The organism is Candidatus Defluviilinea gracilis (assembly GCF_057138825.1).
Genome location: NZ_DBNHEF010000067.1, coordinates 1 through 115,343 on the forward strand (window position 1 = coordinate 1; position 115,343 = coordinate 115,343).

The 115,343-nt window shown below is 53.8% G+C and carries 99 protein-coding genes, 3 tRNA genes and 1 other annotated feature (1 of these 103 running past the window's edge); of the genes, 54 read left to right on the plus strand and 48 right to left on the minus strand.

Annotated elements, in window-relative coordinates:
- Positions 1 to 142: 142 nt before the first annotated feature.
- Positions 143 to 2,032, plus strand: coding sequence for a tetratricopeptide repeat protein (locus AC16KF_RS10260; RefSeq protein ID WP_484037220.1), 1,890 nt, complete (start codon positions 143 to 145; stop codon positions 2,030 to 2,032).
- A 57-nt stretch (positions 2,033 to 2,089) separates the two neighbouring features.
- Here AC16KF_RS10260 and AC16KF_RS10265 read toward each other — a convergent pair whose 3' ends face one another.
- From AC16KF_RS10265 to ligA, 3 genes are all read right to left on the minus strand, one after another.
- Positions 2,090 to 2,251 (minus strand): hypothetical protein, encoded by a 162-nt coding sequence (locus AC16KF_RS10265; protein WP_484037221.1) that lies wholly within the window; start codon positions 2,249 to 2,251, stop codon positions 2,090 to 2,092.
- Between the two features lie 58 nt (positions 2,252 to 2,309).
- Positions 2,310 to 2,771 (minus strand): IS200/IS605 family transposase, encoded by a 462-nt coding sequence (tnpA, locus tag AC16KF_RS10270; protein ID WP_484037222.1) that lies wholly within the window; start codon positions 2,769 to 2,771, stop codon positions 2,310 to 2,312.
- A 198-nt stretch (positions 2,772 to 2,969) separates the two neighbouring features.
- A complete protein-coding gene (gene ligA, locus AC16KF_RS10275; protein WP_484037223.1) occupies positions 2,970 to 5,018 on the minus strand; it encodes an NAD-dependent DNA ligase LigA in 2,049 nt (682 codons plus the stop codon).
- Positions 5,019 to 5,020: 2 nt separating this feature from the next.
- Here ligA and nadD point away from each other — a divergent pair, with 2 nt between their 5' ends.
- The 12 genes from nadD (at position 5,021) to AC16KF_RS10335 (ending at position 16,925) form a co-directional block, all read left to right on the plus strand.
- The gene (gene nadD, locus AC16KF_RS10280; RefSeq protein ID WP_484037224.1) at positions 5,021 to 5,644 is read left to right on the plus strand and encodes a nicotinate-nucleotide adenylyltransferase; all 624 of its coding nucleotides are present in this window, start codon (positions 5,021 to 5,023) and stop codon (positions 5,642 to 5,644) included.
- 93 nt (positions 5,645 to 5,737) lie between these two features.
- Positions 5,738 to 6,871: an MFS transporter gene (locus AC16KF_RS10285; protein WP_484037225.1), complete on the plus strand. Its 1,134-nt coding sequence runs from the start codon at positions 5,738 to 5,740 to the stop codon at positions 6,869 to 6,871.
- A 32-nt stretch (positions 6,872 to 6,903) separates the two neighbouring features.
- Positions 6,904 to 7,104 carry a DUF433 domain-containing protein gene (locus AC16KF_RS10290; protein WP_484037226.1) on the plus strand — a complete coding sequence of 67 codons (201 nt, stop codon included), beginning with the start codon at positions 6,904 to 6,906 and terminating at the stop codon, positions 7,102 to 7,104.
- Between the two features lie 13 nt (positions 7,105 to 7,117).
- Positions 7,118 to 7,330 (plus strand): hypothetical protein, encoded by a 213-nt coding sequence (locus tag AC16KF_RS10295; protein WP_484037227.1) that lies wholly within the window; start codon positions 7,118 to 7,120, stop codon positions 7,328 to 7,330.
- Complete coding sequence (locus AC16KF_RS10300) at positions 7,323 to 7,670, plus strand: type II toxin-antitoxin system PemK/MazF family toxin (RefSeq protein ID WP_484037228.1); 348 nt, start codon at positions 7,323 to 7,325, stop codon at positions 7,668 to 7,670. Before AC16KF_RS10295 ends, AC16KF_RS10300 begins: the two co-directional genes overlap by 8 nt.
- Before the next feature lie 118 nt (positions 7,671 to 7,788).
- Positions 7,789 to 8,547, plus strand: a complete 759-nt coding sequence (locus AC16KF_RS10305; protein ID WP_484037229.1) for a GntR family transcriptional regulator — start codon at positions 7,789 to 7,791, stop codon at positions 8,545 to 8,547.
- Positions 8,548 to 8,724: 177 nt separating this feature from the next.
- On the plus strand, positions 8,725 to 9,375 hold the full coding sequence (locus AC16KF_RS10310) for a cobalamin B12-binding domain-containing protein (RefSeq protein ID WP_484037230.1): 651 nt from the start codon (positions 8,725 to 8,727) through the stop codon (positions 9,373 to 9,375).
- A gap of 292 nt (positions 9,376 to 9,667) precedes the next feature.
- Positions 9,668 to 11,146: a trimethylamine methyltransferase family protein gene (locus AC16KF_RS10315; protein WP_484037231.1), complete on the plus strand. Its 1,479-nt coding sequence runs from the start codon at positions 9,668 to 9,670 to the stop codon at positions 11,144 to 11,146.
- A 129-nt stretch (positions 11,147 to 11,275) separates the two neighbouring features.
- On the plus strand, positions 11,276 to 11,764 hold the full coding sequence (locus AC16KF_RS10320) for a hypothetical protein (protein WP_484037232.1): 489 nt from the start codon (positions 11,276 to 11,278) through the stop codon (positions 11,762 to 11,764).
- 214 nt (positions 11,765 to 11,978) lie between these two features.
- On the plus strand, positions 11,979 to 13,994 hold the full coding sequence (locus AC16KF_RS10325; RefSeq protein ID WP_484037233.1) for a S9 family peptidase: 2,016 nt from the start codon (positions 11,979 to 11,981) through the stop codon (positions 13,992 to 13,994).
- A gap of 219 nt (positions 13,995 to 14,213) precedes the next feature.
- A complete protein-coding gene (locus tag AC16KF_RS10330) occupies positions 14,214 to 15,635 on the plus strand; it encodes a trimethylamine methyltransferase family protein (protein ID WP_484037234.1) in 1,422 nt (473 codons plus the stop codon).
- A 132-nt stretch (positions 15,636 to 15,767) separates the two neighbouring features.
- Positions 15,768 to 16,925 (plus strand): M20 metallopeptidase family protein, encoded by a 1,158-nt coding sequence (locus tag AC16KF_RS10335; RefSeq protein WP_484037235.1) that lies wholly within the window; start codon positions 15,768 to 15,770, stop codon positions 16,923 to 16,925.
- A gap of 55 nt (positions 16,926 to 16,980) precedes the next feature.
- On the opposite strand, the gene AC16KF_RS10340 is transcribed toward AC16KF_RS10335, so the two are convergent.
- Positions 16,981 to 17,053, minus strand: a tRNA-Lys gene (locus AC16KF_RS10340).
- A 290-nt stretch (positions 17,054 to 17,343) separates the two neighbouring features.
- On the opposite strand from AC16KF_RS10340, the gene AC16KF_RS10345 reads away from it, so the two are divergent.
- Positions 17,344 to 18,642, plus strand: a complete 1,299-nt coding sequence (locus tag AC16KF_RS10345) for a DUF389 domain-containing protein (protein ID WP_484037236.1) — start codon at positions 17,344 to 17,346, stop codon at positions 18,640 to 18,642.
- A gap of 78 nt (positions 18,643 to 18,720) precedes the next feature.
- On the plus strand, positions 18,721 to 20,181 hold the full coding sequence (locus AC16KF_RS10350; protein ID WP_484037237.1) for a phosphoglucomutase/phosphomannomutase family protein: 1,461 nt from the start codon (positions 18,721 to 18,723) through the stop codon (positions 20,179 to 20,181).
- 180 nt (positions 20,182 to 20,361) lie between these two features.
- Here the strand turns inward: AC16KF_RS10350 and AC16KF_RS10355 are convergent, their stop codons facing one another.
- The 13 genes from AC16KF_RS10355 to AC16KF_RS10415 form a co-directional block, all read right to left on the minus strand.
- Positions 20,362 to 23,598: a VWA domain-containing protein gene (locus tag AC16KF_RS10355; RefSeq protein WP_484037238.1), complete on the minus strand. Its 3,237-nt coding sequence runs from the start codon at positions 23,596 to 23,598 to the stop codon at positions 20,362 to 20,364.
- 18 nt (positions 23,599 to 23,616) lie between these two features.
- Positions 23,617 to 24,999, minus strand: coding sequence for a TolB family protein (locus AC16KF_RS10360; RefSeq protein ID WP_484037239.1), 1,383 nt, complete (start codon positions 24,997 to 24,999; stop codon positions 23,617 to 23,619).
- Between the two features lie 9 nt (positions 25,000 to 25,008).
- On the minus strand, positions 25,009 to 26,316 hold the full coding sequence (locus AC16KF_RS10365; protein WP_484037240.1) for a TolB family protein: 1,308 nt from the start codon (positions 26,314 to 26,316) through the stop codon (positions 25,009 to 25,011).
- 36 nt (positions 26,317 to 26,352) lie between these two features.
- A complete protein-coding gene (locus AC16KF_RS10370; RefSeq protein ID WP_484037241.1) occupies positions 26,353 to 27,543 on the minus strand; it encodes a TolB family protein in 1,191 nt (396 codons plus the stop codon).
- Positions 27,544 to 27,690: 147 nt separating this feature from the next.
- Positions 27,691 to 27,933 carry a response regulator transcription factor gene (locus AC16KF_RS10375; RefSeq protein WP_484037242.1) on the minus strand — a complete coding sequence of 81 codons (243 nt, stop codon included), beginning with the start codon at positions 27,931 to 27,933 and terminating at the stop codon, positions 27,691 to 27,693.
- A gap of 291 nt (positions 27,934 to 28,224) precedes the next feature.
- The gene (locus tag AC16KF_RS10380; protein ID WP_484037243.1) at positions 28,225 to 28,827 is read right to left on the minus strand and encodes a hypothetical protein; all 603 of its coding nucleotides are present in this window, start codon (positions 28,825 to 28,827) and stop codon (positions 28,225 to 28,227) included.
- A 69-nt stretch (positions 28,828 to 28,896) separates the two neighbouring features.
- The gene (locus tag AC16KF_RS10385; RefSeq protein WP_484037244.1) at positions 28,897 to 29,958 is read right to left on the minus strand and encodes a hypothetical protein; all 1,062 of its coding nucleotides are present in this window, start codon (positions 29,956 to 29,958) and stop codon (positions 28,897 to 28,899) included.
- Positions 29,958 to 31,715, minus strand: a complete 1,758-nt coding sequence (locus AC16KF_RS10390) for a glutamate mutase L (RefSeq protein ID WP_484037245.1) — start codon at positions 31,713 to 31,715, stop codon at positions 29,958 to 29,960. Before AC16KF_RS10390 ends, AC16KF_RS10385 begins: the two co-directional genes overlap by 1 nt.
- Positions 31,716 to 31,718: 3 nt before the next feature.
- Positions 31,719 to 32,396 (minus strand): hypothetical protein, encoded by a 678-nt coding sequence (locus tag AC16KF_RS10395; RefSeq protein WP_484037246.1) that lies wholly within the window; start codon positions 32,394 to 32,396, stop codon positions 31,719 to 31,721.
- A 2-nt stretch (positions 32,397 to 32,398) separates the two neighbouring features.
- Entirely contained in the window at positions 32,399 to 34,951 is a 2,553-nt protein-coding gene (locus AC16KF_RS10400; RefSeq protein WP_484037247.1) for a hypothetical protein, read from the minus strand.
- Positions 34,952 to 34,953: 2 nt separating this feature from the next.
- Entirely contained in the window at positions 34,954 to 35,565 is a 612-nt protein-coding gene (locus tag AC16KF_RS10405; RefSeq protein ID WP_484037248.1) for a hypothetical protein, read from the minus strand.
- A complete protein-coding gene (locus tag AC16KF_RS10410) occupies positions 35,565 to 36,299 on the minus strand; it encodes a DUF6754 domain-containing protein (protein WP_484037249.1) in 735 nt (244 codons plus the stop codon). Before AC16KF_RS10410 ends, AC16KF_RS10405 begins: the two co-directional genes overlap by 1 nt.
- Entirely contained in the window at positions 36,296 to 36,535 is a 240-nt protein-coding gene (locus AC16KF_RS10415; protein WP_484037250.1) for a hypothetical protein, read from the minus strand. The genes AC16KF_RS10410 and AC16KF_RS10415 overlap by 4 nt, the downstream gene beginning before the upstream one ends.
- A 149-nt stretch (positions 36,536 to 36,684) precedes the next feature.
- Here AC16KF_RS10415 and AC16KF_RS10420 point away from each other — a divergent pair, with 149 nt between their 5' ends.
- The 7 genes from AC16KF_RS10420 (at position 36,685) to AC16KF_RS10450 (ending at position 42,839) form a co-directional block, all read left to right on the plus strand.
- The gene (locus tag AC16KF_RS10420; RefSeq protein ID WP_484037251.1) at positions 36,685 to 37,080 is read left to right on the plus strand and encodes a cobalamin B12-binding domain-containing protein; all 396 of its coding nucleotides are present in this window, start codon (positions 36,685 to 36,687) and stop codon (positions 37,078 to 37,080) included.
- A 45-nt stretch (positions 37,081 to 37,125) separates the two neighbouring features.
- Positions 37,126 to 37,785 (plus strand): type II restriction-modification system restriction endonuclease, encoded by a 660-nt coding sequence (locus AC16KF_RS10425; RefSeq protein ID WP_484037252.1) that lies wholly within the window; start codon positions 37,126 to 37,128, stop codon positions 37,783 to 37,785.
- Complete coding sequence (locus AC16KF_RS10430) at positions 37,785 to 39,242, plus strand: SAM-dependent methyltransferase (RefSeq protein WP_484037253.1); 1,458 nt, start codon at positions 37,785 to 37,787, stop codon at positions 39,240 to 39,242. Before AC16KF_RS10425 ends, AC16KF_RS10430 begins: the two co-directional genes overlap by 1 nt.
- Positions 39,243 to 39,246: 4 nt before the next feature.
- Entirely contained in the window at positions 39,247 to 40,314 is a 1,068-nt protein-coding gene (gene meaB, locus AC16KF_RS10435) for a methylmalonyl Co-A mutase-associated GTPase MeaB (protein ID WP_484037254.1), read from the plus strand.
- A complete protein-coding gene (locus AC16KF_RS10440; protein WP_484037255.1) occupies positions 40,311 to 41,306 on the plus strand; it encodes a ribose-phosphate diphosphokinase in 996 nt (331 codons plus the stop codon). The genes meaB and AC16KF_RS10440 overlap by 4 nt, the downstream gene beginning before the upstream one ends.
- Before the next feature lie 87 nt (positions 41,307 to 41,393).
- Positions 41,394 to 42,197, plus strand: coding sequence for a bifunctional DNA-formamidopyrimidine glycosylase/DNA-(apurinic or apyrimidinic site) lyase (mutM, locus tag AC16KF_RS10445; protein WP_484037256.1), 804 nt, complete (start codon positions 41,394 to 41,396; stop codon positions 42,195 to 42,197).
- Between the two features lie 3 nt (positions 42,198 to 42,200).
- Entirely contained in the window at positions 42,201 to 42,839 is a 639-nt protein-coding gene (locus AC16KF_RS10450; RefSeq protein WP_484037257.1) for a hypothetical protein, read from the plus strand.
- A gap of 21 nt (positions 42,840 to 42,860) precedes the next feature.
- Here AC16KF_RS10450 and AC16KF_RS10455 read toward each other — a convergent pair whose 3' ends face one another.
- The 3 genes from AC16KF_RS10455 to AC16KF_RS10465 are packed head-to-tail and all read right to left on the minus strand — an operon-like array spanning position 42,861 to position 44,769.
- On the minus strand, positions 42,861 to 43,709 hold the full coding sequence (locus tag AC16KF_RS10455) for a universal stress protein (RefSeq protein ID WP_484037258.1): 849 nt from the start codon (positions 43,707 to 43,709) through the stop codon (positions 42,861 to 42,863).
- Positions 43,706 to 44,257, minus strand: coding sequence for a chromate transporter (locus AC16KF_RS10460; RefSeq protein ID WP_484037259.1), 552 nt, complete (start codon positions 44,255 to 44,257; stop codon positions 43,706 to 43,708). Before AC16KF_RS10460 ends, AC16KF_RS10455 begins: the two co-directional genes overlap by 4 nt.
- Positions 44,254 to 44,769 carry a chromate transporter gene (locus AC16KF_RS10465; RefSeq protein ID WP_484037260.1) on the minus strand — a complete coding sequence of 172 codons (516 nt, stop codon included), beginning with the start codon at positions 44,767 to 44,769 and terminating at the stop codon, positions 44,254 to 44,256. Before AC16KF_RS10465 ends, AC16KF_RS10460 begins: the two co-directional genes overlap by 4 nt.
- Before the next feature lie 175 nt (positions 44,770 to 44,944).
- Here AC16KF_RS10465 and AC16KF_RS10470 point away from each other — a divergent pair, with 175 nt between their 5' ends.
- The 3 genes from AC16KF_RS10470 to AC16KF_RS10480 all read left to right on the plus strand — a co-directional run bounded on the left by AC16KF_RS10470 (position 44,945) and on the right by AC16KF_RS10480 (position 48,470).
- Positions 44,945 to 46,435, plus strand: a complete 1,491-nt coding sequence (locus AC16KF_RS10470) for an aspartate ammonia-lyase (RefSeq protein ID WP_484037261.1) — start codon at positions 44,945 to 44,947, stop codon at positions 46,433 to 46,435.
- 87 nt (positions 46,436 to 46,522) lie between these two features.
- Positions 46,523 to 47,032, plus strand: a complete 510-nt coding sequence (locus AC16KF_RS10475; RefSeq protein WP_484037262.1) for a DUF3592 domain-containing protein — start codon at positions 46,523 to 46,525, stop codon at positions 47,030 to 47,032.
- Positions 47,033 to 47,153: 121 nt separating this feature from the next.
- Entirely contained in the window at positions 47,154 to 48,470 is a 1,317-nt protein-coding gene (locus tag AC16KF_RS10480) for a hypothetical protein (protein WP_484037263.1), read from the plus strand.
- On the opposite strand, the gene AC16KF_RS10485 is transcribed toward AC16KF_RS10480, so the two are convergent.
- Entirely contained in the window at positions 48,463 to 49,470 is a 1,008-nt protein-coding gene (locus AC16KF_RS10485) for a GNAT family N-acetyltransferase (RefSeq protein WP_484037264.1), read from the minus strand. The genes AC16KF_RS10480 and AC16KF_RS10485 overlap by 8 nt on opposite strands.
- 77 nt (positions 49,471 to 49,547) lie before the next feature.
- Here AC16KF_RS10485 and AC16KF_RS10490 point away from each other — a divergent pair, with 77 nt between their 5' ends.
- Both AC16KF_RS10490 and AC16KF_RS10495 read left to right on the plus strand, forming a co-directional pair.
- Positions 49,548 to 52,220 (plus strand): hypothetical protein, encoded by a 2,673-nt coding sequence (locus AC16KF_RS10490; RefSeq protein WP_484037265.1) that lies wholly within the window; start codon positions 49,548 to 49,550, stop codon positions 52,218 to 52,220.
- Positions 52,221 to 52,314: 94 nt separating this feature from the next.
- On the plus strand, positions 52,315 to 53,301 hold the full coding sequence (locus AC16KF_RS10495) for a hypothetical protein (protein ID WP_484037266.1): 987 nt from the start codon (positions 52,315 to 52,317) through the stop codon (positions 53,299 to 53,301).
- A 38-nt stretch (positions 53,302 to 53,339) separates the two neighbouring features.
- Here AC16KF_RS10495 and AC16KF_RS10500 read toward each other — a convergent pair whose 3' ends face one another.
- Both AC16KF_RS10500 and AC16KF_RS10505 read right to left on the minus strand, forming a co-directional pair.
- Complete coding sequence (locus AC16KF_RS10500; RefSeq protein WP_484037267.1) at positions 53,340 to 54,362, minus strand: PP2C family protein-serine/threonine phosphatase; 1,023 nt, start codon at positions 54,360 to 54,362, stop codon at positions 53,340 to 53,342.
- 188 nt (positions 54,363 to 54,550) lie between these two features.
- Positions 54,551 to 55,321 (minus strand): class I SAM-dependent methyltransferase, encoded by a 771-nt coding sequence (locus AC16KF_RS10505; RefSeq protein WP_484037268.1) that lies wholly within the window; start codon positions 55,319 to 55,321, stop codon positions 54,551 to 54,553.
- Here AC16KF_RS10505 and AC16KF_RS10510 point away from each other — a divergent pair.
- From AC16KF_RS10510 to AC16KF_RS10525, 4 genes are all read left to right on the plus strand, one after another.
- Entirely contained in the window at positions 55,320 to 56,090 is a 771-nt protein-coding gene (locus tag AC16KF_RS10510; protein WP_484037269.1) for a phosphoadenylyl-sulfate reductase, read from the plus strand. The genes AC16KF_RS10505 and AC16KF_RS10510 overlap by 2 nt on opposite strands.
- A 59-nt stretch (positions 56,091 to 56,149) precedes the next feature.
- Complete coding sequence (locus AC16KF_RS10515) at positions 56,150 to 57,790, plus strand: elongator complex protein 3 (RefSeq protein ID WP_484037270.1); 1,641 nt, start codon at positions 56,150 to 56,152, stop codon at positions 57,788 to 57,790.
- Positions 57,791 to 57,969: 179 nt separating this feature from the next.
- Positions 57,970 to 58,851, plus strand: a complete 882-nt coding sequence (locus tag AC16KF_RS10520; protein ID WP_484037271.1) for a DnaJ C-terminal domain-containing protein — start codon at positions 57,970 to 57,972, stop codon at positions 58,849 to 58,851.
- 104 nt (positions 58,852 to 58,955) lie between these two features.
- Positions 58,956 to 60,086, plus strand: coding sequence for a S1C family serine protease (locus AC16KF_RS10525; protein ID WP_484037272.1), 1,131 nt, complete (start codon positions 58,956 to 58,958; stop codon positions 60,084 to 60,086).
- 83 nt (positions 60,087 to 60,169) lie between these two features.
- On the opposite strand, the gene AC16KF_RS10530 is transcribed toward AC16KF_RS10525, so the two are convergent.
- Entirely contained in the window at positions 60,170 to 60,811 is a 642-nt protein-coding gene (locus AC16KF_RS10530) for a molybdopterin-dependent oxidoreductase (protein WP_484037273.1), read from the minus strand.
- A 258-nt stretch (positions 60,812 to 61,069) separates the two neighbouring features.
- Here AC16KF_RS10530 and AC16KF_RS10535 point away from each other — a divergent pair, with 258 nt between their 5' ends.
- The 4 genes from AC16KF_RS10535 (at position 61,070) to acnA (ending at position 69,862) form a co-directional block, all read left to right on the plus strand.
- Entirely contained in the window at positions 61,070 to 61,624 is a 555-nt protein-coding gene (locus AC16KF_RS10535) for an RNA polymerase sigma factor (protein WP_484037274.1), read from the plus strand.
- 361 nt (positions 61,625 to 61,985) lie between these two features.
- Positions 61,986 to 65,981, plus strand: coding sequence for a preprotein translocase subunit SecA (locus AC16KF_RS10540; protein ID WP_484037275.1), 3,996 nt, complete (start codon positions 61,986 to 61,988; stop codon positions 65,979 to 65,981).
- 3 nt (positions 65,982 to 65,984) lie between these two features.
- Positions 65,985 to 67,031 (plus strand): adenosine deaminase, encoded by a 1,047-nt coding sequence (add, locus tag AC16KF_RS10545; protein WP_484037276.1) that lies wholly within the window; start codon positions 65,985 to 65,987, stop codon positions 67,029 to 67,031.
- Positions 67,032 to 67,150: 119 nt separating this feature from the next.
- Positions 67,151 to 69,862 (plus strand): aconitate hydratase AcnA, encoded by a 2,712-nt coding sequence (gene acnA / locus AC16KF_RS10550; RefSeq protein ID WP_484037277.1) that lies wholly within the window; start codon positions 67,151 to 67,153, stop codon positions 69,860 to 69,862.
- 195 nt (positions 69,863 to 70,057) lie between these two features.
- On the opposite strand, the gene AC16KF_RS10555 is transcribed toward acnA, so the two are convergent.
- From AC16KF_RS10555 to AC16KF_RS10590, 8 genes are all read right to left on the minus strand, one after another.
- Positions 70,058 to 71,659 carry a hypothetical protein gene (locus tag AC16KF_RS10555; protein WP_484037278.1) on the minus strand — a complete coding sequence of 534 codons (1,602 nt, stop codon included), beginning with the start codon at positions 71,657 to 71,659 and terminating at the stop codon, positions 70,058 to 70,060.
- A 69-nt stretch (positions 71,660 to 71,728) separates the two neighbouring features.
- Positions 71,729 to 72,364, minus strand: coding sequence for a response regulator (locus AC16KF_RS10560; RefSeq protein ID WP_484037279.1), 636 nt, complete (start codon positions 72,362 to 72,364; stop codon positions 71,729 to 71,731).
- A 140-nt stretch (positions 72,365 to 72,504) separates the two neighbouring features.
- Positions 72,505 to 73,728 carry a sensor histidine kinase gene (locus AC16KF_RS10565; RefSeq protein ID WP_484037280.1) on the minus strand — a complete coding sequence of 408 codons (1,224 nt, stop codon included), beginning with the start codon at positions 73,726 to 73,728 and terminating at the stop codon, positions 72,505 to 72,507.
- A 125-nt stretch (positions 73,729 to 73,853) separates the two neighbouring features.
- On the minus strand, positions 73,854 to 74,582 hold the full coding sequence (locus AC16KF_RS10570) for an ABC transporter permease (RefSeq protein WP_484037281.1): 729 nt from the start codon (positions 74,580 to 74,582) through the stop codon (positions 73,854 to 73,856).
- Positions 74,583 to 74,725: 143 nt separating this feature from the next.
- Positions 74,726 to 75,658, minus strand: a complete 933-nt coding sequence (locus AC16KF_RS10575; protein ID WP_484037282.1) for an ABC transporter ATP-binding protein — start codon at positions 75,656 to 75,658, stop codon at positions 74,726 to 74,728.
- A 102-nt stretch (positions 75,659 to 75,760) separates the two neighbouring features.
- Positions 75,761 to 76,186 carry an NUDIX hydrolase gene (locus AC16KF_RS10580; protein WP_484037283.1) on the minus strand — a complete coding sequence of 142 codons (426 nt, stop codon included), beginning with the start codon at positions 76,184 to 76,186 and terminating at the stop codon, positions 75,761 to 75,763.
- A 32-nt stretch (positions 76,187 to 76,218) separates the two neighbouring features.
- The gene (miaB, locus tag AC16KF_RS10585; protein ID WP_484037284.1) at positions 76,219 to 77,568 is read right to left on the minus strand and encodes a tRNA (N6-isopentenyl adenosine(37)-C2)-methylthiotransferase MiaB; all 1,350 of its coding nucleotides are present in this window, start codon (positions 77,566 to 77,568) and stop codon (positions 76,219 to 76,221) included.
- A gap of 121 nt (positions 77,569 to 77,689) precedes the next feature.
- Positions 77,690 to 78,019 (minus strand): Flp family type IVb pilin, encoded by a 330-nt coding sequence (locus AC16KF_RS10590; RefSeq protein WP_484037285.1) that lies wholly within the window; start codon positions 78,017 to 78,019, stop codon positions 77,690 to 77,692.
- Between the two features lie 289 nt (positions 78,020 to 78,308).
- On the opposite strand from AC16KF_RS10590, the gene AC16KF_RS10595 reads away from it, so the two are divergent.
- A tRNA-Ser gene (locus AC16KF_RS10595) sits at positions 78,309 to 78,393 on the plus strand.
- Positions 78,394 to 78,472: 79 nt separating this feature from the next.
- A tRNA-Ser gene (locus AC16KF_RS10600) sits at positions 78,473 to 78,562 on the plus strand.
- Positions 78,563 to 78,607: 45 nt separating this feature from the next.
- On the opposite strand, the gene AC16KF_RS10605 is transcribed toward AC16KF_RS10600, so the two are convergent.
- The 8 genes from AC16KF_RS10605 to AC16KF_RS10640 form a co-directional block, all read right to left on the minus strand.
- Positions 78,608 to 78,913 carry a GNAT family N-acetyltransferase gene (locus AC16KF_RS10605; RefSeq protein WP_484037286.1) on the minus strand — a complete coding sequence of 102 codons (306 nt, stop codon included), beginning with the start codon at positions 78,911 to 78,913 and terminating at the stop codon, positions 78,608 to 78,610.
- Positions 78,914 to 78,993: 80 nt separating this feature from the next.
- Positions 78,994 to 80,130, minus strand: a complete 1,137-nt coding sequence (locus tag AC16KF_RS10610; RefSeq protein ID WP_484037287.1) for an ATP-grasp domain-containing protein — start codon at positions 80,128 to 80,130, stop codon at positions 78,994 to 78,996.
- A gap of 69 nt (positions 80,131 to 80,199) precedes the next feature.
- Positions 80,200 to 81,195, minus strand: a complete 996-nt coding sequence (locus tag AC16KF_RS10615; RefSeq protein WP_484037288.1) for a 3-oxoacyl-[acyl-carrier-protein] synthase III C-terminal domain-containing protein — start codon at positions 81,193 to 81,195, stop codon at positions 80,200 to 80,202.
- 26 nt (positions 81,196 to 81,221) lie between these two features.
- On the minus strand, positions 81,222 to 81,449 hold the full coding sequence (locus AC16KF_RS10620; protein ID WP_484037289.1) for a hypothetical protein: 228 nt from the start codon (positions 81,447 to 81,449) through the stop codon (positions 81,222 to 81,224).
- Complete coding sequence (locus AC16KF_RS10625; RefSeq protein ID WP_484037290.1) at positions 81,450 to 82,586, minus strand: GNAT family N-acetyltransferase; 1,137 nt, start codon at positions 82,584 to 82,586, stop codon at positions 81,450 to 81,452.
- 8 nt (positions 82,587 to 82,594) lie between these two features.
- Complete coding sequence (locus tag AC16KF_RS10630) at positions 82,595 to 83,434, minus strand: MBL fold metallo-hydrolase (RefSeq protein WP_484037291.1); 840 nt, start codon at positions 83,432 to 83,434, stop codon at positions 82,595 to 82,597.
- A complete protein-coding gene (locus AC16KF_RS10635; RefSeq protein ID WP_484037292.1) occupies positions 83,431 to 84,423 on the minus strand; it encodes an NAD-dependent epimerase/dehydratase family protein in 993 nt (330 codons plus the stop codon). The genes AC16KF_RS10630 and AC16KF_RS10635 overlap by 4 nt, the downstream gene beginning before the upstream one ends.
- On the minus strand, positions 84,420 to 86,000 hold the full coding sequence (locus tag AC16KF_RS10640; protein ID WP_484037293.1) for a fatty acid CoA ligase family protein: 1,581 nt from the start codon (positions 85,998 to 86,000) through the stop codon (positions 84,420 to 84,422). Before AC16KF_RS10640 ends, AC16KF_RS10635 begins: the two co-directional genes overlap by 4 nt.
- 305 nt (positions 86,001 to 86,305) lie before the next feature.
- On the opposite strand from AC16KF_RS10640, the gene kamA reads away from it, so the two are divergent.
- From kamA to AC16KF_RS10655, 3 genes are read left to right on the plus strand one after another with little or no spacing between them, the layout of a single operon-like run.
- Complete coding sequence (gene kamA / locus AC16KF_RS10645) at positions 86,306 to 87,643, plus strand: lysine 2,3-aminomutase (protein WP_484037294.1); 1,338 nt, start codon at positions 86,306 to 86,308, stop codon at positions 87,641 to 87,643.
- Between the two features lie 18 nt (positions 87,644 to 87,661).
- Positions 87,662 to 88,315: an NBR1-Ig-like domain-containing protein gene (locus AC16KF_RS10650; protein WP_484037295.1), complete on the plus strand. Its 654-nt coding sequence runs from the start codon at positions 87,662 to 87,664 to the stop codon at positions 88,313 to 88,315.
- Positions 88,316 to 88,331: 16 nt separating this feature from the next.
- Complete coding sequence (locus tag AC16KF_RS10655; protein ID WP_484037296.1) at positions 88,332 to 88,985, plus strand: NBR1-Ig-like domain-containing protein; 654 nt, start codon at positions 88,332 to 88,334, stop codon at positions 88,983 to 88,985.
- Positions 88,986 to 89,119: 134 nt separating this feature from the next.
- Here AC16KF_RS10655 and AC16KF_RS10660 read toward each other — a convergent pair whose 3' ends face one another.
- From AC16KF_RS10660 to AC16KF_RS10675, 4 genes are all read right to left on the minus strand, one after another.
- A complete protein-coding gene (locus tag AC16KF_RS10660; RefSeq protein ID WP_484037297.1) occupies positions 89,120 to 89,392 on the minus strand; it encodes a hypothetical protein in 273 nt (90 codons plus the stop codon).
- Between the two features lie 141 nt (positions 89,393 to 89,533).
- Entirely contained in the window at positions 89,534 to 92,107 is a 2,574-nt protein-coding gene (gene pheT, locus AC16KF_RS10665) for a phenylalanine--tRNA ligase subunit beta (RefSeq protein ID WP_484037298.1), read from the minus strand.
- A gap of 69 nt (positions 92,108 to 92,176) precedes the next feature.
- Positions 92,177 to 93,235: a phenylalanine--tRNA ligase subunit alpha gene (pheS, locus tag AC16KF_RS10670; protein WP_484037299.1), complete on the minus strand. Its 1,059-nt coding sequence runs from the start codon at positions 93,233 to 93,235 to the stop codon at positions 92,177 to 92,179.
- Between the two features lie 147 nt (positions 93,236 to 93,382).
- Positions 93,383 to 93,653 (minus strand) — a binding site (T-box leader).
- A 195-nt stretch (positions 93,654 to 93,848) separates the two neighbouring features.
- Positions 93,849 to 94,622: a class I SAM-dependent methyltransferase gene (locus tag AC16KF_RS10675; protein ID WP_484037300.1), complete on the minus strand. Its 774-nt coding sequence runs from the start codon at positions 94,620 to 94,622 to the stop codon at positions 93,849 to 93,851.
- A 276-nt stretch (positions 94,623 to 94,898) separates the two neighbouring features.
- On the opposite strand from AC16KF_RS10675, the gene AC16KF_RS10680 reads away from it, so the two are divergent.
- The 4 genes from AC16KF_RS10680 (at position 94,899) to AC16KF_RS10695 (ending at position 100,498) form a co-directional block, all read left to right on the plus strand.
- A complete protein-coding gene (locus tag AC16KF_RS10680) occupies positions 94,899 to 95,195 on the plus strand; it encodes a nucleotidyltransferase family protein (RefSeq protein WP_484037301.1) in 297 nt (98 codons plus the stop codon).
- A complete protein-coding gene (locus AC16KF_RS10685) occupies positions 95,192 to 95,536 on the plus strand; it encodes a HepT-like ribonuclease domain-containing protein (RefSeq protein ID WP_484037302.1) in 345 nt (114 codons plus the stop codon). The genes AC16KF_RS10680 and AC16KF_RS10685 overlap by 4 nt, the downstream gene beginning before the upstream one ends.
- Before the next feature lie 261 nt (positions 95,537 to 95,797).
- A complete protein-coding gene (gene nifJ, locus AC16KF_RS10690) occupies positions 95,798 to 99,391 on the plus strand; it encodes a pyruvate:ferredoxin (flavodoxin) oxidoreductase (protein ID WP_484037303.1) in 3,594 nt (1,197 codons plus the stop codon).
- A gap of 105 nt (positions 99,392 to 99,496) precedes the next feature.
- Complete coding sequence (locus AC16KF_RS10695) at positions 99,497 to 100,498, plus strand: dihydroorotate dehydrogenase-like protein (protein ID WP_484037304.1); 1,002 nt, start codon at positions 99,497 to 99,499, stop codon at positions 100,496 to 100,498.
- A gap of 108 nt (positions 100,499 to 100,606) precedes the next feature.
- Here AC16KF_RS10695 and AC16KF_RS10700 read toward each other — a convergent pair whose 3' ends face one another.
- From AC16KF_RS10700 to AC16KF_RS10710, 3 genes are all read right to left on the minus strand, one after another.
- Entirely contained in the window at positions 100,607 to 100,825 is a 219-nt protein-coding gene (locus AC16KF_RS10700; RefSeq protein ID WP_484037305.1) for a hypothetical protein, read from the minus strand.
- 206 nt (positions 100,826 to 101,031) lie between these two features.
- Positions 101,032 to 102,237: a PQQ-dependent sugar dehydrogenase gene (locus AC16KF_RS10705; protein ID WP_484037306.1), complete on the minus strand. Its 1,206-nt coding sequence runs from the start codon at positions 102,235 to 102,237 to the stop codon at positions 101,032 to 101,034.
- The gene (locus AC16KF_RS10710; RefSeq protein ID WP_484037307.1) at positions 102,234 to 102,602 is read right to left on the minus strand and encodes a YkvA family protein; all 369 of its coding nucleotides are present in this window, start codon (positions 102,600 to 102,602) and stop codon (positions 102,234 to 102,236) included. Before AC16KF_RS10710 ends, AC16KF_RS10705 begins: the two co-directional genes overlap by 4 nt.
- Positions 102,603 to 102,719: 117 nt before the next feature.
- Here AC16KF_RS10710 and AC16KF_RS10715 point away from each other — a divergent pair, with 117 nt between their 5' ends.
- From AC16KF_RS10715 to AC16KF_RS10745, 7 genes are all read left to right on the plus strand, one after another.
- Positions 102,720 to 103,103 (plus strand): OsmC family protein, encoded by a 384-nt coding sequence (locus tag AC16KF_RS10715; RefSeq protein ID WP_484037308.1) that lies wholly within the window; start codon positions 102,720 to 102,722, stop codon positions 103,101 to 103,103.
- A 283-nt stretch (positions 103,104 to 103,386) separates the two neighbouring features.
- The gene (locus tag AC16KF_RS10720; RefSeq protein ID WP_484037309.1) at positions 103,387 to 105,414 is read left to right on the plus strand and encodes an alpha/beta hydrolase; all 2,028 of its coding nucleotides are present in this window, start codon (positions 103,387 to 103,389) and stop codon (positions 105,412 to 105,414) included.
- A gap of 56 nt (positions 105,415 to 105,470) precedes the next feature.
- A complete protein-coding gene (locus AC16KF_RS10725) occupies positions 105,471 to 105,935 on the plus strand; it encodes an NYN domain-containing protein (RefSeq protein WP_484037310.1) in 465 nt (154 codons plus the stop codon).
- Positions 105,936 to 106,341: 406 nt separating this feature from the next.
- Positions 106,342 to 107,358, plus strand: coding sequence for a histone deacetylase family protein (locus tag AC16KF_RS10730; RefSeq protein WP_484037311.1), 1,017 nt, complete (start codon positions 106,342 to 106,344; stop codon positions 107,356 to 107,358).
- 80 nt (positions 107,359 to 107,438) lie between these two features.
- Positions 107,439 to 108,518, plus strand: a complete 1,080-nt coding sequence (locus AC16KF_RS10735; RefSeq protein WP_484037312.1) for a zinc ribbon domain-containing protein — start codon at positions 107,439 to 107,441, stop codon at positions 108,516 to 108,518.
- 171 nt (positions 108,519 to 108,689) lie between these two features.
- A complete protein-coding gene (locus AC16KF_RS10740) occupies positions 108,690 to 109,262 on the plus strand; it encodes an SHOCT domain-containing protein (protein ID WP_484037313.1) in 573 nt (190 codons plus the stop codon).
- Between the two features lie 293 nt (positions 109,263 to 109,555).
- Complete coding sequence (locus AC16KF_RS10745) at positions 109,556 to 110,767, plus strand: TIGR03862 family flavoprotein (RefSeq protein ID WP_484037314.1); 1,212 nt, start codon at positions 109,556 to 109,558, stop codon at positions 110,765 to 110,767.
- A 34-nt stretch (positions 110,768 to 110,801) separates the two neighbouring features.
- Here AC16KF_RS10745 and AC16KF_RS10750 read toward each other — a convergent pair whose 3' ends face one another.
- Positions 110,802 to 112,346, minus strand: coding sequence for an HAL/PAL/TAL family ammonia-lyase (locus tag AC16KF_RS10750; RefSeq protein ID WP_484037315.1), 1,545 nt, complete (start codon positions 112,344 to 112,346; stop codon positions 110,802 to 110,804).
- 250 nt (positions 112,347 to 112,596) lie between these two features.
- Between AC16KF_RS10750 and nirK the strand changes: the two genes are divergently transcribed.
- The 3 genes from nirK to AC16KF_RS10765 all read left to right on the plus strand — a co-directional run.
- Positions 112,597 to 113,817: a copper-containing nitrite reductase gene (nirK, locus tag AC16KF_RS10755; RefSeq protein WP_484037316.1), complete on the plus strand. Its 1,221-nt coding sequence runs from the start codon at positions 112,597 to 112,599 to the stop codon at positions 113,815 to 113,817.
- A gap of 254 nt (positions 113,818 to 114,071) precedes the next feature.
- A complete protein-coding gene (locus tag AC16KF_RS10760; protein WP_484037317.1) occupies positions 114,072 to 115,175 on the plus strand; it encodes a hypothetical protein in 1,104 nt (367 codons plus the stop codon).
- On the plus strand, positions 115,175 to 115,343 hold the beginning of the coding sequence (locus tag AC16KF_RS10765; RefSeq protein WP_484037318.1) for a hypothetical protein. Its footprint extends 239 nt past the window's final position; the window shows 169 of its 408 coding nt (coding positions 1–169); it begins with the start codon at positions 115,175 to 115,177; its stop codon lies off the right edge, out of view. The genes AC16KF_RS10760 and AC16KF_RS10765 overlap by 1 nt, the downstream gene beginning before the upstream one ends.

Below are 115,343 nucleotides of genomic sequence, written 5' to 3' on the forward strand. Positions count from 1 at the left end.
GTTCGATCCACCCGCGGATCGCTCACTTTGCTAAAATGCTCGGCGATCGCCTCCAATGGCTTCTTTGTCATGGCTACCTCCTTCAAGATAGCCCTTTTTTACCTCAATTTAGATGCAATCGCCCTAGGTCTAAAATTCCAGCATGGATTGGTGGACTCAAAACAAGGATGCGATAACAGCCATTGGCGCCGCCCTTGCAGCGACCATTACGGTTGGGGGAATCCTTTGGGCAATATTCAAGTGGGGAATTTTGCGCTGGTGGAACAATCGAATTCGGGTTGATTTGAAAGTCTTTGAAGTGATTTCCGACCCAGGTGTTTTGCTCCCCAAATTATACGCAACCGAAAATGACGATAGCCCATTAGCAGACCACAATATCAAGTACCAGCCGCGCAACCCCAAACAAGATTTGCAGGCGGAATTAAAGGCGGCGCTCACTCGATCCCGCCATGTATTGATCACAGCGCCGACAGGGTATGGAAAGACGCGCGAAGCGGGCATGTTAGCTCAAACGATGATGTTGGAGGGCTGGCGCGTTTTACGGATTCAAACAGGCTGGCTGGATGTTCCCAAAACCCTGCCCGAAGAACTTGGGGGAAACCGCTCACGCGTATTGATCCTATTGGATGATCTGAACGGACTATTCAGCGTGGGTAATCGAACCCAATCTCCGCGCGTTGAAAATGAAAAGACCCTGATGCTCAGCCAATTGTCCTATCACGACAGGCTTACGCAAATGCTGGATATGTTCGAAGGCATGTGCACGGAGAACGAAATTCGCGTGATTGCCACCGCGAGGAGCGAAGCCGAACAATGGAAACATTTGGAGTACGATGAGAATGACAGGTTGTGGAAACGCTTTGAAAGAATCGAGATTTCAGAACCCGCCGATTCGGTCATCGTTAATCTGCTCGAAGACACGACCAAACAGGCAGATCTAAAAGCGGATGAAAGCGAATTTGAAGCGATCGCTCGCAAGAGCGACGGCACGTACCGCAATATTCTTCTGAACTTGCGCCGTTATCGCGCTCAAAACAAGCCTGTCAGCAAGGATGATTTTACAGATACGCTGGACGGCTCGTGGCGGGACATTTACGAGCGGGCGGTGAAGAGACTGCCTGCGGCTGCATACGTTTATGATGCAATAGACGTTTTACAACAAGCAGGGATCGAACTGCTTCCGTTTTTGGTTGAAAAAACCGCTTTGATCATTTGGGGCGGTACTTTTATTCAAACATACCTGCGGAGAAGCCGCGTTCAGAAAGCGATTCAATACCTGACTCGCGAAACCAATATCGTACGTCTTGAAGAAGGGAGGGTTTCGCCCAGCGACGGGCAGATAGAAGCCAAACAACATACCCTTTCATGGATCTTTTTCAATGAACGCTTATTGCAATTACTGTTGAATCTCTCGGATAAAGAAATACTGCCTTCGATGTATGGGCTTGCAATAGCGCTTTATTATGAAAAGCAATTCAAGAAATCGGCTCAGTTAATGGAGCGATATATTCAGTTAAGTCCATCCGACCCCAATGGACACAATGTTACAGGGGTGCTTTTTTCTACGCTGAAACGCTACGAGGAAGCGGAAGCCAGTTATCGCAAAGCCATCGAACTCAATCCGTCGCACGCCACCGCGTACTCCAACTTGGCGATCTTATTGAGGGTCATAAACAAGGAAAGAGACGCCATCCCTATTTTGGAGAAAATAATCGAAATTGACCCCGAAGATTTCAATTCATATCTTGGGATTGCTTCCATAAAAAAAACGATGGGTGAATCGGTTGAACCTGTATTTGTGGAAAAAGCCCGCCAATATATTCCCGCTGATGATTTTTATAACAGGGCGTGTTTGGAAAGCGTGTGTGATAATTTCGATCTGGCGTTTGAATATTTGCGAAAAGCCGCGCAGGGCGGGAAGTTCAATTCAGGTTGGGCGTGGGAAGACCCAGATTTGCAATGGACACGAAACGACCCGCGCTTTGCAGAAATTGTCGGTCCAAAGCCTGAAACCAAGAACTCGGAGATTTGAGAAATCTCCGAGTTCTATATTATTCATGTAACGATAAAGACTCATTTGCCTACGCGCTCAAACGATATACTCCAACTCTCTTTCAAAATTTTCAAAAGCCTCGTCACTGGCGATATCCCATGCGGCAAATTCAGCAGCGAGTTGCATATCAACTAATTCCAATTCAATATTTTCGTTGGATTGATAAACAAGGTTAGGAACGGAAATATTAGTTTTCATATTTCACCTTTTATACAAATAATAACCACCCCAAATTATACACCTCCTCAAATTGCAGTTACTCCACCCATTCAAACAAATACTTCACATCATGTTCGACTTCGAACTTCTTGAGGAATTCCGTGTATTCATCCTTGAACGTCTGTTTGGCATGGTGCCGTTCCTGATTCAAAATGTAATTGTACACATCTTCGACCTGCGAATGTCCGTATGAAAACGCCCCGTAGCCTTCCTGCCAGTTAAACCTGCCTTTGATCCATGCGTGGTCGTTGATGAAGTTGGACGAATTATTTTTGATGTCCCGCACCAGATCAGAGATCGCCATCGCGGGTTTGAGACCAACGAACACATGGACATGATCCTCCACACCGTTGACGATGATCGGCTTGTGTCCCTTGTTCTTGATGATCCCCGCCATATATTTGAACACTTCCTGCCGCCATTCTTTTTGGAGGAGATTCTGGCGTCCCTGCACGGCGAAGACGATCTGAATGTAGATTTGGGAATATGTGCCTGCCATGGTTGCCTCCGTTGGTTATGAATATGCCATCCTTTGGGTTCATGTTTAAACAATCCCGAAGGGATGTTATTTTTATAGAATCGGTTTTACATCAATTCCTAACCCCGAAGGGGTGACATTGCCTTTAAGCTATATCATCCCTTCGGGATTTATATATACGCTAATCACCTTCTATAATCTTTCCACCCCTTCGGGGTTTTACTTCGCCAACTTCTTCAATTCCGCTTCGCCGATGATCTTCACGCCCAACGACTTTGCCTTATCGAACTTCGAGCCTGGGTTTTCGCCTAGCACCAGATAACTCGTCTTCTTGCTGACGCTGTCGGTCACTTTGCCGCCATGCGACTCGATGAACGCCTTCGCATCGTCGCGCGAGAACGTGGGCAACGTCCCCGTCACCACGAACGTCATCCCATCGAACGCATTCGACTTGCGACCTTCGACTTTCGACTTTCCACCTTTCGGCCACATTCCCGCCGCTTTCAACTTCTTCAACAACTTTTGATTCGACGAGCGCGCGAACCAATCCACAATGGACTCGGCGATGTTCGGACCCAATCCTTCGATCTGTTGCAACTCCTCCGCGCTGGATTTGGACAACGCCTCCAACTCAGGGAAAGTTGCCGCCAGATCCCCAGCCATCACCTCGCCGACGCCGCGGATTCCCAGCGCGGCGATCAACCTCGCCAGCGACTGAGTCTTCGAGTTCTCAATTGCAGTCAAGAGATTATCCGTCTTCTTATCTTTGAATCCCTCGAGTGCGAGCAATTGATCCCGCTTCAACGTGTACAGATCCGCCACATCCTTGACCAAACCCGACTCGATGAGTTGCTCCACGATCTTGATTCCCAATCCTTCAATGTCCATCGCGCCGCGCGAGACGAAATGCTCGATGTTGCGCACCAACTGCGCGGGGCATGCGGCATTGACGCAGTACCACGCGACTTCGCCCTCGAAATGCTCCACATCCTGTCCGCACGCGGGACACTTTGTCGGCGGCTTGTATTTTTTCTCCTTGCCCTTGCGCGCATCCACGACGGGACCGATCACATACGGAATCACCTCGCCCGCGCGTTTCACCAACACGCGATCTCCCACGCGGATATCTTTCTCCGCGATGTAATCGAAGTTATGCAACGTGGCGCGTTCGACGATCACGCCGCCGATCTCCACCGCTTCAAGCACCGCGTACGGAGTCAGCACACCTGTCCGCCCCACCGCCACGCCGATGTCGTTGAGAGTCGTCGTCACCTCGCGGGCGGGGAACTTGAACGCGATCGCCCCGCGCGGATCTTTGCCCACGAAGCCAAGTTCACCAGCAAGAGTCAGATCGTCAATTTTGATGACCATGCCATCGGTTTCATAGGACAAGTCATCGCGTTTCTTTTCCCATGATTCAGTGTAGGCAATCGCTTTTTCAAAATCATCGAACCGCTTTGCAATGTCAGTGACGGGGAAACCCAACGCCTTGAGATATTCCAAAATCTCCCATTGACTAGTTGGAACCTTCCCGCCTTCCGCGTGAACAATTTGATACACCAAAATCGTGAGCGGACGCGAAGCGGTTAACTCTGGGTCAAGTTGCCGCAACGATCCCGCCGCCGTGTTGCGCGGATTTTGATATGTCTTCTCGCCCGCTTCCTCCAATTTTCGATTCAACGCCTCAAATTCTTTCACAGGCATAAACGCCTCGCCGCGAACAACTAAATAGGTCGGAGGTCGAAGGTCGAAGGTCGCCGACTTTCGACTTTCGACTTTCGACTCCCGCACAGGAATCTTCAATGGAATAGAACGTATCGTCCTCAAATTCTGCGTAATATCCTCCCCCACTTCGCCATCGCCGCGCGTCGCGCCTTGCACGAAGACTCCATCGCGGTAATGCAGGACAACCGACAAGCCGTCAATCTTCGGCTCGACCACGAACTTCGCTTTTTCAACGCGATCATCAATTCGTTTGACTCGTTCCAGCCATGCGCGCGCATCGTCCGCGCCGAACGCGTTGGCGAGCGAGAGGATCGGCGCGGGGTGGCGCACCTTGTCGAAGCGGTCGGCGGGCTTGGCTCCCGCGCGACGCGTCGGCGAATCCGCCGTGATCCAGTCGGGGCGCTCGGCTTCGATCCGCTTGAGTTCGTTCAGCAGTTTGTCGAATTCCGCGTCGCTGATGATCGGCGAATCCATCACGTGATAGCGATGGTTATGAAAATGGATTTTTTCTTTGAGTTCTTCATAGCGGGATTTGGTTGCCATATTTGAATTATACTTCCGACATGCCGCAACGCATCGGTCTCTTCGGCGGGACGTTTGACCCGCCTCATCTTGGACATTTGATCCTCGCTTCGGAAGCGCAATCGCAATTGGAGTTGGATCGCCTCTTGTGGATTCTCACGCCCGAGCCGCCGCACAAGTTGGATCAACGCATCACGCCGACAGAACATCGCCTTGCAATGGTAAAACTTGCAATTGCCGATAATCCATCGTTCGAACTTTCAGATGTGGAAATCAATCGTCCAGCTCCGCAATACACATCCGACACGATCAAATTGATCGCCGAGCAAAATCCACACGCCGAAATTGTTCCCATCATCGGCGGAGATTCACTGCGCGATTTGCCAACGTGGCATCAACCGAAAGAGATCGTCTATGCCTGTCACTGGATCGGCGTAATGCGCCGTCCGCACGAAAAAGCAAGTTTGGATGAACTCGAACGCGAATTGCCTGGCATCCGCTCGAAGGTCCATTATGTAGACGCGCCGCTGTTGGAGATCGCCTCGCGCGAGATCCGCAGTCGCATCGCGGAGGGGAGATCAGTTCGTTATTATCTCCCAACATCTGTGTACGAATACATCGAACGGCATCATCTATACCAGCAATGAACCATAACTACAACACAAGATCAAAGACCACGCGGGACTACTCAATCATCAATCCCCAATCGAAAATCGCAAATCGTCAATCGTAAATCCAAAATGTCTCTCCTCCTCGACTCCCTCTTCTCCTCCGTCGCGCTCAGCCACCTCATCGTAGACGTGTTCAACAGCGCACGCCCCGTCCTGCTCACATATCTCGGGCTAAGCGAATCGCAGATCGCGCTCATCACCACCATCTACATCTGGACGGCGTCCATCACTCAACCATTCTTCGGCTGGATGTCCGACCGCGTCGGTCCGCGCTGGCTGGCGGCGGGCGGCGTGTTGTGGATGACGATATTCTTCACTGGCGCGATCTACGTGACGGGGACGGGCGGATTCATCTGCCTGATCATCGCCGCGCTCGGTTCTTCCGCCTTTCATCCTGTCGGCACAGCCCAAGCGACTCTACAGGGACGCGCTCTGCTCAAGGGGCGCGACACCACCTCCACATCGTTGTTCTTCATGGCAGGTCAGCTCGGACATTTCCTCGGTCCGATTCTCACAGGCTTGATCCTTGCCCAACTTGGTCTGCATTGGCTAGTGATCATTCCCATCATTTCGATTCCCATCGGCGTTTCGCTCGCATATCAACTACGGCACAATCATCCGCATCCCAAACCAAAACATGACGATGGAAAAATCCGTTTGCAAGCGGGCATCGGATTCATCGTCATCCTCGCCGCAGTAGCGACTTTACAATCATGGGCGCAATCGAACATGATGGCGTTCGTCCCGAAATACATCAAGGACTTGGGTCAAAGCGCGGTCACGTATGGCAACATCGCGGGCTTGTACATGGGCGGTTCTGCGATTGGCAACGTCATCGGCGGGCATCTAGGCGACAAATACACCAAACGCAAAGTCGCCGCGACGGCGTTGTTCCTCGCGGCATTCCCCACCTACATCATCAGCCAGATCGGATGGTCGCTGTGGCTGTACGCGTTGATTCCGCTCGCGGGGGCTTGCACGGGCGCGGTGCACAGCATCATGGTTGTGCTTGCCCAGCGAGTCATCTCAGGCGGCATGGCTCTCGCCTCGGGACTCATCCTCGGCTTCATCTTCTCGGCAGGCGCGTTGGGGCTGTTGCTCACGGGTCCGCTGGCGGAAAGTCACGGCTTCCCCACAGTGTTGATGATGACAACAGGCTTGGTGTTGCTCGCCAGTCCGCTGGCGTGGATGTTGAGGGAATAATTTGGCTGTATAATCGAGTTGCGAGGTGAAACATGACCGACCAAAAATTGCTTGAACGGATTAGCATGAACCCCAATATTATGGCGGGCAAACCTGTCATCAACGGAACGCGCCTGACGGTGGAGTTCATCTTGAATATGCTCGCACACGGACAAACTGCGCCGGAAATTATGGACGAATACAAGGACTTGAAACCCGAAGATATTCAAGCCTGTATCTTGTTTGCAAGCTAGAAAGAGACAGATTATGAACGCCTCAGCACAAACCGCACTCAAATACGATGTTGAAGTCGCCGAAAACGGACAGGTCGAATTGACCGTCCCATTCCCTGCTGGCGCGCATGTGACCGTTTTCATTGTGGAAGCGGGAGAATCGTTCAGCGATTTACTCGGCGCGGCGGAAAGCAGTCTCGCATTTTGGGATAATTCATACGACGATGAGGATTGGAACAATGCCTGAGCAAGGGGACATTTTGCCGGTTCCAATCCCATTCACCGACCTTTCCTCCCAAAAGCGGCGACCTGTTATCGTCATTTCCAACAATGCTTACAATAAAAAGACAACGGATCTCGTCGTTGTCGCTATGACCTCCAACCCTGCGGAGACTGAATATAGTTTCACCATCACTTCAGGCGATTTAGAAAAGGGGACACTCAACCACCCTGGCAAAGTCCGCGCCGATAAGATTTACACGATAGCAACATCTATTATCGTTAAAACCTTTGGGCGAGTGAATGAAAATGTGTTGGAAAAAATTCGTGGGGAACTTCAATCTTTAACCGCAAAGAAGGCAAGATAAGAACGCGCCTGCCGCCATAACCCACAAACATCTTTGTAACCTCCCTCCTCCTAAAACTTCCTGTACACAAAATTATATATAATTTATAATCTGCCCACCCACTTCCCGAAGGAGGCAGATGGCTAGCCGCTCCCCTATTATTGAAGAAAACGAGTTCATCCAGAAACGCCCGCTCAAAGAGGACATCTTCGACGTTCTGCACGACAAGATCGTCTCGGGCAAGTACAAGCCTGGCGAATGGTTGCGGCAGGACGAGATCGCGACTCAACTCGGCGTGAGCATGACCCCCGTCCGCGAGGGACTCGACTTGCTCGTCTCATCGGGCCTGGCGGAACGCGTCCCGTATCGCGGCGTCCGCGTGCGCGAGATCGTGATGAAGGACGTGGTCGAAGCGTACGGCTTGCGTCTCATGCTCGAAGTGGTCATTGCCCAAGAGGCGGCGAAAAATATAACGCCTGAGCAGGTCGCCCGTCTGGAACGAACGATTGCCGAGTCGAAAAAACACAACTCGCTGAAAGAAATGTCCGTGGCGCGGAAGTTGAGTCGCGAATTTCATTCCGCCATCGCAGACATCACGAAGAATGAATTGCTCATCAAGTTGTATGGCGTCGTTGCCAACGCCTTCCCAGATTGGATTCTGTACGAAGCCATCTTCCGCAAGCCTGAAATTTTGGCGGGCAGTATGAGCGACATGCACGACGAGCACACACTGATCGTCAACGCCCTCAAAAAACGCGACGGGTTGAAAGCCGCGTTACATTCTGTTGAGCACGTGATGGAGTCAGGCAAGTGGCTGGAGAAATATCTCGAGCACCCCGTCCCTGCCGAGTTGTTGCGCGAAAAAGAGGAACAGGTTTTGTCGTTGTTAAAAAAGTAATCGGTGGTTGAGTAGGGCTGAGCGTTCGTTGCGAAGCGCGTATCGAAACCACCAGTAAGAATAAATCTTTTGTTACAAGAGAACTCTTGAAAACTGTTGGTTTCGATACGCCCCGCGAATTGCATGCGGGGCTACTCAACCAACGATTTTGATTGAAATCAAATTAGGAGTCTATTCATGTCGGAAGAACTTTATAAGCAAATGGCGCAGAGCATCATCGAAGGTGAAAAGGAAATCGCCATCGAACTTGCAAAAAAATCCATCGAGTTGAACATGCACCCGCTCGACACGATCACCAAGGGATTCGTCGTCGGCGTCAACTACATCGGCGACCAGTTCGGCGCGGGCGAAGCCTTCCTGCCCGAGTTGGTAATGGCAGGCGAAGCGATGAAAGCCGCCGTCGCCGTGCTTGAACCCGAACTGCTCAAACTCGGCGAAGCGCGCGAAGTGATGGGGCGTGTTGTCCTTGCGACAGTCGAAGGCGACATTCACGAGATCGGCAAAACGCTCGTCGGCACGATGCTTTCCGCTTCGGGATTTGAAGTCACCGACTTGGGCGTGGACCAGCCCGCCGAAAAGATCATCGGCAAAGCGCTCGAAATCGACGCGCAGATCATCGGCATGAGCGCGTTGTTGACGACAACGATGATTCGTCAGCGCGAAGTAATTGAAGAACTCGACAAAGAAGGCTTGCGTCCGCGCATCAAAGTGATGGTTGGCGGAGCGCCGATCACCAAAGACTGGGCGGAAAAGATCAAAGCCGACGGCACAGCCGAAGACGCGGTCGGCGCGGTGCAATTGGCGAAGAAGTTGGTTGGTAAGGAATGATTTTTTACCACGAAGGACACTAAGAGCACTAAGTTTTAATTTCGTGATGGGTTTGTTGGTTTTCCAAGAGCAAACTCATGAGAGTCGGTGAGTCCGCTTCAGCGGGCTTTGTAAGAATAGCACGGGTGTTTCGCCCGTGCGGGCATAATCAAACCGCTACCAAAGTCTATCCTCACACCACAACCTCATCCCCATTCGCGCAGATTAGCGTGGATTGGTGGATAATTTTTCTTTATCCTTGTCTTTTCCTTTGTGTACTTCGTGTCCTTTGTGTTTAAAAAAGAGGTAGATAATGCAACCCAAACTCACCCTCCTCACCGACGACATCATCCAGCGCATCCTCGACGAAGCGCATCAACTCCTGCTCAAGCCTGGAGTCAAAGTCAACAACGACGAAGCGCGGGAACTTCTCGCCTCCGCTGGCGCGCAAGTGGACACTGAAACCAACGTCGTCCACATCCCCGAACAAATCGTGCGTAAGGCGTTAGAGTCCGTTCCGCGCGAGTTTTATCTCTACGATTACGACGGTAATCCCACGGTCAAATACGGCGGCGACGCGGTCCACTTCGACCCTGGCTCGTCGGGCATCGCCATGCTCAACCCCGAAACGCTCGAGCATGATACAACCGAAACCTATCACCTTCTCAAGTTAATCAAAGTCGCGGAGCAACTTCCGCAATACGACGCGCAGTCCACGGCGGTGGTTTGCCACGATGTGCCGCAAGCAATACAGGATTCGTATCGCCTGTATCTCGCGCTACTGTACTCCAGGAAGCCGATCGTCACTGGCGCGTTCACCAACAAAACCGTCAACGAGATGATCGACATGCTCGTCATCCTCGCGGGCGGACGCGACGCCTCGCGCGAAAAGCCTCGCGCCATCTTCGACGTGTGTCCTGCTCCCCCGCTCATTTGGAGCAACTTCGCGGCGGGCAATCTCATCGCGCTTGCGCGCGCGGGCATCCCTGCCGAGATCGTTTCGGTTCCGCTTGCAGGCGCGGCGGCGCCCGTCACGTTGCTCGGCGCGGTCACGCAACACACCGCAGAATGTCTCGCGGGCATCACCATCCATCAACTTGCGAAAGCGGGTTCGCCCATCGTTTGGGGCGGCGCGGCGTGCATCTTCGACATGAAAAAAGGCGCGACCCCCATGGGCGCGGTCGAAACTGCCATGCTCGATTGTTCGTACGCGCAAGTTGCAAAATCGTTGAACATGCCCACGCACACCTACCTCGGCGCGACCGATTCAAAACTTGTCGACGCACAAGCGGGACTCGAAAGCGGCATCACCGCAATGATCGGCGCGCTCAGCGGCATCAACATGATCTCTGGCTCGGGCATGTTGGATTTTCTTTCGTGCCACTCCGCCGAAAAACTCGTCATCGACGCGGAGGGTATCGCGATGGCAAAGCGCATGATCGCTGGCGTGCAACTCCACACCGAAACGCTCGCCACAGGTTTCTACGACGACAACATCAACTTCAAAGGCGGCGACTTCCTCAAGCAACGCATCACGATGCAACTCTTCCGCAAAGAACAGCATCTGCCCAGCAACGTCATTGACCGCGACTCGATGCGCAACTGGAAGGAAGCAGGCTCATTGGATTCCTTCGCCCGCGCAAAAGTGATCGTGGATGGACTGCTCGCTTCTTACTCCCGACCTCGGCTTGATGAGGCTAAAGCGACAGCGCTCCACGCCTTCATGCTGACCCTCGCCCAAAAAGCTGGCATGGATGCGTTGCCCCAGCTGGAAGAATATGAACGAACATAAAGCATAAGCTTTCGAGTCATGCATAGGATAAAATCGTCTTAACGCCTTATAATGAAGCGCAGACCGTATATTTTTTGAGGAGAATGTCATATGCGCAGGATAATTTCAATATTAATTGGAATCGTCGTTATGGTAGTCGTGTTCCTATCACTCGGATTACTCGTCTCATCGCTGGCTGTCCGCTGTGATTTGCAGAACGATCAGGTCTATACCTGTCAAGCCCGCGATACGCTGTTCGGTGTCACCATCAGGGAAGTAAGTGCCGAACAGGTTTACGATATATCACGCGAACTCACCTGCAAAGGAGCCGGTCCCAATAAAGGATGCAGCGCTCACGCGGAATTCAATACCGCCACAGGAGAGACGATCATTTTGAGCACGTTATATACCAACCCCGACCAAGTTCAAAAAGCAGTAAACGCGCTCAAGCCGCTCATGGCAGACAAATCCACGCCTATTGACATAGTCTTCCCGCCTTCGACTTTTACATCGGTCGTCATATTCTCCGTCGTTTCGTGCTTGTTTATCCTGTTCGTATTGATCGCGCTCATCTTCCTGTTTGGTAAGGATCCGAAGGATCTTAAAGCACGCACGATTGACTTGAGAAGGAAAAACTAACGTTTCGGCGCAAAGTTGTTTCCTGCGCTCCACGCCTTCATCTTCATGCTGGCTTCGCCCAAAGAGTGGGCATAGAGGCGTTGCCATCATTGGACGAATCGCCATCTATCGTAACTAGCTGACGAGTATACAAGTATACAAATACACACGTAAACAGGTAAACGCGTGTCCACTTGTGTACTTGTTTATATGTTTCCGTGTCTGCCTCCACCCCATGCTCACCCTCACCGACCTCCTCCGCGTCCCACACGTTGACTCCCTCTTCGACATTTCCCCCGACAACACCAAAATCGCCTTCGCATGGAACAAAACAGGCGCATGGCAAATTTACGAATTGGATTTATCTCGCGCTGAGCGGAGCGTCCTTCGTCTGCATTCGTCGCAAGAACCGCTCCTCACTCCGCTCAGGACGATGACATCAGGAGTAAAGAGCGAAGACGAAGCGCATATGATCATCACCTCTGGCACAGGCGGAAAATTCAACCCGCGCTACTCCCCCAACGGACGACAACTCGCCTACGTCCTCGACACAGACGGCAGTGAAAGTTACCACCTCATTGTCTACGATTTTGAATCAAAGCAACACACCGACCTAACCCCCAACATCTCGCACGCACTGCAACCTAACTTCTGCTGGTCTCCCGATGGGACACAACTCGCCTTCCTCAGCAACGAACAGGGACATTTCAGCGCGTACACAATTTCAGCCAACGGAAGTAATCCAAAATTTATTTTGGATACAGGTCACCCCGCCTGGCGAGTGGAATGGTCGCCTGTCGGAAAACATCTCGCAGTGTGTTGCGAAATGCACGGACAGGACTATGGGATTTTTGTTGTTGATATCGAATCATGTCATTCTGAGGACGCTTCAACGTCCGAAGAATCTCTACCACCGTCACGGAGACCCTTCGCTATCACTCAGGGTGACATGCCCATCAATGCCCACGCGCCAAAGTGGTCGCCCGACGGGAAACAACTCGTATTTCATTCCGATGTCAACGATTGGTTTGACATTGGGCTGTACGATCTAGAATCAAAACAAATCACATGGCTGACAAACAACGAAGGCGATTCGCAATCGCCAGTTTTTTTGGAGTCCAACAGCTTGCTGTTGGAAAACAATAAGCAAGATTCTAGAATCCAAATTGCCTACGCGCTGAGCAAAGGCGCGGTCAATTGGATTGAGATATGTCATGCTGAGGAGCGCTCTTTGCGACGAAGCATCTCTACCACGACGAGCGAGACTCTTCGGTCGCAACAATCGCTCCCTCAGAGTGACATCGCAAACTATCAGGTGGGAAAAGGCATCCACAGCGGAATCAGGTTGACGTCCGATTCGAAGCGGATGGTGACGACTTTCAGCAGTCCATCCCAGCCATCCGATCTATGGATGATTGATGTCGAGTCAGGCGAAGCAATCCAGTTGACAAATTCGATGCCCGAGAATTTATCGCGCGAAGAATTTATCATACCTGAAGAAATTTTTTATGAGGGCATGGATGGAGTCAAAATTCCCGCGTTGTTATTTCGTCCTGAAAAATTGCCCGCGCCCGCAGTGGTGATGATTCACGGCGGACCGAATTGGCAATATGCGATGGAATGGAATGTGGCGATGGCGCATTTTGCGAGCCGAGGCTATGTGGTGCTCGCGCCGAATTATCGCGGCTCGACGGGTTATGGGCGCGCGTGGCAATATGCGGCGCGGTTTGACATGGGCGGCGTGGACACGCGCGATGTGGCGGCGGGCGCGCAGTATTTGATCCGTGAGGGGCTTGCGCTGAAAAATAAAATCGCGGTGACGGGACGGAGTCACGGCGGATATTTGACGATGACGTGTTTGACTCAATTCCCCGAATTGTGGTGCGCGGGTTCGGCGTTGGTGCCGTTCATGAATTGGTTCAAGTCGCATGATGATTCGCGCGAAGACCTGCAACATTGGAACATCGAGAACATGGGCGACCCACAGGAAAATTATTCGCGCTGGTATAACGCCTCGCCATACTTCTTTTTGGATCGGATCAACGCGCCCGTGCAATTGATCTGCGGAGGCAACGACCCGCGCTGTCCCGCATCCGATTCGCTGGAGGCTCGTGATAAACTTGTTTCACTTGGTAAGGATGTTGAGTTATTGTTGTATGAAGATGAAGGGCATGAGTTTTTGAAGATAGAGAATGTGTTGGATGCGGAGTCGAGGAGAGTGGAGTTCTTGGTAAGATACCTCGGTGGTTGAGCGCAAGCAGTCGAAACCACAGGTACGCAAAGAAATTATTGTTACAAGATTTACTTTACGGCGTGGTGGTTTCGATACGGCAGCGACGCTTCGTCTGCGCTCTTTGCTAATATCCTTCTCGTCCTGAGCGGAGTGAGGAACGACAGCGACGAACGCAGACGAAGGACGCTCCGCTCAGCGCGAGCCAACCACCGAAACACGAATCGAACGAGGAGATAAATGAAACCCCTCAAGTTCTTATCCGACGAAGACATCAAAGCCATGCACGAAGCGACGATGAGGATCATGCAAGAGATCGGCATCATCTGGACGCACAAGCCCAGCCTCGACATCCTCACCGACGCGGGATGCACGCTCAAAGAGAATCGCGTGTGCTTCCCGCCGAATCTCGTGATGGATAGCATCGCAAAGGCAAACAAACGCCCCGTGATTCGCGGACGCAACGGCACGGTCAACGAACTGGGCGGGGGAAATTTATATTTCCATAATCTCGGCGGCGCGCGCGATGTGTTCGACGCGCGCACAGGCACGCATCACACCGCGACGCAGGAAGACTGCATCAACGCCACGCGCGTGCTGGATGCGCTCCCCAACTGCAACACGGTTACGCCGTTTTTCACTCCGCCCGATGTGCCGAACGAGATGATGGCTCTGCACATGTTTCGTCACACGCTCTCGAACACGACGAAACCCGTGCAAGGTCCTGGCATCCAATTTGGGCATGAGGCAAAATATGCGGTCGAGATGGCGGCAGTCGTCGGCACGCCTCCGCGCGAACTCACGCTCTCCCTCTCCCCCGTCAGCCCGCTCACGATGCACGACGTCGCCGCGCAAGCCGTGATGGATATGGCGCACGCGGGCGTCATCCATTCCAATTTGCCCGCGCCCACTGGCGGCGCGACTTCGCCGATGACGATCACTGGCAGTCTCGTCCAACAAAGCGCGGAGACTCTCGCCCCCCTCGTTCTCGCGCAATGTATTAATCCAGGATGCGGCGTCGTCTATTGCGGACGACTCGGGATGCTGGAGCCGCGCACGGGATTGATCTGGGGCGGAGTCGAGCTCGGCATGTCATCCGCCGCCACGGTTCAACTCGGACATTTTTACGGGTTCGCCGTTAACGTATATGGATTCTCCACGAACGCGCACACCCTCGACGCGCAGAACGCCTTCGAACGCGGACTCAACACCTCTCTCCCCGCCCTGGCTGGCGCGGACGAACTCTCGGGCATCGGCGAAATGGAAGCGGGAGTCATGGGCTCGTTCGCGCAAATGGTCTTGGACAACGAGCTGGCGAAGAGTGTCCTCCGTCAACGCGCGGGGTTGTCCGCGGATGCAGAACATCTCGCGGTTGAGATCATCAACACGGTGATGGATACCAACCGCAACTATCTCGCGAGCAAACACACGCTCAAACATCTCCGCGCGGGTGAAATGGCGCTGACCAAACTCGCTGAAAGAAATTCGTGGGATACTTGGGAGGAAAAAATGGGACGCAAGCAAATGGCAGATTACGCGACAGATGAAGCGGAGCGAATCTTGCGCGAACATGTTGTGCCGCCGCTTGAACCGCAACAGGAGATTGAGTTGGATCGAATCCTTGCGGCGGCTGAGAAGGAGACGGTGAAGAAAAAGAAGTAATCGCTGGTTGAGCGCAAGCAGTCGAAACCAGCAGGCAACATGCAAATATTATGATTCATGAACACTGGTGGTTTCGATACGCGACGCCAACGAACGGCGTCGCTACTCAACCACCGAAGTTAGGAGATTATTATGCTCAAACAATCACACGCAATATCAGAAGAACTCATCGAATGGCGGCGCGACTTCCACATGCACCCCGAGATCGGATTCGAGTTACATCGCACGTCGAAGATCGTTGCCGACGAGTTGGAGAAGATGGGGTACCGAGTCAAACGCAATGTGGGGAAGACCGGCGTTGTTGCGGAGATCGGCGAGGGCGGCAAGATGATCGCCATCCGCGCGGATATGGACGCGCTCCCCATCCTTGAGATGAACGACGCGGAATATGTCTCGCAGAACAAAGGCGCGATGCACGCCTGCGGACACGATTCACATACCGCGATGGCTCTCGGCGCGGCGCTATTGTTATCGAAAGAAAAATTACCTGGGCGTGTGCGATTCCTTTTTCAGCCTTGCGAAGAGACCGTTGATAATGAAGGCAAAAGCGGCGCGCAGAGAATGTCCGATGAAGGCGCGATGCAAGGCGTGGATTATGTCATCGCGCAACACGTTGACCCAACTCGACCCGTCGGCACGATCAGCATCAGCGCGGGACCGTCGTCAGGCGGAGTCGATTCGTGGCACGCGGTCGTCAAAGGCAAGGGCGGGCACGGCGCGCATCCCGACAAGACCGTTGACCCGTTTTATCTGACGGCGCATGTCATCATCGCATTAAACGCGATCATTTCGCGCAGGATCAATCCGTTCGAGCCTGCGGTGGTGAGCATCGGCTCGATCAACGGCGGGTTTGCGGAAAATGTCATCCCCGAAGAAGTGAAGATCACTGGCACACTGCGCTTCACGGATGAGGCTGTGCATCAACAAATTTACGCCGAGATCAAACGCGCCTTCGACATTGTCAAAGCGCTGGGCGGCGACTACGAACTGGGCTACGACGTGGGCGGTCCGCCGATGATCAACGATGAGTTTGTCTCGGAGATGATCGAAAAAACTGGCAAAGACCTGCTCGGCGCGGATAATGTCAGTGAACTTCAAAAGACCCTTGGCGCGGAGGACTTCGGCGAATTCATGAAACACGCCCCCGGCGCAATGTACACGCTCGGAACGCAAAAGGCTGGGCATGAGGGCTACCTGCTCCATCATCCCAAGTTCGATATTGATGAACGCGCCATGCCCATCGGCACAGCGATGCTGGCAGAAACAGCGAAGAGATTTTTACAAGGATAAAACCTCAAAACAAGCGGCGAACAAAAAGCCTCCCAATTGGGAGGCTTTATTTCTGTGACTCCGGGGGGACTCGAACCCTCAACCAATTGATTAAGAGTCAACTGCTCTGCCAATTGAGCTACGGAGCCAAACGTGCGGCGGGAATTATACCCGAGGCGATAAACCTGTCAATAATAGAAGTAGGCAATCCCCCCGCGATGAAGCGGCACACTTCATCTTACAGAGACGGATTCTTTGGTAATTGCCGTAATTCTGCACACAGATTGGACGGATTTCGCGGAATATCACGGATAAAATCCAATAAAAATCCGTGTGATACCGTGTTATCCGTGTCCAAAGAGTTCGTGATCACGACGATTCCTAGAGACCCCAGAGACGCAGTTCCCATTCGCGCTTTTATCCCTGTATAATTGCCACGATGGAAATCAACGAACCGACACCACAACCTGAACCCGAATTTGTCTCCGCGCGCGCCCGCCGCCGCCGCGCCTTACGCCGAGCTTACTTCCCATCGGATGAAGCGGAACGCGCCGCGTTGTTTGAACATCTTGCCCGCCGCGCTTATCCATCGTATGAACTCTTCGTCTTCTCGCTTGTGGCGGGCGTGATCATCGGCGTGGGATACTTCGTCAACTCGCTGGCATTGATCTTCTTCGGCATCCTCGTCGCCCCTGTGCTTACCCCATGGATCGGGCTTTCACTCGCCGCCATCGCAGGCTCGTTCCGACTGTTCGCGCAAACGTTTGCCGCCTTGCTCTTGAGCGCGTTTCTCGTTTTCGCAAGCGGCTTGCTCGCGGGATACGCCTCGCGCATTTTCGGCCCGCTCAACTTTAATGAAGCGTTCACGCTCAGCCGCTTATGGTGGCCCAGTTTCGTCATCCTCACCATCGGCTCGATCATTTTCACCATCTCCTTCGTGCGCTCCGAAACATTGCCCTACCTTCCCAGTGCGTTGATCTCATCCGTGTTGTACACGCCGCTCTGCGCGGCGGGCTTCGGTTTGGGGAGCGGAATCGCCGCCGCGGAACTCTGGCCGCAAGGCTTGCTGGTCTTCGTCGTTCACTTTGCCTGGGCGACATTCTTCGCCCTCGTCACCCTCTTCTTTTTACGGTTTTATCCCACCACCGTTAGCGGCATAGCCCTGACGGGATTCGCGCTTGCGACGATTCTTGCGACGACGATATTTTTAACCGGCTTCGATCAATGGATAAAACTACAGACGGGTCTGTCCACGCCCCTGCCTGCCCCACTCACCCAGCGGACTTCCACGCCCACGCCGCCGCCGTCCACTCTAGCCACGAACTCCGCCACCAAACCTGCCGCACCCACAGTGTTCGTGGGCGTCCCCACAATCACTTCTTCACGCACGCCGCGCCCAACCGCGCAATCCACATTGCCGCCCACTGAAACATCGACATCAACTATCACAGCCGAACCCACCCCCATCATTGCCCAAATTCGCGCGGCGGAAGGAGGCGGGGCGTTCATCCGCGAAAAGCCGGGCGGGAAAGTTATCGCAACTCTGGGCAACGGCGCGACCGTCACCATCGTGCCGAATGATTTTCAAGATGTCAAAGGAGTTATCTGGGTGCGCGTGTTCGCCACCGTCAACGATGCGCGCGTGGAGGGTTGGATGATCCAGGCGGTGCTCGTCACCGCCACGCCCATCGCCGATTGGCAACCTTCGCCCACGCCGGACGTAACCTCAACACCTTGAAATTTGTATCGCGAAGAGGGCGAAGAAATTGCTTTCTTGGCGGCTCGCCAACTTTGTACTTCACATAAAGGAATGTTCATGCCTATTCATTTTGGAACCGACGGCTGGAGAGCCGTGATCTCCGACTCGTTCACATTCGACAATTTGCGCATCGTGGCGCAAGCCATCGCCGATGCCGTTGACTCAGAACATTGGGACAAGGGAGGGGACGACGAGCATATGCCCGACCCAAAAAAGATCGTGGTGGGATTCGACACCCGCTTCCTCTCGGATCGTTTCGCCGGGGAAGTTGCCCGCGTGCTCGCCGCCAACGGGTTCACCGTCCTGCTCGCCCAATCCGATTCGCCGACGCCCGCGATCTCGTACGCGGTAAAACATAATCGCGCGATCGCGGGCGTGATGATCACCGCCTCGCACAACGCGCCTCGATATAACGGGGTCAAACTCAAGGGAGCGTTCGGCGGCTCTGCCCTGCCCGAACAATGCCGCCGCGTGGAAGTCTACATCAACGACAACGAAGAACAGGCGCGCGGACCCAACTTGATGGATTTCAAAAAAGCGCGCGAGGCGAAGTTGATCCAAAAGTTCAACCCGTTGCCCGCGTACTTCGATCACTTGCGAACATTGATCAACACAGACGCCATCGCAGACAACCCACAACGGTTTGTTGTGGATGCCATGTTCGGCTCGGGTCGCGGGGTCATCAAGTCATTTTTGCAGGGAACAGGTTGTGAAATCTCTGAGATTCGCGGCGAGATGAACCCCGGCTTTGGCGGAGTTCACCCGGAACCGATCGCGAAAAATCTTGGCGCGCTCGCCTCCGCCATCAGCGCGGGGATGGGAACCTTCGGCGTAGTGACCGACGGCGACGCGGACCGAATCGGCGCAATGGACGAACGCGGCGCGTTTGTTGATCCCCACAAGCTTATGGCTTTATCGTTGAAATATCTCGTAGAAAAACGCGGCTGGAGCGGCGCGGTGGTGCGCACGGTCTCCACAACGCGCATGATCGATCGTCTTGCAAAACGCTACGGCTTGAAACTTTTCGAAACGCCCGTTGGGTTTAACCACATCGCTGACCACATGCTGCGGGAAGATGTGCTCATCGGCGGCGAGGAATCGGGCGGCATCTCGTTCAAGGGACATATCCCCGAGGGCGACGGTCCCATCATGGGGCTGTTGTTGGTGGAGGTGATCGCGCAATCGGGGAAAACATTACACGGCATGGTGGAAGATTTACTTGCGGATGTCGGTCCCGCCTTCTACGAACGGACCGACTTGCGCCTCAGCCGCCCCGTCGCCAAAAAAGAGATGACCGAATTCCTCACGAATCAGGCTCCTACTAAGATCGGAGGCGAGAAGGTCACCGAGGTGAGTCAACGCGACGGCGTCAAATACATCATGGCGGATGATTCGTGGTTGTTGATTCGCCCGTCAGGGACGGAACCCGTTCTGCGAGTCTATGCCGAAGGGCGGACTCAAACGATGGTGAAATCCTTGCTTGGTTATGGCGAACAGGTGGCGAAGAGCGTGGTGTGACAGTCAAGACCTCCGTGTCGATGAAACACGGAGGTCTTTTTGCGAGTTGTTGTATGCAATAGATCACGAAAACAAGTTCTTGACGCACGATTTGCGCGGCAAATCGTGCGTCAAGACAGGCGACAGTGCAACTGTCGCCTGAACTCTGTGAAACACGGAGGTCTTTTTGCGAGGGGAAGTTTATGGGCTGGCTTTGCGTTTCGCAAGCAGTTTTCCATTGCGTGAGATTTCCAGCGTGCCGCCAGAGAGAACGCGGACGGTGAAGACATCTCCCGCCGTGAACTTTGTGGGGATATCCTTCCCGATCTGCGTCCAGCCTTTGGCGGGATCATATCGCCACACTTGTATGCGCTGGTTGGGAACATCGTACAACACTTGAACGGTGTTCTCTCCCCATATCCCGTTGCTCTGCGGTTTGACGCTGGCTTGCAGGTTGGCAAACGTGACGCTCGCGATTTGATTTGTTTTCAGCGGAATGCCCTGCCAGAATGGAGACGCGGAGTTTGTCTTCACATTCCGTTGCGCCGCGGTCATGCCTGTTTGACTTGTTGACGCGGGCGCGTCTGCCATCAGCGCCTGCATTCCGCTTGGAAGCGTGCCGCCGCCGAAGTCATCCAGCCGAGCGCCGTTCGCGCCGACGAACCACAAGCCGATGTAGCCGCCTTGATCATAATACGACCAACTTGTCACATCGCGCACGCCCAACAATTCACCGTTCTTGTACACTTCCACGTTGCCATTAGCGAGGGCGCGCGCGCCGAAGGTGTCACCATTGACGAAGGTGACGGGGATATCCGCGCCGTGCTGTGCCCAGCCTGCGGGCCATTCCCACGTCCAGACTTGGACGCGCTGGTTCGGGGCGTCGTACAGCACTTCGATCATGCCGCTTCCCCACGTGGTACTGCTTTGCGCTTTGAGGATCAAGTCCTGTTCTGCCGCCGTTGCGTGGATGTTGGCAAAGGTGATGTACGCTTCCTGGTCCGCGCCGAAGGCTTGACCGCTGAAGTAGATATCCGAGTTGGAGTCGTTGGAGGTCACCAGCAGTTGGTTGGAGGCGATCGCATATTTCGAGGGGTTCCCTGTCCAGTTCCCCCCGATCGCGCCGTTGGCACGGTTGTAGTCGTCCAGAACCGGGGTGGAGGGGAAACCACCTTCTAGAGCGGGCACACTGGCAAATCCGAAAATAACTTCCTCGCCTGCGGCTGGAACATTCGCTCCATACAAATTCACCTGCCAAATACCTGCTTCCGGATTTGCAATCGTGTAGACCTCATAAGTAGACCCATTTTCATGAATTACATCAGGCGCAACCGTATTTCTATCAATCACACGACCGGAAGGAGATGTTAATGTCATCACCACATCACTGCCGGGCCAACCGGTTGAGAAGGTTGCTTGTGCTTGTCCAGGAGCGACTGTCTGTGAGAAGAATATCGAAGCCAATTGAGGTACATTGTACGGAAGACAAGGTGGAGGCTCGACATTCGCTATCAAGGAGCGAACTCGAATAAATTCACAGGTCAGGCTGTTCAAGTTACTTACACGCTTATATCTTCCTCCCGTATTGAAAGCGATCTGTTGCAGTTGTGTATCATTCGCCTGTCCAAAACCAAATGTGAAGATGGGCCAGCCCTTACTCTTAAAGCACTGATCTTGATTGGAGAAACTGCCCACGCCATCGGTCAAGAGGATCGCGCCTTTTTTATAGTCTGAGCGATCAGATAAATTGAGAATGTCACATCCACTTTGGACACCATTGCCAATATTCGTTCCACCCGACGAGTTAATAGTGTTAATAGCCGCGATAACACTGGTATTATTCTCGTGCAACTTCTGGAGCGGTGGATTGGTAGCGACTCGAACAGAACTGTCAAAATCCACGATACCAACATAATCACCTTGAATTGCCGCGCTTGTGACGAAAAAGCGCGAGGCTTGCAGGCGTTTGTTTCCCGGATCGTTCGACCCCATACTACCTGAACTGTCAATGATCAGCGCGATGTCAATATTTCCGGAATCTACTGAGAGAAACTTAACAGCGTCAGCAATAACTATTCCACCAGCCTGTATTGTTTCTTCCGGAATGTTGCTCACGCTAATGTAATTATCTTCCCCTTGAACAAAGAAGTAAGAGCCAACATAGAGCCAGGCAGCATTCGTTGTAAAATCCGGGCTACTAGCCTGAGACTCAAGATAAGATTCAATTTCCCCTTGATTTACAAGAACCTTTGCTACTTCATCTCCATCTGCATATATGCGGTATGGCACACTATTCGCTACTGGATTGTTGGTAGTACCCGGGAGATGTACGTATATTGCATAGTTTCCACTGGGTTGGTCCGCTGGTAGCGACCACGTAGCTGAACATTCTGCTGCGTTCGTCAGGGCACGCAATTTATATTGATTGATAGCATAATACGCAGGATCGATACTTGTTAACGGATCTTCGTTTGGTATAGTCCAACACGCATCGGCTGTAAAGCTTGGCGAGCTACCAGGAGGCAACTGGCCATTATTCGCAGCAAGAATATGCCCATAATCATCGATGAGAGTGCTATTGCTGGAGCCAGGGAAAAGTGGGTATGTCAGCGGGTTGCCTTCATTAAGGGCGTATAAGACCGAATTCGTGTTACTGATTTCAGGATAGTCCAGCCACAATGATTGATTAGGATTAGAACGCCAAGTATCGGTCCAAAGATCATTTTGAGTATCACTTGGTGGGAGATCTGAACGATTTGGATTCCAACCGTAAGGGTCAATTACCCTTCGACTTTCTATTTTACTGGGATCCGGATTATGAACTTCGAAATGCAAATGAGGTCCACTCGACGAGCCTGTATTTCCGCTAATGCCTATCACCTCGCCATGAGCGATGTTAACGCAACCAGCGAAAGTACAACTGCTCACAGAAATGGTACTAAGGTGCCCGTAATATGTCTCGTAGTTGTTTGGGTGGTGAAGACGAACATATAAACCTAAGCCTGCCCTATGGTCTGTGGGGGAATCCCATCCAGCGGAAAGAACTTGATCAGCATCAGCAGAAGCAAATACGGGTAGGTAGTCAGCGCCGTAGTCAATCCCTGGATGGCCGTCATAGGAAAGGTAGCGGTTGAGGCTCTCGCTATAACAGACTTTATCAGTACATGAACCCGTAGCTTCATGCCCTGTATAAGACAATATTGTAAAATCAGTTGTCTCGTAGGTTGGTAAGTGATGATCAAAAATTGAGTTCTCTGTTACAGCACCAGGATAAGGCGGGTAGAGGAAAGGTACTACGAATTGACCTTGCTGTAACTCTGCCTGGGATGCTGATACCTTCTTTGGTGTAGGTGTGACTACGATTAAAGATGTTAGCAAAACAAGTGAAAGGATATGCGTTAAGAACCTTCGAATTTTTTGAGAAGTATTGAACATCATTAGCCTCCATTACGAAAATCATTCATTTCCAAAACCGAAATATTTCTTCAAATCCACACCGATCAAAGGGAACCAAGTTGGTCGTGTGTAAACCAAGCCTTCATAAGCTTTTGTTTGGTTACTTCCATCGGCATTCATCACGTATAGGGAAAACAATCCATCCCGAGTGGAAAGAAAGGCAATATATCGCCCGCTAGGCGACCACACTGGATTAAAATCGCTTCCAGCATTGTTGGTCAAATTGACCAGGTTGCTTCCATCAGGAGAAATCAGATAGATTTCTTCATTCCCTTCTCGGTCGCTGACAAATGCCAATCTACTGCCGTCGGGCGACCAGACAGGGTAAATATCCAGCGCCGGGTCTGATACCAACACTCGTGTTTCTCCGGTCTCGATGTTTATCAAGGTAATATCCGGCTGCTCACTACCGGTCAACACTGCCAACCACTTGCTGTCTGGTGACCAAGAGGGATTGTTGTAAACACTATCTCTTTGATCCCGATCCATGCGAATATAAACGGATTTCAGCAAGAGCACAGAATTGCTCCCATCTCTGCGAGTGATATAAAGATCTGCATAGATACAACCTGTATAAAAGTCTGAAGGGTCTGGAATCCTTCCACACTCTGTGCCAGTACCCGGTTTTGGTGTCATAGACTCTGGTGTATATCGCAAGAATGCAATCCACTTGCCATCAGGTGACCAGCTTGGAAATAGATCGCTGGATGTGCTGGTTGTAATTCGGTCTTTTTGGAATGTACTTGAATTCACTCGAAAGAGGTTGTAAGTATCCTGCTCCTTTCCTTCCTGATTCGTTACAGTTGTCAGGAGAGAAGTAGCAAACCATTCGCTGTCAGGTGACCAGGATGGAAAGACCCAGGCATTGTTCGCAGCTACCAGAGTCACTTTTTTTTGTAGTGGATCTGCCACATGAATGGCTGGTCTCCTGGTCATCGTTGGACCAAAATCGCTCCAATCAAACAACAGGTATTTCCCATCCGGCGACCAGACTAATGAATATTCGACCATATCATAGAACTTTTCGAACATCTTAGGATGGAACAAACCGCTTCCATCATGGCGGATAAAAGAAATGAAGGTATTCGGGAAAATCCCCGTGGGTTTTCGATCAACAAATGCCAACCATTCTTCAGGGTAGGGAGTTGCAGGGGTAGACAATGAAGTAGCAGAGGGTATTAAGGTGGGGGGTGCAGTTACAGCTATAGTTGGTGTCGGTGTTGACGCAGTCAGCGTAGATATAATCGTAGTTGCAGTAGGAGCCTGTTGGGTTAGTGTTATCGGCGCGGATGTTTTAACTGGCTTGCAGGCAACCAAGATCGTCATTAAAGCCAGCAATGTATATAAATTCGACTTGTTGCTTATTACTTTGTTGATCAACATCTTGTTTGCCTACGGAACAGATAACCATGTTGGTCGTCCAACTGCAAATATATATTTACCCATTATTTCTGCCAACTCACTTCCATCGGCATTCATCACAAAAAGCTTATAATCTGATAAAAAGGCAATGTAACGTCCACTCGGTGACCAAACGGGCGCAAAATCGTTGACCGTATTTTGTGTAAGATTTACCAGATTTGTCCCATCAGCAGAGATTAGGTATATTTCATGATTCCCCTCGCGATTACTGACAAATGCTAGGGTACTGCCATCGGGAGACCAAGCAGGATAATAATCTTTCGCCTCATTGACTACTAATAATTTAACCTCATTATTATCAACATTGACCAGTGCGATATCTGATTGTTCATTGCCAACAAGCACAGCAAGCCAATTGCCATCCGGAGACCAAACAGGGGCATTGTAAGGAAGATGGTCACCACCATCACCTGCCTCAATACGAACATCATCAATTAGCAATTTCAAACCTGTCCCATCCGGATGAATGAGGTATAGACTGGCATGGTTACAATCTAAAATGAGTGAAGGGACGGGTCCGCAGCGCGGTAAATCTGAGGTATAGCGAAGAAAAGCGATCCAGTTGCCATCAGGAGACCAGGCAGGGTATATGTCACTTAAAGTTCCGCTAGTTAATTGCTGGCTTTGTCTGGTTTTTATATCATATCTGAATAAATAACCAGTCCCGCTTTCCAGATTTTTTGGGTCGGCTTGAAGGTCTTTCCTAGAAATGACAATGTATTGACTATAAGGCGACCACGAAGGATTGGTCAACGTGCCTTCCAAGTGATTGGTAATTAAAGAGTTTTCCATGTCTGCAATAGAAATTCCATAATTTGTCTTAAAACAATCCGTGCCTACCGGGATATTGCATGAATATGTTTCGTTTGCGCCATCAAATGCTAGATACCGACCATCCGGAGACCAAGCCAAGTTTCTACCAGCATTTCCAATTGAACGATAAGGCTCAAAAAGAGTGGGCATTTCCAAGCCCGTTCCATCGGAATTAGCAAATGCAATTACCCAATCAGGGCGTGAAACTGCTCCACCTGCCGCTACACTGAACCATAATCGTTCTACAGGAGTCGTCTCATCTTGTTGTGGAGTATTTGTGGTGGTGAGCGTAGGCAATACTTTAGCAGTCAAAGTGACAATAGGTGTTTCTGCAATTGGAGAGGGTGATATCAAGGTTGCCGCTTGGAGATGTTGCGTTGCTGTTTCTGAGGGCGTAGACACCTCACCCGGTTGACAAGCCAATAGAACGGGGAATAAGGCGAGTAACGACACTATTGCTTTCAAAACAGATCTTTTCCACCACATTTTCTTTTACCCTGACTACGGAACAGACAACCAGGCTGGGTGGCGAGCATTCGCGCCATGAGTCACTTGATTCAGCTTGTTATTAAGCATATCAAGAACCCATATATCCATTCCACTACCGCCTGCTGTCGTGTTGAAGGCAAGATATTCTCCATCGGGTGACCAGACCGGGGTTTCAGTCAATGCTCCTTCAAACCGAGTCATCTTCAAGATTTTTCGATCTCGTAGATCAGCGATATAGATATTGCTAATCAACTTATCGGCAATATAATCGGCGTCATAACCTGTTGAATCGATTTCCTCGCCATTTTGTTCTCGCACAACAAAAGCAATTTGTTGGCTATCCGGTGACCATGCGGGTCGGTAACCGTGTCCGGCGTCTGCATAGCCTAACAATGCAGGATTCTCTCCATCACCTCCCATCACCCAGAGTTCGCCAATGGTAAACGGAATATTCGAATCGGGCATGCGAATATAGGCGATCTCTTTTTCAGACGGTGACCAATGAGCAAAAGCGATGATATGATTTGGCTCTACCAGTATGCGCTGCGCATTCCCGCCGTCAATGTCTGCGATCCAGGTTTCACTGCCATAGCCCAAACCCTGCGTGAGGGAATAGATCATACGCCTGCCATTCGTTGAAAGGGCTATATCATATGTATTGCCTGGAACCGATAATTGCTGATGCTTGCCACTATTGATTTGGATCTGGTAGACACGGGAGTTTGGCAGGTTTCCGTCTCTCAAGATAATTTCATTTCCAGTTGGAGCCCAATTAAGAAAAGAACTGTCCTGGGTTAGATTTAAATCTAAATCAACACCCTTGCCTGACGCAACATTAATTACTTGCACAAACCCGCTTGCCTCGCAGGTTATGTCAATTGCCAGCCACGGTCCATGCGGGGACGCGTACATGCCGAGAGTCGCGCAACCAGCTGGGATAAAGGTGTCTTCGATTTCAGAATCTTCATCGCCTAATGGTTCTGATTTATGAGTTATTTGGGAACGGCCGGGAGCATCAGACTGGAGATAAAGCAATCCATCACTCATCGGTTCTGGCTGTTGTCCGTATGCTTTCTGAGGGACAAATAAAAACCCTAACCCAATTATCAAGAGAACAACTACACCTACATTTGTCAGAAATCTTTTTCTGAGGCGAAAATGATCGCTTTGCATCTTCTTTTTTGTACTTAAGTGAGTTCGCATAGAATCCTCCTGAATATGGAAGTTGCCAGTATCAAAATTTTCCTGTCTTTGTCAATGAACAGCGTACCAAAAACCAAGCGCAAATACAACTATCTAAATTGATAGTCTTTTCAAGTACCTATTGCTTTGAAGCAATAGGAGCTAGGGCTACGCGATCCATCCATTTTTTAAGGCAAGGTACACAGCCGCGGCACAGTTCCTTACCTTGAGTTTACTGAGGATATTTTTGATGTGAAAGCGGACTGTACATTCCTCAATTCCAAGAACGAATGCGATCTCGCGAGCGTTGCGCCCATGTGCAGTCAATTCCAATACCTCAAATTCGCGGGCGCTTAATGTCCCTTTCATGGTTGGGTTGGGTTGGGTTGGGTTGGGTTGGGTTGGGTTCATTGGTCACGTTCCCCCTTGCCACAGGGTAGTAGTTTTTGTTTTGCGAATCATTGTCCCACACCCCAGGCTACAAAACAGGCTACAGAATCTGTCTGACAACTTCGATGAAAAACACAGACCCTAAAGGATGAATACCTTTAGGGTCTGTGCATCTCAATAATAGGACTTACGCAAAACCCAAGATTTATCCACTACTCTTCGCGAGCTTTCGCTATTCCTTTGAAAATTCGCGGGGATTGGCGTAGATTAGCGGACAAAATACTCATTCTGCGTAAGCCCTGAATAAGAACTTTATCTCCCCGGCGCGGCTCTTAACCTTCTCGCCAAAAAGATCACAACCACCAGCGCGAGCGCGGCGAAGAACAAACTGGGGATACCCACTTCATCGGCGAAGCCGGTGTTGGGTAAGGCGGTCGAGGTGGGAATGACGGTCTGGGTGGTATTGGCGATCTGCGTGAACGCCGCGCCCACTGTTGCCGTGGCGGGGACGTTCGGGGTGAAGGTGGGCCCGCTGGGGGTGAAGGTAGGCCCGCCGGGGGTGGCAGTGGCGGCGCCCGGCGTTCCGGCGGTATTGGTCGCCTGAGCGATAACCGGCGTATTGGTGGGAGGCAGGGTGGCGGTCGCGCCGGCGGTGGCGGTCAGCGCGTTGGCTACCCCGGTCTGAGTCAACCCAGCCTGGATCGTCGCGGCTTGGCGCGTTTGTTCCGCCAACGCCGTCTGCGAAGCGGATTGGTTATTATTCAACGAGTACCATACATACGCGCCGAGACACAGCAAGGCAAGCAACACCAGCAGACCCAACCCGCCCGCGGCAAACAGGAACGTGCGGTTATTGGATTCCTCCGGCGGATTCTCGTCGTCGTAATCGATTGAGGTTTCGTTGAATGTGGACATCGTTCATTCTCCTATGCAAGTCATCGTCATTCGGCTAACGTTCGTTTTGCCTCAGACGAATTTTAAATATTATCCCACAACTTCAAGATTTACCAAAGGCGCGATCACGGTCTCGCCATTCTCCAGGCGCACATCCGCCGCCGCCGCGCGCAAACCGCTGGCAAGTTCGCTCAACCCCGGGCGCAAGTTCGCAATCGACCCGATCATTCCCGCGTGAGGCTGGCGCTTCATACGCACAGTTTGCCCCACCGCGAATGTATCGTATGAATTCGGCTCCTCGGGTTCGTTGGTCACCGGCAATGGGATGATCACCTCGGGGCGGTTGCCGTTATACCGATCAAAATGCTCCGCGTTCACTGTGGCGTCGCGTTTATCGTTCGTGGTGAGCAACTTAAATGCCGCCGAGTTCATCGGCATGGCGCCGAACCCATCCAGAACAAGGATGGGGTATTTCATTTGATACGCCAATTGCAACAGCGAAGAATACATGCTCGAGAGGACAAGCCCGCGCACGGGCACATCTGCCGCCGCGCGCAGAGTGTCGGCGTCGCGCACATGCCCGCCGAGGATCACCGAACCGCGCACGCTCACATCGAGTCGGTCGGCGGTCAAAACATCATCGGGCTTTTCGATCAGGCTGATCATCGAGCCGTTGTCGATCCGTCCGTTCCCCCACACTCCCTGAATGAGCGCGCCCGCCGTGCGAATCACAACGCCCTTTTCAGGGATGATCTGCGTCACCACGCCGGGCAAACCCGCGCGGAGTTCGATCTTCGCATCGCCCACTTCCATCAGAATCTGCCCCCCGCCCGCCACCATCACGCGCCCAGCGCGAGGCGCGCGAATACTGCGCGAGAACATCCCGCCGCTTTCGGCAACCAATGCGCCTTGCGCCACGCGGTCGCGTTCGTTCACCTTGATCATGCGGTCGGCAAGTTTCGCCGGCACATTGAACGTTCGCGCCACATCGATCAGCGCATGTTCGCGCGCGAAGTTCGCCTCGGCGATCACATCCGTAGGGCTCACGCGCTGGTTCAAATGCGCGTTCACCTTGCCAGCCACCGGCAAGAGGCGTTCGCGCACGATCGTGGCAAGCGGCAGAATATGTAAAACAGGCGCAAGCATCGTCATTAACCTCCCACCGCATGAGACCAGCGCTTCATCAACTCGCGCCGGCGCACCGCATCGGCTGGAAGATTCAACGGGCGCCCCCGCGCATCGATGACGACGCCCAACGCGCCGCCCGTCACAGTGACGGTTCCGCTTCTTCCCGCGCCCAAGCCTGCGTCTGCCCGTCGAAGCGGACTCAACGCCAGGCGGGCAGTCTGGCCGCTTGGCAGGGGAATGATCTCCAGCCCGCCGAATTTCACATCCGCTCGCGCCTCGGTCTTATCCGCGTAGGTAAGTTTGGCGCGGAGGATGGTCTCGCCGTAGTTCGCCGAGGCGATCACCGACACAACCGTTCCCATGCCGATGAACGCGCCAGATTCGATCACCTGCACCGGCAGGTAATGACTTCGTGTTGCCGCCGCGCCCAGCATCGGCAGAAGGTTATTCTGATCGAGCAAAAACGGCATAATGCCGACGGGTTGAATCGCATCCAGCAATAACAATAGACTTTGCCCCACCGAACCGCTATCGGCAATCGCGCCGCCGCCTGCGATCAGCAAGTCGAGCTTCGGCATCAGGTCGGCGCGCGAAGCGCGCGCGCTGGCGGGGAAGTTTTTCTGCGCGGAGCGCACAGCAAGATACAACGCCTGTCTCGCAATGGCTTGCATAATGGCGTGTTCATCCTGCGTGGCAGGGATGGTGGACGGATACAACGATTTCTGAAAGAGGAACTCGCGCAACGTGTTCGACGATATATCAAGCCGCATCCAACGCATGATCTGTTCGATCTCGGTATATTGCAGGAGCGCGCCGAGGTTCTCGCCCAACCCAAACTGAGGGTACACCCCCAGCGCCAATTCGCCATTGAAGCCCGCCGCAACCGTCGCCGCCGAGGCGCCCATGTTCACACTCAACAACCCCCGCGTCGATTCGTACAGCCGGCTCAAAAAGCGGATCATGCGCCCTTGCGCATACGCGGTCGGCAGTAAATTTCCCGATGTCGAGTTATACAACTCGTCCACGCCTTTGATCTGCCGCTGACGGAGGTTCGTCACCAATGACGCGAGCACATTGCTGGCTGGTTCCAGGTCTTCCACTTCAAGCGACGGGCGCACGTTCGGGCTGACCTGCAATTTCCCGGCATGACCGCCGAGCAATTCCCGCACATCGTTGGCAAGTTTGTGATTCCCCGCGTAAAGCACCATGGGACGTTTTTCGCCGGGCATCAGATAACAGGCAAGCCCAACGGCTTCGAGCATCTTCAGCATCGAGCGCGAGGCGCCGCCATCCGTGCCGCCGGTGAGGATGACGAGGTCCGGTCGCGATCTCACGATGGAATCCAATTGCTGGTCGGGGCGGCGTTTGTCCGAGAGGTCGAGGGTGTCGACCACGCGGCTGTATGTGGATTCAGCCAAACGTCGCGCGCTCTGAAGCGAAACATCCGAAAGCAAGCCGGCGATCACAGTTTTCACCGCCGGTCCCGCCGACATGGTGGCGACCACCCCATCCACGCCGGAACCGTCGGGTTGCGCGGGCGTGATGATGTTATTATCTTGTGAACCGAGCAAGGTTGCGCCGGTCACAGCCTGCAAATTTTGTATCGCTTCGCGCACGCCGATGCCGATATGCTTGAATGGCGCCTCCGCGGTGGAGGGAGCCTGCCCGGAGGCGACAAAACGATACTCGCCCTCGACCACATCAAACAACACGGCGCGCGTTACAGACGCGCCCACATCAATGGCGAGGATGGATTCGGTTTGGACAAGGGATGCAGGCATACGTTATATTCCAGCCAACTGGCGGATGAAATTGATCATCGAACTCAACCGTTCGATCATGGCGGTCAACGCCGCCATGTACACACCGGCGAATAATGTCCCAAAGGTGATGGCAATGAAAACTTTCCCGAGCCACGCCACGCCCTCGAAGAAGGGATTGCGTTTGGGCGTTCCATCTGGCGCGCGCCCGGCGCTGAACTGAAAATATCCCAACACCGCCACCGTGCCAGCCAGCATGATCGCGCCTTGCGCCAAACGAGTGAACGCCTGCGCGGCATCCAAGCCGCGCACATCGAACATATCCATTGCCGCCAGCGACTGGGGGATCAACGTGCCGAGCATTGCCCCGCCTATGGCGGTGGCGGCTCCCACCCCGGCCAAAATTGCCATGGCAAAGTTGCCGATCCACGAAATGCGCGGCAAAAGTTTGGTAAACAAGGTGAAGCAAAGGATGAAGGGAATGACCGCCAAAATCAACTGGGCTGGGTCGTTGTTCCTCAATGGATTGAACAGTTTTGGGATTAACACATAATGCCAGATGGCGGCGGCGGCATAACCGGACGAAACGCCGATGAATAGGTATACAGCCAAACGAAATAACGGATTATCGCCGATCAAATAACTGAAGATCAGCAAAGTGAGGATCAACCCAACAAGCCCGGCGAGAAAATCGATGGACATGGCTATCCCGCCTCCGCCGCGTTACGCCTTGCGCGCAAGCCCGCAATCAGGCTCCACAGGCTTCCAAAGACCATCATCACAACGCCCAACACCATGCCAATTCCGAACGCGTCCCAATAAATGCGCGCGATGCCAGGACGGCTGTTGTTGACAAATTCATAACGAGCCGCGTCTGCCAGCCCGCCCACCATCCCATTGATCTGTTCCGAGTCGACGTAGGGTTGCAGTAACGGCGTTGCCTGGGCGCTTGCCGCGAACAAAAGCGGTTGAAACGCAAAGTAGCCTGTATCTGCCTGATTCCTCGCCACCAGTTGCTCCACCCACAACCGACCGGATTCTCCGTTATCGGTGAGCACAACCACAGCGGCATATTCTGAGAATGCGGCTTCCACCGCGCCGGGCATGGCAGTAGACGGCGCATTGATAAATTCACGCACCCCGGAAGCGCCGCCAGGCAGATAGCCTAAATTCACGTAGTTGGCGCCGGGTTGGTAATTGATCCCCGCCGGCGAACTGATCCCGGTATTGAGCAGAAGTCGATTCACCAGCCCCGTCCCGCTCGGCGACGTGGAAATGAAAACCAGCCGGGCGCGCGTGGTCAGCACGAGGTGATCGAGCAAGGGTCCGCTGACCGCTTCCAGTTCAGGCGCGAGCGCCGGCTCATAATCGATGACGACCAAAATGCTGGAGTTTTGCGGCAGGCGGGTAATAATGCTCACGATCGCCCGCACCGGCGCCGGCAGGTCGGTGGAGATCGGCAGGTTCTGCGTTCGCATAAAAATCATCGCGCTCAACACAATAAGGAAGAGACCAGACAACACCCAACGGAGAATCCGTTGCGATGTGACGATGGATTGCGCGCCGATTGCCCGCGCGGTAGTTTCGCCTGCCAGCACAGATTCAAGGATCGACGCCGCCGATTGTTGCTCGTCGGAGGCTTGCAACTTCAGCGAGATCGCTTTGGGGCGGCGCGACGAGCCGATCGGGGCAACGGGGATGACTCCCTGCAACCCCGCCAGCGGACCTTCCCGCTCCGCTTCGTCCGACATTGAAACTGGCTCGGCAACTACAGCCGATTCGGCGGGACGCATGGCTTGCACCCATGCAGGCAGGCTCTCCGGGGCAAGCGATTCATCAGACGATTCAGATGGCGCGGGCATTTGTTGCGGCGCATCTGCTTCAAACTTCGATTCAGACTCAGACAACCACGCCGGCATCTCCACAGAGAATAACGAGTCGATATCCTGGTTCGATAACGATCCCGCATCCATAGGGGCTGGGATAAAGCCCGGGTCGATGGGAACAGGTTGAAGCGGGGAATGAGCCGCCGCATCATCATCCTTGAACCAATCTGAAAGCGCGCCGGGCGCCGGCATAGATGGTTCCTCGGTCGCGCTCTTCAGCCAATCGGGAACCGCATCACCGCCATCGAGCGACCCGGTGGGAATCTTTGTGAACGGCGAAGTGGATTCGGCGGGCGTTGGGTTGATGAGAGTTTCCTGCCCGCCGCCTTTCAACCATTCGAGATTGTTATCGGACGGCTTCTCCTCAAACGGCGACACTTTTTGACCCTCTTGCGGCGTCAGCCAATTGAGGGCTTCGGCGGGCGAAACCGGCATGGATGATTCGTCTTGCGTGAGCGGTATCTCTACACCGCCGAGATTGTTCAGCCATGAAAGATCATCGGGAGTAGAGGCGGGTTTTTGTTCTTCGGGTTGAGCGGGCGTTGGCGCGTCGAACGCGATGGCAGATGAGCCGCCGAGTTGATTCAACCAGCTTAGATCGTCCGGCGTCGAGGCGTCCGCACCGGGCAAAGAATCTGACGCGAACGCCGGAGCAGACGATGATTGTTCGGCTTGTTTTGTTGAGTCTTCGAGCTCGTGAAGCCAACTCAGATCTTCCGGTTCTTTGGCAGGCTCAGGCTGGTTAAAAGCAGGCAACGAGGCGGCATCGGTCATCCAACCCAGTTCATTGGGTTCGATTTCAACGGGAGGGCTTGCCTCTGTCGAGGCTTGCGCGAACCATTCCGATAGTTCGTCTTTTGATTGGGTTTGCGCCGAATCGGTCGAACCGCTCATCCACACCGGCATGTTTTCCGATTGCGAGGCAGGCTCTTCTTCGGCGCGCGGGAGTTGCGGTTCAGGATCGTTTTTTTCAAATTGGGCGAAGAAGTCTGAAATCGATTCCGGCGCGGATGGTTTTTCAGCCTCGCTTGTTTTTCCAGGCGGATTGATCCCCGCCAGCCAATCGGGCGTTTCATCTCCATCATCAGTTGCCTGCGCGGCAAGCCCAGCTAACAGATCGGGCGGCTCATTGCTGACTTTGGGTTTGGCGGCTTCTTCCGCGGCATTTTCCTCCGCCGATTCCCGCGCCTGTTGCCGGACATCCTTCAACCATTGCGGCAGGATCGGCTCGAGTTCGCCGGTATGTTTCTTGACGGGGCTTTCTCCAAACTGGACAGAAGACTCGGCTCTCAGCGGCGCCTGGCAGAACTGGCAGTTATCCAGAAAATCCGGGTTTTCCTTTCCGCAGTTGGGACATTGCAAGCCGTCCATGGTTAATTCCCCCCATACGGGCGGTCGATGCCGAACAGCACGCGCAACCCGGTCAACAATGTTCCAAGCGCGATGCCAAGCAACAAACCGCGCGCGCCGCCGCGCGAGAAGGCGTTCACGAAATCGAGCAATTGCTGTGCGCCTGGCAACTGTCCTATCGGCGTGGGCATGATCAGGATCAACACTAAAATTGCGACCACTAAAAAGATGACAGACATTAAATCTGCGCGCCGGCGCAACAGCCGGATGCTGGCGTAGATCAGGGTGACGACAAGGATCGCCATCAGCGCGCTTTCCACCGGCACGATGATCGCGTCTATTGCCAGGCGCATGAATGGGTTTTCCGGGCCGAGGAGCAAGCCAAACCCTGTGGTAAAGATTAGAGCGATGACAAGAAGCACGCTATAGATTCCACCAGCCTGACGGGCGCGAAATTTTTCCATGTGAACGAAAATGAGGTTGATGATGCCGATCAATGCGGCGAACGCCCCTATGATGATCGCCCAATCGGTAATGAGCGACCCGATATAGCTCAACGCATCCGCGTCGATGAAATAGCCGAGCAGAACCAGAATACCAGCCGCAATGGCGAATGCCGCCGTAAAGACTCGCATCAGAAAGCCAGCCCGATCAGTTTCAACAATGAGCCACCAAGAATAACGACGATCAGGATCCAGCGCAACACATCCTGTGTGTTCAAACTTGCTTCATGAGACAAGCCCGCTCCCACGTACGCGCCGGAGGCAAATAATTCTTCGCCGATCAATGGGTCTTGTGAAGCCGCGTAAAAGATGGACTGCGCTGTGAGGTTGTCGCTTGCGCCGATGAGACTGGCGTCTTGCCGGTCCGCGCCTTCGGCAACGAGGGCGGCTTCGGGACCCAGGTCGCCGATGATGATGTTGGCGGAAACGTTGTCGTCGCGGGAGATGGGAATCGTCCCGGCGGCGTAGGCAAAAGGCGAGAGACCAGTCACCCGTCCGGCGGTGACGCGGAATTGTTCCTCTGCCCCAGCCGCGCGATACCCGGATTGCGACGTGTCTTGTGAGAGGATCGTGATGGCGGCATCCCCAGAGGTGACGATTGGCGGGCGATCGCTGACCGAAGTCCGTTCGGCGATTCGTCGCACGAGCGCCAGCCCTGCCAGAGCCGAGCCGCCGCGCGCGGTAAAGAAGTTGCCGCGTCCCAGTGAGATGTGAAGCCGGGTTCCGTTTTCAACCGCCAAGCCGATCTCGCGGTTGAGACGATCAAAAGCAGGGATGCGCCGAAGCGTGGCTGGCGATCTCCGCCGCAACGCGAGAAAGATAACGAAAAGCAGGACAACGATAACGACGATTCCCAGCGCGATCATGCCGCCCTCCCGCCGCGCAAGATGCGAGCAAAGGCTTGAGTCTCTTGATCTGATTCGAGCATGCGAGCAATCGCCGTTGTGTGTTTCCCGCCAATGAAAGGTTGGGTGATGTACATCACCTGCGCGCCAAACACGGTTAGAGGAGCGCCTGCATCGAGGACCCATGCAACGAGTCCGTCGAGTTTGAGTCTCTGCAGGGATTCAGCCCACTGAGTCCAATCCGTTTCCGATTGCATGGTCAAAGTATAGCATATTTTGATTCATGAGCCGGCGCATGGAACGCGCTGTGAATTTCAAAGTCGTTGCGAAGAAGCGGAGGTCTCTGAGTGAAAAACCCAACAACCCTCATAGTATAATCACGCCAGATTTCATTCGCGGAGGACGCATGAACGAGCAAAAAATTCGTGTTTTGGTTGCCAAACCCGGTCTCGATGGGCATGACCGCGGCGCAAAAGTCGTCGCGCGGGCATTGCGAGACGCCGGCATGGAGGTCATTTATACCGGCTTACGCCAGACTCCGGAAATGATCGCCGAAGCGGCATTGCAAGAAGACGTGGATGTGGTCGGGCTATCCATCCTCTCTGGGGCGCACATGGCGCTCGCGCCGCGCATCGTGGAGTTGCTCAAGTCTAACGGGCAGGACAAGGTGAAAGTTTTTATCGGAGGCATCGTCCCTGACGAAGACATGCCTCGTTTGAAGGAGATGGGCATCACCGGTATTTACGGTCCCGGCGCTTCGACGGAGGATATCGTCAAGGATATCCGCGAGGCGATGAAGTAGTTCGTACTGCGTGTTGCGTATTGCGTACCTTCGAGTGGAGAACAGATGCCTAAACTGACGATCCAAATACTAAAACGAGAAGCTCAAAAGTTTTCGCAAATGGAATCCAGCCACAAGGAGAAAAGTTTGTTTGGGGTGACAGACGGGAAGGCTGTCGGAACGTATCTTGAACATAAATTCAAACAATATTTGAGAGGCAAGTATGAATTTGAAGAGGGCAGTTCCGCGAGCGGGATAGATTTTCCCGGCCTGAATGTGGACATGAAGGTTACAAGCATTACTCAACCTCAATCGTCGTGTCCTTTCAAATCCGCGCGGCAAAAGATATATGGTCTAGGGTATTCGCTTCTTGTCTTTGTCTACCAAAAGGCAGATCAGCCGAAATTCAAGACTGCAACCTTGGACATCCTCCACACCATTTTTGTAGAATTGGATAGAACCGCCGACTTTGTAACCACAAAGGGTCTATTAAATATCCTACAGAACGACGGCAACCAAGAGGATTTGGTTGCTTTTATGTTTGACAGAAACCTGCCCATAGATGAAATTGAAGCGGGCAAAATCGCCAACGAGATTTTACTCAACCCTCCAAAGCTCGGATTTCTAACAATTTCCAATGCCTTACAATGGAGATTGCAATATTCCAGAGCCATTGAAAAGGCCGGTCAAGAAGACGGCGTCGTTTTGGTTTATCGAGCAAAATAATGGTCGCCTCACTCGAAAAAAACAAAAAAATCGAATATGGGGATTTTCAGACTCCCAAAGAGCTGGCTGATTTGGTTTGCAAGAAACTGCTGGAGATCGGCATAATTCCAAACTTCGTCATTGAGCCGACGTGCGGCTTAGGAACATTCATCGAATCTGCCGCTCAGATATTCCCACATGTCAAGAAATTTATTGGCGTTGAAGTCAACACAGAATATATCGAGAAATTCACTTCGAAGATACAAACCTTTCCCTGCCCGGAAGCCGTTGAGATCAGGGAAGGCGACTTCTTTAATTTCAACTGGAACGATTTACTCAAAGAAACAAAAGGGGATGTTCTTGTCTTAGGGAACTTCCCCTGGGTTACAAATGCCACTCAAGGCTCAATCGGCGGGACGAACCTCCCTAATAAAGAAAATTTTCAAAACCTGAGCGGCTTGGACGCTATGACTGGTAAAAGCAACTTCGATATTTCCGAATTCATGCTGATCAAAGTTTCCGAATGGTTTTTGCATCGCAAAGGATACCTTGCAATGCTTGTCAAAACGTCGGTTGCCAGAAAATTCCTGAGCCATCTCTACAAATCGAATAAAGGGCTGGCTTCCTCCGCAATCTACCATATTGACGCCATGAAATATTTCAGGGCGGCAGTGGACGCCTGTTTGCTATATTGCCATTTCGATCCATCAATGCACAATTACGACTATGATGTTTTCGATTCTCTATCAAGTCAAGCTAAGCATCAAGTTGGTCATCGCCAAGGATTGACTGTAAGAGATTTGAATGCCTTTGATGAGCTTGAATTTCTGCTTGGCGCTTCCAGCGAAAAATGGCGTTCGGGGATCAAGCATGATTGTTCCGAAATCATGGAACTCACGGAAAATGACGGAACATTACTAAATGGTTTGGGCGAAGTTGTAAATGTTGAGACGGATTTCATTTACCCGCTATTAAAAGGCTCAGATATAGCCAACAATAGGATTTCAGAGACGAAACGATCCATGATTGTGACGCAAAGGTCTGTAGGTGAAGAAACCAAGCCACTTAAAATCATCGCTCCGAAACTATGGTCATACCTTGAATCTCATGCAAACTATTTAGATTCTCGGAAAAGCAAAATTTATCAGAACAATCCTCGTTTTTCAATTTTTGGAATTGGATCATATACTTTTGCTCCATGGAAAATTGCAATTTGTAGCCTGTATAAAAACCTGAATTTTCGGCTTATAGGTCAGGCGCAAAGCAAACCGATTGTTTTCGACGATACAATTTATTTTTTGAGTTTCGAAAATCATGAAGAAGCCAAAGATGTTTTTGATTTTTTACTTTCCGAAAACGCACAAACATTTTTATCCGCTCTAATCTTCTGGGATGAAAAACGCCCAATTAAGACTAGCATCCTGAACAACCTGAAAATTCCGAATTCACGAGGGATTGTTCAGCAAGAGATGTTTTAACGCCATGACAAATGCGATAACATTAATCCTCGAAGGCAACCGCCTCGCGTTGGCGCGACTGCTCACGCAGGTGGAAAATGATTCGCCCGAGGGACGCGCCGCGCTTGCGGAACTGTTTCCGCACACCGGCAAGGCGCATCTCATTGGAGTGACCGGCGCGCCGGGGACGGGGAAATCCTCGCTCGTCAATCAACTCGCATTGCACTATCGCAAAACGGACGCTTCGCGTAAAAAAGTCGCGGTCATCGCAGTGGACCCGTCGAGCCCGTTCACGGGCGGAGCGGTGCTGGGAGACCGCGTGCGTATGCGCGATCTCTCCGGCGATGACGGCGTGTTCATCCGCTCGATGGCTTCGCGCGGTTCGGTCGGCGGAATCGCGCAGACGACCGCCGCATTCGCGCAGGTCTTCGATGCGGCTGGCTATGAGATCGTCATCGTCGAAACCGTCGGCGCGGGGCAAAGCGAAGTGGATATTGCAAGACTCGCGCACACCACTGTTGTTGTCGAAGCGCCGGGCTTGGGCGACGATATCCAAGCCATCAAAGCGGGAATTTTAGAAATCGCCGATGTGCTTGTCATCAACAAAGCGGATCGCCCCGGCGTGGAGCATACGGAACGCGCGCTTCGTTCCATGCTTGCGCTTGCTCACCCAACCCCGCGCGTCTATCGCCATCACGGACAGGCAATGACGGTTATGGTTCCAGCCGGGTCGAAAAATCTCCCAGCCCTCGAGCCAGACTCTTCTGCGGCTCAAAGTGACTCGGCGATTTGGATTCCCCCCATCAACAAAACGGTTGCGACCGAGGGCAAGGGAATCGCGGAGGTTGCCGAAGCGATTGCGAAGCACGCCGAGCATCTCCGCATCACCGGCGATTGGGCTTCCCGCGACCGCGCCAGGTTGAGGTCCGAGTTGGAAACGGCTTTGCAGGAGGCGTTGATGAGTCGCTTTTTCAAGAATATCCAAAACAAAACATATAATGAAGTCGTCGAACAAGTCGTCGAACGAACTCTATCACCGCATGAGGCGGTGAAGAAATTATTGAACGGAAACTCAAAGCAGGAGAAGGTATGAACCAGCAAGGACATCATCACGATATGAAAATGTACGGCGAGATTAAACTGTACTCGGGCACCGGCTCGCCCGACCTCGCGCAAAAGATCGCTAATTATTTGAACCAGCAACTCAGCCCGCGCGAGGTGATCCAGTTTCCCAACGAAAACATCTTCGTCAAGTTGACGCGCAGCGCGCGCGGGCAGGATGTGTATGTGATCCAAACCACCTCCTCGCCGGTGCATTACAACCTGATGGAACTGCTGATCATGATCCAGACCATCCGCCTCGATTCGGCGGCGCGCATCACGGCGGTCGTCCCGTATTTATGTTATGGGCGTTCGGATAAAAAAGACCAGCCGCGCGTGCCGATCACCGCGCGCCTCGTCTGCGACATGATCGAAAGCGCGGGCGCGGACCGCTACATGACCTTCGACCCGCATGCCGGTCAAATTCAGGGTTTCTTCTCGATCCCCGGCGATGTGCTGACCGCCTCGCACATGATCACCGCGCACATCAACAAAAACATGCGCGCGCAGATGAAAAAACTCGTGGTGGTTGCCACCGATCTGGGTTTCGCCAAAAAGGGACGCAACTATGCCCGCGACCTGAACGCGTCGATCGCTTTCATTGAAAAAAGGCGCACAGCCAACGACTCAAAAGCCAAAGCCTTAACGCTGATCGGCAACGTAAAAGATAAGGACGTTTTGATCGTGGACGATGAAGTGCTCACCGGCGGCTCCATCGAGCAGGCGGTCGGCGTGGTCACAAAGAACGGCGCGCGGAATATCTATCTGGCGTTCATCCACCCGGTCTTTTCGGAAGACGGCGCGAAACGACTGGCAAAACTACCGATCAAACACATAATCACAACCGACACCATCCCAATCGCTCCGAAAATATCGAAACTACTCAAGGGACGGCTCACCGTTCTTTCGATCGCCCCCATGCTGGGAGAGGTCATCCGCCGCGCGCACGAAGGGCGGAGCGTGGGCGAGATGTTCAACGAGTAAGACAAATAAACAGCCATCAGTGGACAGTAGACTGGTTACTGTTCACTGTTCACTGTTCACTGCTCACTAATAACTGGCTACTGAAACATGCCCGAACTTCCCGAAGTTGAAACCATCGCTCGAAAACTAAGACCTGAACTCGTCGGGAGGACGATCCTCTCCGCCGACCTGCGCTGGGCGCGAACGCTTGCAACCCCCTCTCCGAAACAATTCGCCCAACAGATCAAAGGGCAGAAAATTCTAGCGGTTGGCAGGCGCGCAAAATACTTCATCCTTCATCTTTCCACTTTTCAACTCCTCATCCACCTCCGCATGAGCGGCGACCTTCATATTAAAGACAGTGCAAAACAAGCCGAGAAACACGACCGACTTATAATTAAACTATCTGACAACAAGTCGCTGTCATTCAACGACACAAGAAAGTTCGGGCGCGTCTGGCTCCTGGCAGACCCGGCGGAACTCCTCAACACACTCGGTCCCGAACCCCTCAGCAAAGACTTCACGCCGCAGTGGCTCCACGCGGCGCTACATAAAAGACATCGCCACCTCAAACCGCTCCTGCTCGACCAAACCTTCCTCGCCGGGCTGGGCAACATCTACACCGACGAAGCCTTGAACATCGCAAAGATTCATCCGAGGCGCGAGTCAAGTTCAGTCACGGCGAAACAGGCTGAACGTCTGCATGACGCGATCCGCGAGGTGTTGAGCGAGGGCATCCGCCGCAACGGCGCATCCATTGATTGGGTCTATCGCGGCGGAGAATTTCAAAATTATTTTCGAGTGTACGACCGCGAAGGAAAGCCGTGCAAAAACTGCGGCGCGAAGATTAAACGCGTCACAGTTGGTCAACGCGGCACACATTATTGCCCGAATTGTCAAAGGTTAAAGTAGATCATGGAAATCAACTGGTCAATTGCTGGATGGATCATCGCCGTTTTGGTCTTCTACACCATCGGATTTTACGAGGGTCGTAGTACGGGATATAAAAAACGACAGCGTGAAGAAGAGCAAGAATCCGCAAAAACCCAACCGACCCCTGTTGCGGTAGAAGATAACCCCGCCGTTTTGAAACCCAAAAAGGAAAATGAAAATTTCACGCGGGAGTTCGACAGCCCGCCCGCGCTCACTCCTGAATACGACCAGCGATTGAACTATGCGGCGACTCCGCCTGCGCCTCAACCGCCTCTCTCCCAGCCTCTGCCTGCTTCGACCAACCCGGCATCCACTCCTCTTTCGCCGGTTTCCTTCAAACCCGCGGCGAAATCTGCCGAGCCTGCCGCGGAAAAGAAACCCGCCCCGCCGCCGACCAGCATCGTTGGGCAGATCAACCTTGTATTGCAAGAAAAACTTGCCGGGTCGGCGCTGGCAGACCGAGACATTTCAATGAGTCAATCCGCAGAAGGCGGGGTGATCGTCACTGTCGGCGCTTCGCAATATACCGGGGTGGACGAAGTGCCAGACGCCGAAGTGAAAGCGGTGATTCGCGCCGCGATCGCCGAGTGGGAAAAGAAATACACGCCGGGATTGCGCTAGTCGCATCGACGAGCCGAGAAATCAGGTTCGCCGCGTGAACCGCGCGGTTAATACCGGACAAGGCGACGAGTCTGCCACCTCGGCGGTAACATTGGGGGCATAATATTGCCGCAAGGTATTCGCGCTGTACGCCGACCCCATGCAAACAAGATCGTACGCGCCCTCTTTAATCTCAGCCAGAATTTCCTCCACAATAATTCCCTGCCGCGCTTTGGCTGTTGCGTTTAAGCCCGCTCCTTGCGCGATCTCCAATGCTTTTTTGAGACTGCGCCCCGGCAAGGTGTCGGTTTCTGCCAGGTCGTTGACATGCGTTTGCACATTGCGCGTGCTGGGATAATCCAAATCGGTGGGCGGAACCACATACAGGATTGTGACCTCCGCATGGTTGGCTTGCGCAACTTGAACAGCGATGTTCTCCGCGGCTTCGCCATATCCCAGCCCGCCCACGGTGATCAATAATTTTTTCACCGGCAAGCGCGCTTGCGGCACGTACATGATCGGGTTATGAATCTGCTCCATCAACAATCGAATAGAGCGACCCGTGAGCCAGCGCTTGAGTTGCGGTCTTCCCAATGGGCTGACCACCGTGATGAAATCTCCGCGGTTAGCAACCTGGGGGATGATGCGCTCGGATACGCCGTTACGAATCTCAAGGGTATACTCCACTCCCAACCTTTGAAACAACTCCACGGCTTGCGCGAAGATATCCTCCAGCGGATGATGATCGTCTATCGCCGCAGGGTTCAGTTCCTCGGTCACGCCGAGAAGCGTGGCCTTCATTCGCATGGATGAGGCGAGCGCCGCGCCATATTCAATGGCAGACCATGTCCCTTTGAAGCCGTTCGTTACGATGAGAAATTCGGATTTCATTTGAAGCCTCGCCTGCCAAACAGGATAACGCCGAGGATGCCCGCCCCAAGCAAAACGAACGGCGATGGAATTTCAAACCAGAATGCGATCGCGCTGAGAAGCGCGATCAGGATCACGCGGCGGTCTATTTTTTTCTTCGAACCCGCGCGGAACAATTCCCACGCCACCACCACGATCAACGCGGCGACAGCGGGACTCATCCCTGCCACAAAACTAACAAGCCAACTCTCTTGTTGAAAACGCTGTAACAACGATGCAACGATCAACATCAACACCGTGGGCGGCAGGATCGCGCCGAGCAGAGCCGCAAACATGCCGGGGATTCCCCCCGCGGCAAAACCGACGAACATGGCAAGTTTCAATGCCTCGCTACCGGGCAACACATTCGAGAAACCCACCGCCTCGACAAATCGCTCCTCGGTCATGATCTTGCCCACCGCTTCCTCGTATAAAAACCCCACCGATGCGGGACCGGACGGCGAGAGCACGTTCACCTTGAGGAACATCCATAACAAACGAAGCCAGACGGATACTTTTGTTTCGTTCATCGCAAGAGAAAGACCCCGATCAAACCCGCCAGCACGACAACAATACGCGCGGGGGCGTTAAGAAACATGGCGATCAGACTGACGATGCCGATTGCCCAGCCTTCCCATCCGGTGGAACCGCCCTTTTCAAAAATTTTCCATGCCACGAAGAGCATCAATACCGAAATGGCGGGGGTGAGTCCCTCGATGAAACTGCTCAACCACGCCTCGCGCCGCAGACGGTGCAGGATCATCGTCACACCGAGGATGATGAGCGTCGGCGGCAAAATGGATGCGAGCAGAGCGACAAATCCACCGGGAATGCCTGCCACGGCATAGCCGACATACATCGCCAATTGAAGCGCGTCGCTCCCCGGCAACACGGACGATAACCCCACCGCCTGCACAAATTGTCCCTCCGTGACCAGCTTGCCGACAACCTCGTGATACAACAAACCAACGGAGGCGGGACCCGATGTGCTAAGCAGGTTTACTTTGAGAAATATCCAGAAGAGTTCAAGAAGTTGATCCAATGGTTCTCCAAACGAATGGGGTAATTGTACTAGGAAAAGTATCAGTACTTCACGAAAGTTCAGGCGACAGTTCGATTTGCTTCGCAAATCGAACTGTCGCCTACATTGACGCAGTACAACTGCGTCAAGAACCTATTGGTGTAAAATAGATAAAAATCTCATTTGGCGGTTAACAATGTCTTCAAACAATTTTCGCAAAGAAAAAGATTCGCTCGGTGAACTCAATGTCCCAGCCGACGCGCTCTACGGCGTGCAAACCCAACGCGCGGTGGAGAACTTCCCCATCAGCGGACTGCGCCCGTGGCGGGCGTTCATCTGGTCTATCGCGGCGGTCAAACGCGCGGCGGCGTTGGTGAATTTCGAACTTGGATTATTCAACGACCGCGAAGTGGACGGAAAAAAGTTCACCGCGAAACAGTTGGCAGACTCTGTCGCGCAAGCCGCTACCGAAGTGATGGGCGGCAAATGGGATTCGCAATTCGTCGTCGAACCATTTCAGGCGGGCGCGGGGACGAGTCATAACATGAACGCGAATGAGGTCATTGCAAATCGCGCCACGCAGATCCTCGGCGGCGAGCTTGGAAAGTATTATGTTCATCCGAACGATCATGTCAACATGGCGCAGTCCACGAACGATACGATCCCCACGTCGATTCGATTGGGCGCGTTGTGGCGCGTGGATGAATTGTTGACTGCGTTGAAAAATTTACAGTCCGCGTTGGAGGCGAAGGCGAAGGAGTTTGATTCGGTCGTCAAATCGGGTCGCACGCATTTGCAGGATGCCGTGCCGGTGAGATTGGGTCAGGAATTTTCCGCTTATGCCAAAGCCATCGAACGCGACGCGGAACGGGTGCGCCGGTCTGCCGAGGGGTTGCGCAGGCTGGGGATTGGCGGCACAGCCGTCGGATCCGGGTTGAACGCTCATCCCGAGTATCACGCGCGCATGGTGAAGAAATTATCCGAGATCACCGGGCTTGAGTTGCAGACATCCGATAATTTATTTGAATCCATGCAATCGATGGCGGACGCGGCGGACTTTTCATCGTCCCTGCGGACACTCGCCTTGACTTTGATCCGCATCGCCAACGACTTCCGCCTCTTATCCTCTGGACCTTCAACCGGGTTCGATGAAATCAGATTACCCGCCGTTCAGCCGGGTTCGTCCATCATGCCGGGGAAAGTGAATCCCGTGCTGGCTGAGATGTTGGATCAGGCGATGTTCCATGTGGTGGGATGCGACACGACCGTGGCGATGGCGGCGCAGGCGGGACAACTCGAATTGAATGTGATGATGCCGATCATCGCGCACAATTTATTCGAGATGATGCAAGTGGTCATCGGCTCGGTGAACGCGTTCACCGAACGCGCGGTGAAAGGCGTGACCGCCAACCGTGAAAAAGCGGAGGGCTGGCTGGCGAAGAACGCGATCATCGTCACCGCGTTGAATCCCATCATCGGGTATTCACAAGGCGCGGCATTGGTGAAAGAGGCGATGTCGTTGAATGCTTCGATCAAAGAACTCGCTATCGAGAAAGCGAAGGCTGGCACATTGAAACACCGCGACGAGGATAGACCTGTGAAGCCTGAGGAGATCGAGTCGGCGTTGAGTGATTTGCGTAGGTTGACGGAGGGTGGAATTGTGGGAGGCGTGAGCGGCGGAGGATAATATCGTGTAAGAATCGTAGGGTAATCCTTACATTGCCATTCGTTGTTTCAATTGCTCATCACTATCGGATATTTATTTGGAGGCAACATGGACTTTAGTCAATTACTTGTCGCCCTCTTCACCCTCTTGATCGGGGGAGGTATCCTTGTGTTTACCGGCAACATACTTTTGAAAGCGAAAGGAAGAGCGGAGTGGCTCGAAACTACAGGAGAAATTATCGATTCGGGGATCAACGAGGTTAAAAGAGAGGAGGAGACAATGTACTTCCCCGCTATTCGTTATCGGTATAAGGTTAATCTCGTTGAATACGAGTCAACCAGAATTCAAATTGGCGATCCTCCTTATGCGGGGTCGCTGCTCCATACCAAGTCGATCATCAAAAAATATCCATTACACGAGCGGGTAACTGTCTATTACAACCCCGAAGACCATCAAGAATCTGTGTTGAACAAAAGCGCGCCAGCCAGCGGAATGATTTTATTGATTCTTTTGGGGATTTCCATCGTGTTATGCGGAATGCTTCTTTTAATTGGATTTCTGGTCCAGGCAGGCATTTTCGAAGCCTTTGATCCAAACACTTTCAAATTGAAATTTTAGCTTGACCGCCTTCATTACAAACCGATTCACATGCCCATGCGATATTTGCATTCTTCATCACAGCATGAAATCGAATTCGGATCAGGGATAAGTTAATTCATCACGATATAATGGATGGGGAATGATAAGCAATAAACTCATTTTTCTATTTTTCTTGCTGGGCGGGACACTTTTCCTTTTTCCCAGTTTCAACGGCGATGGGTGGGGTATGGTTCATGAATACAACTATCGCGGCTGGCAGACGACCTCTGAACGCGTAGTTGTCGCGCGATTGGCTAAATCGCAACAGGATGGATTATTTTCGGCGGGTGGCTTGTTGGGCTTGCTTGATGCGCCAGACGGGTGGGTATTCGGGGCAGAGATCGCGAATCTCCAATATGAAGTATATGAGACGGGTCAGCCGATTCAATCGTATTTGGTTTACAAATCTCATCCGGGGTTTCAGGGAATTATTTTTGGTCTGTTTGATAGCCTGACAAATTTCCCCGCTTCTACTAATCTAGCAATCTTCAGAGGGACAGTTGCATTTATCTCTTCGGTTGTTCTCGCGTTGATCGCCGCGGCAATTGCAGTCGAGTTCGGTTGGATGGCGGCAATTTTGATGCTGATCTTTTCCGCCATTTCCCAGTGGATGATCCTGCCAGCGGGCAGTCTCTATTGGAATCTATGGTCGTTTTTCCTGCCATTCGTATGCGGAATGTGTCTGCTGGCTGACGCTTCAAAAAAGAATAATTACCCCGCGTTCAAAATTTATTTTGTCGTCTTCATCACTATCTGGGTCAAGATCCTATTCACGGGGTTCGAGATCATTACAACCGCGTTGATCATGGCAACCGTGCCGTTCGTCTATTTCGCAATTCGAGACAAATGGAAATTGAAACCGTTTCTCCAACGAGCAACTATGCTCGGCATCAGTCTTACGCTGGCAACAATAGCTGGACTCGGAACGCTCATTTTACAAATCACTGTGGCAGATAGGAGTCTTAAGAGCGGAATCTATTACGTTAGAGATACATTCATTCGGCGCGCGGCGGGAAACCCCGATGAATTTCGCGGCCAGTATGCCGAAAGCCTCAAGGCGAGTCATTTGGAAGTGATCGGGAAGTATCTAAACTCTCAAGCGTTTTCTGTTGGGAACACATCTATTGTCTACTGGCAATTGATCGCGGTGTTCGCAGTGTTCACTCTGGTGTATTTGTACAAGCGCAAAACAACACTTCACAAGGGTTTCTCAACCACAGGAATGGCGCTGATCATCACAACCTGGTACTCGATTCTTGCGCCGCTGTCATGGTACATCATCTTCAAACCCACCTCGTACATTCACACGTTTCTTTTCCCCATGGCATGGCAGATGCCATTTACCCTGCTTGGGTTCGCGTTATGCGGGTTCGTAATTCAGGATTTGTTCCGATCAAAAACCATTCAGCTTACCTGACCGCCCTCGCCCTCATCACGAATCGATTCACGCCGCCCATCCGATATTTATATTCCTCATCGCCGCGCATGAAATCGAATTCGTAGCGACCGTTGTCGCAACACCATTGAATATCGTATGCCATGATGACCCAGCCGGGGGACACTTCTTTGAAGTCGAAACTCACGCCGGAGTTATAACCCCACAGTTTATTCTTGTAATCGAAGCAAAGAGTGGATGCGGCTTTGACGCCGTCCACTTCAAGGAAGGCGAGCCAGAGATATCCGCCATTGTGCGCGGCGCGGAGGGTGGCGGTCATGTGTTCGCGCATGGCGGGATGCAGGAAGGTCGCTTTGTTGGGGTCTTGCACCATGAGACGAAAGAATGAGTCCAGTTCAGGTTCGATGTCGGCGTTTTTATCTACAATATAAAAGTTGACGCGTCCGCTTTCGGCGGCGCGGCGCATCTTGCGGCGCATCTCGTGGCGTTGCTTTTTGTCAATGCCCTCGAGATATTCATCGAAGGAGCCGTTCAATGCGATGCGCGGGGTGGGACGATACACTTCTTGATGATGCGTCCAGCCGCGTGATTCGGATTCCGCTTGGAGAGCGGCGAGGGTGGGAGAATCGTCGGGGAGGTTGTACCAGTCTAGGACGGACCAAGCCTCCCCGTGGGGTGAAGCGAGAAAGTCCAGCAGGCCGGAAAGGAAGCGCGGCAGATCCCCTTTGCGCACGATCAAATCCAAATAATCGGAAACTTCGATGCTTCCGATGAGGAGAAGCGCGCGTTGATTTTCATAGTCAGCGATGAAGAGCGGGGCGATGCCGATGAGTTGATCGTTTTCTGTGGCGGAGACGAGAATCAATTCGGCTTGCTTCCACTCGCCGCCGCCGAGGGTCTTCCACCATTCGCTGAGATATTCGTAACGCGAGAACGGGGTGTCGGCGATGCTCTGTTCGACAAGCGCGTTCCATGTTTGTGATTCAATTTCAGAAAAGCCCGCGTGTAACTTAAAATTCATCCTTCGTCCTTCCGCCTTCAGCATTTGTCCAAATTTTACCAGTATAATGATAGCCATCTTCCGAACATTCTTACGCCGTGACAACTTTCGACCTCAACATCCTCCCGATTCACAGACATAACGGTCAAAACTTTGCGAGCTTGCCGGGCTTGCGCGATTTTACGCCGCCGAGGCGCGTGGCGCGCGGGCGCGAAAAAGACAGCCTGATCCTCTACCTCGCATTTTCGGGCACTGCGGAGTATTCGATCGAAGAAATCGACGCGCTCCATCATCAAGCGGCGACGGCGTTCTATCAATCGCCCGGCGCGCAAACCAGCGCCATGCGCAAAGCCGCAGAGAGTCTCAACGCGGCGATGCTCGAGCGCAACTTTGCCACAAGCGGGCAGGGGAAATACGCCAACGCGGTCCTGGTCATTGCGGTTGCGCGCGAGGAGAAATGCACGCTTTTGCTTAACGGACCTGCGCGCGCGGTATGCGTCAGCGAGGGACGATCGCGTCACATCTACGAACCGTCGCTTTCGGGCAAAGGCTTGGGGTCGAGTCAGAATATTCAAGCGTATCTTGCGCAAGTCGATCTGCATCACAACGATCTGCTTGTGTTGTGCGGAAAATTCCCAAGAGACTGGGAAGACGACCTGTTAGGCGAGCGCCCGCTCTCGTCGCTGGATGCGGCATACCGCAAGTTAACGTTTGCCAAAGGCGACTTGAACGCGGCTCTCGTTCACCCGAAAACGGGAACGGGCGTCATCACCATCCTGCGCGCAGATGTGGGTATGCCGTCTCCCTCCGCAAGTGAATCTGCCTCGCCTCCTGAAACGGATTCGCATCCCCAACCTTTTGAACTGCAGGAGAATGAGGAAGCGCGCAAGAAGGAGGTCGTTGATGATATCCTCATTGAATCGCCGCAAAGTTTTCAAGTAGATCTACACAACGAACCGCCGTCGACGAAAAACAACCAATCTTCAAGCGTCGATTCTCAACTCAACGATCATCCTCTCGCGGAAGAACGCCCGGTCATTACCGAAGAGGAACTCGACCGCCTAGCAGACTTCGGCGCGCACATGCTTCAACCTTCGGCGTATGCCATCCCTCCGCAACCGCTGGAAGACCTTCCACCCCTCCCGCCGCCAGTCGCATCCGACGTCCCGCGCGGATTTCCATCTTCCATTCCACGGCGCAAACCCGACGAACCCATGCCGGAGCCGGTTAACGTTGAGCCAGCCGGGATTGTCGAATCTATCGCCAAAGAAGAAAACATTGACGCAATCGATGAGCGGGAAGAAATAGAAGAGATCATCGAGCAAACCCCAACACCGTTATTCGGCGGGTTGTTCGAGCGTTCCAAAGCGGAGACCAACGCCAATGCCCACGCCGAAGCGACGCGGCAAATAGCGAAAGTGATGGTCGGCGGAATTCAGATCGCGCGGCGGGCAAACGAGGGCGTGAAGTCGTTCTTCGCGCGCTTCCTCCCGCGGCTATTGCCCGGGGGTGAGAATACAGATGTCCCTGCGGGAGAAGCGGCGCAACAACAAATGTCGTTCGTGCCTCAGCACATCCAAATCTTCATCGCGCTGATCGTCCCGCTGTTAGTCGGCACGATGGCGGTGGTCGTCTATTTGCGCTTCGGTCAAAGCGTGCAATATGACGAATATTACAAGCAGGCGCTCAATGCGCGCGCGCAAGCCGTCAGCGAAACAGACCCGATCCGCCAGCGCATGGCGTGGGAAAATGTCGCCGCCTCGATCGACAAAGCCGAAAGTTACCGTGAAACCGATGAATCGAATTTGTTGCAAGCCGAAGCGCAAAACAACCTGGATACGATCATGGGCGTCCAGCGACTTGAATTCGTCCCAGCCTTTACGAACGGGTTGACCGGCGTCGCGCAGATCAGCCGCATGGCGGCAAGCGAAAGCGACCTGTACATGCTCGACGCTGAAAACGGGAAGATTCTGCACGCCACATTCACCGGACGAAGCCTTGAATTAGATTTGACTTTCAGGTGTGAACCCGGTACGTACGCCGGTTATCAAGTGGGCACGCTTGTGGATGTGCTTGCCCTGCCCAAGGTCAACCTCGTCAACGCGACCGTGCTTGGCATCGACGCCAACGGAAATCTATTGTATTGCTCGCCCGGGCAAGTGCCGCAGGCAATTCCACTCCCCTCCCTGCCAAACACCAATTGGGGGCGCATCACCTCGTTCGCCCTCGATAACGGAAATTTGTACGTGCTCGACGCCACCTCGCGCTCGGTGTGGGTTTTTGCCGGCAAAGATAGCACCTTCACCGACACGCCGTATTTCTATTTCGGCAACCAGATCCCCAACACCATAGACTCGGCAATCGACCTGGCAGTGAGCGGAGACGATCTGTACCTGCTCCACGCCGATGGGCACCTCTCCACATGCACGTTTAGCCGCATCACCGAAACGCAAACCAAATGTATCGACCCGATCAACTTCCTTGACTCCTACCCCGCGCATCAAGATATCAACATTTTCGCGCAAGCGCACTTCACGCAAATGCTCCTCACCTCGCCTCCCAATGTCATTATGCTCCTGCTGGATTCTGAAAACCAAAAAGTATTCCGCTTCACACCGCGCTCGATCGAACTGCAAAACCAACTGACCGGCTTCGCCGGAGACGCCAACCCCTTCCAACCCGGCGCGGTGGGCGCCATGGCGGTCAGCCCGAACTACGTGTTGTACTTCTCGATCGGCAACCAGGTATATTTTGCAACGAATTTGCCGTGAGGCAAGAAGAAAGTAGATAAGTAGATCAGCAGATAAGTAGATAAGTAGATTTGTAGATTTGTAAACCGCTTCTTTGCAAACGTAGACTTCCGACATGAGTCCCTTTTCCCTCTTCCGACGAAAATCGCCTCCCGCCCCAGCGATGCCTGCTTCAGACTCCTCGACCGAGCCGCCCATTCAGACGATCCTCCGCACCCTGGTCATCGTCTACGACCCGGTGGTAGATCAAGCGACCGGCAAAAAATTGTCGGAACAAATGCGCTGGAATAAGGTCGAAGACCTCGCCGTAGGATTTATGTCTGATATCCTGCAAGCCAGCGGCGAACTCCTCCGCTACCAGATCACCCAACGCATCGACGTGGACGCCTTCCCCGCCAAAGTGGATGGCTACGTGTACGACGCGGAAACCTACCTCGATGTGCGGCGCGGCGCCATGCCGCCCTACATGCCACAAGAGGCGGATTATCACGCCATCATCAAACAATTTGACATCTTGAAGCGCGTGGCGCGCGATGAAATTGACGAAGTGTGGATCTTCAACTTTCCCGATGCGGGCTTTTACGAATCCATCATGGGCGGACCCGGCGCATTTTGGTGCAACGCGCCTCCGCTTCAGAACACCGAAGCCTCCAAACGACGCTTCGTCATTATGGGGTTTTCCTACGAGCGCGGCGTGGGTGAAATGCTGGAGAATATGGGTCACCGCGCCGAATCCATCATGCAGAAGGTTTTTGAAGATATCAAGGGGGAGGAAAATTACTGGAAGCGTTTCATCCGCTATGACCGCACTCATAAAGGACAAGCCGCGCTGGGCAACGTTCACTTCGCGCCGAACAGCGCCAGCGACTACGATTGGAATAACCCCTCGGTTGTCGTCAGCGAATGCGATGACTGGCTCTACAACTTCCCCAACTTCAAGGGGATCACTCGTCAAGTCACCGCCGCCGACTGGGGCTCCGGCGACACGCGCAAACACCACCTGTGGTGGATGAGTCACTTCCCCAAAACGCTGGGGCGTCGAAACGGGATCAGCCATAACTGGTGGCAGTACATTGCCAACCCAAATCATATCATCACATAAAGAACTCGGAGGTCTACCAGACCTCCGAGTTCTTTATGTTAACTCGAAACCTTCAAAGCCACCATCGTCACATCGTCTGCCAGCGATCTGTGATTTCCAAACGCGCTTGCTCCTCGATATACAGTTTGAAGAATATCAGGCGCAGCCAAATGCGCGTGTTGCGCAAGCAGGTCGGCAAGGCGGCTATGGCCAAATTGCTCATTTCCAGTCGTGTCCACAACTTCGGTCACGCCGTCGGTGTAGAGCAGAAGCGAATCGCCTTTTGAAAGCTTCACCGATTCAATGCGCGGACGGAAAAATTCCGCCAAGCCGATCGCGGGCGCGGTTGGTTTCAACCAAAGGATTTCATTGCTCCCGCCGCGATGAACTGCCGGCGGATTATGTCCGGCGTTCACGTACGTCAACTCAAGGCTGACAGGATCGAAGCGCGCGAGAAAGACCGTGACGAACGTAGTGAAGTTGACGTTGTGGATGTAAAAGCGATTGATGCGTTCCAATATCTCGGCGGGCGAATCGGTGTCGGGAGCCATCGTCCGCAGGGCGGTTTGCAAACTGCTCATCAGCATCCCTGCCGAAACGCCGTGCCCGCTCACGTCGGCGATCACCAACCCATGAGCGCCGTCGCGGAAATGGAAAAAGTCGAAATAATCGCCGCCGATGATATCGGCAGGACGGCTGAACGCGGCGACTTCCACGCCTGAGATGACCGGCGCGTTTTGGGGCAACAACGCGCGCTGGACGATCTGCGACAACTCCAACTCCGATTCCAGCCGCCGCATCTCGGCTTCGGAATAATGGTCCAAGCAAATAGACGCGGTGTAATCCATCGCGAGTCGGCTCGGCTCCACGTAGCCATGACAAATTTCGCACACCCCGAGCGTGTGGTTTTCAAACTTCTCGAGGCTTGATTCGATCACATGCAAATGATCCTGCACGCAATGATCGTCCTCATACAGGCAGACCTCCCTCTCGGCATCCGAAGCCGTTTCAAGGAACTCCGTCACCGCTTGCCGCTTTTCGACCAGGCTGGTTTCGATCCGTTCAAGAATTTCGAGCGCCATAGCATTCTCCGTAGGTAACGTCCCGCAGGTTTCACTCCGCAATCAAATTTATGCCAAAAACCTGCGGGACGGTCAAATTAGAACATTTGTTAGATATGGCAAAGATGAAGATTCTTACATTGTGCCGCAAAGTTCACTTTGCGCTTACGCGGCAAAGGGGAACAAGCACGCGCAAGATAAATCTTGCGTTACACAGAAATCTTCCACACCTGATACAACCCCAAATTCCCCGTTTCGCCATCGGATGAGAATGTTTCCACCACCCGAAAGCCCGCCGCGTCTGCCAACTCTCCCAACTCCGATTCGCTGAAGTGATGGACGTAACGCAGACCCTCTCCCCCGCTCCGCCAGTCGAGCAGATAATCGCCCGCATCCACTTCGGACTGGGTAACTGATACGCCCTCCCAAGCCTTGATCCTCCCTTTCAGCTTTTCGCTGTTGAGGAACTGCCAGTTGGAATGGATAAACAATCCATCAGGCTTGAGAAGTTGACGAACAGTTCGGAGGATGTTTAGCCGCAGTTCGATCGAGGGGATATGATGTAAAACAGCAAAGGCAGTGATCAGTGACCAGTGATCAGTCACTGCTAACTGATTACTGTTCACTGATAACTCCGTAAGATCAACTTCCACGAACCTGGCAGAGAATCCCTCAGGCTGAGACTCCGCCTCACGCAGGAGGGGCAGGCTGAAGTCGGCGCCGAGATACGCGCCGCGGTGTCCGCGCTTCGCCAGTTCGCGGGCGAATTCTCCGTTGCCGCATCCCAGATCCAAAATAGATTCGTCCCCTTTCAGCGTTTCAAGCACTCGACGCGCGCCGGGTTGAATCCGATGGCGGGTGGCGGAAAACGAATCGCCGAAGCGAGTGTAAAAATCCTTGTTGAGTTGAATCAAGCGCGCGGCGGTGGCTGAATCCATGCGAAGATTATAACGGGTTGTAAGCGGGTATAATGCCGCCATGTTTACGCCGTTGGAGATCGAAAAACTTTCTGAAGAGTTTGAGTCGCGCGCGCCGCAAGAGATCATCGACTGGGCGGTGGATGCGTTCTGGCCCCAGGTTGCGCTCAGTTCTTCGTTCCAAACACAATCGGTTCCCCTGTTGCATATGGTCTCGCAAGCCAAGCGCGATATCCTGGTTTACTTTCTCGATACGGGCTATCACTTTTGGGAGACGTTGACCTTCCGCGAAAAACTCGCCTCCGAATGGAAACTGAATGTGTTGGACTTGTATCGCGACGCGCGCTGGGATGTGTTCGTGCGAGGACAGGTCCGCACCCTGCCGCTCGAGGACCCAAACTTGTGTTGCTTCATTCACAAAGTTCAACCCATGCAAAGAGGCATCAAAGATATGCTGGCATGGATCAGCGGCATCCGCCGCGACCAAACCGCCATCCGCGCTCAGGCGAAGATTCTGGAATTACAGGAAGATGGACTGCTGAAAATTAATCCGCTCTTGAATTGGACGAAGGCGGATGTGAAAAAGTATATGGAAGAACATCGCCTTCCATCGCATCCATTACTTGAAAAAGGGTATCGGAGCGTGGGATGCTCGCCATGCACGGTTGCGATCGGCTTGAATGACGATGAACGCGCGGGCCGTTGGCAGGGACGCGGCAAAGTGGAGTGTGGTCTTCACACCGACATGTTCAAGCACAAGGATTTTTCGAAACTGCAGAGCGAATTTCACGTGGATGTTTCGTCCATGGAGCGAAGGAAAGTGGATCGGTAGGTACGTAAACAAGTAGACACGTAAACAGGTAAACACGTGTGTGCTCCCTAAAAATAATTATGAATATCGAACGACGTGAATTATGGCGAGCAACTCATTTGCTCACCCCCGATAAGAGAGAACTGGCGCGTTTCGTGCTGGAGGAGATTCAGCGCGGGAGCGATGTGACGAAGACCCTGCGAAGTCATCCCCTCGCGGATGGGAGCGGGTATCTCAACAAGTCCATGCTGGTGACGTTGTACAATGAACTCGTCGCGTCCGGCGAAATGGACGCGGACACGCGCCTGCTCGAACGACTCCGCATGAAGCCGATGCGCACGCTTTCGGGCGTGACGACGGTGACGGTGTTGACGAAGCCGTATCCCTGCCCCGCGAAATGTATCTTCTGCCCCACCGATGCGCGGATGCCGAAATCGTATCTGCCTGATGAACCCGGCGCGATGCGGGCGGTGGAACATCAATTCGATCCGTACGCGCAAGTGAAGTCGCGCATCACACAGTTGCAGGCGTTGGGACATCCCACCGACAAAATTGAATTATTGATCCTCGGCGGCACGTGGTCATCGTATAAGCGGGATTATCAGGAGTGGTTCGTCAAGCGATGTTTTGACGCGATGAATGCCGTCGCTCCTGACGAATATCCGATGGAGGAGCAGAGATTAGAGATTAGAGAATTAGAGAATTCCCATTCCATCAATGAAACTGCAAACCACCGCAACGTGGGGCTGGTCATCGAGACGCGACCGAACGAGATCAACCCCGATGAAATCCGCTGGCTGCGTCACCTCGGCGTGACGAAGGTTCAGATGGGCGCGCAGAGTTTCGACGACCGCATCCTTGAAATGAACAAGCGCGGACACGACGTACAGCGCACGCGTGAAGCCACTGCCCTGCTCCGCGCGGCGGGATTCAAGATCGTGTTGCATTGGATGCCCAACTTGCACGGCGCGACTCCCGAATCGGACCGCGAAGATTTTGCGAAGTTGTGGAACGATTTCTGTCCCGATGAAATAAAAATCTACCCGAATCAGTTGCTTGCAAACGCTGAGTTGTATGAATACTGGCAACGCGGCGAGTTCACGCCATACACCACGCAAGAGTTGATTGACTTGATCGCGGACATCAAACCGACCATCCCGCGTTATTGCCGCGTCAACCGCGTCATTCGAGACATTCCATCTACAAATGTAGTGGAAGGGAATCGCAGAACTAGTTTACGGCAGGATGTTCAGGATGAGTTGAAACGGCGCGGGACGAAATGTCAATGCGTGAGATGCCGCGAGGTGAAAAGCAAGTCGGTGGATGTCGAGTCGCTGAGACTGGATGATCTCGTCTATCCAGCAGGCGCGGCGGAGGAGCATTTCATCTCGTATGTTACGCCTGACGATAAGATCGCGGGATTTGTGAGATTGTCTTTGCCGAAAGAAAGTTCTCCGCAAACTGAGATCAACGATTTGGAAGGCGCGGCATTGATCCGTGAAGTGCATGTGTATGGACAGTCTCTTCCCGTCGGCGCGGAGAAGGATGGCGCGGCGCAACACGTTGGGCTGGGGACTCGCTTGCTCGAAGAGGCGGAACGAATCGCAATCGCAAACGGATACAAACGCATGGCGGTCATCTCTGCGGTTGGCACGCGGGGATATTATCTCGGTCGCGGGTTTGAGCGGGGAGAACTCTATCTGGTGAAAAAACTTGACTAGGCTGAATCAGCCGTCCCTGCGAAAGAGGCGAGAGTCGGACGATAGACGATAGACGATGGACAATAGACCATCAACCATTGTCCGCTATCTATCGTCCATCGTCCAAATCTGAATTAGAGTTCTGTTAAACATCCGAACGGATGCTTGACTTACATTCGGCGCGGTGTAAAAATACAACCATGGATTACAAAGACTACTACAAAATTCTCGGCGTGGAGCGCAAAGCCAGCGACGACGACATCCGCAAAGCGTATCGCAAACTGGCGAAACAGCATCACCCCGATTACAACCCGAACGATAAAAAAGCCGAAGAACGCTTCAAAGAGATCAATGAAGCGTATGAAGTGTTGGGCGATTCTAAAAAACGTTCGACGTACGACAGGCTCGGCTCCGATTATTCGCAATGGCAGAGAGGCGGCGGAACGCCGGGTGATTTCAATTGGGGTCAATACGGCGGCACGCGCGTCAATGTAGATGATCTCAACGATCTGTTCGGCGGGAGCGGCGGAGGCTTCTCCGATTTCTTCCAAACCATTTTTGGGATGGGCGGAAGACAATCGCCGCGCGCGCAAACCCAGGGTTACCAACAGGAACTGGAGATCACACTTGAAGAGGCGTACAAAGGCGCAACACGCCTGATCGATTCGGATAGCAGAAAAAAACAGGTCCGCATCCCGGCGGGCGTGCGCACCGGCTCGAAAGTCCGCGTGGCGGGAGCAGGTCCCAACGGGATGGATTTGTACTTGATCGTGGATGTTCAGGAAGATAAACGCTTCGAACGCCGCGGGGACGACTTGCACGCCACAGCGACAACCAGCGTGTTCACCGCCATGCTCGGCGGCGATGCCGATGTGGAAACGTTCGAAGGCAAGATCAAACTCAACATTCCCGCCGGCACGCAACCTGAGCAGGTCTTTCGCCTGGCTGGGCGGGGAATGCCTCATTTGAAAAATCATGCCGCCAAAGGCGACCTGTATGTTCGCTTGAAAGTTCAAATCCCCAAATACCTGAACCCCAAACAACGCGAATTACTCGAAGAAATTTCAAAGATCAAATTCTAACGTTGCGCATCCTTCGTTCTCGTTAACCTCCATTCAGTTAGACTTAACCACAGGGCAGTACCATCCTTCCGATTCCAATCCCCGTCAACATAGAAAGGGACAAAATGAAACGACCTCTATTCGCATTTTTGATTCTGACACTCGCGGCTATGGCGTGCCAACTCCCGGGTCTCTCGCCTCTTCCCCCAGCCGCGCCCGATTCGCCCGCGCCGGCCGCATCCACGCTTGTGCCGGTCTCCTCCAACCCCATCCCCTTGGACGGCTCGCTGGCATCGTTGTACCAACAGGTCATCCCCGGCGTGGTCGCCATTCGCACCGCCACAGGCATGGGCTCCGGTTTTGTGTTCGATAGCGCAGGACACATCGTCACCAACCAGCATGTGATCGACGGGGTCTCCACCGCCGAGATCGCCTTCTCCTCCGGCTATAAAGCCATCGGAACCGTCATCGGCTTCGATGTGGATGCGGATGTGGCTGTCATCAAAGTCAACGCGCCCGGCGAGGAACTCCATCCCCTCCCCATCGGCGATTCGGACGCGCTTTTGGTTGGTCAGCCCGTGGTTGCCATTGGCAATCCCTTCGGCTTGAACGGCACGATGACCCAGGGAATCATTTCCGGGCTTGGGCGCACCCAACCCGCGCACGCCGCCCCCGACGGCGGATTTTTCAGCACCGCCGATATCATCCAAACCGACGCGGCGATCAACCCCGGCAATTCGGGCGGTCCGCTGTTCAACCTCAATGGCGAAGTGATCGGCGTGAATCAATCCATCCGCACAGATAATGTCAACGAGGTGACCGGCAATGCCGTGAATTCAGGGGTTGCCTTTGCGATTTCGATCAATCTGGTCAAGCGCGTCGCGCCCGCCTTGATCCGCGATGGGAAATTTGAATATCCTTACCTTGGGATTTCATCGAACAGCGATTTGGGCTTGGACGAGGTGGAGGCGCTGGGGCTGTCACAATTCACCGGCGCGTACGTTGTCGGCGTGGTGGCTGGCGGACCTGCCGACCAGGCTGGCATCCGCGCGGGCGATTCGCCGACCAACATCCCCGGTTTGAACGCCGGCGGCGACCTCATCATCGCGTTAGACGGCAACCCCGTCATCACTTTTGACGATTTATTGAGTTATCTCATCACGAACAAATCCCCCGGCGATACGATCATCCTCACTGTTCTCCGCGATGGAAAATCTGTGGACGTTCCGGTAGTTTTGGGAACACGCCCTAGATAAAAAGATTGCGCGGCAGTTGAACTGCCGCGCAATCTTTTTGTGAATGGCGCGGCAATTGGACTGCCGCGCCATCTCCTATCATTTCACCCAAACCGCTCTTCCTTCCAAACATCTGCGCGATTGTGGTAACCCGCCTGTTCCCAAAACCCGCGGCGATCGCGCGGCATGAACTCCAGCGAGCGGAGCCATTTTGCGCCTTTCCAGAAATACGGCGTTTCCATCTCCTCCCGTCCGGGGAGGAAACCCACCACGCCGCGCAAGGGATAGCCATGATCGGGCGAGATCGGCTCGCTGTTCAGGTGGGTGGCGAGTAAAAAATTATCCTGCAAAGCGACTTCCAAGGGGATGTTGACCGTGAACCCGTATTCCGCGTGTTGCATGAGGTGGGTGGCGGTCGGCTTGATCTTGATGAATCCCTGATCTACCAGAGATTTGATCGAGACGCCCTCCCACACGGTATCGAACTTACTCCAGCGCGTCACGCAGTGAATGTCCATTTGAATTTTGGCGCGCGGCAATTTGTTAAACTCATCCCACGTCCAGCGTTTTTCCTCTTCCACTTCGCCCCAGACATGGAAGTCCCATGTGGCGGCGTTGAAGCGCGGCACAGGTCCGTAATGCAAGACAGGAAATTTGAACGTGAGCGCCTGACCAGGCGGAAGACGCCCTTCTTGTTTGATGCGTTCCTCTTCCTTGCGCCGATCGGGTCCTTCAAATGAAAACATGGGCAACTCCTTGCGCGATTATATCAAGCCTGACATTGATTAGACTCGGAGTTGCGAGGTTTCTTACGACAGGGCGGAACGCCCATCCGAAATATACATGGCGCCATCAGTACTATGAGGAATTTGTAAAGTGGTTCACTAGACAGGAGTACGGGTTTATAATAGGATTAAGATTTGAAACGGATTTATGATCCCATTTAACCTGTCGTTATCTTTTGTTTCTCCGCTGAAGACCCGGGAAACCGCGGATGTGTTCTCATGAACGACGTTGTTTCCCTGCTCAAAGCCGCCCAAAAATTGGACGAAGAAGCGCTCACCGCCATCTTCGACCAATATGCCCCTGCCATTTACAAATACACGCTCCGTTTATGTCACGACCCAATTCAAGCGGACAATATCGTCGGCGATGTTTTCGCTCAACTGCTCGAGCAATTCGCCGCGGGGAAAGGTCCGCGCACGAACTTGCGTTCCTACCTTTATCAGACCGCGTATCACCTCGTGGTGGACCGGTCGCGCGATAACCAGCATACCGCCCCGCTGGAAGTTGCCGTAGACCGGCTCGACAGAGGGCAACTCACCCCCACCCAGACCCAGATCGAAGAGCGCGTTATGATGGAAGCGTTGATCTCAGCCATGAACTCGGAACTCACCGACGACCAGCGGCACGTCATCATCCTGCGGTTCCTGGAAGACTTCAGCCTGAAAGAAACTGCGGATATCGTTGGAAAAGAAGTCAACAACATCAAGGTGATTCAAAACCGGGGGATCGCAAAATTGAGAAAAGCGCTTGGTTTGCAACTCGAGGAACTGTAAATGAGCCTCGAAACCAGAGACGCCGAGATCGCTCGAATTTTTGCAAGGCTGAAAGTATCTGAAGCGGGTTATCCGCCCCGCTTGTTTAACGCTCGTCGCGTCGAATTCAGGAAACAAGTCGTAAAAATTTGTTTGGAACTGGGGTGTTCGGCCGCATGGATAAGCATGCGGAACAGCCACGGGAACGGCGGCGATCGACCCAGCTGACGCGACCCGCGCCAGCAAAGAAAAACGATTCCCTTGAAACCCCACAGTAGAGAGACACGAAAACGCTCGTGTCTTTTTATATTTCGCTAATACTCGCGTGCTACGATAACCCGCCGCAGGAAGCAGTATAATTCCCGTCCGTAAAGGTAACCTAATGCTGAAAAGTTTCGTAAAACTATTTGGGGGCGACCCCAATCGCAAGACCATCGAACAATATAGCGGAATCGCAAACGAGATCAATTTGCTCGAAGCGCAATTCGAAGCGTTGAGCGACGACGCCCTGCGCGCCAAAACCGACGAGTTCAAAGAGCGGATCGCGCAAAGCCTCGGAGAGGCGGATGGGCTGACGGAGCGGGAGCAGTTCGAGGCTGGGCAAGACGCGCTGGAAGACATCCTACCCGAGGCGTTTGCGGCAGTGCGCGAAGCCTCCAAGCGGACCATCGGTTTGCGTCACTACGATGTGCAATTGATCGGCGGGGTTGCCCTGCATCGCGGCTCGATCGCTGAAATGCGCACAGGCGAGGGGAAAACGCTCGTTGCCACATTGCCGATCTATCTCAACGCTCTGCTTGGCAAGGGCGTTCACCTCATCACCGTGAATGATTACCTCGCGCGGCGCGATGCGCGTTGGATGGCTCCGATCTATTCCATGCTTGGGCTTTCGGTGGGCGTGTTGCAAATGGCGGCGGCAACCGAAAACGGGAAAAAAGCATTGCTCGTCGACCTGGAGCGCGAATCGACGCATGAAGACCAGCATCAATTACAGTTGGTGGAGCGCCGCCTCGCGTATGAAGCGGATATCACCTACGGCACAAACTCGGAATTTGGGTTTGATTACCTGCGCGACAATATGACCATGCGCCTGAGCGACCGCGTCCAGCGCGGACATTATTTCGCCATTGTCGATGAAGTGGACAATGTGCTGATCGACGAAGCGCGCACGCCATTGATCATCTCCGGTCCCGCTTCGGGAAACCTGGAATGGTACGGGAAGATGGCGCAGGTCGTTCGTCAACTGAAGCCCGATGATTATGAGGTCAACGAGAAAGACCGCAACGCGCCGTTGACCGAATCGGGGCTGGCGCATGTGGAGCAACTGCTCGGGCAAACACTGACCGATCCCGACCGACCCGAAGATATTTCTCCCGAGCAAGCGCGGTTGCTTGGCTATCTCGAACAAGCCATGCGCGCGCAATTTTTGTTCCATCGCAACAAGGAGTATCTCGTGCAGGGCGGCAAGGTTGTGATCGTGGACGAAAACACCGGGCGGCAAATGCCCGGTCGGCGCTGGAGCGACGGGTTGCATCAAGCCGTGGAAGCCAAAGAGGGCCTGAAGATCGAGCCTGAAAATGTGACCTATGCCACAGTTACCCTGCAAAATTATTTCCGCATGTACAAGAAACTCGGCGGCATGACCGGCACCGCGCTCACCGAAGCCGAAGAGTTCAGCAAGATTTACGAATTGGAAGTTGCGCCGATCCCGCCGAACCTCGAATATCAAGCCTTCGGAAAAGACGCGCCGCTCATCGAAATTAAAACAAAGGACGACGGCGGCTATTCGTATTCCTACTTTTCGAAGCGCGACGATACCCAGGAAGAGCCGCTCTTCTTCCGTCGCAAAGATTATCCCGATGTCATCTACAAAACGCTCGAGGCAAAACTTCGCGCCATCGTTCTCGAAGCCATTCGCGAACACGCGCGCGGACGCCCGCTCTTAGTCGGCACCACCTCGGTGGAATCTTCCGAGCGGCTTTCGTCGCGGCTTAAAGCGGAACCTGTCCGACGGTTGATGCAGATCGCCCTGGCGCGCGAAGCGTGGTTGAAGGCGAACAATCGCGAACAAGGCGAGTTCGCCATCCCTGAATTGCAATTCCTCAACGATCCCATCGAAAAAATCACAGCCGATGCCCTGCGGAAATTCATCCAGCCCCTCGGCGTGACGAACATCAACCCCGAGGACCCGTCGAACATCAACATCCTGCTTGATGTGTTGCGATTGGATTCGTCGGATAGCAACCGACTGAAGTCGGTGTTACAGGGCGGCATTCCTCATCAGGTGCTTAATGCGCGCAAACACACCGAAGAGTCGCAGGTCATCGCCGGCGCGGGCGCGTTCGGCGCCGTGACCATCGCCACCAACATGGCGGGGCGCGGCGTGGACATCAAACTCGGCGGCGAGATCGCCGAAGAGGTGATCTCAGCCGCCAACCGCGTCTTGCGCAAAGCGGGCTACGAGAACCCCTTCGACATGTCGTTGGAAGAACGCCGCGTTGCCCTGCAACACAGCGACCCTTCCATCTTTGGAATTTACGAAGCCGAGGTCAAACATTTCCTGCAATACTTCGAAGACATGGAACGCGTGAAAAATCTCGGCGGCTTGCACGTGATCGGCACCGAACGCCACGACGCGCGGCGGATCGACAACCAGTTGCGCGGTCGCGCCGCGCGCCAGGGCGACCCCGGCTCCTCGCGCTTCTATCTCTCGCTGCAAGACGATCTCATGCGCATTCAGGGCGGCGCGCAAACCAGCGCCATCATGGATCGCCTGCGCGTGGACGAATCGCTTCCCCTCGAAGTGGGCATGGTCAGCAAACTGATCGAACAATCGCAACACCGCATCGAAGGCGCGAACTTCGACGTGCGCAAACACCTGCTCGAATACGACGACGTGCTCAACAAACAACGCGAACAGATCTACCATCAACGCGATCGCATCTTCGAAAAAGAAGACCTGAGCGACGATATCGCCACCCTGCTCGAGACCGAAGTGAAGCAACGCGTCGAAATCGGATTGGCTGACGAAGAGGGACCCTGGAAGTTGATGGCTTGGCTCGAACAAGTGCAACCCGCCTTCATGACCGGCGACCGCCTCTTCCCCAGTTTCGGCTTGTCTCTGCTTCTTCGAGAGTTGTCCGCCACCGACGATCTTCGACATTCGACCTTAGACTTAATCTCCCGCGCCATCGAAGCCGAGAACGTCCATCATCAACGCGCCATCGAACACCTCATCGACAACGCGGAACAGTCTTTGCAATCGCAACTTGCCAGCCGCGAAGACACCCTGGACGCATACTTCGAAGGCTTGCGAGACCGCGAAGACGCGGACCGTTTGCGCCCGCAAAAGATGCTCGAAGAGATCAACAGCCTTGTCGGTATGCAATTGCGACTCAACAATGAACAAATGCGCGCGCTGGGCGAGGACCCGGCAGACGCAAAAGACACGATCCGCAAAATGGTGGAGGGGCAGTTGATCGCCAACACTGTGGCGCGGGTTGTCAATACCGCCGCCAAACGGACGGGCGAATCGCTCGGCGAACGGTTCGAAGTCTCCAACTGGGACAACATCGCCGACGAACTCATCGATGCCGCGCAAGCCGCCCTCGAGCGCAGGCGTGAACGCCTGAACAGCCAGATCGCGCGCGATATCGACACCTTGATGCCTTCCACCATTAACGAAACAACGACGCTTAAACTTCTAATTTCTCTGTCGCAAGAATCGCGCACCGGCTACGACCAGAAACACCGGCAGGTGAAGCAAGTGTTCCCTCGTTTCAATTATGTCTTCCTCATCGCCCAATTACTCGAAAGACAGGAAGCCGAAACGATCACCGAAGATGTGCTGACGCACCTCGAAGAAGCCGAGACCGCCTTGCGCGCCGCATGGGGCGAACGCGAATATACTCGTATCGCCGCGAACGCGCAAAAACTGGGCGATTTCGGCATCCCCGCCAAACAGGCGTTTGGGGAGGGGCGGCTGAACGAAGCCGTATCAGGCATCCCTGAGTCTGATCGCGAGGCGTTGATCGAATCCATCGGCAAGTACGTGCTCAATGAAGTCCATCGGCAATTACTGCTCAGCGCTACGACTGAACTGTGGGTGGATTATTTGACGCGCATCGAAGCCTTGAGGGTCTCGATCGGCATGGAGGCTTACGCCCAACGCGACCCGCTGGTACAATACAAAGGACGCGCGTCGGAAATGTTCGCGCAACTGATCGAAGATATTCGCGGGCTGGTGATCGGGCGCGTGTTTGCTTATCAACCCCGCCCGGTTGAAATCGCCGCGCTGGAAGCGTCGGACGCTCCCGCAATGGAGATGCAACAGGAAAACAGGGATGAAAACCGAAAGAAGAGACGTCGAAGACACTAACGCATGAGCGCCGTCGAACGAGTCACCGCTTCGCTGAATACGTTTCGGGCATTGCCCAAGGTGGAGTTGCATCGTCATCTCGAAGGCTCACTGCGTCTCGACACCATGCTCGACGTCGCAACGCAACACGGCATCACCATCCCGGCAGACGTGTTGCGACTAAGCACGTTGGTGCAGATCCAAGAAGAAGACAAACTCACCTTCCAGAATTTTCTCAGCAAATTCAACACCCTGCGGCTGTTCTATCGCTCGCCCGACGTGATCCATCGCATTACGCGCGAAGCCGTCGAAGATGCGGCGAAGGACAATGTGAAGTACATGGAATTGCGCTTCACGCCCGTTGCGTTGAGTCGCGCGGAACGTTTCCCCCTCCATGATGTGATCGATTGGGTCTTGTCCAGCGCAAAGGATGCGGGGGAAACACACGGCGTGACTGTGCGGCTGATCGCCTCTGTCAACCGGCACGAAAGCGCGGAATTAGCCGAACAGGTTGCCTGGCTGGCGGCAGACCACGTGAAAGACGGCTTGATTGCGCTCGATCTGGCAGGCAACGAAGCGGACTTTCCTTCGCAACCGTTTTACGGGATATTCAAAGAGGCGAAGCAGGCCGGTCTGCATGTGACCATCCACGCGGGCGAATGGGGACCCGCTTACAACGTGCGCGAAGCCATCGAAGAGATCGGCGCGGAACGGATCGGTCACGGCGTGCGCGTGATGGAAGATGACTCCATTGTGGCGTTGGCGCGCGAACGACAGACGGCATTCGAAGTGTGCATCACCAGCAATTATCAGTCGGGCGTTTTCGAATCGCTCGAAACACATCCGCTCATGCAAATGCTCGAGGCGGGCTTGAACGTCACCATCAACACCGACGACCCCAGCATTTCGCGCATCACCTTGAGCCATGAATATTACGCCGCCTGCGAAGACTTGAAAATGCCGCAAAAAACTTTGAAGCAGCGCATCGTGGCGGCGGCAAAAGCGTCTTTTATCGAAGAAAACGAAAAAGCAAAACTTGTGAAGCAATTGGAAAAGGATTTGAAGTTATAATCTAAACCATAGCAAGGATGGCAAAGGCGCACCTTTGTGTTCTTCGCAAGTTTGTGTGGAACCGGTAACGCCGACTTAAGTCGGCGCTCCGGAAATACAGACCACCAAAGGAGAACATTATGAACGATTACTTTAAAGCGCGCGATGTTTTGAAAGTGGGGAATAAGGAATACACCTACTATCGCCTCGACGCATTGGAAAAAGCGGGTCTGACCCAACTCAAGCGGCTTCCGTTTTCGATCCGCATTATGTTGGAAGCGGCTCTGCGTCAATGCAACGACAAGGAAATTACCCAGCAAGACGTGAAAAATATCGCCGCATGGACCCCCCTCCCGTCCCCCCTAAAGGGGGGAAGCCGCCCCGGCATCCCCTTCCTGCCTGCCCGCGTGATCATGCAGGATTTCACCGGCGTGCCAGCCATTGTTGATCTTGCCGCCATGCGCGCGGCGGTGGCGCGTCTCGGTGGCGACCCGAAGAAGATCAATCCGCTTGTGCCGGTCGATCTCGTCATTGACCATTCCATTCAAGTGGATTTCTTCGCCACCCCGGAAGCATTGCAACGCAACACCGAAATGGAATTTTTGCGCAACAAAGAACGCTATGAATTCCTCAAGTGGGGACAACATGCCTTCCAAAACTTCCGTGTGGTGCCGCCGATGACCGGTATTGTCCATCAAGTCAATTTGGAATATCTGGCTGATATGGTGATGACAAAGAAAGACGGCAAAGAAATCGTCGTATTCCCCGATACATTAGTTGGAACCGATTCGCACACCACGATGATCAACGGACTCGGCGTGGTCGGCTGGGGCGTGGGCGGCATCGAAGCCGAAGCCGTGATGCTTGGTCAACCGATGGACATGCTCCTGCCGGATGTGATCGGCTTCAAACTGCACGGCAAACTCAAAGAAGGCGTCACCGCCACCGACCTCGTCCTCACCGTCACACAGATGCTCCGCAAAAAAGGCGTGGTGGATAAATTCGTCGAGTTCTACGGACCCGGGCTTGAAACCATGTCGCTCCCCGACCGCGCGACCATCGGCAACATGGCTCCCGAATACGGCGCGACCATCGGCTATTTCCCGGTGGACAAAGAGACTCTTCGCTACATGCGGCTGACGGGCCGCTCCGAAGAAACCATCGCGTTGACGGAAGCCTACGCGCGCGCGCAAGGACTCTTCCATGATGCGTCCATGCATGAACCCGAATTCACCGACACGCTCGAACTGGACCTTGGGGCTGTTGTGCCATCGCTGGCTGGACCCAAACGTCCCCAGGATCGCATCCCGATGGTCGAGTTGAAAGAGACGTTCAGTAAAATCTTGAGCGCGCCGGTCAAAGAGCGCGGATTCGAATTGAAGCCCGAAGCCCTGAACGCCGAAGCCACCTACGGAACGAACGGCGGCTCGATGAAGATGAAGCATGGCGCGGTGGTCATCGCGGCGATCACGTCTTGCACGAACACAAGCAACCCGTCTGTGTTAGTGGCGGCAGGATTGCTCGCAAAGAAAGCCGTCGAAAAGGGACTCAACGTCAAGCCGTATGTGAAGACCTCGCTCGCGCCCGGTTCTCGCGTGGTGACCGAATATTTGAAGCAAGCCGACCTGCTCGATCCGCTCGCCAAACTCGGGTTCAACGTCATCGCTTACGGATGCACCACCTGCATCGGCAATTCAGGTCCGTTACCGGCCGAGGTGGCGAAGGCAGTCACAGGGTCCGATCTTGTAGCGGCGGCGGTGCTTTCTGGGAATCGAAACTTCGAGGGGAGAATCCACTCGCTGGTGAAGGCAAACTTCCTAGCCAGTCCGCCGCTTGTCGTCGCATACGCTTTGGCAGGGACAGTTGACATTGACCTCGATAAAGAACCGCTTGGCACAGGCTCCGATGGCGCGCCGGTGTATCTCAAAGATCTGTGGCCCTCGCAAAAAGAGATCAACGATGTCGCGTCGTCGAGCGTGCGCGCGGAAATGTTCAGGGACAAATATTCCGATGTGTTCAGCGGCTCGGACATGTGGAAGGATATCAAAGTGACCGGCGGCGATCTGTATGAGTGGGACGAGAACTCCACGTACATTCATCATCCGCCGTATTTCCAAACCTTGGCTCTCGACGCCAGCGAGGTGAAAGATATCAAAGGCGCGCGAGTGCTGGGCATGTTCGGCGACTCGATCACCACCGATCACATCTCCCCTGCCGGTAACATCGCGGTCGATTCGCCCGCCGGGAAATATTTACAGGAACGCGATGTGGCTCCGCAATACTTCAACTCGTATGGCTCGCGGCGCGGCAACGATCTCGTGATGGCGCGCGGCACGTTTGCGAATATCCGCCTCAAGAATCTTTTGGTTGCGCCAAAGGAAGGCAACTGGACGAAGCATCACACCTCGGGTGAGGTCATGTCCATTTTCGATGCGGCGATGAAATACCAGAGCGAAGGCGTGCCAAGCATCATCCTTGCCGGGAAAGAATACGGCTCCGGCTCCAGCCGCGACTGGGCGGCGAAAGGTCCGATGCTGCAAGGCGTGAAAGCGGTCATCGCCGAATCGTTCGAACGCATCCATCGCTCGAATTTGGTCGGCATGGGCGTACTGCCGTTGAAGTTCATGGATGGGCAGACTGCTGAGTCGCTTGGCTTGAAAGGCGATGAAGTATTCGACATCGCAGGCTTGAACAACATCTCACCGAAAGCAGTGTTGACGGCGAAGGCAACCAAAGCCGATGGATCAGTGGTCGAATTCCAAGTCACCGCTCTGCTGAACACTGATGTAGAGGTGAATTATTATCGCAACGGGGGTATTCTCCATACGGTGTTGAGGAATTTGGTGAAGTAGTTCCTACTGCGTATTGCGTACTTCGTAAAAGAGACTCGCTTTTGGGCGAGTCTCTTTTTATAAAACCTCTTGCTAAGGCGCGCTAGAGAGCGCACCCTACGCGAAATTATTATTTGTGTAGCGGACGTTCTCTAACGTCCGCTTTCACAAGCGGTAAAACTTTTTGACCTATAAAAGAGGTAATCTACAAACAATCTACGTCGGGTTCGTCTTCAAGCTCGCCAGACCTCTCTCGATAGAGGCAAGGCGTTCCATGATGTTGCGGCCCGTGCTTTCGCGCAGTTTGGCGACGTACAGCACTTTGCCAGCCTCCGCGCCGAATTTTTGCAGGCTCCGAATCACGGACGAGGAATACCCAACTCCGTTCTCGCGTTTACCGAACGCCATCACGCCGAGGAACTCAGGCTTGGAGGCGCGTTTCAGGGTGAGCGGCAGGTATAACGAGTAATGAGACGCGTCCGCGGGAATGACAACCTCTCCCCTGTCAAGCAAGAGGCGATCTTTCTCCACAAGAGTGATCGATGGCAACTCTCCCTCCTGGGGTAGCGGCTCGGTCAGGAACAAGGTTCCGCTTTCGTGTTTGAGGAAAATGTCGACCCCGGTCAAGTCCAATTGTTCTTTCACCTGCCGGGCGAGGATCTTCAAAATGTCAGTGGAAGACAACATCAACTGCGCCTCCGGGGCGAACTCCACGATGGTGCCGCTGAAATCGATCTCCTCAGGCTTGAAACGACGGTCCACAAAATTTTGCAAGCCGTCGCGCAAAGGAACGAACAGAAGCGCCACAGGGAAGATCGCTAACAACCCGAAGAAAGGCGACTCGGCGCTCAGGTATTGCTTTGCGTACAGTTCGAACAAAATGGCGCCGGTGATGCCCAACGATCCCATAATGGCGGTGTGAGCGCTATAGACCAATGTGCGATTGATGACAATGTCTATATCCCAGATGTGATAACGAAGCGCGGAGATCGCAAAGGTGACGATAAAACCGTAGGTGAAGAAAAGCGTCAGGAAGAACAGGGTCAGGTCAACGATGGAGCCGGCGACGTATCCGAAAATCTGATACTTCAACCAATACAGGATGTAGAAAAAGGTCATGCCGACCAGCGAGAGGGCGATCCACTTCAATTGCTGGCGTTGAAGCGGGTCTTTCGTCACGAATAAGCGGTAGACCTGCGCCAATACGCCCAATCCCAATACCCCCAGGCGGAACAGCGCGGGCAGGGTATCGAGGAGGAAGATCCGTATCGCATCCGATAATCCTGAAGCGAGGAAGATCATCACGCACAGGTAAACGGGCAGTACCAACATCCCAAGCAGGCTGAGCGTGAAAAACCAGCGCGTCCAGCCGGGCGTCCATTGTCCATTGGGGAAGGTCAACAACACATAGAGCAACAGGATGGACAATAACAGCGTATAACCCGTGCTAAGAAAATAAGCGATGAACCAGTTGATCAATTCATCGCCGGTCAGGTTCATGGATGACCAGAGATCGAACCCGGTACTGGTGCTGGTCCACGTAACGAGCATGAGGGATACGATCACGGCGAGTCGATCCATTGGCTTGCGCCAGAAAATGATCGCCGCCGCGATCACGCCGACCACGAACGAACCGAAATTGAGATAGACATATACCCACTTCTCAATATCCAATTGTTCAACCGACAGTTGTTGATACGATCCATTGACGCTGTACACAATGGATGTCATCACTACCGCCAGCCAGCCCAGCCTCACCAGAATTCTCTGCAAGACAGGGAAATTGCGCGTATTTGTTTTTCTCTCGGTGGAAGTCATGGCGCTCCTCCTTTGCCTGATTCGTTTATCTTAACCCCCATCCATTGTTTCAAGGTACGTGAATCCTTTTTACACCAATCCCTGTTTCCTCGCAATATCCGCCGCCTGAGTGCGGTTCTCGGCTTGCAGTTTGGCGAGAATGTTGGAGACGTGGTTTTTCACCGTCCCTTCGGTGATGAACAATTTTTCCGCCATGTCTTTGTTCGACGCGCCTTGCGCCAACAACACTAACACTTCCCGTTCGCGCTCGGAAAGCGATTCGATCGTGGACGATGTTGGACGCATCATGTCACGCAAGGCGCGCGAGGCGATCTCAGGCTGGATGAAGACTTCACCCTCGTGCACGCGCCGAATCGTTTCGATCAATTTATTGGCAGGCGTATCTTTCAGCAAATATCCCATCGCGCCCGCGCGCACGCCTTGATAGACATAATCGTCGCGGTCGAACGTGGTGAGGATGATGACCTTCGCCTGCGCCCACTCGCGGCACAATTTCGCCGTCGCTTCGACGCCGTTGAGGACGGGCATCTGCACATCCATGAGGATCACATCAGGACGCAGTTCCAGCGCGAGTTGCATACCGCGTTCACCATCCCCCGCTTCACCCACGACGTGTAAGCCGGGTTCCAGATCGAGAATCGTTTTCAACCCCTGACGCATCAGAGTCTGGTCTTCGACGAGGAGGAGGTTGATGGTGGTTGACATAAGAGTTAAAAATTAACCACGAAGGACACAAAGAGCACGAAGGTTAATTGGTTGAAGATCATGGTTTGTGCCCAATGAGCAGGGTCTGGGTAGATGATGTTAAAAAGGATACATCCAATTTGTCAGTGTAGATAAAGCCATTAGAGCAGAGGCAGTCTCACGTCGACGCGTGAACCGCCACTGTTACCCGAGAGAGTCAACGCGCCGCCGAGTCCCTCCACGCGTTCGCGCATCCCGCGTAATCCATAATGTCCGGGCTTGTTCTCGGCATCCGCAGGGAAACCACATCCATCGTCTGTGATCGTGAGCGTTACATGTTGCGACTCGATGTCGAGATTTAAATCCACATTCCGCGCGGCGGCGTGACGTTCGATATTCGTCAGCGCCTCTTGCGCGACACGCCAGAGCGTTTCGGCATGAACGGGCGAAAGTTGATTCGCATCGTCGTGAATGTGACACGTGACGGCAAGATGCGCGCGCTGAGCAACATCCACGCTCAAGGTTTGCAACGCTTCACTCAATTTTCTTTCACCAAGCCCTGGCGCACGCAGACCCGCGAGCGAACGCCGCAGTTCATCCATGCTGGCGCGGGTGAGGTCTTTGAGCTCATCCACTTGCGCGGAGGCTTTATCGGCATCCACTTTATACAAACGTTGGATCGCTTCGAGTTGAACCGACAACGCCACCAACGAATGACCGAGGCTGTCGTGCAGATCGCGCGCGAGACGTTCCCGTTCGCGCAAGGTCGCCAATTCGGCATCGCGTTGACGAGCCGCTTCCAACTCCTTTTGGGCTGACTCGAGCTTCGTGATCAAATCCGCCCGCTGACTGCTGGTGCGGATGATGCCATAAATAAATAGAAAGACCGCCATGCCGCCAATCCACATGAACGAAAAACCAAAGGCGGCGCCAAAGGGAATTTGCGTGATATTCCAATCGGAAATGATTAATAGAATAAAGAATGTGACAACAGCCGTTCCAAAAACGACTCCCCTCAGCGGCAGTAAACCGAACATCTGACCAAAGTACGTGAAGCCCAGCCACCAGGCAAACGGATTCAACCAACAGGCTAACACCCACATACAAACTCCGCCCACAAAATAGATGGTGAGGTTTTTCTGTGAAATGGGCCAGCCGCCGCCTCGGATGCAGAATAAGTAAAGCGCTCCTTGAGCAACGGACAATCCCGCCACTGCCCACTCGCGCCAGGTTAAGTCGCCTGCATGTGAAGCGAGAACCGCCACAGCGGCGAAACCGAAGATCAATACAGACAACACATCCCAAAACCTACCGTAAAGGTGAAGATTCTCGGCAGATATCGGGAGGTCGCTATCGGCGAGATGGGATGGTTGGGATTCGTTCATGCGGAAAGTGTACTCTGGATGAGAGAAAGTGGAAAGCGCTCCCTCACCCTAACCCTCTCCCAATGGGAGAGGGGACTAGACTCCCTTCCCCCAATGGGGGAAGGGTTGGGGATGAGGGGAATTAATTACGCTTTCGGTTCCCAGCGGAACAACTTGGCGGCGACGAATGTGGCGGCGATTCCGTACACAGCGAGGAGCAACAATTGAGAGAGCCATTTCGGGTCGAGCGTCGCTTCCAGCATTGCCGAACGGACCAATTGCGCGACGGGATAGGCAGGCAGGTACGGCACGACGTTTTGCAACCAAGCGGGCAACATATCCAGCGGGAAGATCATGTCACTGATGAACATCAGCAGGAAGTAAATGGTCATGCCAATTGCGGTGGCGCTCCCTGATTTTGCCGATACGCCGCTGATGATGCCACCCAGCGCCATGAATGCCAGCAAGCCGATCAGGATCATCGGATACGCTAACAGCAATCCCGTCGCGCTCAAAGGCACTTTATAGAGCAGGACGCCCGCAATGATGATAAGTGTGCTTTGCAGGACGCCGATCACAATATTCACCAACAGATATGAGCCGATCATTTCCACGGCGGGCAACGGCGTGGCTTGCAGACGTCGAAGCACGCCTTTTTCGCGCATCTCCAACATCATGGTTGAACTACTGACCAGACCGAAACTCAAGGCGTTCAAGACGATCACGCCTGGGGTCATATAGTCCATGAACTGACTCATGACCGCACCGTAGATGACCATAAGCAAAATAGGGAATGCGAAGTTCCAGAAAAGCACATACCCGTTTCGCAAGTGCATGAGGGTCATGGCTTTGGTAAGGATGAGAAAACGTTTCATCAGTATTTTCCTTTCAAGAATAAACAACATTTGAACTCTTGTATGAGTGTCTCTAGCTCAGCCACAGAGTTCACAGAGACCGTTGAGAAATGCTCTTTATCTCTGTGTTCTCTGTGGCAAAAATGACTTTCGCAAGAGGTCTATTAATTCGACTCGGCAAGTACGCGTCCCGTCAACTTGAGGAACACATCCTCAAGGTTGGGCTGGCGCACCATCACGTCGCGGATGGAGCGACCTGAACGCAACGCAAGTTCATGCAGGGCGGTCATCGTCACTTCGGGGCGGGCAGTTTCCACTTCCAAGTGTTGACCCGTGTACCGCGCCGCGCTCACCTCAGGCAGTGCGCGGACTTGATCCAGCGGCAATTCCACCGTCGCTTTCAACATCGAATTTAGTTTGAGGTTCGCGATCAAGGCGCTGGGCGTATCGCACGCCACGATCTGACCGCGATCAATGATGGCGATTCGTCCGCACAACGCTTCCGCCTCTTCCATTGCATGAGTGGTCAACACAATTGTGCGTCCTTCATCGTGCAACTGACGGACGATGTCCCACACGGCGCGACGCGCATGAGGGTCCAGCGCGGAGGTCGGCTCGTCGAGCAACACGATCTGCGGATCGTTCGCAATCGCAACCGCCAGCGCGAGTCGTTGTTGTTGCCCGCCCGAGAGGCGGCGCGCCAGCGTGTTTCGTTTTTCAACGAGATCGAAGCGGGCGAGAAGCGCGTCAATTTCTTTCGAGGTGAGATACACCTCATACAACGCGGCGTACACTTCCACCAATTCGGCGACGGTCAGGTCGTCGAGCAACGCGGTTTTTTGCAATTGGATTCCCAATTGACGTTTCGTCGCGGCAGGGTTCGCCTGCACACTGATCCCGCCGACATGCACTTCTCCCTGTTTGGGTTTATGCAAGCCTTCCACGCTGGCGAGCAACGTGGTCTTGCCCGCGCCGTTCGGTCCGAGCAAGCCGAAGATCTCGCCTTTTTGCACGTTCAAACTCACCCCGTTGAGGGCGGTCAACGCGCCGTAGGCGGCGGTCACATTTTTTACATCGATCATTGATTGTTGAGACATGGCAACTCCTTTTGTTAGTGCGATGATACGCTCACCCGCCTCATTGCCCCAGTCTCGAAGGCATGATCTGCCCTATGCCAAAAGACATATTCCCCGTTATGACTACTTCAACATCTCCAACAAACCATCGGGATACAAGATGGACTTGCCCTCCCCGAACTCATGCAGACTCTTCCACACCACGCGGATTCGCTCCCCGTTCGCTTCGATCACTTCCATTTCAGCCTGCTCATACAACTCAGCCTTTGCCAACGCCCCATCATAGACCATTACGATCTCGTGACCCGTGTTTCCGTTATTGACAAAAATATTTTCAAGAAAGCCGAGATGCTTCAACCCTTCGATCTCGCTGTGCAATTCCTCCATGATCTCGCGGCGGACAGCCACCTCCCCGCTTTCGCCGAACTCAATCCCCCCGCCCAGCGGACGATAATACGTTTCGTTCTTAATCGCGTCATGCCCTTCAAAGACGAGGATGCGGTTGTTGTTTTTGAACACGCAAAGAGCAATCGGGCGGATGTGGTTCATACATAAAAAGTAGAGCGAGATGGCATCTCGCTCTACACAGTGATCAATTCGATTTTTTGCGAGCGCACCCCAACAAGATTCGCCTGCATGGACCACGGTCCCGTCCATGTGACGGTGACTGGGAGAATCTTGCCTTTCAAAGCATCATCCGACTCGACGAAGACAAGTTTGTTCGTGGGAGTTCGTCCCCGCCAGCGATCCTTCACCTTCTCTTCGAATAACACGTCCACGGTTTGACCGAGATATTTCTTGTTGATCTCGCCAACGATCTGTTCCTGCAAATCGTCGAGCAGATGCAGGCGGCGCAGTTTTTCTTCTTCGGGCACGTTATCTTCCATGCGGCGCGTTGCGACGGTCCCTTCGCGGGGGGAATAACGCGCCAGATGAGCCACGTCAAGCCGCAGGTCGGAGAGGACGCGATGCGTTTCCATGAATTGCTCCTCGGTCTCGCCGGGGAATCCGACTATGATGTCCGTTGCGATGGAGCAGTCGGGAATCTTGTTGCGGATCTTTTCAATGAGACCGCGGTACTCTTGTTGAGTGTATCCGCGCTTCATGTTCGCCAGCACTTCATCGTCGCCCGCCTGGATCGGCACTTCGATGTGCGGCATCACCTTCGGAAGCTCGGCGATGGTGTCCATCAACTCTTCGGTGAAGTAGTTGGGATGCGATGTGAGAAAACGGATGCGCTCGACGCCTTCGACATCATGAACGATGCGAAGCAGTTGCGCGAGGTTGGGTCCGTCGGGAACGTCTTTGCCGTAACGGTCAACAATCTGACCGAGCAAGGTCACTTCCTTCACGCCTTGCGCGGCGAGCGAGCGAATCTCCGCGACAATATCGCCGACAGGACGACTGCGCTCGATGCCGCGTCGGAACGGGATGATGCAAAACGCGCAGGCATGCGAACAGCCATACACGATCGGCACATGCGCGCTGATGAGTTGTCCGCGCTCGTGCTGAGGGAGGATGAGTTCATCGTCCATCATCAAGAAACGGCGCGTGGTTTCAGAATCTTCCAGCGAACGGATTTCGCCTTGACTCAAATAAGAAACGAGCGGTCCCGGGTCGGAGGGAGGCGAGAAGACATCCACATACGGAAGTTTCTCGCGCAGTTTGTCCGCGCCGCGCACGCCGACCATACACCCCATGAGGTTGATGACGAGGTTGGGATTCTGTCGCTTCAACGGGAGCAGGCTGGTGAGGCGTCCGATCGCTTTGTCCTCCGCCGATTGACGCACGACACAGGTGTTGAGGACGATCACGTCCGCTTCTTCGATGGTTTCTGTAAATTGATAACCGAGATGCTCCAACGACGAGCCGACGCGCTGTGAATCGGCGACGTTCATTTGGCATCCCTCGGTCCAGATATGGTATTTCATAGGGTTGGGATTATACCAAGATGGCGGGGGAACACAAAAGCATAATCGCCGCAGGTCAATGCGGTAATTATGCTCTGTTCGAACGAATTACCAGAAATATAGTTATTACGACGACGTACGTCTAGCAAGCGGCATCCATAGCGGCTTGCAGAGCATCGTGATCCGCCATGTTGGCGCCGGGGTTTCCATCCCAGGTGGCGTGCCAATTACCGTGCGCGGCGGCGGCGGCATCGCAAGTTGCCTGACTGCCTCCTCCGCCATCATCGCCGCCCCCGCTCAGAATGCCACCGCCACCGAGCGAGTTATTAATCGATGAAAAGGTGTTGCCGATCCGAGGACCTAACGCGCTGGCTGCAACAATCACTACGATCGCGACAAGGGCAATGATGACGGCATATTCAACCAATCCTTGCCCTCGGTTTCGCCTGGAAGGAGAAAAAAATGATTTCATGGTCAAACTCCTTTGCCTGATTATAACCCACAGCGTTTGAGATGGCGTCCTCAAAGGTTACATTTTTCAGTGTTCAATTTTGCAAGGCGCGCAACCAAATTCGATTTGTACGGCTCCCTCTTTGTCACCGAGCACGCCAATGCCACGGAGAGAAAGTGCCGTTATGGTCGCGGCATGAACGGCAGGACTTTACACGCCAAAATAGTCACTCCTCGCCATGCCTCAAGGAATAAGCCTCGCGGGCGCTCTTATGGTAAAATTTCGTCCGCCTCAACTGGTGAGGCTTTGTGGAGGGATGGCCGAGCGGCTGAAGGCGCATGTCTTGAAAACATGTTTGGGTCACACCAACGTGGGTTCGAATCCCACTCCCTCCGCTCGATTTACGATTGACGATTTTGGATTTACGATTGATTGGTAATCGTCAATCTGCAATCGTAAATCGTCAATCAAACCGGGGAGGTGCCAGAGTGGCTGAATGGGCTCGCCTGCTAAGTGAGTGCTGGGTTAAACCAGTCGCGGGTTCGAATCCCGCCCTCCCCGCCACAAAAAAACACGTCCGTGAGGACGTGTTTTGCTTTAGCAGGCTGGTCAATTTCCTGAACGTTGTTTCGTCAACTCGGCAAATTGAGGATTCCGCCGAATGTAGGTTACAACGTACGAACACATGGGGATCACGCGTAGAGATTTCCCTCTCGCATACTCCAGCGCGACTTCGGTCAACTTGCCAGCCACGCCATGCCCGCGGAGTTCGGGATGCACGCCGACGTGCGTCATCACAATCGTGTTTCCATCTTCCAGATAATCGAGTTTGGAGAGCTTTCCATCAATCCACGTTTCGAATCGCTTTTCGGCTGGGTTATGGATGATTTCAGGTTCGCTTGAGTTGTTCTGCATATTTCCTCGTTGGTCATTGTAGTCCAATTCATTGAAAGCAGACAACGAGGGAATCTTACCGTCCGTTCACATCTTCATCGTTATTCCCCGTTCCATTCAATGTCAAAGGTGGATGCCTCCAGCGCGGAAATGTTGTGCTTCATCCCCAAAGCCAGATACGCGAGGATGCTCCGCCACTGCAAGAAGAACGGTAGCGGATCGCGAAGATCCCAGATCACATCGCGGCTTTGCGAAAAAGTCCTCAGCCACGCGCCGAGGTTTCTCTTTTTGAGCGCATCAGGCAAGCCATAGACCAGCATCGCCGTACCCAACATGCGCGGAGAGTTTGACGTCGGCCTGACGCACTCTATGCGCGGATCGAAAAACGATTCGACAAAGCGCGGATTCGATGCCAGCAAATGGACACCACTCGTCGCGCGCGGGTTGCATTCCAGCACATACGCTTCCCCATCGGGCGATTCGATGAAGTCGAACGCCATCTGTCCCGTCACATTGAAGTGACTCGCAAACGTATGCACCCAATGGAAAATCTTTTCATGCTCTACTGCTTGAAACGAGATCGTCGCGCCTTGCCCTGCCGTGAAGATCGCCGGGTAAACCACATGCGCAACGATGCGCCCATGCTGAGAGACCGAATAACTGCAAAACTGCCGTCCCGCAACAAACTGTTGGGCGATCCACGTCCGATCAAATGTCAGCATGGATAAAGCCTCACGAAGCGCGGGCAGGATCAACGTCCGCGAGGCGAAGCGCGAATAGACCGGCTTCAACACCAGTCCCTTCCAACGCGCGAATGCGTCTAGCAACGTTCTCTCGTCTTCGATCAACACCGTATCGGGCGCGGGCAATCCGCATTCTCTCGCGCTATTCGCAAAGTTCCATTTGTTGTGAAAAATATCGAGCCGATCAAGCGGTTCGGCAAAGACGCGGCACGGCAGAGTCTTCAATCCCTTTGCAATATGGAAGACTTCCTCACAGGTGGGAATCAACAACTCGATTTGATTCTCTTCGATGATCCGCTTCAACGACGATAAAAACGCTTCGGTCTCCTGACGTGGAGCGGGCACTACAAAGTTTTGCTTGATCGCATTCGACGGCTGACTCAAATGCCCGCGCAACGATTCCGCCATGAAGACGCTGTGTCCCGCGCGATGGAAAGCGCGCGCAAGATCGAGCGTCACGGGCGCGCGCCCGCCTGTGAGGAGAATGTTTGCCATGATCCTTCTGCTGAGAACTCGAAGAAGCCATTAAAAAATCTTTGCGATCTTCGCGCGCTTCGCGGTTAATTAGAACGTCAACACCATCCCACCCAGAGACAACCCCGCGCCGGTGCCTACCAATAGAATCTTGCCGCCGCGTTGAATGCGCCCATCGCGCGCTCCCTGATACAACGTGACCGGGATGGACGCCGCCACGCAATTGCCAAGCGTCTCGATGGTGCGGATGATTTTATTTTCCTTCCAGCCAAAACGTTCCAACATCATCAATCCCACTTTGCTTGCCTGATGCGGCACGACGACATCCACATCCATCATGCTTTTCGACAGACCCGGGTAGAGTTCTTCAAGAAACTCATGACCGACACTGCGCACCATTCGCAACACAGCGGGACCGTCCATGTGGAACAGGTCGTCCTCGGGTTTGTGATTTGGGAAGCGCGGATGAAGACGCGAGCCGCCGCCCATGATGGCGGTGAGATACGCGCCGTCGCCATATGTTTTGAAATGCGCGTGATGAATCATGGATGCGTCGCCCGCGCCTGCTCGCGTGACCACCACTGCCGCCGCCGCATCCCCAACCAACGAAGCGGACTCCGGCTCTTTGGGGTTGATCCCACACGACGCCACATCCGCGCTGCAGATCAAAATATTTTTGTATCGCCCGCTGTGAATGAAATTGGACGCCACATCCATACCCGCGATAAAACTCAAACAAGTCGTATGCACGGTCATCGCAGGGATGCCTGAGTCGCCCAGCCCCAACTGACGCTGGATCAACGCGCCCGTGTCGGGAATCGCCTGCTCGCCCGTGCCGGAGGCGTTGATGATGAGGTCAAGTTGATTCGGCTTGAGACGCGCCTCGTCCAACGCCTCCCGCGCCGCCTGCGCCGACATGAACGACGAGGTCTCATCCGTTACCCAGCGACGCTCGCGGACGCCGTTACGCCGCTCCACCCAGCCGGTAGGGACTCCGCACAGCGCCTCCAATTCCGAACTGGGAACAACGCGTTTCGGCAAATATCTTCCAAGACCGATGATTTTTAAAGGGATATTGACTTGCATGTATGCGCACTCTCCTAAATAAATTATTAGACCTCATGCATAAATATCTCTTGCTCAGCCACAGAGACCCCTGAGAAATTCTCTTTTTTCTCTGCGTTCTCTGCCGTCTCGTGGCGCAGGGCGCCACTCGCGGCACGAACGGTGTGGCGAAAATGACTTTCGCAAGAGGTCCATTCAGCAATATGACGCTGGACGTTGAACAGCAGACGGCGGATCATCGCATGGTCTATCGTCCGCTGTCCATTATCCGCCATCTAAAAATCCATTTTCTTGAAATATGGGATCGCAAATTTCGAGAGCCAGCCGATCAACTTCCACGGCGATTGCCGTCTCTTCGGCAAATGCTTGGTATACACCGCATTGTACTCGGTCACCGATTCGCCGCCGCGCGTTTTTTTGAATTTGCCCACCCCGCCGCTGGCATGGACGAGTAATCCGCGCTTCACGCCTTCTTGCAACGTAAGCAACGTGAGCAAGCGATACAAGCCTTCCTCCTGCGGGAGGGATGTGTCGTACCCAAACAAGGGCTGGGTCATCGCGCCATTGCGGACGAAGAAACCCATAATGCCATCCAGCCGTCCATTCTTTTTCAACCCATACAGAAAAAGGGTCTTCTGGTCTCGCGCGAGTTTCAAAAATTCAAACGTGAATTGCGGATTGAAGTAGGAATATTTTTTCAGGTACAACAATTCGTACAAATACGCCGCGCGATGCAATTCATCATCGGATAAATCCCCGCCGTCTACAACTTCATAACCTGCCTTTTTCAACACGCGCGCATCTTCCTTGCATTGACGAGTCTTCAACGAAGCAAGAGGGTCCATGTACCAGACTTGACGACTGAGTACCAAGTCGTAGCCAAGGTTTTTCAGCGCGTCGAGGACGTGAGGATTCTTTTTCTGGTCAACAGAGCGGAACACGATCGCCCGGTCTGGGAAGCGCTCCAGCAACGCTTCGCTCAACGCGGACAGCTGGTCGCCGCTTACCGGCGGATACAAGTTCGTGGAGAGCAGGTAATTATTTACAAAGACCACCCTATCCAATTCCGCGAACCGAAAATACCGGGCAACGGGGTACATCACAAGTTTTATCAAAAACTCAACAGGCGGATTCTCCAAATGCTTCACCTCTTCCAGCCCGCCATAGGAGACGTAATGGCTGTACGGCGAAACGGTATAAGTGTTCTGCGGGTGAAAATCGGTGACTGTCACAGGTATGATCGTCTCGCCGACTTGAACCGCCATGAACTGGGTGTTGTATACATTGCGGATATATTTTTGCAAGCCATCCGTCATCAATGGGATAAGGTAACGGCGGGCATAGTCCCCATCTTCCGTTGGTGGGAATTGAAGCGCGTGGAGATTCTCACGGGTGAAGAGTTCGGCTCGCATGGACACAATCAACGCGCTGGTTTATTTTCAAGCGAGCGGATCGTCACTTCGCAATGGGATGGGACGATGATCGTATTGGGGTGAGTCAGATAATGGGAATGTAAATCGCCCAGGGTCTGACGATAGGCTTCGGGATCGGAGAAAAGGAAATTTGCGATCGTGTGCGGCGGGCGGTTTTCAATCACCGACCGTTTGAGCCAAGCCGCATCTGCAACAAAAAAGAAAAGTTTGCCATCGTCATCGCGGGCGAAGATTCCCATTTGCCCATACGCATGACCGGGGAGTTCCACGCCGATGATCGATTCGTCGCCGAGCAGGTCGTAGCCGGTGTTAAATGGCGCATACTCTGCGGATAAAAGGATCGAGTTGGTCACATCCACTTCGTGGGAGCGGGAGTCAAAATCTGAGGGTACGAGTCCGCGCAGGAAGGCGTGTTTGAGATCCTCGGAGGGCGTCGAGTGGCGGAGTCGGCTAAAGGCGTGAGGCAGGTAGACGAAGCGGGACCAAGCCAAATCGGGGAGTGAAGCGATATGATCCGCGTGGAAGTGGGAGATGAAGACGTGTGAAATATCCTTGAGTTGCAGGTTGAACGTTGAAAGTTGATTCGCGATCAAGTCTTCTTCGCGAAGGGTTACTGGAGTCATCCAGCGATAAATGCGGCGCGGGAATCTTATCGTCTCATCGAAAAAACGGAAGGAATAACCGGTGTCGAACAGCATCGCGCCGAATGTTGGATGACGAAAGAGGGCGAACATCGCGGGAAATCGAATCGAACGCCAGCGCCCGCCGCGAATGGCAAGATGCTCGGGAGCCGTGCAATACCCCGCGTGAAGGATGTCGATCTTCATTTTGGATTCCTCTCTTTCCACCATTTCAAAAATCGCGCAACGCCTTCTTCAATCGAAACTTTGGGTTGATAGCCGAGTTCGTTCCGCGCCGCGGAAATATCGAGCGTGGAATTGTTCGCCATCATGCTGACAGACAGCCTCGTCAGCGGCGGTTCGGGGCTGAACGGGACGAGCGAGTAAACGAATTCCAGCGTTCCCGCAACGGCATCAGCGGCGCGATACGGAATCTTTCGGCGAGGGCGCGGATAATGCAACTCATCGCAGATGCGCTCGATCAATCTCCAAATTTTCACGGGTTCGCCGTTGGTGATATTGTATTTTTTGCCAAGCGTGCTTGCAGGCGATTCTGAACACAGCAATAACGCATCCACCACATTTTCGATGTAGGTGAGGTCAACGATGTTTTCGCCGTCGCCAAGGATGGGAAGCCTGCCAGATTTTAAGCGGGGAATCAAACGCGGAAAGATGACCGTGTCGCCTTCGCCGATCAACGCGCGCGGGCGGATCGAGACCACGGCAAGCCCGTCCGCAAAACCTTTGTCAATTTCTTCTTCCGCAAGAAGTTTGGTGTGAGCATAGTTGCTGACGGGTTCGGGCAGTGGATCGTTTTCCTTCACGTTCGTCCGCGAGTTGTAATTGAAGTAAATGCTCGGCGTGGACACATACACGAGTCTCTTGATTTTGTTTTCCAAACACGCCCGCGTCACGTAGCGCGTGCCGATCACGTTGGCTTGATAGAACCGTTCGTAATTTCCCCAGGGCGATGGGAACGCCGCGCAATGGAAGACGATCTCCTGTCCTTTGAACGCGTCGAGCAATTGGTCTTTCTTGCTGATGTCGGCGCGAAACGGATGGACGCCCACGTCTTCCAATTCGTTCAATTTTTTGGGGTTGCGTCCCAGCCCGGTCACATCCCAGCCCATGCCATGCAGGCGGCGGACTAACGAGCCGCCCAAAAAACCAGTCGCGCCGGTGACTAACGCTTTCACGAGAGTCTCTTTTCCGCAAGCGCCTTCAATTCTTCGCGGATGATCTTGGAGTTATGCCGCGCGTCGGTTGGGAATCGTTTCATAAATAAAAATGTTTCGATCTGCGAAGCCTGCCGGTGACTCTTTGCCATTTCTCTCAACTCGCCGATGATTTTATCTTTGTTTGACCCCGCTCGTCGTTCCAATTCCACCCACAGAACGGGCTTGCGGTTTTCCTCAACCAGCGCGGTTCTCTTTACACGAGGATGCGCGTTGAAGATATTTTCGATCTGCTCGGTGAACATCACGCCATCTTTTGTGACCACGCGGTGAGATTTTCTCCCGCAATACCACAAGCGGCCTTCTTCGTCGAAATATCCCACGTCGCCCATGCGGTGGATGATCTCATCGCCGAATTTTATTTTGGATAAACGATCCGCTTCTTCTCGATGAAGATAAGCCCGCGTCGTTGCCAGACTTTGAACTGTGATCTCACCAGCGGCATTTGACTCCACCTCAAGCGACTCCCTCCACTCTGCGATCGGCTCGTCGGTGATCGGAATGATCCGCACGGTCACGCCTTCGATGGGTTTCCCCAGGCAGATGCCCGCGCCGTGCGCGGTCTTTTCTTTCAAGGCAAATACCTCGCGGCTTTCGACCTTGGTAATGGGCAAAGTCTCCGTCGCGCCGTAGATGCCGAAGAGGTCGGTATGATCATCGAGAAGCAGGCGAAACTTCTCTTGCAAGTGAATCGTCGCGGGCGCGCCGGCGGTAATCACGCGCTTGAGCGAAGGCAATTTATGATTCAGCGAATGGTAGGCTTCGTCTGCCAAAATCTCCAGCACAACAGGCGATGCGAACATATTTGTGACGTTGAACCGTTGAATCGCCGAGATAGTCTTTTGCGGGTCTGTCTTGCCGGGGACTGGGAAGGAAATATCCGGGACGACCGCGGTGACGCCGAGCAAAATATCAATCAGGGCGTAGAGCGGGAAGGCGGCGAGGTCAATCTCATCCGGCGAGATGCGAAACGTGTTTTGAAGCAATTCCAACTGAGCGGCAAAGTTGGCGGACGTGTAGACCGCTCCCTTGGGTAGCCCTGTGGAACCGGAGGTATAGATAATGGCAACCGCAGACGATGGATCATGGACGATGGGCGATGGGACGATCTTTGACCTTCGACCTTTGACTTTCTCGACGGTCAAACTATGCTTGATAGAATCCCGCCCCCAGCCAGACAAGATTCGCAACGTGTGAGTCAGCCAAGTACCGAAATATATCTCCGGCTTGGATTCGGCGATGACCTCGCCGATTTTTTTCAATCCGATTGCCGGGTCGAAGACCACCGGCACGATGCCGAACTTGAGCAACGCCAACGCGAACGGAAAAAATTCCGCGCTGGGGGGAGTCATCACCACCGCGACAGCGCCCGGGGTGAGCGAGCAGGCTTGAAGTCCCGAAATGAATCGTTGGGTCTGGTCAAAAAGCGAACGGTAGGTAATCCGCTTCCATCCGCGCATCCGTTTTGAAAAATAAATAATGGCGGGTTTATCGGGCTGTGAGGCGGCGGTTCGCTCAAAACGGGCAAGGAGTTCCATTTGCGTCTTTGTGATTGTAGCCCATTGCATACAGAACTTACGCAGTTGGCGGGCAGTTGGACTGCCGCCGCCGCAGTGCAACTACGGCGCAACAGGTTCAGTGATTGTAGCCCATTGCATAGAATTCTTTCAAACCCGCCAAAAGTGACATTGACCCTATTTTTGTTTCCCCGTACAATTCAATTCGCTATGAAAGCGTGCGTGCATAATGCCGGGTTCTTCCGCCCCGACCATGATCCTCCATCTTGTTGGTTTGTCGTGTCTGTTTGAGTCGTATCCAACTCTAACCCCCGGAGGAAAATCCCATGTCTGAACCTTTTGTTTCCAAACGCGCCCCGATCTACGCCGACGTTCCCGATGAAAAGTGGAACGATTGGCGCTGGCAACTCAGCCACCGCATGAACTCGGTGGAAGAGATCGAAAAAGTTTTACCCCTTACCGACTCGGAACGTAAAGCCCTGCAAACGCAAGGCTTGTTCCGCGTGGATGTGACACCCTACTTCATTTCACTCATCGATCCGAACGATCCCAACGACCCGACCCGCAAACAGGTCATTCCGCTTTCGGAGGAAATGCAATCGTTCACCGCGATGATGGAAGATTCGCTGGCGGAAGACCGCCACTCGCCGGTGCCCGGGCTGGTCCACCGCTACCCCGACCGGGTCCTCATGCTGGTGACCACGCAATGCGCTTCGTACTGCCGCTATTGCACGCGCTCGCGCATCGTCGGCGACCCCGGTCAAACCTTCTCGCGGCACGAATTCGAGATGCAGATCGAATATCTCAAACGCACGCCGCAAGTGCGCGACGTTCTGCTCTCCGGCGGCGATCCGCTCGTGCTCGCGCCAAAAATTCTTGAGGAAATTCTCAGCCGCCTGCGCGAGATTCCGCACATCGAGATCGTGCGCCTCGGCACGCGTGTGCCGGTCTTCATGCCCATGCGCGTCACGCAGGAATTGTGCGACATGCTCGCAAAATATCATCCGCTGTGGATCAATATCCACGTCAATCACTCGAACGAAATTACGAAGGAACTCGCCGAAGCCTGCGACCGTTTAACGAGGGCGGGCATCCCGCTGGGCAATCAATCTGTGCTTCTCGCGGGCGTGAACGACAACGTCCACATCCAACGCAAACTTGTGCAAGACCTCGTCCGCATCCGCGTGCGGCCGTATTACCTCTATCAGTGCGATCTGGTCGAAGGCGCGGGGCACTTCCGCACGCCCGTCGCGAAAGGAATCGAGATCATGGAAGGCTTGCGCGGCCACACCAGCGGCTACGCCGTCCCGCAATACATCGTGGACGCGCCGGGCGGCGGCGGAAAAATTCCCGTCATGCCGAATTACCTGATCAGCATGTCTGACCACAAGATCATCTTGCGCAATTACGAAGGCTACATCACCACCTACGAAGAGCCGACGGATTATGTGCCGAGCGACGCGGCAAAGTTCAAAGGCGAGAAGCGCATGGAACCCGGTCAAGCCGGTGTATTGGGTCTGCTCGACGGCGAGCAGATGTTCATCAAGCCGGAAGACTTCGATCAGATCCACGACCGTCACGGAATCCAACACCGCCTCAAAGACGATAAGAAATGGCAGCCGCTTGGCATCGGCGACGGTTCGTCCGCACCGAATCAGAAATAACCAACCGAAGGAGATACTATGCACCAAACTAAATTACGATTTCTGCTCTCAGCCGCGCTTGCGATCATGGCGGTCACTGCCTGTTTCCCGCAGGCGGCAACGCCAAACCCGCAAGATACGGCAAACCAGATTGCCACCGTGGTCGCATTGACCATCTCTGCGGCGGGAACGCAAACCCAAGCCGCCCAACCTATCGCGACGAACACCACGCTTCCCACCCAGACCGATTCTGCTCCCCCGACTGAGACTCCGTTCGTCCCTTCGGCGACACCGTTCGTGCTCGTCCCGCCGACCCCAACGCTTGTAGTAGGCGGAGGCGGAGGCGGCGGTGGAAGCGCTCCCCCTCAACCGTATGAATGCACCCCCGTAAGCAACAAACCGCGCGACTTGACTGTGTTCAAGAAAGGCAATGAGTTCGATATTAAATGGACCATCGTCAACACCGGCACAAAGACCATCCCCGCCAAGCACGATATTAAATACTTCAGCGGCACAAAACTGATGAAAGACCCCAACGACACTTTCCGCGAATTCGGCGTGGACCTCAAACCGGGCAAATCGGTAACGATCATCATCGACGCCGTCGCCCCGGCGGAAAAAGGCAAACATGTGATGACCTGGGTGGTGGAAGGCAATATGTGCTACCCGTACATCGCGATCGTTGTGGAATAAATGTAGAGCGGCTTCCATGATGCTGAAAAAGAACGCGTTGATCTGGCTGGCGGCATTGGTATGGGTAATGGCTTGCCTGCCAACCGCGGCGGGTCAACAGCCTGTTCCAACGACCGACCCCGGCGCGATCAACACGTTCATCGCGCAGACGGCAAACGTCGCATCCTCACAGACTGCGGCGGCTTTGCCCACATCAACCGCCACAGCGACGTTTACTCACACGCCCGGCGCGACTGAAACAGCATCGCCTACACCGACGAACACGTTTATTTTCATCCTGCCCGGGCTTGGTCCCTCTGGCACCGCCACTTTAACCAACATCACCAGCGGAACGAGCAAATCTGAATATGGCTGCGAGGTGCGCGAGGTCGACCCGATCAAGGGCACGATCCTCGTGGCGCGGCAGGATTTCACCGCCACCTGGCTGGTGAAAAACATCGGCAGAAACGACTGGTACCGGGTGAATATGGATTATGTGTACACCGGCGGCGACAAACTCCACAAAGTGGAATCGTACAGCATCCCTAAAGGCGTGGACTCGGGAAAGCAAGTGTACCTGCCGGTGGAAATGGAAACGCCAAAAAACAGCGGCTCATACACAACTCGCTGGTCATTGGTTGTCGACAACCACTACTTTTGCCCAATGACGTTGACCATCGTTGTGCAGTAGGAACAACTCACAAAAATAGGACTTACGCAGTTGAACCTGTTGCGCTGTAGTTGCACTGCGGCGGCAGTACAATTGCCCGCCAACTGCGTAAGTCCTGAAAAAAAAACGGCGACCAGAACTGGTCGCCGTTTTTGCTATTCTGTGGTTGGCGGAGTCGCGTCTATCGCATCCGCCTTTTTCCGCAGCGTGAAGAAACCCACCGCCACTGGAATAAGGATGGCGATCAGCGAAAAGCACAGCATGCCGTATCCATAAGCGGGCGGCGTTTGCCCGGAAGAACCGCCTAACTGGAAACTTCCGTTACCCGTAATCGTGCCGATGCCCATAATGCAGGCGAATAACGCGCAACACCCGCAAATCACAGCGGTTGCAATGGTTGCGATCATACCGGTATTTTTGTTGTTCATTTTTTCTCCGTTGAATTGAATTTTTTCAAGTATACAACATTCAACGCTAACTGCGTAACTCTTTTGTTCATCCAGCACGATTTGCCAAGCAAATCAAGTTCCTATGTTCATCCAGCAGTTGAACTGCTGGATGAACAAATATTAACTGCGTAACTTCGCGCCGACCTCATGCTCCAGCCGCTTCACGATCTTCGTGCGGATCGCCGCCGCCTCGGCATCGGTCATCGTCTTCTCGGATTGATACGTGAGACTGTACGCCAGCGACTTCTTCCCCGCGCCGATCTTTTCATCGCGGTAGACATCGAACAAGCGGACGCGGGTGACGGTCTTTCCGCCGGTCTGCCTGATCAGCCCTTCGACGCGTTCCGCCGCCACCGATTCATCCACGATGATGGCGATATCCTCAAGCACAGGCGGGAATTCGGAAACCGGCGTGATTCCATACGAAGGCGCCGCGCTTTGCAAAGCGTCCAAATCAAACTCAGCCACGATGACCGGTGAATCTTCGAAATCATATTTCTCTTTCACCAGCGGATGCAGTTCACCGAACACGCCGACAATTTGTCCGTTCACTTTCACGTCGGCAGATTTGCCTGGGTGCAAATATGTCACGCTGAGCGATAGCGAAGCGTCTGTTGGGGTGTAGGAAATGCCGCTCAGGCGGAGTCCGCTCAACAGGAGTTCGAGGCGTCCTTTCATGTCGTAGAAATCGAACGAAGCGGAATCCTTCACATCCCACGCGGACCGAGTCCGTAATCCAGTCATTGCGATTGCAAGTTTACGCGGTTCGTTAGGTAAATTATTTTTGTTCGGCTCGAATACAGAACCGATCTCGAACATCGAAATCGATTCGGCGCGCGCGTTCTTTTCGACATTTTCCAAAAGCGACGCGAGCAGACTACGGCGCATCACGCGGCGCTCGGGCGCGATGGGATTCGCAAGCGTGACATACTCATCGTGCGCAATGAGTCGACTCTCGCGTTCGGGCGAGGTCATGCGATAACTGACGACCTCCTGCACGCCGAGGCTGGTGAGAATATCGCGGGCATGTTCCTCCCACTCGTGTTTGGGATTGCCGATCTGCGGGGGGAGCGAATCGGACATGCGCGTTTCGGGGATGCGATCATAACCATAGACGCGCGCGACCTCTTCCAACACATCCGCGAGACCGACAACGCCTTCGCCGATGTCGAGGCGATGCGGCGGCGTTTTGGCTTTGACAGAGTCTTTTTCCACTTTACATTCAAACTCGAGGCGCGCGAGGAGTTCGGCAATTTGTTTCGCGGTGAGATCAATGCCGAGCAAACGCTTCACATCTTTCGTCGTGACTGTGATCGTCGGGTCCTTCGGCTTGAGCGGATACACATCCACGAGATCAGGCGCGATCTGCCCGCCCGACCATTCCGCCATGAGTTCAAGTCCGCGCTTCACGCCTTGCTCCGCCATTGCGGGATGCACTCCGCGCGAAAAACGGAACGAGGCTTCGGAGAGAAGATTGTGCTGTTGCGCCGTTTTGCGAGTGACGATCGGATTCCACGACGCGCCTTCAAGCAAAACTACGCGCGTCTTTTCGGTGACCTCCGATTCTTCGCCGCCCATCACGCCTGCCATTGCTAGCGAACCTTTTTCATCGCACACCAAAACATTCGCGGATGTGAGTTCGCGTTCCGTTCCATCGAGGGTTTTTATTTTCTCGCCATCCTTCGCGGCGCGGGTGATGATCTTGATTTTACGGTTGGACAAATTGGCAATTTGTCCTACGCGAGAAACGAGCACATCATAATCAAACGCATGAAGCGGTTGACCGATGTCAAGCATCGCGTAGTTGGTCGCATCCACGATGTTGCTGATGGGACGCATCCCCGCCAGCCTCAATCTCCGCTGAATGTGATATGGACTCGGCTTAATTTCAATATCGCGGATCAATCCCGCCACAAAGCGCGGATTGAGTTCAGGGCTGGTGACTTCGATTTCGACGAGTTCAGTTACGGACTGCGTATTGCGTACTGCGTTCTTTACCTGTTTACGTGTTTCCGTGTTTCCGTGTCTACGCATTTCTCGCCCCGTCAACGCCGCCAACTCCCTCGCGATACCGATCACGTTCGCATTCCGCGCCATGTTCGGCGCAACGGAAATATCCAGCACGGCGTCGCCCATGTAATCGGCGAGAGACATTCCCACAGGAGCATCGTCGTCGAGCAGGATGATGCCCTCGTGTTCTTCGGAGATTCCAAGTTCTTTTTCGGAGCAAACCATCGAATACGATTCCACGCCGCGGATCTTTGTCCGTTTGAGGGTCATCAACTGCAAGCCCTCCGCATGACCGTCGTAGAGGGTTGTCCCCTCTTTCGCGTACGCGGCTTTGATCGGCTTGTCGAGTTTGCCCGTCCCTTTCAGGTGGAAGATATTCGGCGCGCCCGTCAACACGGTTTGACTCTCCTTGCCGTCGAATAGATCAAGCAGAGTCAATCGGTCCGCGTTGGGATGCTCTTTCACCTCGCGGATCTCCGCCACCACGAGTTTTTCTTTATCCCACGCAATGCCGCTGGTCTTGAACTCGTGCTTTTCGCCGTCTTTATATTCGGGCATTGGCAAGCCCGCATACTTGATCTCATCCACTTCGAGACCAGCCAACGTCAACTTGCGGGCAATATCTTCAACAGACAAGCCCTCTAAGTCAATATAATCTTTCAGCCAAGAAATAGGTACTTTCATAAATTTATCCTTTGCACAAAAGAGAATTAGAGAAATAGAGAATTCTCTAATTCTCCAATTCTCTGTTCTTTAGAACTGTTCAAGGAAACGCAAATCGTTTCCCCAGAAATAACGGATGTCGTCAATCTTGTATCTCAACATCAACTGACGTTCAGGTCCCATGCCCCACGCGAAACCCGAATAACGCGACGGGTCATAGCCTCCGTTTTGCAACACGACGGGATGCACCATGCCGCAACCCAAAATTTCGAGCCAGCCTGAATTTTTGCACACGCCGCATCCCTTGCCGCCGCAGACGAAACATTCCACATCCACTTCGGCGGAGGGTTCGGTAAACGGAAAATACGACGCGCGGAATCGCACGCGCGCGTGTTGACCGAACATGCGCCGCGCAAAATCGGCGAGCGTGCCTTTCAAGTCGGCGAAGGTGATGTTCTCGCCAACGACGAGTCCTTCCACTTGATTGAATTGGATCTCGGAACGCGCGGTAATTTGCTCGTAACGAAAACACATCCCAGGCAACGCGATTCGGATCGGCGGCGGGTTCTCGGGATTCGTCGCGGCGTATTCACGCATCGCATGAATCTGCCCCGGCGATGTATGCGTCCGCAACACGATCGGGTTATCGCCGCGTCCCTCCGCCTCGACAAAAAACGTGTCCTGCATATCGCGCGCGGGATGGTTCGGCGGAAAGTTCAGCAATTGAAAATTGTATTCATCCGTCTCCACTTCGCGCGACGTGTACACCTGAAAACCCATGTCCGCGAGAATGCTCAACACTTTTCGCAACTGTTGCGTAGACGGATGCAGTCTGCCGACATGCACGCCTCGTCCGGGCAACGTCACATCCAACGCGTCTTCTTCGAGGGATTTCGCCAGCGCGGCTTCTTTCACGATCTTCGACCTCTCCTCCAGCGCGGACTCTAACGCCACTTTCACACGGTTCGCTCCCTGACCTACAACTGGTCGCTCCTCCTTCGACAGTTTCCCCAACCCGGCAAAGACCGTCATCAGCGGGGAACTGCGCCCAAGATGCGACACGCGCCAAGCCTCCAGCGCGGTCGACTCCGTGATGGATTGCAAAGCCTCCAGCGCGGATTTTTCGATTTCGTTCAATTGATCTAACATACTGCCTCCAAAATCAAGATGAGGAGAGAATAGAAAGTAGATAAGTAGATAAGTAGATAAGTGGATAGCAATCTTTTCAGTGGAACTAATCTCTATTCTCTATTCTCTGCTCTCTGCTCTTCGCCAAACAAAAACCTCCCGTCCACAAAATGGGACGAGAGGGAATTCTCGCGGTACCACCCAAGTTAACCATCCTTCATCAGAACGATTCGCTTTGCGCCGACAGTCATCGGCATCTCTTGTAACGTTGAGAAAACGGTTCTGGCTACGCGGTACGACAAAATTAATTTTGTCGCACGTTCACACGAACGGCTCGAGAGGGAACTTCGACCGGGTTTGGTTGAGCGCGGGTTTCAGCCATTGCTCGCGCCTCTCTAACAACCTTTGCCGGTGTACTTTCCTCTGTCCCAGCCTTTAAAATGGGGTCGCCTGTTGGGGTGTATTATCTGCGGAAACGGGAGGATGTCAAGGCTTGTGATTCTTTCAAACGCATCGTTGACTCCGTGTTTCTCCAGCAGTTGAACTGCTGGAGATACTTGAACGGAAACGGGAGGATGTCAAGGCTGAGGAAAAGTTTCCGCGGGCGAGGCAGGTAAAACCGGAGAATGAAGCGTCAGTCCGCTTTGGAGAGTTGGTACGAGAAGTAGATGTAATCCCGATTGACGAACATGTTGTAGATACTGCTCCCCTCCACCGCCGCGAACATTTCCACGAAGGGATGCAAGATCTTCGGCGCGAATTGATGCGCGAGGGCGCGGTAGCGTTCGCTGTTGCGGGTGAGCGCGCTCAACACATGCGCGGTGATGTCGGTCTTCGAGTGGACGTTGAACCCCGCCGCGCGGATGTCGCGCTCGACCTTCGGCTCATCTGCCACCGTGCGGAAATCGGCATAGAGAAATTTTCCGCCGCGCCGAAGCACGCGATGCACAGAATGGAAGAACGCCTCCTGCCGCGGATAACAATGCGAAGCCTCCACGTTGAGGACCGCGTCGAAATGATTCTCAGGGAAGTCGAGCGACTGCGCATCGCCGGTGCAGAAGTCTATGCCGAGGGCGCCATGCGTCTTGCGGTTGTATGCGATGGCATTTTGATTCTGGTCAATGGCGGTATAGGATTTGGGCTTGTGATAACGCTTGACGAACGACGCGCCGCCGCCATGTCCGCAACTGACTTCAAGCACATTTTTATCTTTGAGGTCATCGCCGCTGGCAACGTGATGATAGAGCTGGATCGCCGCGCGGTTGATCTCATCCTCAGGCTGGAGTTTGACGGTCTCGCCTTCGGGGGGCCAGAAGCCATAATTCAAAAACGTGACCGGCGCATTGCCAACGCGCCGCGTGAGATATTGATACCAATGTTTCCAAAAGAGTTGTTTGAAGGCGGGCATGAAAATCTCCTCGATTTGACCGGTAAAACACGGAAATTGATCTTTCGTCGCTTGGGATTCCGATAGGGTAATCGCATTAGAAAATCTCGAGGCTCAAAACACGGTGTTTTGCCTTCGAATCCGCTAATCTTCGCCAATCTGCGCGAATTTTTCCGAGAAAGATTAGCGTGAATTCGTGAGGATTAGCGGACAAAAAATCCAAATGCGATTGCCCTTGGGAGTCCGACGGATCTGGCAACTCACAGAAAACACTGTTGTATAATATGAAATATGGCAATGAGTTCACGCCTGCAAGGATTCATTCAAATTCTCCGTGAGCAACGCCCTCGCCTTATGGAGCAATACAACGTCGCCGCGTTGGAAATCTTTGGCTCGCACATCCGCCATGAAGAACGAAAAGATAGTGATCTTGACATTCTAGTGACCTTCACAAAAGCCCCAAGCCTGCTGATGTTTGTACATCTCGAAAACCAACTCTCAGATTTGCTCGGCATCAAAGTGGATTTGGTGATGAAGGACTCCCTCAAGCCCGCCATCGGGAAAAGTATCCTGAAAGAGGCTATGCCGGTATGAGTCGGGAGTATATAGATTATTTACGGGATATGCTGGAAAACGCACAGCTAGCCATTGGATTCGTCAAGGGCATGGACTACGATGCGTTTTCCAAAGATAACAAGACCGTGTATGCTGTCATTCGGGCTGTGGAAGTCATCGGGGAAGCCGCAACGAACGTCCCTGATGAGATCAGGTCAAAACATCCATCTCTCCCGTGGCGCGATATTCGGGGAATGCGCAACAAACTCGTCCATCAATACTTTGGCATCAACATGGAAGTCGTCTGGAAAACCATTCTGGAAGACTTGCCGATGATTGTGGGTGAAATTGAGAAGATTCTCAAGAACGAGAACAAGTAGTGTGGCTGAAGAGACGTAAAGTTTCAATCACAGAAACCAACTTACGGATTTTTTTAGCCGCCTACTAAAGAAGAGTTACTTGAAGGCGGGCATGTTTCCTCGGCGTGAAAGATATAACACACAAATTCATTCGTCGTCTCCCGAATTCCGTCAATTATCATCCAATACGTGACAACATGCGGGGGATTTAAGTCATTCATAACTAACGATTCGCATCGCCGGGGGCTACACTTGCGCCAGAGAAAATTTCAAGGAGCCAGCATGGATAATCCCATCATCATGGTCGACGGCAACGAAGCCACAGCATCGGTCGCGCATCGTTTGAGCGAAGTCATCGCCATCTACCCCATCACACCCTCCTCCGCCATGGGCGAATTCGCCGACGAGTGGTCGGCAAAGGGCAAACCGAATTTGTGGGGCACGATCCCTCTCGTGATCGAGATGCAATCCGAAGGCGGCGCGGCGGGCGCGGTCCACGGCGCGTTGCAAACGGGCGCGCTCACTACCACCTTCACCGCCTCGCAGGGGCTTTTGCTGATGATCCCCAACATGTACAAGATCGCGGGTGAACTCACCAGCGCGGTCTTCCATGTGGCGGCGCGTTCCATCGCCGCGCAGGGACTTTCGATCTTCGGCGATCATCAAGATGTGATGGCTGTGCGTCAGACGGGTTGGGCGATGCTCGCAAGCGGCTCTGTGCAAGAGGCGCACGACTTTACCGCCATCGCCCAAATGTCCACGCTCAAAACGCGCGTGCCGTTCCTCCATTTCTTCGACGGATTCCGCACCTCGCACGAAGTCGCTAAAATCTTTTGTCTGACGGATGACGAACTCCGCCTCCTTCTCGACGGGGAATTGATTCGCGCTCATCGGGCGCGCGCCCTCACCCCCGCGCGACCCATCCTGCGCGGCACCGCGCAGAATCCCGATGTCTACTTTCAGGCGCGCGAGACTGTGAATCCGTTTTATGCGGCGACGCCCGCCATCGCGCAGGAGATGATGGACAAGTTCGCGCAAGTGACCGGGCGGCGCTATCATCTCTTCGATTACGCCGGCCACCCTGAAGCGGAACGCGTTGTCATTCTCATGGGTTCGGGCGGCGAAACCGCCGAAGCGACGGTGAAGCATCTTGTGGAAAGAGGCGAAAAGGTCGGCGTTTTGCGCGTGAGATTGTATCGTCCGTTTTCGATGGAACATTTCATCAAAGCGTTGCCGCAATCGGTGAAGCAGATCGCCGTGCTGGATCGAACGAAGGAACCCGGCGCGTTGGGCGAGCCGTTGTATTTGGATATTGTCAATGCTTTGGTCGAAAGTCAAAGGCTTGCCCTGAGCGAAGTCGAAGGGTCGCAGGTCAGGGTAATCGGCGGGCGCTATGGACTTTCCTCGAAAGAGTTTACGCCAGCGATGGTCAAAGCCACGCTGGATGAATTATCCAAGCCTGAGCCGAAGAATCATTTCACCGTCGGCATCAACGATGATGTCAGCAACACAAGCCTGACCCACGATAAGAATTATTCCATCGAAGACGATCAGACCATCCGCTGTGTGTTCTTTGGGTTGGGTTCGGATGGCACGGTGGGAGCGAACAAGAACTCCATCAAGATCATCGGCGAAGAGACCGCGAATTACGCGCAGGGTTACTTCGTGTACGACTCGAAAAAATCGGGTCAGATGACCACCTCGCATTTGCGGTTTGGTCCCAAGCCGATTCAGGCGCCGTATCTCATCGAAGCCAATCAGGCAAACTTCGTGGCGTGCCACCAGTTCAACTTCCTCGAACGGTTCGATATGCTGAAGTACGCCAAAGAAGGCGCGGTCTTCCTGCTCAACAGTTTGTACGGTCCCGATGAGGTTTGGGATTATCTGCCGAGCGAGGCGCAAAAGGATATCATCGCGAAGAAACTCAAGTTTCATGTGATCAACGGGTATGGCGTGGCGGAAAAGGCGGGCATGGGACAGCGCGTCAACACCATCATGCAGACGGCGTTCTTCGCCATCAGCGGCGTGCTTCCGCGCGAGCAGGCGATTGCCGAGATCAAACGCGCCATCGAGAAAACGTACGGCAAGCGCGGCGAGGCTGTCGTCAAGAAAAACTTCGAGGCGGTGGATCGAACGCTGGAGAATCTGTACGAGGTGAACGTTCCGGCGGCGATCACGTCGGAGGCGGCGAGGCGGTCCCCCGTCCCGAAGGAAGCGCCCGAATTTGTGAAGGATGTGCTGGGGCGGATGATCCAATTCGAGGGCGATGAGATTCCCGTCTCCGCGCTTCCGAACGACGGGACGTATCCGCTGGCGACATCGCAATGGGAGAAGCGCAACATCGCGCTGGAAATTCCCGTGTGGGACGAGAAGTTGTGCATCCAGTGCGGTAAGTGCGTGATCGTGTGCCCGCACGCGGTGATCCGTCATAAAGTGTATAGCGAGGTGGCTTTGGCAGACGCGCCCGAATCGTTCAAACACATGCCGTCGAAATTCAAGGAGTTTTCTGCGGGATACGCTTACACCGTGCAAGTGGCGCCGGAGGATTGCACGGGTTGCACGTTGTGCGTGGAGGCTTGCCCCGTGAAGGATAAATCGCAAGTGGGGCGCCGCGCCATCAACATGGAGCCCCAGCCGCCTCTGCGCGAAGCGGAAGCGAAGAACTGGGATTTCTTCATGCGGATTCCCGATTTGGACCGAAAGCTGATCAACCCATCGACGATCAAGAATTCGCAATTGCTTCGCCCGTTGTTCGAGTTCAGCGGCGCCTGCGCGGGATGCGGCGAGACGCCCTACGTGAAGTTGGTCTCGCAGTTATTCGGCGACCGGGCGGTTATTGCAAATGCCACAGGCTGTTCTTCGATCTATGGAGGCAACCTCCCCACCACGCCGTGGTCTGTGGATGCGAACGGACGCGGTCCCGCGTGGTCGAACTCGCTGTTCGAGGATAACGCCGAGTTCGGTTTGGGAATGCGGCTGACGCTCGATAAACAAAATGAATATGCGCGTGAAATTCTCCGCGCCATGGAAAATGAACTCGGCAACGATCTTGTCGAAGCCATCCTGCATGCCGATCAAAGCGACGACGCGGGCATCGAAGCGCAACGCGAGCGCGTGACCGCGTTGAAAAACAAACTGTCCGAATCAAATGACTCCAAAGCGAAGGATTTGATCAGCGTCGCCGATGCGCTCGTGAAAAAATCGGTGTGGATCATCGGCGGCGACGGCTGGGCGTACGATATCGGCTACGGCGGTCTCGATCATGTGATGGCGAGCGGGCGCAACGTGAACATTCTGGTGCTTGATACCGAGGTCTATTCCAACACGGGCGGGCAGGCAAGCAAAGCCACGCCACGAGCGGCGGTCGCCAAGTTCGCCATGGGCGGCAAGGCGATGCCGAAGAAAGATCTGGGTTTGCTCGCCATGTCGTACGGATATGTATATGTGGCAAAAATTGCCATGGGCGCGAACGACCAGCAAACGTTGAAGGCGTTCCTCGAAGCCGAAGCCTACGATGGTCCTTCGTTGATCATCGCTTACAGTCCGTGTATTGCGCACGGATACGACATGGCGAGAAGCCTCGACCAGACCAAACTTGCCGTGCAATCGGGTCACTGGTCCCTGTTCCGATATGATCCGCGCCTTGCGGGGCAGGGAGAAAACCCGCTGGTCATCGAGTCGAAGGAGCCGAGCGTCCCCTTCTCGCACTATGCTTATAATGAGACCCGTTACAAGATGTTGACGCAGATGGATGAAGAACGCGCCGAAGAGTTGATGCGAGACGCCCAAAAGGACGCGAAATCGCGCTGGGCGTTGTATCAACAGATGGCGGCGATGCAGTATGGGAACGGGACGGGTAAACAGGGAAACACGTAAATAGGTAGACAGGTAGACACGTAAACAGGTAGACACGTATGCAGGTGATCGTGATGCGCCCGCTCAATTCGACGAGATCGCCCGATCATCCAAAAGGAAAATGATATGACGGATCTTTCCACCACTTATCTGGGTCTGAACCTTCGAAATCCCCTCGTTGCGTCTGCCTCCCCTCTTTCACGCAAGATCGACCGCGCGAAAAAGCTCGAGGCAGCGGGAATTTCCGCTATTGTGATGTATTCGCTGTTCGAGGAGCAGATCATCCACGAAAGCCTCGAGTTGGATCACTATCTCAATCGCGGCAGTAATTCGTTCGCCGAGGCGTTATCGTATCTGCCCGACGGCGGCATGTACGGGATTAGCCCTGAAAAATATTTGAATCATGTGGCTGGCTTGAAAAAGGCATTGACCATCCCGGTCATTGGCAGCCTGAACGGCGTTTCCAAAGGCGGCTGGACGGATTACGCGCGCCGCATCGAAGAAGCGGGGGCGGACGCGCTTGAACTCAACATGTACTACATCCCCACCGACATCAATGTCACTTCGAACGACATCGAGGATATGCAAGTGGATCTGGTGGCGGAAGTGAAATCCGCGATCAAGATTCCGCTGGCGGTGAAGATCAGCCCGTTTGTCACATCGATTCCCAACTTCACGAAACGACTCGTCGAAGCGGGCGCGGATGGGCTTGTGTTATTCAATCGCTTCTACCAGCCCGATTTCGACCTGGATGAGTTGGAAATCCTCCACAGTTTGGATTTGAGCACCTCCTCCGAGTTGAGGCTGCCCTTGCGCTGGATATCGATCCTGCACGGAAAGTTGAATGTTGATTTTGCGCTGACCAGCGGCGTTCATGCGTACACCGATGTATTAAAAGCAATGATGGCGGGGGCAAAGGTGGCGATGATGGCGTCGAATTTACTTCAGTTCGGCGAAGACACCATCGGTCCGATCCTCGCTTATCTCGAAGCGTGGATGAAGGAACGGGAATACGAATCCATCCGGCAAATGCAAGGGAGCATGAGTCAGAAGTCGGTCAAGGAGCCGGAAGCGTTCGAACGGGCGAATTATATGAGGGTGCTGAATAACTATAGAAGCCTCCCCTGATCGCCCTTACGAATGAAATGGCGAACCCCGCCTGCGCAGGCGGGGTTGCCACGGACCAATAGAGAAGGGAGGAGAGAGTGATACCGCGCGGGAGAAACGCGCGTCACTTTAGGATACCTGATGATTCGGATTAGTGCCGCACAGGGCGCAAGTCATTTTTTCGATCTTGTTGCACTCGATCGCGTTGGAACAACGATGGGCAATGACGCGCGGCGGCTGGTCTGGGAGCATTGCAGATGGGACGATAATCTGGGTCTCCAGAACCACATCCCGCCCGGCGTGCTCGCAATAGATCGTTTTACGAATCTGCCACTTCTTCTGAGCCATGAACGCCTCCGAATCTATGCTCTTATGATCAGCGGTTCACAAAAGTTCATGCGACAGTGGAACTGTCGCATGCCTTGACGCAGCACAACTGCGTCAAGAACCTATTTTCGAATCCATGCCTTTAGTATAGAAAAAACAGAGGACGCTAAAAAGTGACACGCGTCATCCGTTCGGGTGACGAATCGCATATATGCGACTAGCACCCTCTACTTGGGATCCAAAACATACACCTCGCCTCCGTCGGTGAGGATATACAACTCCCCATTTTTATCCTGCCCGAAGGATGTGATGGTGAAGTCCGTGTCGTACAACAATTGATTCTGCCACGCCTCCCCGGAGCGGATCAAGCCCCAGACCTGCCCGGTGCAGTAATCGCCGTAAAGATAGATGCCGTTCCATTCAGGCATCGCGCCGCGATAGACGTAGCCGCCAGTGACGGAGCATCCGCCTTCGCCGTGATCATATTCCGCGATGGGGTCGATCATATCGGCGGGCCCGCCGCCTTCAAAATCGTGCGCGCCTTCGCGGTAATTCCAGCCGAAGTTTTCGCCGCCGCGCGAACCGGCGGGGATGATGTCAATCTCTTCCCAATCGCCCTGCCCCACATCGCCGATGTATAGATCGCCGGTCGCCGAGTCGAACGACATACGCCACGGGTTGCGCAAACCGTACGCCCAAATTTCGTTACCGAACGGGTTATCGGCGGGAACGGCATAAGGCTCTTTCGAGTCCACGTCAATGCGTAAAATTTTTCCGAGCAGGGTATCCAACGATTGACCGTTGCCTTCCGGGTCGCCGCCGGAGCCTCCGTCGCCGAGACCCATGTACAAGTAGCCATCGGGTCCGAAGTTCATCGTGCCGCCGTTATGGTTCGGGTACGGCTGTTTGACGCGCAACAGAATCAGTTCGCTGTTGGGGTCTACAGAATTTTCACCGGCGGTGAAACGCGAGATGAACGTATCGCCGCGCGCGCCGGTGTAGTTGACGTAGAAGTATCCGTTCTGCGCAAAGTTCGGATGCAATGCCAGCCCCAGCAACCCCATTTCATTCGACTCGTCGTTGACGCGGTCTTCGATGTTGAGGAAGGGCGTGTCAATGTTCAATTGCCCATTTTGGAAGAGGTGGATGTGACCCAATTTTTCCACGATCCATAAACGACCTTGCGGATCGGGTTGGAGGTCTACCGGGCGTTCGAGTCCATCAGCGACGAACTGCCATGTGTACGCGTCCGCGTTGGGGAAGGTGGATGCGTTGGGCTCGGTCGGCGGCGCCGGAGTCAGCGGGGGCGGTTGCGTAGGCGAGACGCCGGTTGACGTGGGCGAGGCAGGTCCACCCGTCGGAGGAGGAAGCGGCGTACTTAATCCATTACATGCAAGGATTGGAAGAATTAACAGGATCAGGTATCGCTTCATCTGTCGTCCACGTCGGTTGATTCGGCATCCACCACATCATCGTTCGATGAATCGTCCGTGTTATCGGTGAGTTGATTCATGTGTTCTTCGACCACTTTGGGCGGGCAAAGTTCCACAAAGAGAGTCGAGCCGATCCACAACACCGCCGCGTCGTCGAGCGCGCCGATGACCGGCAGAACCACGCCCGGCATCAGATCGACCGGCGAAAAAAGATAGGCAAGCGAAGCCAGCGGCAAAAGTTTTACAAAAATACTTACGCGGCGGTCTGCCATCAGCCGCCCGATCAATTTGAGTCGCGTGACGAGGTCGCGTACCATTCCGCCTTGCGGCGACGGCACAATCTGCGAAGGTCGTTTGTCTGCCATGTTGTTCTCCTTTGAAGGGATGTGACATCCATCCTGTGCGATACATTATAAAACACATATACGAACGGCGTTCTTTGCGATGTCAATATCTACGCAAAACTTATTTTGGAGTAGCGTATGGAAATATTGATCGACTTCCCCGGCGGCGCGCGCGTGGACGCGCATGTGCGAGGGCATCTTGTTCACACCGACCAACCGAGGAGCGGAGGCGGCGACGATTCGGCGCCTTCGCCCTTTGAGTTATTTCTCGCCTCTCTCGGCACATGCGCGGGAATCTACATCCTCGGCTTTTGCCGCCAGCGCAACCTGCCCACCGAAGGCGTCCGCATCGTTCAGCGCGTCCACGCCGATACGATCGAACTTGAGATTCAAGTCCCGCCCGCGTTTCCGAAACAATATCTCGGCGCGTTGATCCGTTCGGCGGAGTTGTGCAAGGTGAAGAAGACGTTGGAGAATCCTCCGCAGTTCAAGATCACCGCGCGAACACTCGAAGGCGAATAAAACGAGTTCAAGAAAAAATCGTCTGTGAAAATGGGGGTGAATTTTTGCACACGGATTTCACGGAAACCACGGAAAGGGGTTTCTTTATTGAGAAAGAATCTCAAAGTTCTCTGCGCGCTCTGCCGTCTCGCACCGTCGTGCTCGCGGCACGAACGGTGTGGCTAAAACGCTTTGTTGGAAAACCCCTCAACCAGAACATAGGCTTACTTTTGGTTCTTGCGTGGAATGATCGGCGCATATAAAATCCAGCGTTACCCATCCAAATGAACAGAGGTAAAACCCAATGTCTCGAAATAAACTATTTGTCTTGCTGACCAGCCTGTCGTTGTTTGCGCTCGCTTGCAACTTCGGCGGCTTGCTCAATACGCCGACGCCGACCGCTCCACCCCCGACCGCGCCGCCGACGAAAGTCACGACCACTCAAAACGGCGACATGGCTGGACTGCTCGAACGCTTGAACGGCGCTCCCTGCGAGGAAAACCCCGACTTCACATGCGTGACCATTCCCGTACCGTTGAATCATTTCGACGCGGCAAATACCGAAACGATCAATGTGGCGTTTGCCGTTTCGCAGGCGACCGGCGAACGCTACGGCATGTTCGTGCAAGCCTTCCCCGGCGGACCCGGCGGCGAAGGGATCAGTTCCGGCGGCTTGGGCTGGTTTCCCGAGGGGATCCTCGAACACTTTGATATCGTCTACTTCGACCAGCGCGGAATCGGTCTCTCCAGCGAGTTAGCCTGCCCGAAGGCGTATGAGAAAGACTTCTCGAGTTCCCTGAATTACGATGACACAGCCGGCGAAGAAGGCTACGATACGCCCGCCGAACAACAAGACGCGATTGACGAAGCCCGGACCTTTGTGGATAGTTGCGTTGCAGAGATCGGCATTGACCCGGCGAAACTGGTCTACTACGGAACGAACCAAGTAGCGGAAGATATCGAATCGTTCCGTCAATTGGTCGGCGACGACAAGTTCTGGCTGTACGGCGTCAGTTATGGCACCTCCGTCGCGCAGACCTACGCCGCGGCTCACGCGGATCATCTGGCGGGCTTGATCCTCGATGGGACGATTGACCTCACGTTGAACGGCGAAGAAGGCGCGCTCGCGCAAGAAAAAGCCTTCGATGAAGTCCTCGTGGCGACCCTCAAAGCCTGCGATGCCGACGAAGCCTGCGCGGCAGAGTTGGGCGGCAACGCGCTGGCGGCGTACGATTCGCTCGCGTCAAAACTCGCGGAGAAAGCGATCGCCTATGAATATCCGCTCGCTTCGGGCAAAACCGTAAAAAAGAAATTCACCTTCGGTCAATTGGAATTTACCGCCGCTTATCAGATGTATGCGCTCGGCGGGCGGATGCTCTTCTTGCGCGCGCTGGCATCTGCCAACGAGGGCGACATGGTTCCAATGGCGCGATTATTTTATATACAAGCCACCGTTGACCCCGCCACCGACGAATATCTGGGAGACTCCACCTTCTCAGACACGATGTTCACCGGCGTGAACTGCACCGACGATTCGTATTTTAGCGGCACGCCCGAAGAGCGGATCAAGCAGACCATCGAAGCAGGACAAGCATCGAATGGAACCGTTCCGCGTATAGATGGCGGCGTGTACACCGGCTTATATTGCGCGTACTGGCCCAGCGCCCCGAAAGAGGTCGTCACACGCGAGCCGCTCACCGCGCCAGGCGTCCCGACGTTCGTGCTGAACGCCACCCTCGACCCGGCGACTCCCTTCGCGCAAGGCAAAGCCGTGTTTGAACGTTTAGATAACGGTTATCACCTGTATGTGGAAGGCGGGCGTCATTCCATCTACGGCTTCGGCAACGAATGCCCCGACGATTACATCACCAACTTCATGGTCAATGGAGAACTTCCCGAACAGCGCGAGATCGTCTGCGAGTGGGACCCGTCGGTCATCAGCGCGTATGTGCCGCGCATGTCCCCGAAAGCAAGCGAGTACGATAACCCGCTCGACATTTTCTCGGCGATCGACACCGAGCTCTCGATCGAGCCTGAATATTATTACAACGGCTTCACCGAAGACACATCCTTTGCCTGTCCGTATGGCGGCTCGTTCACCTTCGGTCCCAGCGACGCGGGCGAGAAGTATACGTACGACAAGTGTCAATTCACGAAAGGCTTTGCCATCACAGGCGCGGGCGGTTTCGATTACAGCGCCAGACTCCTCACGTTTGAGGCGAAAGTGAGCGGAGACAAAACCGGCACACTCACCTACACCAGCAATTACAACGACGGCTCGATGACGCTCACCGGCGAATACGGCGGCGAGACGATTGACCTGAGTCAATAAACATTCACGTCCCGCAGGTTTTGGAAAAATAAAAACCTGCGGGACGATCTCTTCTCATGCCATATCTCATTGACGGGCACAACCTCATTCCCAAACTCGGATTGCGACTCGATTCTCTGGACGATGAAATGGAGTTGATCGCCATCTTGCAGGAATTCTGCCGCCTCGAACGCCGTCAAGTGGAAGTCTACTTTGACGGAGCGCCTCTTTCTCGGACGGTAAAGCTGGGCGCCGTTACTCAGCATTTCTCGCCCGTCGGCAGTCCCGCCGACAACGCCATCCGCAAGCGGTTGAAGAGTCTCGGCAAAGCCGCCAAAAATTGGACCGTCGTTTCCTCCGACCGCGAAGTGCAATCCAATGCGCGGGCAATGCAAGCGGAGGTTATTTCATCGGATGAATTTGCGAAGACTCTCAACAAGGTGAGGAATTCTCCGCGCGTGGCAAAAGGCGAGAGAGTTATTTCAGAAAAAGAAGTGGAAGAATGGATGAAAGAGTTTGGGGGGAAAAGAGCAGACGATTAGAGAATTAGAGGATTTGAGGATTTGAGTAACGCGACCCTTCGATAAACTCAGGACAGGCATTCATGTCGCTTTTGACCGAGGACAGCCTAATGAAGAAACACTGTACAATCCCGAAGGGATGGAAGGATGATAGGGAAAGAGTAATATGAATTCAAATCCCGAAGGGATGATATACCATTGTGTCTATGACACCCCTTCGGGGTTAATTTTTGTTCCCGCAAAATCTATAATCAGTAGATCACGAAAACAAGTTCTTGACGCAGTTGCACTGCGTCAAGACAGGCGGCAGTACAACTGTCGCCTCAACTTTCGTGAAGTATTGATAATCATTTGACCCGTTTCGACAGGCTCAACGCACCGCCTTCGGGGTCAAGGTCGCATAATTAACTAAGACTATAATTCACTCATGTCCACCGTGTACACATTTGTCCCCTCGCCGAATCATTTGTACCCCGATCATCCCGAAAGACCGGGGCGGTTGGATATTTTGCAACCCCGCTTGGATTCATTTTCCGCAGCGCGAATCGATGCGACGCCAGCGACACGCGAGGAAGTTGCGCGAGTCCACAACCCGGAACTTATTTCGGCGCTGGAAAAGGTCTGCCGGGAGGACGCGCCTGCCATCATTGATTACGCGCCTACGTATGTAACTCCATCTTCCTTCGACGATGCTTTGCTCGCGGCGGGCGGAGTTCTTGCTTGCGCGCGGGCGGTAATCAACGGCGAGGCCGACAACGCCTTCGCCATCGTCCGACCGCCGGGGCATCACGCGGAACCCGATCGCGCGATGGGATTTTGTTTATTCAACAATGTCGCCATCGGCGCGATGGACGCGCTCGCACATGGCATGGATCGCGCGCTAATCCTTGACTACGACGCGCATCATGGCAACGGGACGCAAGCCGCATTTTTGAACGAGGAACGCGTCGCATTTTTATCGGCGCATCAATTTCAGCCGGGGTTTTACCCGGGCACGGGCGCGTTGAAGGAAGCGGCGCACGCAAAGAAACGAATCGTCAACGTGCCGTTGCCTGCCCGCGCGGGGGATAAAGTCTACGAAGAAGTTGCGGATAAAATTTTCAAGCCGTTCGTGGAGTCGTTCAAGCCGCAGATGATTTTTGTCTCCGTTGGGTTCGACGCGCATTGGAACGACCCGATCACGTCGCTGGGGCTGTCAACGAATGGATATTTGATGCTGGCGCAAAAGTGCGTCGCGCTGGCGGAGGAATTCTGCGGTGGCAAAATCGTTTTCGTGCTGGAAGGCGGCTACGACCCGGTCAATGTGGCGGAGGGGGCTGAGGCAACCATCCACGCGCTGACCAAGTCGCCCCGTCGGAATGAAGCGAGTGATCCCAGTCCGCACCGGGAACCGGATTGCGAATCCCGAATCGAAGAGATACGAAAGTGGCATGGATTTTCGTGAGACGCGTTTTATAATAGAGAAGAGAACCTTCTCACCACGAAGGACACAAAGGTCACGAAGGATTTTTTAAAGGAGCGATGATGGCTCGAAGACGTACGGTTGGTTATGTTCAAAATGAATGGGTATGCCCGAATTGCCAAACGCGCAACAAGGGCGGCGAGAAGACGTGCGAAAATTGCGGCGCGCCGCAACCCGAGAATGTGCAATTTCAATTGCCGTCGGAACAAAAATTTGTGACCGATGAAAGTGCGGTGAAAGCCGCACAATCAGGCGCGGACATCCACTGCGGATTCTGCGGGACGCGCAACCCTGCCACTGCCGTGACTTGCTCGCAATGCGGCGCGGACTTGAAAGAGGGCAAAGCCCGCGAGGCGGGGCGCGTGATGCAACAACCCGCCGCGCAACCAAAAATTGTGAAGTGCGATAACTGCGGAACGGATAACCCAAGCAGTAACTCGGTCTGCTCGAATTGCGGATCGCCACTGCCCAAACTGACACCGGCTCAACCGGTGATGAATGCTCCGCAAACTCGAAGCGGACTCTCCCCCGCCGCGCCGTTGACCGGGAAAAAGTCATCGCGCGCGCCGTGGATCATCGCGGCGGCGGTGCTGGGATGTTTGGCGATCATTTGCGTTGGCGTGTTAGTCTTCTTCGTCTTTCCCACTTCGTCGGTACAAGCCACAGTGACGGATGTGTACTGGCAGACTTCGGTCCCTGTGCAGGAAGTTCAGCCGGTGCATTACAACAATGAACGCGGTAATGCGCCTTCCGACGCGTACAATGTTTCATGTCACGATGAAAGCCGCGATGTCTGCGAACAAAAGACAGTTGACAAAGGCAACGGCTACTCGGAAGTTGTGGAGGAATGTCACACCGAGACGGAAACATATTGTTCGTATACCGTTGACGAATGGACGACGATCCAAACGTACACGCTCGATGGGCATAACCTGCAACCGGTCTATGAAAGTCCAAACGTTTCCTCTGATCAACGCTTGGGAGACACATCCGAAACGCTGACCGTGTATTTTCTAACCGATGATGGCTCGCAAGAAACATACACAGCAAGTTCAGTGTCTGAATTTCAGCAATTCACCACCGGAAGCACATGGACGTTGAACATGAATCTCGCGGGCGGCGTGGTAAGCGTGGAGCCGTAGAAAACGAAAACAGGTAAACAAGGAAACACGCACACAGGTAGTTTGTGTGCGTGTTTTGATTCATTCTGAAGCGTATGCGTCTACGTCTCTCACATCACATACAGATGTGTGACTTTTCGAGCATACGCGGAAAATCAAAAAGGAATATACTCATCCTCAAGGAGTCTATCAATGAAAAATAATTGGATGGGTATATCTTTGCTCTTTATCTGGTGTCTCTTCATGGGCGTCACCGCCATCTCGATCGGATTCGGCGCGGTCTTTCCCTCCATGAACCGCATCGCCAAGCCGTTCATTTGTCCGCGCGGAGAAATGCAGTTGGTAACGCAGGATTACCATCCCTCGCCGGTGGAGACGGTCACAACGCTGACGTGGTATTGCGTGGACAACACTACCGGAGAAAAGGTCGAGTTGGGTCTCTTCCCCATGAGTTTGTATGCCGGGTTGATCTATGGCTTTTTGCTTTTCCTCGTTATTTATGCGGGCTGGAAGATATGGATGTACAAGCTTGCTTCTCGCGTCTTGCCAATTCAGGACGATATGACACCCAAGCCCAATTGGGAGCTCGACCTGGCTGAACAAATTCACCAAACCAATTTGGAATTCAAAGATCGAGGCGCGAGGACCAAATCGTCGTTGAATGCGTTGGATCGCATGAAGGAATTGAAGGGCATGCGCGATGCGAATCTGATCAGCGAAGCGGAGTATGAACAAAAGCGCGTTGAGATCCTAAAGGAGATGTGAATCGGTCGTAGATAAAAGACTTTATCGGTAATAGGCCTAAGTTCTTTTGTAGGACGCGGATAAACGCCGATGAACGCTGATAAAGAAGAAAAAATCCGCGTTTTCCGCGTCAATCCGCGTCCGAAAAATTATTTCCGATAACGTCTAAAGAATGAATCTCGCGGATGGTATTCTCAGCGTGGAGCCGTAGAAGGATTTACGGAAACAAATACACAAGAAAACACGTACACGGGTTATCGGTGTGCGTGTTTTGATTCAGCGCAAATTCGGGAGATTGTCTTTATAATGACCCCATGCAAAAATCAGTAGCGATCATCGGCGGCGGACCGGCGGGCTTGATGGCGGCGGAGGTCATTTGCGCGCGCGGCGTACAAGTGGATGTGTACGATTCCATGCCGTCTGTTGGGCGCAAATTTTTGATGGCGGGCAAAAGCGGGTTGAACATCACACATTCCGATCCGTTCGAGGTGTTCGTTGCAAGATATGACAACCGCCGCAAAGAGATCGAACCTCTGCTAAAACAATTCGGCGCGGACGAACTCCGCGCATGGGTGCATGGATTGGGCATCGAAACTTTCGTCGGGACTTCGGGGCGCGTCTTTCCCAAAGGGATGAAGGCGAGTCCGCTGTTGCGGGCGTGGCTGAGACGATTAACCGATTCAGGCGCGACGTTTCACCTGCGTCACCAGTGGACAGGTTTTCTACCCGACGGGTCTCTACGCTTCGTCACGCCCAATGGAGATGCGCATGTCAAAGCGGATGCGACAGTCCTTGCCCTCGGCGGCGGGAGTTGGCGCCGACTCGGTTCAGATAGCGCGTGGGTTGACTGGTTGAAACAGGCTGGGGCGGAGGTCGAACCGTTGTCTCCATCCAATTGCGGATTCGATGTGGAGTGGAGTCCGCATTTTCGAGAGAAGTTCGAAGGGCATCCGATCAAATCGGTTATTTTATCGTTTGGCGAGTTTCGTCAACAAGGCGAGTTCATCGTGACAAAAGAAGGCGTGGAGGGCGGGTTGATCTACAGCGCGTCGACATTCATCCGCGATGAAATTTATGCGAGAGGCAAAGCGACCGTTCTGTTAGACCTACAACCCGACCGCACACTGGAATGGTTGACAGAAAAATTATCGCGTCCGCGCGGGTCGAGGTCACTGGCAAGTTATTTGGAAAAAACGCTGGGAATCAAGGGGGTGAAGGCGGGATTACTGCGCGAGTTCGTATCGAAAGAGGACTTCTCAGACGCGAAACGACTCGCGGGATTCATCCAAGCCTTGCCCGTGCCGTTCGTCGCTCCGCGCCCATTGGATGAGGCGATTAGCACGGCGGGCGGCGTGACGTTTGACGCGCTCGATGAAAACCTGATGTTGAAGAATTTGCCCGGCGTTTTCTGCGCCGGTGAAATGCTCGATTGGGAAGCGCCAACCGGTGGATATTTGCTGACGGCATGTTTCTCCAGCGGCTACGCGGCGGGGAACGGGGTGTTGAACTATTTGTCTGAAAAGTGACGGTCACCTTGAAAGTGACAGTCACTTTGTTTCACTATCCCAACTCCCCCACCGTCTTCTCCACCTCCGCCAAAATCTCCCCCGACTTCACCAACTTCTTCATCGCGTTGTGATCGTTGTACAACGGACGATCCACTTCGAGATGCTCCACGTATTTGCGGATGATTTCGCGCGCGCGTTTCGTTCCATGCCCCGGCAGGAACTGACGGAAATCCATGGCTTGCGCCGCCGCCATGAATTCGATTCCTAAAACTCCGTAAGCGTTGTCTAGAATTTGTTCGTTCTTCAAGGCAGTGTTCATACCCATCGAAACGAAGTCTTCCTGATCCGCCGCGGCAGGGATGGATTGAACGCTCGCGGGCGCGGATAAGATTCTCTGTTCAACGATCAAATGGTCGGCGGTGTATTGGCTGAGCATCATCCCGGAGTAGAAGCCCGGCTCGTGGGCGAGGAAATCAGGCAGTCCCTGCGAAAGAGCGGGATTCGTCAGGCGATTGAGTCTCCGCTCCGATAACACGCACACCATCGTGATCGCCGCGCCTGCCATATCCATCGGAAGCGAAACGGGACTCCCTTGAAAGTTCGCGCCGGTGAGAGTCAATTTCTCTTCGGGGATAAAGATCGGATTGTCGCCGACGCCGTTCAACTCGACCTCCACTTGCGAACGCGCATACGCAATCGCATCACGCGCTGCGCCGATCACTTGCGGGGTCGAACGCATCGAGTACGCGTCCTGCACTTTCGTTTTCATCTTGCCCGATTTCAAGTCAGATCCTTCCAACACTTTCATCAAATTTTTTGCAGACGTGATCGCGCCGCTGAACCCGCGCAGTTCGTGAAGTTTTGTGTTGTATGGTTTGAGGTTGCCGAGTAACGCTTCGATCGTCATTGCCGCGGCGATCTCGGCTTGCTTGATGAATCGTTCCATCTCGTAGATGTGCAACGCGGAGATGGCGGTCAACACATTGGAGCCGTTGATCGCGGCGAGTCCGTCGCGCGCTTGCAGACCCGGGACTTTGATTCCCGCCCGCCGCATCGCTTCGGACCCTGAGAGTCGCTCGCCGCCTGCCCCGGCACCGTCGGGGTCGTAAAACGCTTCGCCCTCCCCCATCAACAACAGCGCGGCTTGCGCCATCGGAGCAAGGTCGCCGCTCGCGCCAACGGAACCTTTCGTGCAGACCACCGGCGTCACGCCTTTGTTCAGCATTTCGACGAAGGTCAGCGTGATCTCAGGCCGGCACCCAGAATTCCCGTGCGCGTGAACGTTGATCCGCCCCGCCAATGCCGCACGGACGAAGGGAATCGGAAGCGGATCGCCGATCCCTGCCGCGTGGTTGTAGATCAAATATTTTTGGAACTCTTTCACCTGATCGTCATTGAGAATCTTTTCTGAAAACTCGCCGATGCCGGTGTTCGTGCCGTACATGATCTCTTTCTTGGCGAGTTTCTCCTCCAGCATGGCGCGGCAGACTTTGACCCGTTCGAGCGCTTCGGGGGCTAGTTCAACTTCTTCGTTATCTCGCGCGATAGCAACAAGTTTTTCAATGGTGAGGGACGATCCGTTCAAGGCAATAGTCATGAAGACTCTCCTAAGCGTGGAATAAGCGTATTTTACCCCTGACAAAGCAAATCATCGAATTCTCTCCTGCTCTCAGGTTGAACATCAAGCCGTACGCTAAAATATGACAAATATCATCCAAATTATGACAAAATCGGTTACAATTAGTGAAGATTATCACTATCTAGAAAATTGCGCCTGCATACAATCAGCGCAAGAAACAAGCAATTCATAGATAGCCGGGCGAAATAGCCCGATAAAGGAGACAAACATGGAAATACTCTCATACCTTTGGCAATACATTGTGGAAGCCTTCGGGCTGATTATTGCCTACGTGTTCGCGGCAATCTTTATCTTTTTGATGCTCCGCCGCGCTCATTCGCGCAAGATCACCGCGGCATTGGTCGCCATCTTCATCGGTGTTTCGATCGCGTTCTATGTGCCGCACGGAATGCCGGACGAACTGGCATACCCCCTCTCTCTCCGCGCGTTCGGACCGGGCGAAGCCCCCAATCTGCCGTTCGAAAACGTCTATCACTTTTTCAGGAACTTCAATAACTTTGCCCGGGTGGAGAATATCTCCCGCGATCCAAACGATGTGCCGCCTTCTGTAGTATACGGGGAGAACGGCATGATCGAGGTGAACCTCACCACCACCGAGGTCATCGCGGAATTGGCTGACGGCGCCACAATGAACTATTGGACGTTCGACAATGCCGTGCCGGGTCCGTTCATCCGCGGAAAGGTGGGAGACACCGTCCACCTAACAATTCACAACGACCCAACCAGCCTGCACCCACATAACGTAGATTTCCATGCCGCCACAGGTCCCGGCGGAGGCGCGGCGGCTACCATCGTTGCCCCCGGAGATTCCAAAGAAATCACATTCAAACTGCTCTACCCCGGTATCTACGTCTACCACTGCGCGTTCGGCAACGCCGGCCTGCACATGACGCATGGCATGTATGGGTTGATCCTCGTCGAACCCGAAGGCGGTCTGCCTCCTGTAGACAAGGAATTCTATATCATGCAAGGCGAGTTTTACACCGAAGGCGCGCTTGGTCGTCAGGGTTTGCAACTATTCGATACGGAAGGTTATCTCGATGGCAAACCGCAATATATTGTCTTCAATGGCAAGACCGGCGCATTAGCAGATAACATGAGCGCCGAAGTCGGCGACACGGTGCGCTTCTACGTAGGCAACGGCGGCGTAAATCTTGTCTCCAGTTTCCACGTGATCGGCGAAATCTTCGACCGGGTCTATCGCGAGGGCGACCTGATCAGCCCACCCGCAGAGGGACTGCAAACCACGCTGATCCCCGCAGGCGGCGCGGTGATGATCGAATTCAAGGTGGATTTCCCCGGCAACTATGTGCTCGTCGACCACGCGCTTGCTCGCGTAGACCGAGGCGCCTGGGGCGTGCTCCACGTCACAGGAGAAGCAGACCCGGAAATTTTCGATGGCACGGTTGAATCCGGCGGAGGACATTAGATTTTTGGGTTGACCCATTTCCAAAATTCCATATCATTAACGGAGACCTCTGGGTCTCCGTTATTTATTTCCAAACCACCGGACTGATTACCTTACAGAATGCGTTTGGACGCAGACCTTTGCACCGCCCGCACGGGCAGGTGAAAACGCTGATTTCACTGATTCCAAAGGGAGAAAATCTGCGTTTTCAGCGTGAATCAGCGTCCCAATTTTGAAAGTGTAAGGTAATCAAACCACAGGATGAAACAGCCTCAATGAAACTTCAAACCCGCTTCATTCCCTTCCTCGCGCTTGCCATCCTTGCCCTGCTGTTCGCCATGTGGGCGGGCTTATTGCGTTTAGGCTGGGCGCTCCCCACCCTCCCCACCCTCGCGCTCGCGCACGGACCGCTCATGATCTCCGGTTTCCTCGGCGTATTAATCCCGCTCGAACGCGCGGTCGCCATCAACTCACCCCGCAACGAATACGCGGGGCTTCCGCTTCGCTCCAGAAAATGGATGTTCGCCGCGCCTCTCGCCTGCGGGGTTGGCTGGGTCAGCCTCCTGTTTGCGCCGCCTCTCGGCGGCATCTTGATGACCCTCGGCAGTGTTGTCGCGCTTTTCATCCTGATCGTGATGGTGCGGCGCGAACCCGTCATCCACACCATCACCATGGCGGTCGGCATGGCGGCTTGGGTAATCGGCAACATCTTATGGATCTCTGGATTTCCCATCTACCAACTCGCGCATTGGTGGATCTGCTATCTCATCTTGACGATCGGCGGAGAACGGCTCGAACTCAGCCGCGTCCTGCGTCCCACGCGCGGGCAGATTCAAATCTTCGGCGTTCTCGCCCTCGCCCTTCTCGCCGGCACGGTCCTTTCCATGTTCAACGCAAACTGGGGCGCGCGCCTCAGCGGACTCGTCATGTTGGCGCTGTCGCTATGGTTTCTCAAGAACGATCTCGCCGCGCGAAACATCCGTCACCCCATCCCGTTGACTCGTTACATCGCCTTTTGCCTCTTCAGCGGATTCATCTGGATGGGCATCGGGGGGATACTCCAATTAATGTATGGCGCAACCTACGCGGGTCCGCTATACGACGCGGTCTTGCACACGGTCTTTGTCGGCTTCGTGATGTCCATGATCTTCGGTCACGCGCCGATCATCTTCCCCGCCATCCTAGGCGCGCCGATCAATTTTTATCCCGCTTTTTATGGTCATCTCGCGCTTCTACATCTTTCCCTGCTCCTGCGCGTGACAGGCGACCTGACCAATCAAGTGGAGATCCGCAAATTTGGCGGGTTGCTCAATGAAGTCGCCATCCTGATGTTTCTAGGCATGACCGTGTATTCCGTTCTCAACAGGAAAAGCGCCTAATGCCAACCCTTACCCGATGGTTCTTGAAAGCCGCCCTCTTGTATTTGCTCTTCGCGCTCGTCGCGGGAATACTTCTGGCGTTACCGTTAAGAAATCCCCTTACCGGGTTTTTCCCCGCCTACTTTCACATGCTCACCTTCGGCTGGCTCACGCAATTGATCTTCGGCG

Bases quoted from the DNA above. Each gene is read 5' to 3' on its own strand.
- AC16KF_RS10260 (WP_484037220.1), top strand. From the start codon at position 143: ATGGATTGGTGGACTCAAAACAAGGATGCGATAACAGCCATTGGCGCC.
- AC16KF_RS10265 (WP_484037221.1), bottom strand. From the start codon at position 2,251: ATGAAAACTAATATTTCCGTTCCTAACCTTGTTTATCAATCCAACGAA.
- tnpA (WP_484037222.1), bottom strand. From the start codon at position 2,771: ATGGCAGGCACATATTCCCAAATCTACATTCAGATCGTCTTCGCCGTG.
- ligA (WP_484037223.1), bottom strand. From the start codon at position 5,018: ATGGCAACCAAATCCCGCTATGAAGAACTCAAAGAAAAAATCCATTTT.
- AC16KF_RS10285 (WP_484037225.1), top strand. From the start codon at position 5,738: ATGTCTCTCCTCCTCGACTCCCTCTTCTCCTCCGTCGCGCTCAGCCAC.
- AC16KF_RS10290 (WP_484037226.1), top strand. From the start codon at position 6,904: ATGACCGACCAAAAATTGCTTGAACGGATTAGCATGAACCCCAATATT.
- AC16KF_RS10295 (WP_484037227.1), top strand. From the start codon at position 7,118: ATGAACGCCTCAGCACAAACCGCACTCAAATACGATGTTGAAGTCGCC.
- AC16KF_RS10300 (WP_484037228.1), top strand. From the start codon at position 7,323: ATGCCTGAGCAAGGGGACATTTTGCCGGTTCCAATCCCATTCACCGAC.
- AC16KF_RS10305 (WP_484037229.1), top strand. From the start codon at position 7,789: ATGGCTAGCCGCTCCCCTATTATTGAAGAAAACGAGTTCATCCAGAAA.
- AC16KF_RS10310 (WP_484037230.1), top strand. From the start codon at position 8,725: ATGTCGGAAGAACTTTATAAGCAAATGGCGCAGAGCATCATCGAAGGT.
- AC16KF_RS10315 (WP_484037231.1), top strand. From the start codon at position 9,668: ATGCAACCCAAACTCACCCTCCTCACCGACGACATCATCCAGCGCATC.
- AC16KF_RS10320 (WP_484037232.1), top strand. From the start codon at position 11,276: ATGGTAGTCGTGTTCCTATCACTCGGATTACTCGTCTCATCGCTGGCT.
- AC16KF_RS10325 (WP_484037233.1), top strand. From the start codon at position 11,979: ATGCTCACCCTCACCGACCTCCTCCGCGTCCCACACGTTGACTCCCTC.
- AC16KF_RS10330 (WP_484037234.1), top strand. From the start codon at position 14,214: ATGAAACCCCTCAAGTTCTTATCCGACGAAGACATCAAAGCCATGCAC.
- AC16KF_RS10335 (WP_484037235.1), top strand. From the start codon at position 15,768: ATGCTCAAACAATCACACGCAATATCAGAAGAACTCATCGAATGGCGG.
- AC16KF_RS10345 (WP_484037236.1), top strand. From the start codon at position 17,344: ATGGAAATCAACGAACCGACACCACAACCTGAACCCGAATTTGTCTCC.
- AC16KF_RS10350 (WP_484037237.1), top strand. From the start codon at position 18,721: ATGCCTATTCATTTTGGAACCGACGGCTGGAGAGCCGTGATCTCCGAC.
- AC16KF_RS10355 (WP_484037238.1), bottom strand. From the start codon at position 23,598: ATGATGTTCAATACTTCTCAAAAAATTCGAAGGTTCTTAACGCATATC.
- AC16KF_RS10360 (WP_484037239.1), bottom strand. From the start codon at position 24,999: ATGTTGATCAACAAAGTAATAAGCAACAAGTCGAATTTATATACATTG.
- AC16KF_RS10370 (WP_484037241.1), bottom strand. From the start codon at position 27,543: ATGCGAACTCACTTAAGTACAAAAAAGAAGATGCAAAGCGATCATTTT.
- AC16KF_RS10375 (WP_484037242.1), bottom strand. From the start codon at position 27,933: ATGAACCCAACCCAACCCAACCCAACCCAACCCAACCCAACCATGAAA.
- AC16KF_RS10380 (WP_484037243.1), bottom strand. From the start codon at position 28,827: ATGTCCACATTCAACGAAACCTCAATCGATTACGACGACGAGAATCCG.
- AC16KF_RS10385 (WP_484037244.1), bottom strand. From the start codon at position 29,958: ATGACGATGCTTGCGCCTGTTTTACATATTCTGCCGCTTGCCACGATC.
- AC16KF_RS10390 (WP_484037245.1), bottom strand. From the start codon at position 31,715: ATGCCTGCATCCCTTGTCCAAACCGAATCCATCCTCGCCATTGATGTG.
- AC16KF_RS10395 (WP_484037246.1), bottom strand. From the start codon at position 32,396: ATGTCCATCGATTTTCTCGCCGGGCTTGTTGGGTTGATCCTCACTTTG.
- AC16KF_RS10400 (WP_484037247.1), bottom strand. From the start codon at position 34,951: ATGGACGGCTTGCAATGTCCCAACTGCGGAAAGGAAAACCCGGATTTT.
- AC16KF_RS10405 (WP_484037248.1), bottom strand. From the start codon at position 35,565: ATGCGAGTCTTTACGGCGGCATTCGCCATTGCGGCTGGTATTCTGGTT.
- AC16KF_RS10410 (WP_484037249.1), bottom strand. From the start codon at position 36,299: ATGATCGCGCTGGGAATCGTCGTTATCGTTGTCCTGCTTTTCGTTATC.
- AC16KF_RS10415 (WP_484037250.1), bottom strand. From the start codon at position 36,535: ATGCAATCGGAAACGGATTGGACTCAGTGGGCTGAATCCCTGCAGAGA.
- AC16KF_RS10420 (WP_484037251.1), top strand. From the start codon at position 36,685: ATGAACGAGCAAAAAATTCGTGTTTTGGTTGCCAAACCCGGTCTCGAT.
- AC16KF_RS10425 (WP_484037252.1), top strand. From the start codon at position 37,126: ATGCCTAAACTGACGATCCAAATACTAAAACGAGAAGCTCAAAAGTTT.
- AC16KF_RS10430 (WP_484037253.1), top strand. From the start codon at position 37,785: ATGGTCGCCTCACTCGAAAAAAACAAAAAAATCGAATATGGGGATTTT.
- meaB (WP_484037254.1), top strand. From the start codon at position 39,247: ATGACAAATGCGATAACATTAATCCTCGAAGGCAACCGCCTCGCGTTG.
- AC16KF_RS10440 (WP_484037255.1), top strand. From the start codon at position 40,311: ATGAACCAGCAAGGACATCATCACGATATGAAAATGTACGGCGAGATT.
- mutM (WP_484037256.1), top strand. From the start codon at position 41,394: ATGCCCGAACTTCCCGAAGTTGAAACCATCGCTCGAAAACTAAGACCT.
- AC16KF_RS10450 (WP_484037257.1), top strand. From the start codon at position 42,201: ATGGAAATCAACTGGTCAATTGCTGGATGGATCATCGCCGTTTTGGTC.
- AC16KF_RS10455 (WP_484037258.1), bottom strand. From the start codon at position 43,709: ATGAAATCCGAATTTCTCATCGTAACGAACGGCTTCAAAGGGACATGG.
- AC16KF_RS10460 (WP_484037259.1), bottom strand. From the start codon at position 44,257: ATGAACGAAACAAAAGTATCCGTCTGGCTTCGTTTGTTATGGATGTTC.
- AC16KF_RS10470 (WP_484037261.1), top strand. From the start codon at position 44,945: ATGTCTTCAAACAATTTTCGCAAAGAAAAAGATTCGCTCGGTGAACTC.
- AC16KF_RS10475 (WP_484037262.1), top strand. From the start codon at position 46,523: ATGGACTTTAGTCAATTACTTGTCGCCCTCTTCACCCTCTTGATCGGG.
- AC16KF_RS10480 (WP_484037263.1), top strand. From the start codon at position 47,154: ATGATAAGCAATAAACTCATTTTTCTATTTTTCTTGCTGGGCGGGACA.
- AC16KF_RS10485 (WP_484037264.1), bottom strand. From the start codon at position 49,470: ATGAATTTTAAGTTACACGCGGGCTTTTCTGAAATTGAATCACAAACA.
- AC16KF_RS10495 (WP_484037266.1), top strand. From the start codon at position 52,315: ATGAGTCCCTTTTCCCTCTTCCGACGAAAATCGCCTCCCGCCCCAGCG.
- AC16KF_RS10500 (WP_484037267.1), bottom strand. From the start codon at position 54,362: ATGGCGCTCGAAATTCTTGAACGGATCGAAACCAGCCTGGTCGAAAAG.
- AC16KF_RS10510 (WP_484037269.1), top strand. From the start codon at position 55,320: ATGTTTACGCCGTTGGAGATCGAAAAACTTTCTGAAGAGTTTGAGTCG.
- AC16KF_RS10505 (WP_484037268.1), bottom strand. From the start codon at position 55,321: ATGGCGGCATTATACCCGCTTACAACCCGTTATAATCTTCGCATGGAT.
- AC16KF_RS10515 (WP_484037270.1), top strand. From the start codon at position 56,150: ATGAATATCGAACGACGTGAATTATGGCGAGCAACTCATTTGCTCACC.
- AC16KF_RS10520 (WP_484037271.1), top strand. From the start codon at position 57,970: ATGGATTACAAAGACTACTACAAAATTCTCGGCGTGGAGCGCAAAGCC.
- AC16KF_RS10525 (WP_484037272.1), top strand. From the start codon at position 58,956: ATGAAACGACCTCTATTCGCATTTTTGATTCTGACACTCGCGGCTATG.
- AC16KF_RS10530 (WP_484037273.1), bottom strand. From the start codon at position 60,811: ATGTTTTCATTTGAAGGACCCGATCGGCGCAAGGAAGAGGAACGCATC.
- AC16KF_RS10535 (WP_484037274.1), top strand. From the start codon at position 61,070: ATGAACGACGTTGTTTCCCTGCTCAAAGCCGCCCAAAAATTGGACGAA.
- AC16KF_RS10540 (WP_484037275.1), top strand. From the start codon at position 61,986: ATGCTGAAAAGTTTCGTAAAACTATTTGGGGGCGACCCCAATCGCAAG.
- add (WP_484037276.1), top strand. From the start codon at position 65,985: ATGAGCGCCGTCGAACGAGTCACCGCTTCGCTGAATACGTTTCGGGCA.
- acnA (WP_484037277.1), top strand. From the start codon at position 67,151: ATGAACGATTACTTTAAAGCGCGCGATGTTTTGAAAGTGGGGAATAAG.
- AC16KF_RS10555 (WP_484037278.1), bottom strand. From the start codon at position 71,659: ATGACTTCCACCGAGAGAAAAACAAATACGCGCAATTTCCCTGTCTTG.
- AC16KF_RS10560 (WP_484037279.1), bottom strand. From the start codon at position 72,364: ATGTCAACCACCATCAACCTCCTCCTCGTCGAAGACCAGACTCTGATG.
- AC16KF_RS10565 (WP_484037280.1), bottom strand. From the start codon at position 73,728: ATGAACGAATCCCAACCATCCCATCTCGCCGATAGCGACCTCCCGATA.
- AC16KF_RS10570 (WP_484037281.1), bottom strand. From the start codon at position 74,582: ATGAAACGTTTTCTCATCCTTACCAAAGCCATGACCCTCATGCACTTG.
- AC16KF_RS10575 (WP_484037282.1), bottom strand. From the start codon at position 75,658: ATGTCTCAACAATCAATGATCGATGTAAAAAATGTGACCGCCGCCTAC.
- AC16KF_RS10580 (WP_484037283.1), bottom strand. From the start codon at position 76,186: ATGAACCACATCCGCCCGATTGCTCTTTGCGTGTTCAAAAACAACAAC.
- miaB (WP_484037284.1), bottom strand. From the start codon at position 77,568: ATGAAATACCATATCTGGACCGAGGGATGCCAAATGAACGTCGCCGAT.
- AC16KF_RS10590 (WP_484037285.1), bottom strand. From the start codon at position 78,019: ATGAAATCATTTTTTTCTCCTTCCAGGCGAAACCGAGGGCAAGGATTG.
- AC16KF_RS10605 (WP_484037286.1), bottom strand. From the start codon at position 78,913: ATGCAGAACAACTCAAGCGAACCTGAAATCATCCATAACCCAGCCGAA.
- AC16KF_RS10610 (WP_484037287.1), bottom strand. From the start codon at position 80,130: ATGGCAAACATTCTCCTCACAGGCGGGCGCGCGCCCGTGACGCTCGAT.
- AC16KF_RS10615 (WP_484037288.1), bottom strand. From the start codon at position 81,195: ATGCAAGTCAATATCCCTTTAAAAATCATCGGTCTTGGAAGATATTTG.
- AC16KF_RS10620 (WP_484037289.1), bottom strand. From the start codon at position 81,449: ATGGCGGATAATGGACAGCGGACGATAGACCATGCGATGATCCGCCGT.
- AC16KF_RS10625 (WP_484037290.1), bottom strand. From the start codon at position 82,586: ATGCGAGCCGAACTCTTCACCCGTGAGAATCTCCACGCGCTTCAATTC.
- AC16KF_RS10630 (WP_484037291.1), bottom strand. From the start codon at position 83,434: ATGAAGATCGACATCCTTCACGCGGGGTATTGCACGGCTCCCGAGCAT.
- AC16KF_RS10640 (WP_484037293.1), bottom strand. From the start codon at position 86,000: ATGGAACTCCTTGCCCGTTTTGAGCGAACCGCCGCCTCACAGCCCGAT.
- kamA (WP_484037294.1), top strand. From the start codon at position 86,306: ATGTCTGAACCTTTTGTTTCCAAACGCGCCCCGATCTACGCCGACGTT.
- AC16KF_RS10650 (WP_484037295.1), top strand. From the start codon at position 87,662: ATGCACCAAACTAAATTACGATTTCTGCTCTCAGCCGCGCTTGCGATC.
- AC16KF_RS10655 (WP_484037296.1), top strand. From the start codon at position 88,332: ATGATGCTGAAAAAGAACGCGTTGATCTGGCTGGCGGCATTGGTATGG.
- AC16KF_RS10660 (WP_484037297.1), bottom strand. From the start codon at position 89,392: ATGAACAACAAAAATACCGGTATGATCGCAACCATTGCAACCGCTGTG.
- pheT (WP_484037298.1), bottom strand. From the start codon at position 92,107: ATGAAAGTACCTATTTCTTGGCTGAAAGATTATATTGACTTAGAGGGC.
- pheS (WP_484037299.1), bottom strand. From the start codon at position 93,235: ATGTTAGATCAATTGAACGAAATCGAAAAATCCGCGCTGGAGGCTTTG.
- AC16KF_RS10675 (WP_484037300.1), bottom strand. From the start codon at position 94,622: ATGCCCGCCTTCAAACAACTCTTTTGGAAACATTGGTATCAATATCTC.
- AC16KF_RS10680 (WP_484037301.1), top strand. From the start codon at position 94,899: ATGAGTTCACGCCTGCAAGGATTCATTCAAATTCTCCGTGAGCAACGC.
- AC16KF_RS10685 (WP_484037302.1), top strand. From the start codon at position 95,192: ATGAGTCGGGAGTATATAGATTATTTACGGGATATGCTGGAAAACGCA.
- nifJ (WP_484037303.1), top strand. From the start codon at position 95,798: ATGGATAATCCCATCATCATGGTCGACGGCAACGAAGCCACAGCATCG.
- AC16KF_RS10695 (WP_484037304.1), top strand. From the start codon at position 99,497: ATGACGGATCTTTCCACCACTTATCTGGGTCTGAACCTTCGAAATCCC.
- AC16KF_RS10700 (WP_484037305.1), bottom strand. From the start codon at position 100,825: ATGGCTCAGAAGAAGTGGCAGATTCGTAAAACGATCTATTGCGAGCAC.
- AC16KF_RS10705 (WP_484037306.1), bottom strand. From the start codon at position 102,237: ATGAAGCGATACCTGATCCTGTTAATTCTTCCAATCCTTGCATGTAAT.
- AC16KF_RS10710 (WP_484037307.1), bottom strand. From the start codon at position 102,602: ATGGCAGACAAACGACCTTCGCAGATTGTGCCGTCGCCGCAAGGCGGA.
- AC16KF_RS10715 (WP_484037308.1), top strand. From the start codon at position 102,720: ATGGAAATATTGATCGACTTCCCCGGCGGCGCGCGCGTGGACGCGCAT.
- AC16KF_RS10720 (WP_484037309.1), top strand. From the start codon at position 103,387: ATGTCTCGAAATAAACTATTTGTCTTGCTGACCAGCCTGTCGTTGTTT.
- AC16KF_RS10725 (WP_484037310.1), top strand. From the start codon at position 105,471: ATGCCATATCTCATTGACGGGCACAACCTCATTCCCAAACTCGGATTG.
- AC16KF_RS10730 (WP_484037311.1), top strand. From the start codon at position 106,342: ATGTCCACCGTGTACACATTTGTCCCCTCGCCGAATCATTTGTACCCC.
- AC16KF_RS10735 (WP_484037312.1), top strand. From the start codon at position 107,439: ATGGCTCGAAGACGTACGGTTGGTTATGTTCAAAATGAATGGGTATGC.
- AC16KF_RS10740 (WP_484037313.1), top strand. From the start codon at position 108,690: ATGAAAAATAATTGGATGGGTATATCTTTGCTCTTTATCTGGTGTCTC.
- AC16KF_RS10745 (WP_484037314.1), top strand. From the start codon at position 109,556: ATGCAAAAATCAGTAGCGATCATCGGCGGCGGACCGGCGGGCTTGATG.
- AC16KF_RS10750 (WP_484037315.1), bottom strand. From the start codon at position 112,346: ATGACTATTGCCTTGAACGGATCGTCCCTCACCATTGAAAAACTTGTT.
- nirK (WP_484037316.1), top strand. From the start codon at position 112,597: ATGGAAATACTCTCATACCTTTGGCAATACATTGTGGAAGCCTTCGGG.
- AC16KF_RS10760 (WP_484037317.1), top strand. From the start codon at position 114,072: ATGAAACTTCAAACCCGCTTCATTCCCTTCCTCGCGCTTGCCATCCTT.